At 36.4% G+C, this 115,343-nt stretch carries 106 protein-coding genes and 2 tRNA genes (2 of these 108 only partly in view); 56 read left to right on the top strand and 52 right to left on the bottom strand.

The features are described 5' to 3' along the window. Window positions 1–1,336, top strand: partial view of a chondroitinase-B domain-containing protein gene (locus AC27GZ_RS11275; protein WP_487095146.1) — the 3' end only. Its footprint begins 1,556 nt before the window's first position; only the last 1,336 of its 2,892 coding nucleotides appear in the window; its start codon lies beyond the left edge, outside the window; its stop codon occupies window positions 1,334–1,336. 49 nt (window positions 1,337–1,385) lie between these two features. Here AC27GZ_RS11275 and AC27GZ_RS11270 read toward each other — a convergent pair whose 3' ends face one another. The 3 genes from AC27GZ_RS11270 to purM all read right to left on the bottom strand — a co-directional run bounded on the left by AC27GZ_RS11270 (window position 1,386) and on the right by purM (window position 4,019). Next, a complete protein-coding gene (locus AC27GZ_RS11270) occupies window positions 1,386–2,147 on the bottom strand; it encodes a DUF3108 domain-containing protein (RefSeq protein ID WP_487095145.1) in 762 nt (253 codons plus the stop codon). 93 nt (window positions 2,148–2,240) lie between these two features. Continuing rightward, window positions 2,241–2,897: a phosphoribosylglycinamide formyltransferase gene (gene purN / locus AC27GZ_RS11265; protein ID WP_487095144.1), complete on the bottom strand. Its 657-nt coding sequence runs from the start codon at window positions 2,895–2,897 to the stop codon at window positions 2,241–2,243. An 81-nt stretch (window positions 2,898–2,978) separates the two neighbouring features. After that, complete coding sequence (gene purM, locus AC27GZ_RS11260; RefSeq protein WP_487095143.1) at window positions 2,979–4,019, bottom strand: phosphoribosylformylglycinamidine cyclo-ligase; 1,041 nt, start codon at window positions 4,017–4,019, stop codon at window positions 2,979–2,981. Between the two features lie 165 nt (window positions 4,020–4,184). Here purM and AC27GZ_RS11255 point away from each other — a divergent pair, with 165 nt between their 5' ends. From AC27GZ_RS11255 to AC27GZ_RS11245, 3 genes are read left to right on the top strand one after another with little or no spacing between them, the layout of a single operon-like run. After that, the gene (locus AC27GZ_RS11255; protein WP_487095142.1) at window positions 4,185–5,381 is read left to right on the top strand and encodes a DUF2066 domain-containing protein; all 1,197 of its coding nucleotides are present in this window, start codon (window positions 4,185–4,187) and stop codon (window positions 5,379–5,381) included. After that, a complete protein-coding gene (gene hda / locus AC27GZ_RS11250) occupies window positions 5,378–6,091 on the top strand; it encodes a DnaA regulatory inactivator Hda (protein ID WP_487095141.1) in 714 nt (237 codons plus the stop codon). The genes AC27GZ_RS11255 and hda overlap by 4 nt, the downstream gene beginning before the upstream one ends. A gap of 60 nt (window positions 6,092–6,151) precedes the next feature. After that, the gene (locus tag AC27GZ_RS11245; protein ID WP_487095140.1) at window positions 6,152–6,763 is read left to right on the top strand and encodes a fumarylacetoacetate hydrolase family protein; all 612 of its coding nucleotides are present in this window, start codon (window positions 6,152–6,154) and stop codon (window positions 6,761–6,763) included. A gap of 107 nt (window positions 6,764–6,870) precedes the next feature. Here AC27GZ_RS11245 and AC27GZ_RS11240 read toward each other — a convergent pair whose 3' ends face one another. From AC27GZ_RS11240 to AC27GZ_RS11220, 5 genes are read right to left on the bottom strand one after another with little or no spacing between them, the layout of a single operon-like run. After that, window positions 6,871–8,802 carry a hypothetical protein gene (locus AC27GZ_RS11240; protein WP_487095139.1) on the bottom strand — a complete coding sequence of 644 codons (1,932 nt, stop codon included), beginning with the start codon at window positions 8,800–8,802 and terminating at the stop codon, window positions 6,871–6,873. Window positions 8,803–8,816: 14 nt separating this feature from the next. Beyond that, on the bottom strand, window positions 8,817–9,212 hold the full coding sequence (locus AC27GZ_RS11235; RefSeq protein WP_487095138.1) for a DUF2069 domain-containing protein: 396 nt from the start codon (window positions 9,210–9,212) through the stop codon (window positions 8,817–8,819). A gap of 17 nt (window positions 9,213–9,229) precedes the next feature. After that, the gene (gene arsC, locus AC27GZ_RS11230) at window positions 9,230–9,574 is read right to left on the bottom strand and encodes an arsenate reductase (glutaredoxin) (RefSeq protein WP_487095268.1); all 345 of its coding nucleotides are present in this window, start codon (window positions 9,572–9,574) and stop codon (window positions 9,230–9,232) included. Between the two features lie 47 nt (window positions 9,575–9,621). After that, window positions 9,622–11,082: a beta-barrel assembly-enhancing protease gene (gene bepA / locus AC27GZ_RS11225; protein ID WP_487095137.1), complete on the bottom strand. Its 1,461-nt coding sequence runs from the start codon at window positions 11,080–11,082 to the stop codon at window positions 9,622–9,624. 55 nt (window positions 11,083–11,137) lie between these two features. Continuing rightward, window positions 11,138–11,767, bottom strand: a complete 630-nt coding sequence (locus AC27GZ_RS11220) for a hypothetical protein (RefSeq protein WP_487095136.1) — start codon at window positions 11,765–11,767, stop codon at window positions 11,138–11,140. Window positions 11,768–11,862: 95 nt separating this feature from the next. Between AC27GZ_RS11220 and AC27GZ_RS11215 the strand changes: the two genes are divergently transcribed. Both AC27GZ_RS11215 and AC27GZ_RS11210 read left to right on the top strand, forming a co-directional pair. Beyond that, window positions 11,863–12,090 (top strand): sulfurtransferase TusA family protein, encoded by a 228-nt coding sequence (locus tag AC27GZ_RS11215; protein WP_487095135.1) that lies wholly within the window; start codon window positions 11,863–11,865, stop codon window positions 12,088–12,090. Window positions 12,091–12,099: 9 nt separating this feature from the next. Continuing rightward, window positions 12,100–13,164, top strand: coding sequence for an AI-2E family transporter (locus AC27GZ_RS11210; RefSeq protein WP_487095134.1), 1,065 nt, complete (start codon window positions 12,100–12,102; stop codon window positions 13,162–13,164). A 58-nt stretch (window positions 13,165–13,222) separates the two neighbouring features. Here AC27GZ_RS11210 and bcp read toward each other — a convergent pair whose 3' ends face one another. Then, window positions 13,223–13,699, bottom strand: coding sequence for a thioredoxin-dependent thiol peroxidase (gene bcp, locus AC27GZ_RS11205; RefSeq protein WP_487095133.1), 477 nt, complete (start codon window positions 13,697–13,699; stop codon window positions 13,223–13,225). Between the two features lie 17 nt (window positions 13,700–13,716). Continuing rightward, the gene (locus AC27GZ_RS11200; protein ID WP_487095131.1) at window positions 13,717–14,244 is read right to left on the bottom strand and encodes a glycine cleavage system transcriptional repressor; all 528 of its coding nucleotides are present in this window, start codon (window positions 14,242–14,244) and stop codon (window positions 13,717–13,719) included. Between the two features lie 263 nt (window positions 14,245–14,507). Here AC27GZ_RS11200 and bamC point away from each other — a divergent pair, with 263 nt between their 5' ends. After that, complete coding sequence (gene bamC, locus AC27GZ_RS11195; protein WP_487095130.1) at window positions 14,508–15,623, top strand: NlpB/DapX family lipoprotein; 1,116 nt, start codon at window positions 14,508–14,510, stop codon at window positions 15,621–15,623. Between the two features lie 106 nt (window positions 15,624–15,729). Here bamC and AC27GZ_RS11190 read toward each other — a convergent pair whose 3' ends face one another. The 7 genes from AC27GZ_RS11190 to AC27GZ_RS11160 all read right to left on the bottom strand — a co-directional run bounded on the left by AC27GZ_RS11190 (window position 15,730) and on the right by AC27GZ_RS11160 (window position 22,513). Continuing rightward, window positions 15,730–15,921 carry a hypothetical protein gene (locus AC27GZ_RS11190; RefSeq protein WP_487095129.1) on the bottom strand — a complete coding sequence of 64 codons (192 nt, stop codon included), beginning with the start codon at window positions 15,919–15,921 and terminating at the stop codon, window positions 15,730–15,732. Next, window positions 15,914–16,669 (bottom strand): M15 family metallopeptidase, encoded by a 756-nt coding sequence (locus AC27GZ_RS11185; RefSeq protein WP_487095128.1) that lies wholly within the window; start codon window positions 16,667–16,669, stop codon window positions 15,914–15,916. Before AC27GZ_RS11185 ends, AC27GZ_RS11190 begins: the two co-directional genes overlap by 8 nt. Window positions 16,670–16,695: 26 nt before the next feature. Continuing rightward, window positions 16,696–17,862, bottom strand: coding sequence for a succinyl-diaminopimelate desuccinylase (gene dapE / locus AC27GZ_RS11180; protein ID WP_487095126.1), 1,167 nt, complete (start codon window positions 17,860–17,862; stop codon window positions 16,696–16,698). A gap of 6 nt (window positions 17,863–17,868) precedes the next feature. Then, on the bottom strand, window positions 17,869–18,234 hold the full coding sequence (locus AC27GZ_RS11175; protein ID WP_487095125.1) for a Spx/MgsR family RNA polymerase-binding regulatory protein: 366 nt from the start codon (window positions 18,232–18,234) through the stop codon (window positions 17,869–17,871). A gap of 54 nt (window positions 18,235–18,288) precedes the next feature. Then, window positions 18,289–18,675, bottom strand: a complete 387-nt coding sequence (locus AC27GZ_RS11170; RefSeq protein WP_487095124.1) for an ACT domain-containing protein — start codon at window positions 18,673–18,675, stop codon at window positions 18,289–18,291. 415 nt (window positions 18,676–19,090) lie between these two features. Further along, window positions 19,091–21,226, bottom strand: coding sequence for a phosphate acetyltransferase (gene pta, locus AC27GZ_RS11165; protein WP_487095123.1), 2,136 nt, complete (start codon window positions 21,224–21,226; stop codon window positions 19,091–19,093). Between the two features lie 3 nt (window positions 21,227–21,229). Continuing rightward, the gene (locus AC27GZ_RS11160; RefSeq protein ID WP_487095122.1) at window positions 21,230–22,513 is read right to left on the bottom strand and encodes an acetate/propionate family kinase; all 1,284 of its coding nucleotides are present in this window, start codon (window positions 22,511–22,513) and stop codon (window positions 21,230–21,232) included. Window positions 22,514–22,701: 188 nt separating this feature from the next. Here AC27GZ_RS11160 and yfbV point away from each other — a divergent pair, with 188 nt between their 5' ends. After that, window positions 22,702–23,172 carry a terminus macrodomain insulation protein YfbV gene (gene yfbV, locus AC27GZ_RS11155; protein ID WP_487095121.1) on the top strand — a complete coding sequence of 157 codons (471 nt, stop codon included), beginning with the start codon at window positions 22,702–22,704 and terminating at the stop codon, window positions 23,170–23,172. A gap of 4 nt (window positions 23,173–23,176) precedes the next feature. Here yfbV and rlmA read toward each other — a convergent pair whose 3' ends face one another. Beyond that, a complete protein-coding gene (gene rlmA, locus AC27GZ_RS11150) occupies window positions 23,177–23,998 on the bottom strand; it encodes a 23S rRNA (guanine(745)-N(1))-methyltransferase (protein ID WP_487095120.1) in 822 nt (273 codons plus the stop codon). Between the two features lie 2 nt (window positions 23,999–24,000). After that, window positions 24,001–24,810 (bottom strand): exodeoxyribonuclease III, encoded by an 810-nt coding sequence (xthA, locus tag AC27GZ_RS11145; RefSeq protein ID WP_487095119.1) that lies wholly within the window; start codon window positions 24,808–24,810, stop codon window positions 24,001–24,003. A gap of 234 nt (window positions 24,811–25,044) precedes the next feature. On the opposite strand from xthA, the gene AC27GZ_RS11140 reads away from it, so the two are divergent. The 3 genes from AC27GZ_RS11140 to AC27GZ_RS11130 all read left to right on the top strand — a co-directional run bounded on the left by AC27GZ_RS11140 (window position 25,045) and on the right by AC27GZ_RS11130 (window position 27,874). After that, complete coding sequence (locus tag AC27GZ_RS11140; protein ID WP_487095117.1) at window positions 25,045–25,752, top strand: response regulator; 708 nt, start codon at window positions 25,045–25,047, stop codon at window positions 25,750–25,752. A gap of 26 nt (window positions 25,753–25,778) precedes the next feature. Beyond that, window positions 25,779–27,140, top strand: a complete 1,362-nt coding sequence (locus tag AC27GZ_RS11135; protein ID WP_487095116.1) for an ATP-binding protein — start codon at window positions 25,779–25,781, stop codon at window positions 27,138–27,140. A gap of 140 nt (window positions 27,141–27,280) precedes the next feature. After that, complete coding sequence (locus AC27GZ_RS11130) at window positions 27,281–27,874, top strand: VC2046/SO_2500 family protein (protein WP_487095115.1); 594 nt, start codon at window positions 27,281–27,283, stop codon at window positions 27,872–27,874. Between the two features lie 39 nt (window positions 27,875–27,913). Here the strand turns inward: AC27GZ_RS11130 and AC27GZ_RS11125 are convergent, their stop codons facing one another. Then, a complete protein-coding gene (locus tag AC27GZ_RS11125) occupies window positions 27,914–28,447 on the bottom strand; it encodes a YchJ family protein (RefSeq protein WP_487095113.1) in 534 nt (177 codons plus the stop codon). 214 nt (window positions 28,448–28,661) lie between these two features. Between AC27GZ_RS11125 and AC27GZ_RS11120 the strand changes: the two genes are divergently transcribed. Then, the gene (locus tag AC27GZ_RS11120) at window positions 28,662–31,184 is read left to right on the top strand and encodes a S9 family peptidase (protein WP_487095266.1); all 2,523 of its coding nucleotides are present in this window, start codon (window positions 28,662–28,664) and stop codon (window positions 31,182–31,184) included. A 44-nt stretch (window positions 31,185–31,228) separates the two neighbouring features. Here AC27GZ_RS11120 and rrtA read toward each other — a convergent pair whose 3' ends face one another. Further along, the gene (gene rrtA, locus AC27GZ_RS11115; protein WP_487095112.1) at window positions 31,229–31,852 is read right to left on the bottom strand and encodes a rhombosortase; all 624 of its coding nucleotides are present in this window, start codon (window positions 31,850–31,852) and stop codon (window positions 31,229–31,231) included. 108 nt (window positions 31,853–31,960) lie between these two features. Here rrtA and AC27GZ_RS11110 point away from each other — a divergent pair, with 108 nt between their 5' ends. From AC27GZ_RS11110 to AC27GZ_RS11090, 5 genes are all read left to right on the top strand, one after another. Beyond that, window positions 31,961–32,584, top strand: coding sequence for a tRNA-uridine aminocarboxypropyltransferase (locus AC27GZ_RS11110; RefSeq protein WP_487095111.1), 624 nt, complete (start codon window positions 31,961–31,963; stop codon window positions 32,582–32,584). Between the two features lie 35 nt (window positions 32,585–32,619). Then, window positions 32,620–34,374 carry a gamma-glutamyltransferase gene (ggt, locus tag AC27GZ_RS11105; RefSeq protein ID WP_487095110.1) on the top strand — a complete coding sequence of 585 codons (1,755 nt, stop codon included), beginning with the start codon at window positions 32,620–32,622 and terminating at the stop codon, window positions 34,372–34,374. Between the two features lie 178 nt (window positions 34,375–34,552). Next, window positions 34,553–35,158 carry a hypothetical protein gene (locus AC27GZ_RS11100; RefSeq protein ID WP_487095108.1) on the top strand — a complete coding sequence of 202 codons (606 nt, stop codon included), beginning with the start codon at window positions 34,553–34,555 and terminating at the stop codon, window positions 35,156–35,158. A 230-nt stretch (window positions 35,159–35,388) separates the two neighbouring features. Next, window positions 35,389–39,528, top strand: a complete 4,140-nt coding sequence (locus tag AC27GZ_RS11095) for a thrombospondin type 3 repeat-containing protein (protein ID WP_487095107.1) — start codon at window positions 35,389–35,391, stop codon at window positions 39,526–39,528. A gap of 131 nt (window positions 39,529–39,659) precedes the next feature. Next, the gene (locus AC27GZ_RS11090; RefSeq protein WP_487095106.1) at window positions 39,660–40,139 is read left to right on the top strand and encodes a low molecular weight protein-tyrosine-phosphatase; all 480 of its coding nucleotides are present in this window, start codon (window positions 39,660–39,662) and stop codon (window positions 40,137–40,139) included. Window positions 40,140–40,303: 164 nt separating this feature from the next. Here the strand turns inward: AC27GZ_RS11090 and AC27GZ_RS11085 are convergent, their stop codons facing one another. The 3 genes from AC27GZ_RS11085 to ybaK all read right to left on the bottom strand — a co-directional run bounded on the left by AC27GZ_RS11085 (window position 40,304) and on the right by ybaK (window position 44,193). After that, a complete protein-coding gene (locus tag AC27GZ_RS11085; protein WP_487095105.1) occupies window positions 40,304–42,184 on the bottom strand; it encodes a choice-of-anchor I family protein in 1,881 nt (626 codons plus the stop codon). Window positions 42,185–42,469: 285 nt separating this feature from the next. Next, on the bottom strand, window positions 42,470–43,516 hold the full coding sequence (locus AC27GZ_RS11080; RefSeq protein WP_487095104.1) for a 3-deoxy-7-phosphoheptulonate synthase: 1,047 nt from the start codon (window positions 43,514–43,516) through the stop codon (window positions 42,470–42,472). 203 nt (window positions 43,517–43,719) lie between these two features. After that, a complete protein-coding gene (gene ybaK / locus AC27GZ_RS11075) occupies window positions 43,720–44,193 on the bottom strand; it encodes a Cys-tRNA(Pro) deacylase (protein ID WP_487095102.1) in 474 nt (157 codons plus the stop codon). 91 nt (window positions 44,194–44,284) lie between these two features. On the opposite strand from ybaK, the gene sbcD reads away from it, so the two are divergent. The 7 genes from sbcD (at window position 44,285) to AC27GZ_RS11040 (ending at window position 53,387) form a co-directional block, all read left to right on the top strand. Continuing rightward, entirely contained in the window at window positions 44,285–45,631 is a 1,347-nt protein-coding gene (gene sbcD, locus AC27GZ_RS11070; protein ID WP_487095101.1) for an exonuclease subunit SbcD, read from the top strand. After that, the gene (locus AC27GZ_RS11065; protein WP_487095100.1) at window positions 45,631–49,122 is read left to right on the top strand and encodes an AAA family ATPase; all 3,492 of its coding nucleotides are present in this window, start codon (window positions 45,631–45,633) and stop codon (window positions 49,120–49,122) included. Before sbcD ends, AC27GZ_RS11065 begins: the two co-directional genes overlap by 1 nt. 33 nt (window positions 49,123–49,155) lie before the next feature. Continuing rightward, window positions 49,156–50,055: a DMT family transporter gene (locus tag AC27GZ_RS11060; protein WP_487095099.1), complete on the top strand. Its 900-nt coding sequence runs from the start codon at window positions 49,156–49,158 to the stop codon at window positions 50,053–50,055. A 69-nt stretch (window positions 50,056–50,124) separates the two neighbouring features. Further along, complete coding sequence (locus AC27GZ_RS11055; RefSeq protein WP_487095098.1) at window positions 50,125–50,619, top strand: FKBP-type peptidyl-prolyl cis-trans isomerase; 495 nt, start codon at window positions 50,125–50,127, stop codon at window positions 50,617–50,619. A gap of 114 nt (window positions 50,620–50,733) precedes the next feature. Next, window positions 50,734–52,047, top strand: coding sequence for a metal-dependent hydrolase family protein (locus tag AC27GZ_RS11050; protein ID WP_487095265.1), 1,314 nt, complete (start codon window positions 50,734–50,736; stop codon window positions 52,045–52,047). Between the two features lie 161 nt (window positions 52,048–52,208). After that, complete coding sequence (locus tag AC27GZ_RS11045) at window positions 52,209–52,694, top strand: TlpA family protein disulfide reductase (protein WP_487095097.1); 486 nt, start codon at window positions 52,209–52,211, stop codon at window positions 52,692–52,694. A gap of 87 nt (window positions 52,695–52,781) precedes the next feature. Further along, entirely contained in the window at window positions 52,782–53,387 is a 606-nt protein-coding gene (locus tag AC27GZ_RS11040) for a uracil-DNA glycosylase family protein (RefSeq protein WP_487095096.1), read from the top strand. A gap of 62 nt (window positions 53,388–53,449) precedes the next feature. Here AC27GZ_RS11040 and yfaE read toward each other — a convergent pair whose 3' ends face one another. The 4 genes from yfaE to ubiG form a co-directional block, all read right to left on the bottom strand. After that, window positions 53,450–53,707 (bottom strand): class I ribonucleotide reductase maintenance protein YfaE, encoded by a 258-nt coding sequence (yfaE, locus tag AC27GZ_RS11035; RefSeq protein ID WP_487095094.1) that lies wholly within the window; start codon window positions 53,705–53,707, stop codon window positions 53,450–53,452. Next, the gene (nrdB, locus tag AC27GZ_RS11030) at window positions 53,707–54,837 is read right to left on the bottom strand and encodes a class Ia ribonucleoside-diphosphate reductase subunit beta (protein WP_487095092.1); all 1,131 of its coding nucleotides are present in this window, start codon (window positions 54,835–54,837) and stop codon (window positions 53,707–53,709) included. The genes yfaE and nrdB overlap by 1 nt, the downstream gene beginning before the upstream one ends. A gap of 123 nt (window positions 54,838–54,960) precedes the next feature. Continuing rightward, window positions 54,961–57,231: a class 1a ribonucleoside-diphosphate reductase subunit alpha gene (gene nrdA / locus AC27GZ_RS11025; protein WP_487095090.1), complete on the bottom strand. Its 2,271-nt coding sequence runs from the start codon at window positions 57,229–57,231 to the stop codon at window positions 54,961–54,963. Window positions 57,232–57,703: 472 nt separating this feature from the next. Beyond that, entirely contained in the window at window positions 57,704–58,426 is a 723-nt protein-coding gene (gene ubiG, locus AC27GZ_RS11020) for a bifunctional 2-polyprenyl-6-hydroxyphenol methylase/3-demethylubiquinol 3-O-methyltransferase UbiG (RefSeq protein WP_487095088.1), read from the bottom strand. Between the two features lie 284 nt (window positions 58,427–58,710). Here ubiG and gyrA point away from each other — a divergent pair, with 284 nt between their 5' ends. From gyrA to pyrF, 9 genes are all read left to right on the top strand, one after another. After that, window positions 58,711–61,416 carry a DNA topoisomerase (ATP-hydrolyzing) subunit A gene (gene gyrA, locus AC27GZ_RS11015; protein ID WP_487095087.1) on the top strand — a complete coding sequence of 902 codons (2,706 nt, stop codon included), beginning with the start codon at window positions 58,711–58,713 and terminating at the stop codon, window positions 61,414–61,416. Window positions 61,417–61,509: 93 nt separating this feature from the next. Beyond that, a complete protein-coding gene (serC, locus tag AC27GZ_RS11010; RefSeq protein ID WP_487095086.1) occupies window positions 61,510–62,595 on the top strand; it encodes a 3-phosphoserine/phosphohydroxythreonine transaminase in 1,086 nt (361 codons plus the stop codon). Window position 62,596: 1 nt separating this feature from the next. Continuing rightward, complete coding sequence (aroA, locus tag AC27GZ_RS11005; protein WP_487095084.1) at window positions 62,597–63,889, top strand: 3-phosphoshikimate 1-carboxyvinyltransferase; 1,293 nt, start codon at window positions 62,597–62,599, stop codon at window positions 63,887–63,889. An 84-nt stretch (window positions 63,890–63,973) separates the two neighbouring features. Next, window positions 63,974–64,654: a (d)CMP kinase gene (cmk, locus tag AC27GZ_RS11000; RefSeq protein WP_487095083.1), complete on the top strand. Its 681-nt coding sequence runs from the start codon at window positions 63,974–63,976 to the stop codon at window positions 64,652–64,654. A 143-nt stretch (window positions 64,655–64,797) separates the two neighbouring features. Further along, window positions 64,798–66,459 (top strand): 30S ribosomal protein S1, encoded by a 1,662-nt coding sequence (rpsA, locus tag AC27GZ_RS10995; RefSeq protein ID WP_487095081.1) that lies wholly within the window; start codon window positions 64,798–64,800, stop codon window positions 66,457–66,459. Between the two features lie 145 nt (window positions 66,460–66,604). Continuing rightward, complete coding sequence (gene ihfB, locus AC27GZ_RS10990; protein WP_487095079.1) at window positions 66,605–66,892, top strand: integration host factor subunit beta; 288 nt, start codon at window positions 66,605–66,607, stop codon at window positions 66,890–66,892. Between the two features lie 139 nt (window positions 66,893–67,031). Continuing rightward, entirely contained in the window at window positions 67,032–67,277 is a 246-nt protein-coding gene (locus AC27GZ_RS10985; RefSeq protein WP_487095078.1) for a lipopolysaccharide assembly protein LapA domain-containing protein, read from the top strand. Between the two features lie 14 nt (window positions 67,278–67,291). Continuing rightward, window positions 67,292–68,461 (top strand): lipopolysaccharide assembly protein LapB, encoded by a 1,170-nt coding sequence (gene lapB / locus AC27GZ_RS10980; RefSeq protein WP_487095076.1) that lies wholly within the window; start codon window positions 67,292–67,294, stop codon window positions 68,459–68,461. Between the two features lie 198 nt (window positions 68,462–68,659). Beyond that, on the top strand, window positions 68,660–69,355 hold the full coding sequence (gene pyrF / locus AC27GZ_RS10975) for an orotidine-5'-phosphate decarboxylase (protein WP_487095075.1): 696 nt from the start codon (window positions 68,660–68,662) through the stop codon (window positions 69,353–69,355). 77 nt (window positions 69,356–69,432) lie between these two features. Here the strand turns inward: pyrF and gap are convergent, their stop codons facing one another. Next, window positions 69,433–70,434, bottom strand: coding sequence for a type I glyceraldehyde-3-phosphate dehydrogenase (gene gap / locus AC27GZ_RS10970; RefSeq protein WP_487095074.1), 1,002 nt, complete (start codon window positions 70,432–70,434; stop codon window positions 69,433–69,435). Between the two features lie 349 nt (window positions 70,435–70,783). On the opposite strand from gap, the gene gndA reads away from it, so the two are divergent. Together gndA and msrB are read left to right on the top strand one after the other, a co-directional pair. Next, window positions 70,784–72,313, top strand: coding sequence for an NADP-dependent phosphogluconate dehydrogenase (gene gndA, locus AC27GZ_RS10965; protein WP_487095072.1), 1,530 nt, complete (start codon window positions 70,784–70,786; stop codon window positions 72,311–72,313). A 26-nt stretch (window positions 72,314–72,339) separates the two neighbouring features. Beyond that, window positions 72,340–72,720: a peptide-methionine (R)-S-oxide reductase MsrB gene (gene msrB / locus AC27GZ_RS10960; RefSeq protein WP_487095071.1), complete on the top strand. Its 381-nt coding sequence runs from the start codon at window positions 72,340–72,342 to the stop codon at window positions 72,718–72,720. Here the strand turns inward: msrB and AC27GZ_RS10955 are convergent. Next, window positions 72,717–73,514, bottom strand: a complete 798-nt coding sequence (locus AC27GZ_RS10955; RefSeq protein WP_487095070.1) for a DUF2989 domain-containing protein — start codon at window positions 73,512–73,514, stop codon at window positions 72,717–72,719. The genes msrB and AC27GZ_RS10955 overlap by 4 nt on opposite strands. A gap of 201 nt (window positions 73,515–73,715) precedes the next feature. Here AC27GZ_RS10955 and AC27GZ_RS10950 point away from each other — a divergent pair, with 201 nt between their 5' ends. Beyond that, complete coding sequence (locus tag AC27GZ_RS10950) at window positions 73,716–75,167, top strand: glyceraldehyde-3-phosphate dehydrogenase (protein ID WP_487095069.1); 1,452 nt, start codon at window positions 73,716–73,718, stop codon at window positions 75,165–75,167. Window positions 75,168–75,268: 101 nt separating this feature from the next. On the opposite strand, the gene AC27GZ_RS10945 is transcribed toward AC27GZ_RS10950, so the two are convergent. Beyond that, on the bottom strand, window positions 75,269–76,282 hold the full coding sequence (locus tag AC27GZ_RS10945) for a lipid A deacylase LpxR family protein (RefSeq protein ID WP_487095068.1): 1,014 nt from the start codon (window positions 76,280–76,282) through the stop codon (window positions 75,269–75,271). Between the two features lie 120 nt (window positions 76,283–76,402). Between AC27GZ_RS10945 and AC27GZ_RS10940 the strand changes: the two genes are divergently transcribed. Beyond that, window positions 76,403–77,809: a MipA/OmpV family protein gene (locus AC27GZ_RS10940; protein WP_487095066.1), complete on the top strand. Its 1,407-nt coding sequence runs from the start codon at window positions 76,403–76,405 to the stop codon at window positions 77,807–77,809. Window positions 77,810–77,826: 17 nt separating this feature from the next. Here the strand turns inward: AC27GZ_RS10940 and AC27GZ_RS10935 are convergent, their stop codons facing one another. The 8 genes from AC27GZ_RS10935 to AC27GZ_RS10900 all read right to left on the bottom strand — a co-directional run bounded on the left by AC27GZ_RS10935 (window position 77,827) and on the right by AC27GZ_RS10900 (window position 81,834). Beyond that, window positions 77,827–78,375, bottom strand: a complete 549-nt coding sequence (locus AC27GZ_RS10935; RefSeq protein ID WP_487095064.1) for a hypothetical protein — start codon at window positions 78,373–78,375, stop codon at window positions 77,827–77,829. A gap of 1 nt (window position 78,376) precedes the next feature. Then, window positions 78,377–78,733 (bottom strand): hypothetical protein, encoded by a 357-nt coding sequence (locus AC27GZ_RS10930; protein WP_487095063.1) that lies wholly within the window; start codon window positions 78,731–78,733, stop codon window positions 78,377–78,379. 105 nt (window positions 78,734–78,838) lie between these two features. Then, a complete protein-coding gene (locus AC27GZ_RS10925; RefSeq protein ID WP_487095061.1) occupies window positions 78,839–79,177 on the bottom strand; it encodes a TusE/DsrC/DsvC family sulfur relay protein in 339 nt (112 codons plus the stop codon). Then, window positions 79,168–79,455, bottom strand: coding sequence for a sulfurtransferase complex subunit TusB (gene tusB / locus AC27GZ_RS10920; protein WP_487095059.1), 288 nt, complete (start codon window positions 79,453–79,455; stop codon window positions 79,168–79,170). The genes AC27GZ_RS10925 and tusB overlap by 10 nt, the downstream gene beginning before the upstream one ends. 11 nt (window positions 79,456–79,466) lie before the next feature. Continuing rightward, entirely contained in the window at window positions 79,467–79,841 is a 375-nt protein-coding gene (gene tusC, locus AC27GZ_RS10915; protein WP_487095057.1) for a sulfurtransferase complex subunit TusC, read from the bottom strand. Next, window positions 79,841–80,209, bottom strand: a complete 369-nt coding sequence (gene tusD, locus AC27GZ_RS10910; RefSeq protein ID WP_487095056.1) for a sulfurtransferase complex subunit TusD — start codon at window positions 80,207–80,209, stop codon at window positions 79,841–79,843. The genes tusC and tusD overlap by 1 nt, the downstream gene beginning before the upstream one ends. A gap of 130 nt (window positions 80,210–80,339) precedes the next feature. Continuing rightward, complete coding sequence (locus AC27GZ_RS10905) at window positions 80,340–81,008, bottom strand: Bax inhibitor-1/YccA family protein (protein WP_487095055.1); 669 nt, start codon at window positions 81,006–81,008, stop codon at window positions 80,340–80,342. A gap of 244 nt (window positions 81,009–81,252) precedes the next feature. Continuing rightward, window positions 81,253–81,834 carry a DNA-3-methyladenine glycosylase I gene (locus tag AC27GZ_RS10900; protein WP_487095054.1) on the bottom strand — a complete coding sequence of 194 codons (582 nt, stop codon included), beginning with the start codon at window positions 81,832–81,834 and terminating at the stop codon, window positions 81,253–81,255. Window positions 81,835–81,982: 148 nt separating this feature from the next. Between AC27GZ_RS10900 and AC27GZ_RS10895 the strand changes: the two genes are divergently transcribed. From AC27GZ_RS10895 to AC27GZ_RS10855, 9 genes are all read left to right on the top strand, one after another. After that, window positions 81,983–82,073, top strand: a tRNA-Ser gene (locus tag AC27GZ_RS10895). A gap of 305 nt (window positions 82,074–82,378) precedes the next feature. Then, on the top strand, window positions 82,379–82,645 hold the full coding sequence (locus AC27GZ_RS10890) for a hypothetical protein (RefSeq protein ID WP_487095053.1): 267 nt from the start codon (window positions 82,379–82,381) through the stop codon (window positions 82,643–82,645). A gap of 354 nt (window positions 82,646–82,999) precedes the next feature. Continuing rightward, window positions 83,000–84,940, top strand: coding sequence for a TonB-dependent receptor plug domain-containing protein (locus AC27GZ_RS10885; RefSeq protein ID WP_487095051.1), 1,941 nt, complete (start codon window positions 83,000–83,002; stop codon window positions 84,938–84,940). Window positions 84,941–85,196: 256 nt separating this feature from the next. Further along, on the top strand, window positions 85,197–86,558 hold the full coding sequence (locus AC27GZ_RS10880) for a DUF3943 domain-containing protein (protein WP_487095050.1): 1,362 nt from the start codon (window positions 85,197–85,199) through the stop codon (window positions 86,556–86,558). Window positions 86,559–86,672: 114 nt separating this feature from the next. Continuing rightward, window positions 86,673–87,851: a tetratricopeptide repeat protein gene (locus tag AC27GZ_RS10875; protein WP_487095048.1), complete on the top strand. Its 1,179-nt coding sequence runs from the start codon at window positions 86,673–86,675 to the stop codon at window positions 87,849–87,851. Continuing rightward, a complete protein-coding gene (locus AC27GZ_RS10870) occupies window positions 87,832–88,818 on the top strand; it encodes a M20/M25/M40 family metallo-hydrolase (RefSeq protein WP_487095047.1) in 987 nt (328 codons plus the stop codon). The genes AC27GZ_RS10875 and AC27GZ_RS10870 overlap by 20 nt, the downstream gene beginning before the upstream one ends. A 75-nt stretch (window positions 88,819–88,893) precedes the next feature. Then, on the top strand, window positions 88,894–89,451 hold the full coding sequence (locus tag AC27GZ_RS10865; protein WP_487095045.1) for a phosphoribosyltransferase: 558 nt from the start codon (window positions 88,894–88,896) through the stop codon (window positions 89,449–89,451). A 25-nt stretch (window positions 89,452–89,476) separates the two neighbouring features. Continuing rightward, the gene (locus AC27GZ_RS10860; protein WP_487095044.1) at window positions 89,477–90,727 is read left to right on the top strand and encodes an alkaline phosphatase family protein; all 1,251 of its coding nucleotides are present in this window, start codon (window positions 89,477–89,479) and stop codon (window positions 90,725–90,727) included. A gap of 85 nt (window positions 90,728–90,812) precedes the next feature. After that, window positions 90,813–92,054: an EAL and HDOD domain-containing protein gene (locus AC27GZ_RS10855; protein WP_487095042.1), complete on the top strand. Its 1,242-nt coding sequence runs from the start codon at window positions 90,813–90,815 to the stop codon at window positions 92,052–92,054. Between the two features lie 398 nt (window positions 92,055–92,452). On the opposite strand, the gene AC27GZ_RS10850 is transcribed toward AC27GZ_RS10855, so the two are convergent. Further along, window positions 92,453–92,971 carry a DUF1697 domain-containing protein gene (locus AC27GZ_RS10850; protein ID WP_487095040.1) on the bottom strand — a complete coding sequence of 173 codons (519 nt, stop codon included), beginning with the start codon at window positions 92,969–92,971 and terminating at the stop codon, window positions 92,453–92,455. 229 nt (window positions 92,972–93,200) lie between these two features. Here AC27GZ_RS10850 and AC27GZ_RS10845 point away from each other — a divergent pair, with 229 nt between their 5' ends. Next, entirely contained in the window at window positions 93,201–94,109 is a 909-nt protein-coding gene (locus AC27GZ_RS10845) for a tyrosine-type recombinase/integrase (RefSeq protein WP_487095039.1), read from the top strand. 340 nt (window positions 94,110–94,449) lie between these two features. Here AC27GZ_RS10845 and AC27GZ_RS10840 read toward each other — a convergent pair whose 3' ends face one another. From AC27GZ_RS10840 to yejK, 4 genes are all read right to left on the bottom strand, one after another. Continuing rightward, window positions 94,450–95,268: a M23 family metallopeptidase gene (locus AC27GZ_RS10840; RefSeq protein WP_487095038.1), complete on the bottom strand. Its 819-nt coding sequence runs from the start codon at window positions 95,266–95,268 to the stop codon at window positions 94,450–94,452. Further along, window positions 95,261–96,142, bottom strand: coding sequence for a 6-carboxytetrahydropterin synthase (locus AC27GZ_RS10835; RefSeq protein ID WP_487095037.1), 882 nt, complete (start codon window positions 96,140–96,142; stop codon window positions 95,261–95,263). Before AC27GZ_RS10835 ends, AC27GZ_RS10840 begins: the two co-directional genes overlap by 8 nt. Before the next feature lie 16 nt (window positions 96,143–96,158). Beyond that, window positions 96,159–97,226 (bottom strand): dihydroorotase, encoded by a 1,068-nt coding sequence (gene pyrC, locus AC27GZ_RS10830; protein WP_487095035.1) that lies wholly within the window; start codon window positions 97,224–97,226, stop codon window positions 96,159–96,161. Window positions 97,227–97,321: 95 nt separating this feature from the next. Continuing rightward, complete coding sequence (gene yejK, locus AC27GZ_RS10825; RefSeq protein WP_487095033.1) at window positions 97,322–98,407, bottom strand: nucleoid-associated protein YejK; 1,086 nt, start codon at window positions 98,405–98,407, stop codon at window positions 97,322–97,324. 85 nt (window positions 98,408–98,492) lie between these two features. Between yejK and AC27GZ_RS10820 the strand changes: the two genes are divergently transcribed. From AC27GZ_RS10820 to AC27GZ_RS10810, 3 genes are all read left to right on the top strand, one after another. Next, window positions 98,493–98,711, top strand: coding sequence for a YejL family protein (locus AC27GZ_RS10820; RefSeq protein ID WP_487095031.1), 219 nt, complete (start codon window positions 98,493–98,495; stop codon window positions 98,709–98,711). A 38-nt stretch (window positions 98,712–98,749) separates the two neighbouring features. Continuing rightward, on the top strand, window positions 98,750–100,462 hold the full coding sequence (locus tag AC27GZ_RS10815) for a DUF3413 domain-containing protein (protein WP_487095029.1): 1,713 nt from the start codon (window positions 98,750–98,752) through the stop codon (window positions 100,460–100,462). A 155-nt stretch (window positions 100,463–100,617) separates the two neighbouring features. After that, a tRNA-Pro gene (locus tag AC27GZ_RS10810) sits at window positions 100,618–100,694 on the top strand. A 66-nt stretch (window positions 100,695–100,760) separates the two neighbouring features. On the opposite strand, the gene AC27GZ_RS10805 is transcribed toward AC27GZ_RS10810, so the two are convergent. Further along, window positions 100,761–101,891: a cell division protein FtsZ gene (locus tag AC27GZ_RS10805; RefSeq protein WP_487095027.1), complete on the bottom strand. Its 1,131-nt coding sequence runs from the start codon at window positions 101,889–101,891 to the stop codon at window positions 100,761–100,763. Window positions 101,892–102,343: 452 nt separating this feature from the next. Between AC27GZ_RS10805 and AC27GZ_RS10800 the strand changes: the two genes are divergently transcribed. Further along, window positions 102,344–102,775 (top strand): type II toxin-antitoxin system HicB family antitoxin, encoded by a 432-nt coding sequence (locus tag AC27GZ_RS10800; protein ID WP_487095026.1) that lies wholly within the window; start codon window positions 102,344–102,346, stop codon window positions 102,773–102,775. A 29-nt stretch (window positions 102,776–102,804) separates the two neighbouring features. Here AC27GZ_RS10800 and bioD read toward each other — a convergent pair whose 3' ends face one another. Genes bioD through bioB form a run of 4 tightly spaced genes read right to left on the bottom strand, consistent with a single transcriptional unit; the run spans window position 102,805 to window position 106,589 of the window. After that, a complete protein-coding gene (gene bioD, locus AC27GZ_RS10795) occupies window positions 102,805–103,512 on the bottom strand; it encodes a dethiobiotin synthase (RefSeq protein WP_487095024.1) in 708 nt (235 codons plus the stop codon). A 12-nt stretch (window positions 103,513–103,524) separates the two neighbouring features. Then, the gene (gene bioC, locus AC27GZ_RS10790) at window positions 103,525–104,322 is read right to left on the bottom strand and encodes a malonyl-ACP O-methyltransferase BioC (RefSeq protein WP_487095023.1); all 798 of its coding nucleotides are present in this window, start codon (window positions 104,320–104,322) and stop codon (window positions 103,525–103,527) included. Between the two features lie 18 nt (window positions 104,323–104,340). Continuing rightward, complete coding sequence (locus tag AC27GZ_RS10785) at window positions 104,341–105,501, bottom strand: aminotransferase class I/II-fold pyridoxal phosphate-dependent enzyme (RefSeq protein ID WP_487095021.1); 1,161 nt, start codon at window positions 105,499–105,501, stop codon at window positions 104,341–104,343. Between the two features lie 8 nt (window positions 105,502–105,509). After that, the gene (gene bioB, locus AC27GZ_RS10780) at window positions 105,510–106,589 is read right to left on the bottom strand and encodes a biotin synthase BioB (protein WP_487095020.1); all 1,080 of its coding nucleotides are present in this window, start codon (window positions 106,587–106,589) and stop codon (window positions 105,510–105,512) included. Window positions 106,590–106,677: 88 nt separating this feature from the next. On the opposite strand from bioB, the gene bioA reads away from it, so the two are divergent. Then, window positions 106,678–107,988: an adenosylmethionine--8-amino-7-oxononanoate transaminase gene (gene bioA, locus AC27GZ_RS10775; protein ID WP_487095019.1), complete on the top strand. Its 1,311-nt coding sequence runs from the start codon at window positions 106,678–106,680 to the stop codon at window positions 107,986–107,988. Here bioA and AC27GZ_RS10770 read toward each other — a convergent pair. Further along, window positions 107,978–108,358 (bottom strand): hypothetical protein, encoded by a 381-nt coding sequence (locus AC27GZ_RS10770; protein ID WP_487095018.1) that lies wholly within the window; start codon window positions 108,356–108,358, stop codon window positions 107,978–107,980. The genes bioA and AC27GZ_RS10770 overlap by 11 nt on opposite strands. 173 nt (window positions 108,359–108,531) lie before the next feature. Between AC27GZ_RS10770 and asnS the strand changes: the two genes are divergently transcribed. After that, window positions 108,532–109,932: an asparagine--tRNA ligase gene (gene asnS, locus AC27GZ_RS10765; protein WP_487095016.1), complete on the top strand. Its 1,401-nt coding sequence runs from the start codon at window positions 108,532–108,534 to the stop codon at window positions 109,930–109,932. 61 nt (window positions 109,933–109,993) lie between these two features. Here the strand turns inward: asnS and AC27GZ_RS10760 are convergent, their stop codons facing one another. Continuing rightward, window positions 109,994–110,536: a nitroreductase family protein gene (locus tag AC27GZ_RS10760; RefSeq protein WP_487095014.1), complete on the bottom strand. Its 543-nt coding sequence runs from the start codon at window positions 110,534–110,536 to the stop codon at window positions 109,994–109,996. 482 nt (window positions 110,537–111,018) lie between these two features. On the opposite strand from AC27GZ_RS10760, the gene AC27GZ_RS10755 reads away from it, so the two are divergent. Further along, window positions 111,019–111,930 carry a DMT family transporter gene (locus AC27GZ_RS10755; RefSeq protein ID WP_487095013.1) on the top strand — a complete coding sequence of 304 codons (912 nt, stop codon included), beginning with the start codon at window positions 111,019–111,021 and terminating at the stop codon, window positions 111,928–111,930. Between the two features lie 55 nt (window positions 111,931–111,985). Here AC27GZ_RS10755 and AC27GZ_RS10750 read toward each other — a convergent pair whose 3' ends face one another. Further along, window positions 111,986–112,687, bottom strand: coding sequence for an HvfX family Cu-binding RiPP maturation protein (locus AC27GZ_RS10750; RefSeq protein ID WP_487095012.1), 702 nt, complete (start codon window positions 112,685–112,687; stop codon window positions 111,986–111,988). Between the two features lie 214 nt (window positions 112,688–112,901). Between AC27GZ_RS10750 and sppA the strand changes: the two genes are divergently transcribed. Together sppA and ansA are read left to right on the top strand one after the other, a co-directional pair. Next, window positions 112,902–114,791, top strand: coding sequence for a signal peptide peptidase SppA (gene sppA, locus AC27GZ_RS10745; RefSeq protein ID WP_487095011.1), 1,890 nt, complete (start codon window positions 112,902–112,904; stop codon window positions 114,789–114,791). Between the two features lie 2 nt (window positions 114,792–114,793). Further along, a protein-coding gene (gene ansA, locus AC27GZ_RS10740; protein WP_487095010.1) for an asparaginase crosses the window boundary here: on the top strand, window positions 114,794–115,343 show its 5' portion. Its footprint extends 476 nt past the window's final position; only the first 550 of its 1,026 coding nucleotides appear in the window; the start codon lies at window positions 114,794–114,796; the stop codon falls past the right edge of the window.

Below are 115,343 nucleotides of genomic sequence, written 5' to 3'. Positions count from 1 at the left end.
AGTAGGCGCTATTATAAGAACAAATGATGAAGATATGCCTGAAAACTCAACCTTCGATGGTAATTATGTTTTTGGCCAAATGTTTTCAGATCAAGAAGGGTTAACAGCCTATAGTGGTATGACATTACTTGATTCAGTACTCGAAAAAGGCAGCGATAATTTATATCGTCCAAGCTCAAATAGTCCTGATTTAACTGCTGCAGTAGTAAATGTGGGGAGTTTCGCTTTACCTGCTATTGATATGGACGGTCAAACACGATCTGACAGTACAACATCAGGTGCGGATGAATCGCTATCAGAATCAGCAACACTCACTCCGTTAACTTCAGACCAAGTAGGGCCAAAAAATTATCGTCCTACGCCAGGAACTGTCTACGTAAGCAAGGTCACTATTGAAAACCATGACTTTGATAGCGGAGACTTAACAGGCTGGACTGATAATAATGGCTCTGGAGCTAGGATTATTTCCAATGAAAATTCCTTCTCACGTGGTAACAGCTTACTCTTAGATAGTAATGCTGCTAATGTAAGCCAAAGCGTAGTTCTGTTGCCTAACACAAATTACACTTTATCAGCTTTTATGAAAGGGGATGCTAAGTTATCTGTTGTTGTAAATAATGAAACTTATTCTGCCGAAAGAACATCAAGCAGTTATGGTTTTAGCTCGGTGAGTTTTAATTCGGGTGATGCAACCTCAGCAGAGATTCAAGCAACGGTTGATGACTTAGTACTTAATAAAGCAGATATTGAAAATCCTAATTTTGATGATGGACAAGATGGCTGGACTGTAGTTGAAGGTACTGGTATTGGGCAAGTTCAAGATTCTGATAATTCTGCTGGTGGAGCTAATGGTTCCATTAAGTTTAAATGGAATGTAGGCGATGATACTGGCACACCTCATCAACCTTACATTGCTCAAACGGTATCGGTTGAACCTAATACTGAATATTCACTTTCTATTTATAATTTAATGAAAAAGTCGGGTGATTCGACTATTTTGTTTGGCGTTTATACACAAGACAGTAATACCAATATTGTGGATGCAACTAAACTAGCAGAAAAGGATTCTGTCTATGATGACTTAGAGAATGCTGGCGGGATAAAAGGTGACGATAGCTTCAATAAAGATACATTAACTTTTAATACTGGCAGCCATTCATCTCTTACGGTTTTTGCACAATTTAAATCGACAGATGGTGATGAAATTCGTGTTGACCAGTTTGAAATGTCTTATCAAGGCGCTCCAGCTGAAGGTAGTGAGGCATTTTTTGATAGCATTAGGTTGGTATCACACCCATTATCTCCTGCTGAATCTGCAGCAGCTGCAGATGATTAGCACTTAAGGGAATAGCGTTTAATGCCAAGCAATACTGCTTGGCATTTTTTTAATCAGCAAGTGTTATTGAAGATAGTTGCGCTTCAAATTGTTCAGTGCCTGCTTTAACTTGATAAAGTTTTACCAATAAGTAATTTAACTCTGGCGCGAACCATACATAGGTCGTGCGCTCTTTCTCTTTAATTTCCCGTTTAAAACGAATGGTCTTGATCATACCGTAGGGTAAAATCAACTCTTCTGTACCGTCATATTGATAGACATAATCTTTGACAGAGCCTGAAGTGCTAACAACTGGGTAGGTGTAACTCTTTTGTGTAGCGTCTTCGATTAGGTTTAATCTGTGCTGTAAGTGATAACTTAATTTGTCTTGAAGATTATTAGTAAAATCTAACGGCATTACTTTACGCTTTCGACCTAAGTCTTGCGCTGTATTGGTTTTAGCATCGAAACGCCATTCATAAAACTTATCTTTCCCTGTTCCTTCACGGCTATTCGTATAGTGCTTAGGAATGACGTTATTATTTTCAATATCAACAATGGAAGTTTCAGTACGTGTTTGAGAAAAGATTAGCCATTTAACTTGTGTTTGGTAGTGATATTTTATGCTGCCATCGGTTTGATAGCTTAGTTGTCTGACAGCCGTGCCAACCGGTTTCGATTTATGCAAAACCGTATAATCAGCTGTAAATTCAGGAATAGTTGTTTTTAGTGGCTGTTTGGATTCGTTCGTTACTTGCTCTGCTTGGGTAAACTGCAAAGGTAAAAGCAGCAGTAATAAAAAAGATTTTAAAGTATAGGTTTTGGTATTCATAAACTGCGGCGTAATCTAGGTAAGGTGAAAAGTTATCTAAAAAGATAAGGTAAGAAATTAACTTACCTTATCTTAATGTAACTTTCTAGCAGTTTATTCGTCGTTAGCGTAACCAGAGGCCGGAAGTATATTACCGTCTAGAATTGCCAGCTCTTGCGTCTCATCTTTGCGCATAGTTAAGCGATTTTCACAAAACCACTTCACCACTAATGGATAAATTCTGTGCTCTTGCTCGTGAATTCTTTGTGCAAGAATATCACTGTTGTCACCTTCAAAAATAGGTACTTTAGCTTGAAGAATTACTGGACCACCATCTAACTCTTCTGTTACAAAATGAACGCTAACACCATGCTCATCATCTCCAGCATCAATCGCACGTTGATGGGTATTAAGTCCTTGATACTTAGGTAATAGAGAAGGGTGTATATTAAGAAGCTTTCCTTGGTAATGTTGCACAAAATCAGGCGTTAATATACGCATAAACCCTGCAAGTACAACTACATCAGGACTAAAAGTGTCAATTTCAGCCATTAATGCTTGATCATAACTTTCTCGACTATCAAACGCTTTATGAGAAAGGGCAATGGTAGCTATATCTGCATTATTAGCGCGGGTTAACCCGTAAGCATCCGCTTTATTAGATATTACGCCTACAACTTTCCCAGGGTATTTACTTGAGGTTGCTGCGTCAATAATTGCTTGTAAATTACTGCCACTGCCTGATATTAAAACGACTATTCGACTAGACACTTTAGTTTCCTTAAAGAAAAGGGGCAAAGATACCAATATTGGTAAAGCCCCTTTAAAAAATTACAACCTAATAATTATCGATTAAGCAAAAACAACTTGCTCAGCACCATCGGCTTTATCGCTAATAGCGCCTATATGCCAAGCTTTTTCGCCATGTGCTGTTAATATTTCAATGCTTTGAGCAACTTTATCAGCAGGAACGGCGATGATCATACCAACACCACAGTTGAAAGTACGGTACATCTCATGTTCAGTGATGTTACCTTTTTCTTGCAACCAGTTGAAAATTGACGGCCATTGCCAGCTGTCACCATTGATAACGGCTTGAGCAGTTTCAGGTAATACGCGTGGAATATTCTCCCAGAAACCACCACCCGTGATATGCGATAAAGCATGCACGTCTACGTCTTTTAATAGAGCTAATACAGATTTAACATATATTTTTGTCGGCTCAAGCAAATGCTCGCTAATGGCTTTTCCGTCAAGTAATTCACTGGTGTCAGTATTATTAACTTCTAATACTTTACGAATTAATGAGAAACCATTTGAGTGAGGACCTGAAGCACCTAGTGCAATTAATTGGTCACCCGCTGCTACTTTACTGCCATCTAACAAACGTGATTTTTCAGCAACACCAACACAAAAACCTGCGATGTCGTAATCACCTTGATGGTACATGCCTGGCATTTCAGCAGTTTCGCCGCCAACAAGAGCACAGTTAGATTGAATACAACCTTCGGCGATACCTTCAACAACTGATGAGGCAACATCAACGTCAAGTTTAGCGGTTGCGTAGTAATCTAAAAAGAATAATGGCTCAGCACCTTGTACGATTAAATCATTTACACACATAGCTACAAGGTCAATACCTACAGTATCGTGTTTGGCTAAATCAATAGCTAAACGTAATTTAGTTCCAACTCCATCAGTACCTGCAACTAAAACAGGCTCTTTATAACCCGTTGGCAATTGACATACGCTGCCAAAACCACCTAAACCACCCATAACTTCAGGGCGAGTAGTGCGTTTTACTGCACCTTTAATGTTTTCAACAAGGGCGTTACCAGCATCAATATCAACACCAGCATCTTTATAGCTTAAAGACTGTTTTTGTTCGCTCACGAGAAACCTCAAAAAATACCAAAGAATTTAAAGGTGCGTATTCTATCAGCGCAAGCGCACATACTCAAAATCTTTATCTTAAATAGATAAATATTTTTATTTGAGGGTTAAATTTAACTTGGTTGTGATAATATCTGTCTCACAAAATGGTTTGTATTTTTTCCTATGTTTAAATATTTAATTTTATTACTGTTTGTTATCGTAAATCTTGTGCCACATACTGCCGTGAAAGCAGTAGAAGTTAATGACTTATATCAGGCTAGCGTTTCAATTACTTCACAAACGAGTAAAGATAGAGCTGCAGGTATAAAAAAGGCTTTAGCGGTTGTTATGGTTAAGGTTGGTGGTGAAAAGAGTGTGTTAGAAAATACACTGATAAAGCAAGCATTAAAAAAACATCAACAATATTTGACCCAATACCGTTATCAACAAAAAACGGTTCGCACTGATAAGTCCTTAAATGACACTAGCCCTGTTTTTGAGAAGCAACTTTTTTTGCATGCTAGTTTTAATGAAGAAAAAATTAACCGTTTGTTTCAACAAGCTAACTTATCTTTGTGGGGACGGTTGCGACCGCAAGTATTACTCTGGTTAGTTGATGAACAAGGTTTTTCTCGTTCTATTATGTCTAACTCTTCTAATTCAGCTTTACCGTATACGGTTAATGAGTTTTCAGCTCAACGTGGCTTACCCATTATGATGCCTTTAATGGACTTAACTGATGCTAGTCAAGTTAGTGTTAGTGATCTCTGGGGACGTTTTGAACAGCCTATCAGAGACTATTCGGCTCGTTACTTTGCCGAAGCTATTGTGGTGATGAGAATATCTGACTCAAGCTTAATAATGTCTGAAAGCCATGAGGATGAAGATGGCTTAGTGGAAGAATCACAAGGTTGTGGTTTACTATGTGCTGAGTCTCAACAACCACAACAAGCTTATGTGTTGGATTGGAGTTTAATCACAACACAACAAACATTTAGTCAGCAATATCAGGGGAGTGAGCGCCAAGAGTTACTACAACAAGGTTTGGCTGATATCACAGATGTTATTTATCAACATTACGCTTCATCAACTACAAGTAATAGTGACTTTGTGTTGGAAGTTGCCAATGTAGATTCTTTAGCGACTTATGTACAAGTTTTTGATTTTTTACAAGGTTTATCATCAGTAAATAATGTCGTCTTATTAACGGCAAAAGGTGAGTCTAGGCGCTTTAAACTACAACTATTAGGCTCTACAGAGGCGTTATTAGCGTCATTGAAATTAAATAAACAATTAAAACAGTATGTTGATCCGTTAGCTGATTTAAATAGTGATAGTGAAATAGCACAAGCGCCCGTTTTTTATTGGGGCGTGAAATGACCGATAATCGTCAGTTGGCATTGTCAGTACAATTACCCGATGATGAAACCTTTGAAAGTTTTAAAAGTATTACTAACTCAGGCGTCACCAATCAGTTAATTCACTTTATCGAACAAAATGAAACAAGCCAGCCAAAGAGTTTTTATCTATTTGGCTTATCAGGAGTGGGTAAGTCGCATTTACTCCATGCTAGCAGCGCTTATGCCGCAAAACTTGGCAAAACATCAGTATGCTTATCTTGTGCAGAATTACAGGCTTTATCGGTAGATGTACTTGAAGGGTTAGAGCAAATTGATTTAATTTGCCTAGATGATATACATTTGATCGCTAATGACAAACTCTGGCAACAGGCTATTTTTGATTTATTTAACCGTGTAATAGAGCAAAATAACTGTTTGTTGATCAGTGGTGAACAAAGTGCAAATCAGCTTAATTTAAGTTTGCCTGATTTAGTGTCTCGATTGACTTGGGGCTTAACAGAGCAAGTTAAACCTTTAGATGATGAAGCGAAAGTATTAGTGTTGCAATACCGTGCATCTCAACGAGGATTAATGTTAAGTGATGAAGCGGCAAAATTTTTACTTAATCGTTTATCGCGAGAAATGTCGAACCTACTTCAATCGCTAGATACTTTAGATAAAGCCTCTATTCGTGAGCAACGAAAAATTACTATTCCATTTATAAAAGAAGTGTTAGCGCTGCCCTCATAGTGCTTACCAAAATGAAATAAATCAATCGATTGAATTTACCCCTTTTTGAGAGAGAAACTTATGCAATCTGTTGTATTGAATAATCAAAAAATCATACCTTCTAAAGTTGTATGTATTGGCCGAAACTACGTTGATCATATTGCTGAGTTAGGTAATGAAATACCTGAAGATATGGTGGTATTTATAAAGCCAAATTCAGCTATGTCAGAGCAATTAATGGCCAATCACCAAGAGCCATTACATTATGAATCTGAGTTATGTTTTATGTACCAACAAGGTGCTTTTAGGGCGATTGCTATTGGTTTAGATCTCACTAAACGTGGTTTACAAAGTAAATTAAAAGCGAAAGGCTTGCCGTGGGAGAGGGCGAAAGCCTTCGATGGCTCTGCTGTGTTTAGTGACTTTGTAAGTATTGACAGTATCGATGAATCACTGAATTTAGAGTTAACGATTGATGATGAAGTGATTCAATCTGGTGGCGTGTCATTAATGATGTATAAGCCAGACGTAATTTTGTCGCAATTACAGGAATTCATCACGTTAGAAGATGGAGATATTGTTATGACAGGTACCCCTAAAGGTGTAGGGGAAGTGAAGTCTGGTAGTAGGTTTAATGGCAAAGTATTGTGTGAAAATAAAACCTTAGTGTCTGCAAGTTGGCTTGCCAAGTAGAAGCATGAGTATAGATTTAGTGCCGAACCTTAGGCTAACTACCTTGAGTAAAATCATTAGCACTAAATCTTTTTATTTTATAGGATTCTAAACGATTATTTTAACCGTTATTTCTTCGGCAACGGTTTATGATAGAAGTGAGTCGAAATTGGCCTCGTTAATTTCTTTTGATCTTGATAGTGTGCATCAATGCTGAAAGCTTTTTTGCTCGCTTTTAAAATATCTTCCTCTGGGCTGATTGTTAAGTTTTCTAACCAATTTTCTCCAGGCTGCATAGGAATTGGCGATGTGACACTTAATAATGCAGCAGCACTATCAAACTCTGGTAGTACGCGTGATGCGCTATAAGCAACACGGGTTTTAATGTTATCTTCGCCAATACGTCCACGCTGTCCCCAAGTAACTATATAATCTTCGCCAGTTACATCGTCACCCAAGGGTAAATTAGTAATAGCAACATCGCGAAATACGTTAAAACGTGTTTGCATCATAAGTTCTTCAAAAAGTAGTGCGTAATCTTCCCGTTCACTGGAGTAGGCATAATAACCAGAGGCTACGTCAGAACCGAAAAATCCTTCAATATCACTAGGAGAGTATGACTTTTGCTCTGAGGTGGCGGTTTCTCCTGAGAAACTCACTTGCGCTAAATTGCGCATCTCTAAACTTTGTAATGGAAAAGCAATCGCTAACCCGTCAGATTCAAAACTACTATTTAAAGCTGCATCTAATATTCGGGTGCTTTCATCATGGATAAACCATTCATTACTTGGAATGTAGTCGTTTGCATGTGCTAATTCATGATAAAGCAATGAGGCTAAACGGTAAAAACCGTCGGTTGATGTTCGTGTAGCTCGTTGGTCAATCGGAAAATATTCATCAGCGTAATCATTATCTTTAACGTAGCGCCAAGGCATAACAAATTGTAATTCCTGACCAAAGTTACTTCGATAATCAGGAGCTTCGTTAATAGTGTCTCTTTCATCAGGAGTTAACCAAAAATTATCAGCATCTAGATAGATAGCACCAGTGGCAGCCCAATAGAATGAAGGGCGAACATCATATGAAATAACGATTGCGGTAGTTGCTCGCAGTAGCCGCTTAAAATCATCATCGGGATCGTTATTAGTTAAAAACTCTTTGAATCTATCTCCCATCCATTGATGAGAAACCACCACTCTATCCATAATGTTGTCGATTGATGGCGTAGTATTTTCCTGAGCTAATAATGGTAATGTTGCCAAAGTACATGAGCTTGAGAGTGTATTGCTATAAACACAATGAACGATATCATCGGCATATGGGCTATTGGCATTGTAGGGCGTTACGGTAGCAACTCTCTCATCAAAATATGCATTACTAGCAATTTGTGCTGCAGGCTCAACTAATACAACAACTTTATCACTAAAATTATCTTCACCGTCATTAGCTGAAACTTCAAAAGTTAATAACGTATCTTTGCTAACACTGGGGGCAGTAAAAAAAACTGCAGGCTCATCGTGTCTATCATCTTCAGAAAAACTAACAGAAGGCCCAGATGTTTGTTGCCATAAAAGCGTATTACTAGTAATGCTTGGTTCAGTCTGTGCACGAAGTGATACTTTATTGTCGCTAAGGACAGTGTGGGCAAGACGAGCAGCCACTTTAGTACTTTTTTCGTTGACGTTAAGGGTGTAATTTAAAGTTTGTGTAGCACCATTGTTTACTGAAAAGCTTACGTCAAAACTAAAAGCTCCAGATGACTCGGGTGTAAAAGCTATAACCTTAGCATTTGGTGTGAGTATATTAACCGATGCGCCGCTGGTTTGTTGCCATACGATATTACTTAAGTTTGCATCTGGGTAGAAAAGTACTAATTCCACGCTCTGGTTAATAAAAAAGTCATCATCAACACTGAGTATTCTATCAGTATCATGATTGATATCATCATCAGATAAATCAGTGGAATGTCCGTTGCATCCTGCTAATAATAAATACGTTAACGCAATTGTAATAACGGTAAATTTTTTAGGCTTGCTAAGCAATAAACGCAATGATGACATATTTTTCCTCGCTTTTACTTATCTTCTTTTTTCTTTCGAATACTAAGACCTAACTCTTGGCCTCTATATTTCGCATAATAGGTACAGCCAAAAAACATTAATGTCGCAAATACGAGTTCTAATAATGCCCAAAGTCTCTCATTGGGTAAAACCCACAGTGTTGTTAAGCTATGTAAAAAATATATTAAAACGATAAAATTTGCCCATGCATAAGTATAAGGATTACCTTGAAGCATGCCTTTCAAAGGAAATAAAAGGGGCAGGGAAAAGAATATTAATGTCGTAGTTACGCTTAATGCGCCATCGGGTGACAGGAATATTAACCACAATGGCATATAAAACAATAACGAAAAATAGCCTAATAAGGCTATTCTTCTTAAGTTTGTTGTACTAATTTTTTGTTTTTTCATAACGGTTTAGACTTTTATTAACATAAGATCAGTACGTTTTCTGGTGGACGACCAATAATAGCTTTATTGCCATCAGAAACGATTGGACGTTCAATTAATTTTGGCGTATCTACCATAGCTTGAATTAACGCTTCATCACTTGCATTAGTTAATTGTTGCTCTTTAAACTCTGCTTCCTTAATACGCATCATTTCAATAGGCTTACATCCTAATTGTAATAATAATTGCTTGATTTCATCATGGGTTAAAGGTTGTTTCAAATATTCAATTATGGTGACTTCTTTCGCTGAATTATCATTAATTAGCGCGAGTGTTTGACGGCTTTTTGAACATCTTGGATTATGGTATATCGTTAGCATAATATTTACCCTTGTTGAAATTTAGTGGTCTGTAAGTACGTTGAAATGCGTTATAAACGCTTAAGTCTGTTTTCTTGTTCTTGAAATTGCAATATTCTCGCTTTAACACGCTTTTGTAATAAAGGTTGTTCGGAAAATAAAGTATGGCTAGTTTGCAACTCATCTATGGCTTTTTGGTAAGCGCCTAATAAAGCGTATAACTCCGCTTTATTAAGATGCATTAACCCCGTTTTCCCATGCTCTTTATAAATCGAAGTTAAAATGTCATAGGCAATAAAATTTCCTGGACTGACGAGCAAAAAGTCTTGAAGGACACGTGCTGCTTGACTATATTCTTTTGCTTTAAATAACGCGTTACCATAGTTGAGAGTGACTACCTGATTGTTTGGCATTAATAAGCTTAAAGGCTCTAGCATAGCGAAGGCTTTATTATACTCATGTAATGCTAGGTAAACATCCGTGAGTGCATCGATATAAAATAAATTGTGTTTATCATTGTTTTTTAATGATTCAAGCAATGCTTTTGCAGGAAGATATTGCTTATTTTCAAAATACGATAAGGCTAACCCATATTGAGTAGCTTCTTTAATGGCATATCTGTTTTTATTTAACTGTAATTTATAGTAGCTAATATTAGCTTCAGCATTGCCTTGGTAGCGAGATTTAATCCGTGATTTTGCTAATTCAAAAGGTAAACTTGGTGGTAATCGTCTTACTGGGTATTGATGAGCACGTTGTCTGGCATCGGCAATTCGTGACTCTGGAAGCGGGTGAGTTAATAGCATGGCTGGTGGCTTACTCGCATAGCGATATTTTGCTGACATTTTGTTAAAGAAACTTGGAGCTCCTTGTGGATCAAAATTACTGTTAGCTAACAAAGCAATGCCAACTCTATCTGCTTCTTTTTCATTACCACGAGTATAATTGATACTTGCTTGTTGCGAAGCTGCCATTGAGGCACTTAATGCCGCCATACCAACGGTTGGATTAACCAATGATATTAATATACCGGAAATCATACCTGCCATGGTTAAGGTTTGAGTTTGACTTTGCGATTCTAAACGACGAGCTAAGTGGCGTTGAGTTACGTGAGATATCTCATGGGCAATAACAGATGCTAATTCACTTTCGTTGTCGGCGGTGGTAATAAGCCCGCTATGAATACCTACATGACCACCAAAAAAAGCAAAAGCGTTTAATTCGTTGTTGTTTATTAGAAAAAATTTAAAGGCGTAATTTACATCTTGCGCATTCTTAACTAATAAATTGCCTAAATGATTAATGTACTCAATCAGAACAGGATCCTGAATAATAGGCGCAGTAGCACGTAATTGCCTCATCATGGCTTGGCCTAGCTGTCTTTCTTTATCTAAAGACAACACACTAAAACCTGAAATGCCTATTTCTGGCAGTTTATTTTTGTTGTTTTGATTAATAGCTGCTGCATCAAATGTTGATAAGCTCGCAATGAGAAGAGTGAAGATACAAGCAGACAATAAAGGTCTCAACATAAACAAAGATTTTCCTATTTTGATTTTTCAATGTGGCGTACAACTACATTAAGAATTAGCTCTGAGAGGGGGGTTGTACACAATCACTCGAGAGTATATTGCCATTTCTTTTATCTATTTCTTGGTAAAAATTAGCAATGCTGTAACCTTCGACCGTTAAAATATCAAAAGATTCGGACAAAGTAGTAATTAATTGTTTCACCCTAAAATATGCATACTTAACTAATGCTAAATCTGCTTCATCACCACTTTGATAGGTGAAAATTGAAAAAGCGACTAGACTGTTTATTCTAAATAACATTCCCATACTTTCAGGTAACCACTTTTGAAATGGGCAGTTAGGATCATTTACTAACGGGCGAAAGATTCTTTCACCGTTAATAACAGGGTAACAATGTAGCTCATACCCCATATCGGTATAATTATGTTGTAATATTATTTGCGGTTTAATTCTTACCTGGATATTGCCGTTATTATCTTTATGACCACCTAGTGCTGTGAGATTCCACGTATTTCGATTTAAAATCTGTTTATAGGCACTATCAAAACCATGAGATAAAATGCCATCTAACTCGCCTAGTGATGTGGCTACTAAATGATAAATAGCAGGTACATCGCCCCAGGTTAATTGCTTTTTATAAGCATTAATCTCTTTTAAGTTAGGATTTTTAGGTAAACTACTCATTTAATGAGGATTCCTGCTAGGTAAACAATTATAGATACGTTAATATACTGTGTGTAATTGTCTCAGATTACTTTGTTAAATAAAAGAAACTTAGAATGATTTTCCATTATGATGCTAGCCAAGAAGTGTGTCCATTACCACTGGTAAATTTACGGTTAATATTAAAAAAAATGTCTAATGATGATAGTTGTGTCATTAAAATTAAAGACAGTGGCTCTATCAAAGACATTCCTAAGTTATTAGCTAAGTTAGGCTACGAACATAAGTTAGTGAACACCAAAGCAAGTATTGTTGAAATAACAATTATGAATAAGGGCAAGTAAAGGCATATTATGATCAAATTGTTTTCTGATTGGTATACACGTAAATTTTCAGATCCCCATGCTGTTACTTTAGTGTTGATTTTATTAACCTCATTTTTATTTATTCTCTTTTTTAGTAGTTTGTTGATGCCGGTATTGGTTGCTTTAGGTATCGCATTTTTACTCGATCTACCCGTTAATAAGCTTATTCAATTAAATTTTTCCCGTACTAGCGCAACTATGATTGTAGTGACGGCATTTATTAGTGTCGCTTTAATAGCCATGTTAGGTTTGATGCCAATTATCTGGAAACAAAGCAGTAGTTTATTGCAAGAAGTACCTAATATGATTTCACAAGGGCAAAAGTATTTATTAACTTTGCCTGAAAAGTATCCTGATATTATTCACGCATCTCAAATTGAAACAGTTATCTCATCGGTTAAAGAAAAGTTACTAGAATGGGGGCAACTTGCGTTAACTGCTGGCTTGAACTCAATATCAGATATCGTAGCGTTAATGATTTACCTTATTTTAGTGCCATTAATGGTCTTTTTCTTTTTAAAAGATAAGACAGACCTTTTGGTAACTTGTAAGCAGTTTTTACCTAAAGAACGTCGAATGGCCGTGCAAGTTGGTAAAGAAATGAATCAACAAATTTTAAATTACATTCGCGGTAAAGTGATTGAAATTTTAATTGTTGGCGTGATTACAACCATAACGTTTATATTTTTAGATTTACGCTATGCAGTATTGTTAGGTGTGTTTGTTGGCTTGTCAGTATTGGTTCCTTATGTGGGTGCTACTATCGTCACTATACCGGTATTTTTAGTGGCGCTCTTTCAGTGGGGATTTAGTAACGAACTTGGCTATGTCATGTTGGCGTATGGGATTATTCAAGCTATAGACGGTAATGTTATTGTACCGCTACTTTTCTCTGAAGCAGTGAATTTACATCCTGTCACTATTATTATTGCGGTAATTTTCTTTGGTGGTTTATGGGGGTTTTGGGGAGTGTTTTTCGCTATTCCTTTAGCAACTTTGGTAAAAGCTGTAATTAATGTCTGGTCTTCAGCACAAACAGAAGAAGCGCTGTAAATAGTATAACTTAGCTATTTACAGCGATAGTGATTCTTTATAATTTGTTAATGAGCGTTTATTTCGCTAACTCATTTAAAACATCAAGCACTACTTGGTGATGATCTTTCGTTTTAAATTTATTAAAAACATGGCTGATTTTTCCGTCAAGTCCAATTAAAAAGCTTAAACGGTGAATACCGTCGTATTCTTTACCCATGAATTTTTTCAAACCCCAAACACCAAAGTCATCGGCGACTTTATGATCAACATCAGAAAGTAGGGTGAAATTTAAATCATCTCGCTGACAAAACTTTTCTAAGCGCTTAGGTAGGTCCGGTGAAATGCCAAAAACCACTGTATTTAATGTTTCAAGTTCAGCTTTAATATCTCTTAAACCTTGTGCTTGAATAGTACAGCCGGGTGTCATCGCTTTTGGATAAAAATAGACTAAAACTTGCTTTTTATTAATGAAGTCAGCCAAGTTAACTGTTTGATCATTTTCATCTTGAAGTGAGAAAAGTGGTGCATTATCGCCAACGGTAAGAGTATTCATAAAGGTCCTATTAAATTTTATATTAAACTGTTTGGTGCTTGCTTTATGCAGCCTTGTACGGCAAATTGCTCACAAAGCTGTAAAAATTCACTTTCTATATCTTCAATATTAATTTTTTGTGTTAATGCAAAAGAAATAGCGGCACTCATATGGTTAGTTTTTGGATCTATTTCAGATTTCAAAGAAGAAATGTCTATTTTACGCGTAGCAAAAAATTCGGTCATCGCTTTTAATATACCGGGTTGATCTATACCAGCATATTCAACTTGATAATGCTCTACTAAGTCATAGGACTTATGGCTAGACGTTCGCTTCATCATGGTAATAAGATCTAATGCTTGCGCTACTTTTGGAAGCTTCACTTCAATTTTATTAATGGCACGGCTATCACCATTAAGTAACATGATAAAAGTAAACTCTAAACCGAAAATAGCCATTCTGCTATCGAGTATATTACAACCGCACTCACTAGCTAATTTAGTTAACTCGCTCACACAACCTGTTCTATCAGAGCCCATGGCTGTCAGTACTAAATATTGTGACATTAAAACGCCTACATTAGATAAGAAAACGGCATTATATACGCAAATTACCCTAATACCAATTTAATCCACTAGAGGTGAAAAAATATCAACCAAGCTAAAAATGATACGGCGATATAGTTTAGAAAAAGTAGTTGAACTACTTGTGTTTGCAAAACCAGCAAAGTACCATGGTGCGCTAAAATTTGTTCTGGTAAAAATGAACCAAAGAGGATTTTTACCATCCAATGAACAGTCAATAATGAAGTGTTTCCTCAGGAGTTTTAATGAGTCGTCAATTGTTTTATTTCTCAGCGCTTAGTTTAGTGTTGTCAGCTTGTAGTAGTGTTGATAATCATAGAGCCCAGGGAAATTTTGATTATGCAGAAAAAAGAGAATCAAAAGAATTTATAGTGCCTGAGGCTTTGGATAAGCCTGTTAAGCGTGATGACTTTTTAATTATAGATAATGACAAAATTAACGGCCCAGTTGGTAAAGATGTAGACATTAGAGCACCATCATTAGTGTTACCCGTCGCTGCCTCTTCTCGTGTTGAACCTGAATCTGATAAAGCACTTATTTGGTTTGATAAAGTACTCGAAGATAAAGACTTATTAACTTTAATTAGAAATTCCATTATTAGCCAATTAATGTCTGACGATGTTACTTATGACGAAGTGGCTACTAATGTTGAAGTTCCCGAAGGCGGACAGGGTTTAGCCTTCGAGTCGAGTTGGTATCATAGTGAAGTTGAAACAGGGTGGTTATTTACAGAAATTGAATCATCTACTAGTTTAAAGTTTCGTTATCAACTTGTTGTAAAACCGCATGGCCGTAGTGTTTCTTTGCAAGTTTCTCTTGTCGATTTTATGAAAACAGATAGCCAAGGTGGCTCTAAAACAATCAACCCTATAGATAAACAACGTGCTGAAATGGCAATGCTTAACGAAATAGTGGCGCAAGTTGATTATGATTACCGTCTTCAGCAACGTGAAAATCGTTTAATGCGCGCTAACCAGAAACTTGTGACCATAGGTGAAAATAAAGAAGCTGAAGCTGCTTACATCGTTGAAATGGGGTTAGATAATTTATGGACAAATATGCCAATCTTCTTTGAAAAGCATGGATTTACGATTACCGACCTTAATGAAACGAACAAGATTTACTATGTTGATTTCACTAAACCTGAAACCAGTATTTGGGATGCTATTTGGGGAGATGATGTACCTGTAATTGAAGTGGCAGATGCCAAATATCAATTCGTTTTATCACCTTTAGATGATAAAAACCATCAAACATCAGTGACAATTTATAATGTTGATGGTGAGCCAATTCCATTAGAAACCTTAGAAAGAATTTTCCCAGTAATGGAACCTGGGTTATCGTTTAGAAATTTCTATTAATTTATTAACAATGTTAAATAAAAAAACGCCGTTTATTGGCGTTTTTTTATTTGTAGCGTTTGACCCGTCTTAAATAAGGTTAAACATATAATAAGCCAAGCTCAGGTTACTTAAGTTTATCTTTATCGATAGTAGGCATTTTGTGGGCTGTTTTTGTTGATCTAGGTAAGGTTTCTTTCATGTCATTTAAATTCGTTTTGCGCATTTTATGATGACTACTTTTTTGGAAAGTACTTAAGTTACCAACAAAGATAACGATAACAATAACTATCATTACGATGGTTAACCAGTTATCCATGATGTGTTCCTGTTGTGTTGAGGTTTTTAACTGAGTTGATAGGGTTTATATTCATTACAAATTGCTCAACAATTGCTGGCAAGTTTTCAATAATAGCCATTTTACCACTAAGCTCTGCGTTATTTAAACAGTGCTCTAACGAATCAATGTCAAAAGCTTCAGTATATTGCTTTGCTATTGGGGCATAAGATAAATGCCAAGGCTCATGAGCGACTCCGCCCCGATATTGATCATAGGGCAAATAAAACCCTAATTTGGGTGCTTCTTCTGCGAGAAATTCTGAGAGCTTTGCCATTGGTCCTTTTGATGCATACTCCCATGGCTCAAGCTGCAATGTTTGATTGTTGGCCAATAAATTTGGCGCATAAATATCAATATCGCAGCCCCAGTGGTGGCGGCTCGCACCTGGTAGGGCTGAGTAGAGAAGAATACCTTCTATAATTTTTAAAGAAGATAGTCCCGTTAATGTTAACACATCACCACTGCGCTTTTTGATGGCAGTTTTACCGGTAAACTTGTTATTCCATATCAGTAATTGTCGTTCAAAAGATCGAAAGCCACTGGCAATTTCTAGTGTAATTCCGGCTTTGGCAGCGTTTTTAACGAGTTTATTAAAAGGCTTAATTATTTGCTGATGAATACCCACTTTTTTATTTGTGAATTCCTTATTTTGGGCGAAGTAGTGGATATGGCGGTCAGTTAAGCCAAGAATTTGTGCTTGAATACTATCGCTCACAGGCTCAATCAAACTATTAGTCCTTAATCTTAATTACTTTATTTGAGTAAGACTTGTTTAAGGCAAGCATAATAAATATCAGCAAGCTTGTCTAAATCGTCACAGGATACTGATTCATTGACTTGATGAATTGTGGCATTACAAGGCCCAAGTTCTATTACTTTTGCACCTGTTGGTGCTATAAATCGCCCATCAGATGTACCACCCGAAGTTGAGAGCTGGGGGGAAGTTCCAGTTACTGATGAAACAGCATGAGTTACCGAAGACAAAAAGTCACCTTCATCTTGGCCTAATTCCGTCAAAAACGGTTTACCATTAAAAGTCCACTTTATATCATAATCTAGCTGGTGCTTATTTAAGATTGACTCTACCTGCTCAACAATAATTTGATCGGTAAGTTCAGTGCTATAACGTAAGTTGAATAACGCGGTTAAATGTCCAGGAACTACATTAGTTGCGCCTGTACCTGAATTGATATTCGATAATTGAAAGCTTGTGGCAGGGAAGTAGTCGTTACCATGATCCCAATGATATTGACTGAGCTCAGCTAAGGCAGGCATTGCCAGATGAATCGGGTTTTTAACATGCTCAGGGTAGGCAACATGTCCTTGCTTACCTTTAATATCAACGTCAGCTGATATTGAACCACGTCGACCATTTTTGATTACATCCCCTACATGGTGGCTGCTTGATGGCTCACCAACAATACAATAAGTTATTTTTTCATTACGAGCTTCAAGGGTATCGATAACCTTAGTGGTGCCATTGATAAAAGGACCTTCTTCATCACTGGTGATCAAATATGTGATTGCGCCTTGGTATTTTGGGTGTTCTGTAACAAATCGCTCTGTTGCAACAATCATAGCAGCCAAACTACCTTTCATATCAGCCGCCCCGCGACCATAGAGCATACCATCTATAATTGTTGGCTCAAAAGGTGGAGTGTTCCATAATTCGAGATTACCGGGAGGAACTACATCTGTATGACCAGCGAAACAAAATACGGGGCCTTCTGTTTCACTACTACCATTACGTCTTGACCATAAATTAGTGGTATCGTGAAAAATCATGGTTTCATTAACAAAGCCGAGCTTTGCTAGTCGAGCTTGCATTAATGCTTGGCAGCCAGCGTCTTCTGGCGTTACTGATGGACGTGAAATTAAATCCTTCGCTAGTTCGATGACTTCGCTATATTTCTGAGTCATGTTTATTTACCCCTGAAATATTGCTTGGTAAGTCTGCTCTTTAAAGCCTAAGTGTAATTGTTTGTCGTGCTGGCTATCGCTAATTAATAATAAAGGTCTTTTTAACAAAGTCGGTTGCAAAAGTACTTGCTCAAACATAACCTCATCAGACAAATTATTTTTAATTTCTTCGGGTAAGTTTCTAAACGTAGTACTGCGTTTATTGAGTAATTGTCCCCAGTCACTTAAGCTAACAAATTGTGTTAATAATTCAGGGGTTAATGGCTGCTTTTTAAAGTCATAAAAATCGTGTTCAATGTTATTTGCTGTTAACCATTTAAGTGATTTTTTGACTGTATCGCAGTTGTTTATACCGTAGGTAGTAATATTCATTATTCAATTCTTATTTAGGGTTGAGTCATTGATTGTTTATCATTCATCGTAATTTTAAGGTTTAATTACCTGATAGTTACTGGTTGTTAAGGCGTTTATTGCCGAGTTAATTTCATTAGCCTTTACCAAAATATAATCCGTATCAAAGGTTGAGATAGCGAAAATACTGATTTTTTCATTGGCTAAAACAGTCGAAATATTTGATAAAACTCCTGTTAATGAAAAATCCAAGGGTCCGACAACTTCTAATGCTTGCCATTCAGTTTCTACTTTGTTGCTGTCTATGGTTACACTTTGCGGCAACACTACTGAAATTTCATTAAATGTCTTCGCTATAAAATAAATAGGAGCGGAAAAAACTTGATCAGGAATTTTGCTATTTCTAGGTAAACTATGGATAGCAAAGCACTCATCTAATAGCTTTAACGTTAAACTCATCATTAACCAGATGTTGATAAATACATTATTAAGACAGCATAGCAATTTTTAAAAGCTAACTCTAGCTAAGCTAAAAGCAAGTTGACTAAGAATTAAAATGTCTTTATTGCTATCTAGTTTGTTTTAACGTTTGAATGAGATTAAATAAGCGGATTAATACTGTTTTTCACTCAAAAATGTGATGTTTCTTTATAAGTTGATATCCACAAAACCTGTGGATATCATTGTTAGCAATAGTGGTGTAAAAGCTTAATATTCTGAATTATATGGATTTTATTTTATGTACAAAAAGTAAACCTATTAATTAAAACTAGAGATACAAGTAAAACCTAATAAAACAGTTGTTCTAATAAATTCTACTTGTTAACTATAAGAAATAACTAATTTATCGCGCTAGTTAGGGTGTTTATTTCGCCGTTTAATTGGTTTTTTCTGATTGTACTGACTGAATTGCTGTTAAGGCAATGGTATAAACAATATCGTCAACGAGTGCGCCACGAGATAAGTCGTTCACTGGTTTATTCATCCCTTGAAGCATAGGACCAATACTGACAAGTTCAGCAGATCGTTGCACAGCTTTATAGGTAGTGTTGCCAGTATTTAAATCTGGGAATATGAAAACGGTTGCTTTACCTGCCACAGGACTGTTTGGGGCTTTTTTCTTAGCAACATTTTCCATAATGGCAGCGTCATATTGTAATGGACCATCAATGATAAGATCGGGTCGCTTTTTCTGTGCTAGCTTCGTTGCTTTTGCGACTTTTTCTACGTCTGCGCCATGTCCTGAGCTTCCTGTACTGTAACTAATCATCGCAACTCGTGGTGGTATACCAAAGGCAGCAGCAGAATCAGCTGACTGAATGGCAATATCTGCAAGTTGCTCTGCATTTGGCTCAGGGTTGATAGCACAGTCGCCGTAAACTAAAACTTGCTCAGGTAGTAACATGAAAAATATTGATGATACTAATGAGCTTTGCGGCGCTGTTTTTATCAATTGTAATGCTGGCCTGATTGTATTGGCTGTTGTATTTACAGCACCAGATACTAGCCCGTCAACTTGTCCCATTTGCAACATCATAGTAGCCAGTACAACATTATCTTTTAGGCTTTCTTGAGCGATAACATCAGTTACTCCCTTCGCTTTTCTTAGCTCTACTAAAGGTTTTACATAATTATCACGAATATTTTCAGGATCGGTGATCAGTAAAGATTCGGGTAAGTTTATGCCTTGATGCTCAGCGATTCTTAGAATTTCTTCTTTATTTCCGATAAGCTGGCAACGGGCAATATTACGCTCACAACAAATAGCAGCAGCTTTAATGGTTCGAATATCAGTACCTTCTGGTAACACTATTAATTTATTGGCTTGGCGTGCTAGTTCAGTGAGTTTATGCCTGAAAGCGGGTGGAGATAATAAATATCTCGATTCAAATTTAGCTGAAAGTTTTGTTACCCATTCTTCTGAAAGACTATCAGCAACGTGCTGTCTGACCTTGTCATGGCGTTGAATATCATCTTGCGGAATTTCAGGATTAAAACTCATAATATTGCGGGATGTTTGCCATGTATCCCATGGCACTGATAGAACTGGTAAACCCGCATCTAAGGCTTGTTGACATAATTCCCATACTTGTTTTGATGGCTCAAAACCATTAGTCAAAATAAGGGCGCCAAGTTTGGTACCATTTAATGCTGATAAACAGGTTGCAATAATAATGTCGGTTCGATCACCAGGTGTAACAATCAGGCGACCAGGCACTAAATAACTCACTAAATTACTGACACTGCGTGCGCAAAAAGCAACGCTTCTAAAGCGTCTATGTTCCATATCACCGGCGTTGATTACTTTTGCTTCAAGGTAGTTGCTAACGTCCATAATACGAGGTGCTATTAAATCCATCTCCCAGGCAATGGCACCAAGTAATTCGAAATGATCATTTTTGAATATGCTTAAGTCTTTCCAAGGACTAATGTCAAAGTCAGTATTAATTTCTTCCTCTCGAGGAAGTAGGCCGAATTCATCTTGATCAGGTGCATTTAATTTGTTAATGATACAACCTAATAAGTGTTTGTTTTTGATGCCACCATAGGTGCCGGCACTGACTTCAATTCTGTCTTTAAATTCACTAGGCGTATCATTTCCTGGTGCTGCAACAAGCACTATATCTGCACAGAGTGCTTGTGCTACATCTCTATTTATTCTACCGGCGTAGGGTTGTCTGGTGGTTGGAATTAAACCTTCAATAATGACAACTTCCTGGCCTTTATTAAAATCATCAAAATTTGCGACAATCTCTTCAAGCACCACATCATGTTTACCTTCAGCCATTTTCTCTTCAAAATAACTTAAAGAAATGCAGCGACTATTTTGCGATAAACTGATAGCGTCAATGGTAGTGTTTTTCTTTGCGAGTGTATTTCGAGAAGGCTGGCTAATTGGTTTAAAGTGACCAACCTTTATGCCTTTTTGCTCACAAGCATGTAATAAACCTAAAGAGACACTAGTTAGGCCAACACCAAAACCCACAGGAATTAACATAATACGATGAGACATGGCTTATTTCTCCTGCTCGTTAAGTGGTTTGTTTTGTTGATTAAGTAATTGTGCTGACTGCTCAGCAATAACCCATTCTTCATCGGTAGCAATCACAAAACAGGCTCTGGCATTATCATCTGCTATATTGCCGCTGGCGCCAAAACGTATAGTTTCATTTTTTTCTGGGCACACGTGTATGTTTAGTAATGCTAGTTGCTTGGTAATTTGTTCTCTCACCCAAGATGAGTTTTCACCAATGCCGCCAGTGAAAATTATGCCATCTAAACTTGTTAAACTAGCACTAAAAGAAGCAATACTTTTAGCAATACGATAACAAAAGACCGTTAATGCGATTTTTGCTTGTTCTGAGTGAGGGTGTTTTGTATCTAACATAGCTGTTTCAAGGGATCTACAATCATTGCTAAAGGTTGAAAGGCCAAGTAAGCCACTTTGCTTGTTGAGTAATGTATCAACTTGTTCAATGCTATAACCTAAGTGCTCTACAAGGTGAATGATAATACCAGCATCGACATCGCCGCTTCGGGTTCCCATCATTACTCCTTCAAGTGGTGTCATTCCCAAGCTGGTATCAACACTTTTACCTGCTTTAATTGCCGTAACGCTACAGCCATTTCCTAAATGGGCACTGATCAAATTACATGCGGATAAAGGCTTATTCAAATAAGATGCAGCTTGTTTAGCAACAAAGTAGTGACTTGTGCCGTGAAATCCGTAACGCCTGATATCATGTTTTTGATATAAAGCGTAGGGTAAGCCATAAAGGAAGGCTTTCTCAGGCATCGTTTGATGAAAAGCGGTATCAAAAACTGCCACTTGAGGTAAATTATTAAATGCTTGCTGACAAGCCTCAATGCCTATTAAATTGGCGGGATTATGTAACGGCGCTAATTTTGCCAGTGCTTTAATAGTCGATGTGACTTGATCATTAATCAGTGTTGGCTGCGAATATTGCTCACCACCATGAACGACACGATGACCAATGGCACTAATATCATCAACAAGGTTTAATTGTTTTAATTTTTCAACCAAAACATTAATGGCAACTAAGTGATCGAAAGGTTCAGGCAAAGGAGTAACATGCTTTTCATCACTCGAGCTGACCGGATCAATGTAATTGATTTTGATTGACGCCTCTGGGCTAAGTAAACATTCAGCTAAGCCTGATAATAAGTTTTTTCCTGTACTTGGTGTGATAAGTGAAAATTTGACTGAAGAACTGCCACAGTTGATAACTAAAATTGTGTTAGTGGATGAATTGATTTGATCTTGAGTTTTTTGATTCATAATTACTGCTATTAATTTTGCGTTAGATTTTTAGTACTTTTAATTTTTCACTATATTATAACGGTACTTTCAGAGAATAAATTGATACAAAGCAAAAAATTATGACGAGTAACATTTATTTACAAGCTTATCTATTGCTAATCAGCTCACTACTTTGCCAATAGTCTCTTAACTGCTATAGTTAGCATATGAATTTATCTGTAGTACAAATCATCAAATTAGGTCAGCGTTACCTTGAATATTGGCCTGAAAGGCCTGAACTATCGCGGTATTTCGATGACTACCAATCGGTACAAGCTGCTCGCTTTGTTTGCCGATACTTTCCTGCTTTAGCGTTATTCACTTTTATTATGCAGCTTTATTTTGCTTCGGGTTATCCGATGGGGCAAGGCAGTATTGAAAATGTTATTAACAGCTTAGGACAAGCAATAGTGTATGGTTTGTTTATTTTATCAATCCCTATACAAACTTTAGTTGTTTTAGGTGTTAAAGCGGATAAATTTTTACCACCTTCACTGGCTTCTTGGTATAGAGAAGGTTTAGAAAAAGCGAAGGAGCAGGGAGGGTTAAATAAATTTAAAGGCCTAACTATTGTTAAACCTAAATATATTGATTTAGCTCAGTTATTACAGATTACCTATGCTTCCAGTAAATCTTAATTCGTTATACTAAAGCTTCTTTTTTATATAGCCTTAAAATAAAGTCTGCCTGACAAGAAAATTGCTCAGATTTCTTCAATTGTCCGATCACTTCATTTGATGCTTTAAAGGCTAAGGGCGTCATGGACAGTAAATTAAGCACATCGTTACTATTATCAAAGACCATTGAATAACTTAGCCGCTCTTCTTTAATCAAGGTTAAAGATTTTATAGGAAGGTGACTGGTATCATGCTCATTAGCGTTACGATATATTAATTGTTTTAATTCATATAAATGACGAGCTGCCGGAGTTACAGTGAGTAAGTATCCCCCTGGTTTTAATACGCGAGAAAACTCGCTCTCAATAATCGGCGCATAAACCGAAGTGATCCATGAAAAGTAGTTATCCTCAAAACTTAACTTAGATAATGTACCCACACTGAAATGACAATCTTGATAACGTTTTGCAGCAATCTTTATTGTTTCTTTGGCAATATCAACACCATAAACTTTGTTGCTTGGAGTTTTATGTTGATGACTATAAAAACCTTCACCGCAGCCTGCATCTAACATAGGTGCATCCAATTGAGCATATGCTTGATAAAGCGATAGCATTTTAGTAACAAGTTGCTGATAGTAGCCATTATCCAAGAAAGCACGCCTTGCTTGCACCATACTTTTATTATCACCTGGTGCTTTTGAATGTTTAAATTGGACTGGAAGTAAATTAACATAGCCTTGTTTTGCCTGATCAAAACTATGATTATTAGAGCAAACAAAAGTTTTGCCATTAGGCTTTAAAGCTTGCTGGCATAATGGACAACGATAATTAGGTTCAGTAATCATAGTTAATCTGTAAACGTTGACCAAATTGGCGCATGATCCGAAGGCTTTTCAATACCTCTTAACTCGTAGTCTACCTCTGCTTCTGTACACGTTGAACTTATTGAAGCAGTTGCTAGTATCACATCAATACGTAAACCTCTGTTATCGTCAAATCCACGAGAGCGATAATCAAACCATGAATAACGTTCACTACGTTCTGGGTGTAATTGACGGAAAGTATCAACAAACCCCCAATCCATCAGACGTGATAACCATTCACGTTCTTCAGGTTGAAATGAACATTTACCGGTTTTTAACCAACGTTTTCTATTTACTTCACCAATGCCAATATCTAAATCAATCGGTGAAATATTGATATCTCCCATGACGATAATGTTTTCATCTTGAGTGTGGTGTTTATCAAGGTAGGTCATTAGATCTTGATAAAACCTACGTTTGTACGGGTATTTGGTTTCATGGCTGATATTCTCACCTTGAGGGAAATAACCATTCAATACGGTAACTTTTTCTCCAGCCTCATTGGTGGTTTCTACCATAATCATACGGCGTTGAGCTTCATCGTCATCTGTGGGAAACCCTTTTTGTACGTTAACCGCTGCTTTTTTACATAACATAGCAACACCATAATGGGCTTTTTGGCCATGGAAATATACATGGTAGCCCATAGCTTCAACAGCTTCTAACGGGAAGGCTTCATCATGTACTTTTATTTCTTGTAAACCAATAATATCTGGCTGGTGCTTATCTATAATAGCTTGTAGTTGGTGTAGTCGGGCACGTAGGCCATTAATATTGAACGAGATAATTTTCATAATTTAAAGCTCAGAATATGAGGATAACGATTAACCTTGATCTTGCTTGTTTCGCTAGGCAGTCGCAAGTTATTTTTTTACTTACCTTATAAACAGTTTGATAATTAACCAATTAGTTCGATAAGTGTAATAAAATGTAATTTAACCGTAACAGCTAGTACTGTGTGTTGTTAAAGATCTGTAACTTGTTTAAGCTTGTCTCAGTTAGTCGATTTTATGTTAAAGGAAACGAACATGTCTGATTCAGTAAAAAAAATATTATTAGTTGAAGATGATCGTCAGTTATCTGATTTAGTAACTGACTTCTTAACCAGTGAAGGTTATCACGTCAAACAGGAATTTCGCGGTGATACCGTTGCTAAACGCGTTGATTTGTTTAAGCCTGATATTATCATTTTAGATATTATGCTACCGGGCAAAGATGGATTTGCTGTCTGCCGTGACATTAGACCAAACTTTTCCGGTCCTATATTAATGTTAACCGCTAAGGGTACTGATTTTGATCAAGTACTTGGTTTAGAAATAGGCGCTGATGATTATGTTATTAAACCTGTTGAACCAAGAGTTTTATTAGCACGAGTAACTGCTTTATTACGTCGCGGTCAGCTACCTAATCAAAGCCAAGAGGTAGGTGAAGTAAGCTGTGGTGCTTTACATATCAATAGAGCATCAAGAAAAGTAACCTTAGACAATGAAAATGTGGACTTAACCAGTCAAGAGTTTGATTTATTGTGGTTGTTAGCAAGCAAAGCTGGTGAAGTGCAAAATCGTGATTATATTTACAAAGCGGTTGTAGGAAGAGAGTATGATGGTTTAGACCGAAGTGTTGATGTCAGAATTTCTCGATTAAGGAAAAAATTATTTGACGATACTGAGACACCATTTAGAATAAAAACCATCTGGGGACAAGGTTACTTATTTGTTCCTGACGCTTGGAATTAAATCATTTAAAGTCTTAAAGCGAAGTAATGAAAAATTGCTTCGCTTTTTATTTTCCGCTTAATTTATCTTTAAAATTTATTATGATCACTCGAATTAGCTTTGCTGGACGTTCATTTTTTAGCCTTTATTTTATGATAATTTCGGCTTTTATCATATTTTCATGGTTAGTGGATAATATTTGGAGTAGGTACTTAGAGCAAGATATAGAGTCCTATACCGGTTATAAAACCATGCTTGTTGCAGTAGGTGACTATGTGCAAAAGCACCCAGAGCATGAATGGACTGAATTAGTTTTGAAAACAGGAGAGCGTTATGAATTGCCATTAGCCCTTATCCACATTGAAGCGATTGATGAAATGGCGCATGAAGACCACCGTACGCTTAAGCATGAGAATACCCATATTTATTACTCTGACGGTAACGTCATTTTACATTATATAATTCCTAATTCTGACATGGTGTTAACGCTTGGCCCAGCATTGATGCCTACACGTCCTAAACTAAAAGCTACATATAGAGTTCTGGTTTACATAACCATTGCAGCTATTATTTTCTTATGGTTATGGCCAGTATCTCGTGATTTAGAAGCCTTAAGAAAGACAACCCGTGAATTTGGTCAAGGCAATTTTAATAGTAGTGCACCAGCGGCTAAGTCGACTATGGTAGCGCCGATGATCAAATCATTTAATATGATGGCATCACGTATTAAACGATTAATTGAAGCACATAAAGAGCTAACAAGTGCCGTCTCTCATGAATTAAGAACACCACTCGCGCGTAGTAAGTTCGCGCTTCAAATGCTATCAAGTGTTAAAGATGATGAAAAAAGAGCAAAGTATGAAGCTCAAATTACCAATGATGTTAGGGAACTAGAAGAACTTATTAATGAAATGCTTATTTACGCATCTTTTGATAGTGATAAGCCAGAGCTTAACTTTAGTAATGAAAATATAACAGACTTAGTGAATAAACAAATTGCCAGCCACCAACAGTTAGACGCTGATATTGAGCTGCAAGATAATGCTCCTAATTTAATGGCTATTTGTGATAGCCATTTTATTGAAAGAGCACTTAGTAACTTTATTAGTAACGCTATTAAATATGGTGAGGGTAAGGTAAGAGTCTCCATTTCAGAGCAAAAAACAGAGCAGGGTAAATTTTGCCAAATTTGTGTTGAAGACAACGGTAAAGGTGTTTCAGAAGAGTTTAAAACACTTATCTTTGATGCTTTTTCTCGTGGTGATAATTCCAGAAATCGTGAAACGGGAGGCTTTGGTTTAGGATTAGCTATTGTTTCAAGAATTATGGAATGGCACCATGGAAAAGCTAATGTAGCTGACAGTAGTTTAGGTGGTGCAGCATTTACGTTAACTTGGCCCGTAGAATAGTAGAAATAAATAATTACTGTCTTGGTGGCTTAATTGAAAACTCTACACAAAAACGGGTAAAGCTTTAACTATTTTTGCCGATAACTTTTTTACACACTTAATTCGTTACGAATAAGTCATCAGTAAAAAAGAGTAATATTTTGGCCTTTGATGCAGTAAAACAAAGCATAAATAATAGTTTAGACGTTGAAAGTGCTAATTCAGCACCTTCATCCTCTAATATGTTATTACATGAATTGCAGTTAGGTGAGCAATTAAATGAGTGTGTTCATCAACAAAGGCGATCCGACTTTTCACTAATGTTGGCTATGCTTTGTGATGATGTACGAGAGCAAAGCCAATTTGCACTGCCTCATCTTAAATTGGTAGACAAAACCACATCAACAGATACGCTAAGAAAGCAGTTTCAATTACCTCAAACTGCGCCACTGGCTTTAAGTGATCTTAAGCAAATTAATTCTTTTAATCAAAGCCAAGATATTCATGAAAATAACCTTAGAAATATTCACTTAACTAATGCTATGCAGCCTAAACCACTCGCTTTTAGAAATGATGTAGAACATATAGCAACAAATATCATGAGTAATACTACGCTTGCTTGTCAGGCTAAGCATAAAAAGCGTAAGCCAAATTCAGTGTTAAATAAGCGCTTAGCAACTAATGTGGATGCTTGGCTTCAAAATGTTCAAACTTCATTAGTTAAATCTAGATTACTGTCAGAATTAACAGCCTAAAACTTAGCTAACTACTTATTCAATTGATCATTATTGATATTACTTGCCACAACACTGTTTGTATTTCTTGCCTTTTTTATGTTTTGCTGAACATGTCCAAGCACTAGGGTAGTTATTACATGGGCAAAGTTGTTTACGTGTTATTTGGCTAAGTAGCTCTTGTTTAATAATATCACCATCTATATATCGCCATACCTTGTTGTTATTAGCATTAATTTCTTTAATAAAACGTGATTTTTCTCGCATCTCATACAAGCAATCATCAACAATATAATAGGCGGAAAACTCAACAAACTGCTCAGTGCTATTCTCTTCATCTTTACCATGAATAACCAAGGCAAACCATAATGTGTTTTTTGCTGACGCTTTAATATCTTCAATTGATAATGACATTTGGCTTTCTTTAGCATAAGTATCAATAATGTATTGATACGCTTTTGTTGCATAAGCACTAAAACGTGAGCGCATTAACTTTTCGGGTGTAGCCGCTGGTTTGTTATCATTAATTAATGGCTGACAGCATTGGTGAAAAGCAATGTTATTACCACAAAAGCATAGTTGTTGGGTTTGCATAAAGGTTAAGCATTACTAGATAAAGAAGAGGAGAGAACACAGTATAATGCCCTTATTGTAGAAATTCATCTGAAAAAACTTACCGCTGGTAGCTTTCCCTTACACTTCATAATTAATTTCACTTATGCTTGTACAAGTCTCGTATTGAATATTATTTATTTCAACAGTATAACTATATTCAATCCATTTAATTATTCTATTTAAGAAAGACTCTATATTTATGAAATTATTGTCCTTAAAAAGTAAAACTGCCCTTGTGATAAGTTTTACATTAGCTGCTTGTGTTAGTACTGAACCATCAACTACTGGAACAGCAAATTCAACTCAACCGGCAGCGGTTATTGCGCCAGAAACAAGCGTGACCACGCCAACTAATCAAGCTAGCGAAATTACCCTTGAGCAAATTATGGCTGATCCTGACTGGCTTGGTCGCTCACCACAGAACTGGTACTGGGGAGATGATAGCAATACTGTTTTTTATCAACAAAAGCAGTTAGGCAACCCGTTAAAAGATTTATTTGTTAAAGATCTTGCTTTTGATAAGGATAATGGCAAAAAAGTAGCTCTTGTTAACATGCATATTGCTGCTGATATGAATGCAATTACCAATGCTAAAGGAACTCATGAAGTTTATACGTTTGAAGGTAATGTGTTTGTTAAGCAATTATCAAATCAATCGGTAAAACAACTTACTTTTACTTCAGCGAATGAAAACAGCGCTATGTTTCTAAATAATGGCAATGTTGCATATCGTGTTGGAAATGTTTTTTATGCGCATAATTTAGAAACTGGCCAGGTAAGGGAGTTGGCTAATTTACAAATGTCAGATAAGCCGAAAGGGGTTCAAGGCCCAAAAACTTATCTCGCTAAAGAGCAGCACGGATTGATTGATTATATCGCTCTGCAACATAGAAATAATAAATTAAAAGCTGAGCAAAAGAAAACCTTAGCGCATGAAAATGCAACAATTGCTCAAACCAAATTTTACTTTGGTAAAGGGAATAAAGTCAGTCACGCAAGCTTATCGCCTTCAGGGGATAAATTAATCGTGAGTATTTCGTCGGCTAAATCAAGCCGAGATAAAACCGATATCATGCCTAACTATGTAACCCATGATGGTGTTATTGCGGCTGAAAAAGTACGTGCTCGCGTTGCAAACAATCGTCAATATAAAGAAGAGATCTTTATTCTTGATCTAGTTAAAGCTGAAAAATTACCGTTGGCTTATAACACCTTGCCAGATTTTGATACTGATGTGCTAGCTAAGGTTAGAAAAGAAAACTATGCGCGACATGGTGAGAAGTATGTTAGCGAAAAGAAACCTCGTAATATTCACTTGTTACGCATGTGGCACCCAGTAAAATGGAGTGTAGATGGTAGTCAGGTTGCATTAATGTTAGAAGCATGGGATAACAAAACTCGCTGGTTAGCCAGTGTTGATTTCGAAAATAATCAACTTGTAAGCCAACATAAATTGCATGATGACGCTTGGATAAATTGGAATTTTAATGAGTTTGGTTGGGTAAATGCCGAAGCTGAAGATAAAAAATTATACTTTTTATCTGAAGAAAGCGGCTACTCTCACCTTTATGTTAAAAGCTTTAGCACTGATGGTAGCGGTAAAACTAAACAATTAACGTCAGGCAAGTATGAAGTAAGTGATGTTACGCTTACTAAAGATCAACAGCAGTTTATTTTTAAGGGTAATAAAAAGCACCCTGGTATTTATGAAATTTATCAAGTTAGTTTAGATAACAATGCTACCAACGCAGTTACTGCTTTAACCGATTTAGGTGGCATGAATGATTATGCATTAAGTCCTGACGAAACTAAGCTATTAGTTCAACATTCAAGCTTAACTATGCCGCCGGAGTTATACGTAAAATCACTGGCTTCAACAGATAAAGCACAGCAAATAACAGAAACTGTGTCAGCGCAATTTAAAGCAATGCCTTGGGCAACGCCAACTATTGTAGCTATTCCATCAACTAACCAAAAAGAGCCTATTTACTCACGGGTTTATTTACCGAAAAATTATGACAAAACAGCAGAGAAAAATCGTGCAGTGATGTTTACCCATGGTGCTGGTTACCTACAAAATTCTCATTTAGGTTGGTCAGGCTACTTTCGTGAGTTCATGTTTCATTCAATGCTAGTACAACAAGGTTATGTTGTTATTGATATGGATTACCGAGCATCTAAAGGCTATGGTCGTGACTGGCGAACCAGTATCTATCGTCATATGGGTAAACCAGAAGTTGAAGATATGCGAGATGGTGTTAATTGGATCGTAGAAAATGCCAATGTTGATGCTAATAGAGTAGGTACTTATGGCGGCTCTTATGGTGGCTTTTTAACCTTGATGTCTATGTTCACTGCACCTGATTTATTCCAATCAGGCTCAGCAATTCGTTTAGTATCTGACTGGGCTTATTATAATCATGGTTACACATCAAATATTTTAAATACACCGGCTGATGATGCTATTGCTTATGAACGTAGCTCGCCAATATATTTTGTTGAAGGACTAGAAAAACCGTTATTAATTAACGCCCCAATGGTTGACGATAATGTATTCTTTGAAGATACGGTTAGATTAGTACAACGCTTAATTGAATTAGAAAAGCAAGACTTTGAAACGGCTATTTACCCTGTAGAGCCACATGGTTTTGTGCAGCCTAGTTCGTGGTTGGATGAATATCGCCGAATCTTCAAGTTATTTGAAAATACCTTGTAGTAGTTGATAGTTTAACTTGAGTTAAAATTTAACACGGCAATTTGTCATTTTTTTGATAATTTGCCGTGTTTATTTTTACAGGATATGAGATAAATAACCGAAAACAGTAAACCACCTACTGCTCCCCATAAATGAGCATCTATTGCAACATTAGCTTCTATTATTTGACTAATCTCAGTACTCGCACCATAAACTTGTTCATGAGCAACTTTTAACCAAACACCTAAAAATAATAAATAGCCAGTTTTTTCCTTGGTTCTAATATCCATTACCGCACCAAAGACAAAAATGCCATGAAGTATCCCTGATAAACCAACATATTGAACAAGACTAGGATTAAAGAAATATAGCCCTATGCTTGTTGTTAAGAGTGTCATGAAAAAAAGTAGCAAGTTATTCGGTTTAGTATAGAAATGCCCGTGTAATAGCCAAAGCATGATTAAAGCTGATAAGTTAAATAATAAATGATAACCATTGGTATGAAGAAAATGCCCAGTGAATAAACGCCATAATTCACCTTGGCTGATTAATTGCCGTTGGTAAACTAAAGTGTCTGTAAAAGCGCTGCCTAAAAACTGTTCCAAAATAAATAACGTGATAGCTATTGAAGCAACTAAAAAGATAATAAGTGAATGTTTTAAAGCTAAGGGTAAAGAAGCTAGTTTCATGAAAAGACTATTTTGCTGCTTAAGTATGAAGTTGATTATGTATATAATGCGTGGCAACACAATAAAATTCAATAATTTACTTCGCTATCCTGAGAGTCTTTAATCCTTATGCCTCGAGTTTTATGTCAGCAATGTCAACGACCAGTGAAAGCATGTATTTGTGCATTTGTTATATCTACAAATAATTCTATTCCAGTGGTGATATTGCAGCATCCTAAAGAAGTAAATCACAGCAAAGGAACGGTCACCTTACTGGCTAATTCATTGACTAATTGTCAAATTATTGTCGATGAAAACTTCACGGAAAATCCAGCATTAAATCAGGTGTTAGATCAATATCATGCCTTGTTACTTTACCCAAGCGACAAAGCAGAAGTGTTAACCATCAATAGCATTGAGGATAAAGCGAAAAGCTCAGCTTCAGCAAAAGAGCTATGCCTTATCATTCTTGATGGAACATGGAGAAAGGCTTTTAAAATGCTGCAGTTATCAAAAAATTTGCAACAACTTCATCATGTTTGCTTACCTGAGGAATTTGCCAATAACGGCCAATACTTAATTCGCTCTGTCGCAAAAGAGCAGGCACTATCAAGTTTAGAAGCATGCTGTTACGCCTTAGCACTACTGGAAAGTAATTCTAAAGCAATGTTGGCATTGGAGCGTTATCAACCTTTGTTAAATAAATTTGTACAGTTTAATCAATTTCAGTTATCGTTTAAGTCAAGTCATTAATACGTGACATTATTCACCTTAAGAAAAATCAAAGCATGTTTTCAAAAAAAATCATAACCTTATCTCTTGTTAGTATTATTACTTTTAGTAGCGCTGCCAATACCAATCTTGAGCCTAGAGAAATTCGTGAACCAGAAGCGGCAACTGGCTATATAGATAAAATGGCCGTATTCGGTAAGAAATTTATGGTTGCTGCGGCTAACCCTTATGCAACAAAGGCAGGGTTTAGTATTTTACAGCAAGGGGGTAGTGCGGTTGATGCGGCAATTGCGGTGCAGCTGGTTTTATCTCTGGTTGAACCACAGTCATCTGGCCTTGGTGGCGGCACATTTATGCTCCATTGGGATAACCAAAAACAGCATTTAACTACGTTTGATGGCAGAGAAACTGCACCGGCAGCAGCAACAAGTAAATTATTTCTTGATAGTCATGGTAAGCCATTAGGCTGGCGAGATGCAGTAGTTGGTGGGCGCTCTGTTGGTGTGCCAAGTTTATTAGCTACATTAAAAGCAGCACATGATAAATATGGCAAATTACCTTGGGAAAAGCTTTTTGAAGAAGCCATTAAATTGGCTGAAAATGGTTTTGTGGTCTCTAAACGATTAGAAAAACTTTTATCAATGAGCTTTAATCCGGGCATTCATCTATTGCCCGAAATCAAGCAGTATTTTTTCCCTAACGGCAAATCAATTAAAGCGGGAGATATACTGGTTAATAAAAAACTGGCAAAAGTTTTCCGCAGTGTTGCCAAAGAGGGGATCGATGTATTTTATCAAGGTTGGATTGCCAAAAGTATTGTAGATAAAGTTCAACAAGCAGCTATTTCACCTGGCTTACTTTCTATGGCTGACATGGCTGCCTATCAGGTTAAAGAGCGACAACCCGTTTGTGGTTACTATAAAGAATATAAAGTATGTGGTATGGGGCCTCCAAGCTCGGGTGGTGTTGCTGTCATTCAAATATTAGGGCAATTACAACAATTTAATTTAGAAAAATACCCAGCCAATGACGGAGAAGCGATCCACTTATTTACGCAAAGTACGCGTTTAGCTTTTGCTGATAGAAACAAATATATTGGCGATGAAGACTTTGTTTCTGTACCGGTAAAAGGTTTAATTGAATCAGATTACTTAGCCAAGCGTGGCAGTTTAATAAATCCTGATAAAGATATGGGCAAAGCAAAAGCAGGACTGCCAAAGGGCGCTATAGAACAAGGTGAAGATTCTGCTATTGAAAGGCCTTCTACCAGTCATTTATCAATTATTGATGGTCAAGGAAATGCCGTTTCAATGACAAGCAGCATTGAAAATGGCTTTGGATCAGCTTTGATGGTGGAAGGGTTTATCTTAAATAATCAATTGACCGATTTTTCATTATCGCCGATGAAAGATGGTCAGTTAGTGGCTAATCGGGTTCAAGCAAGTAAACGCCCAAGAAGCTCAATGTCGCCAACCATCATTTTTAATAAAGACAATTCACTGAAGTTATTAGTGGGTTCTCCTGGTGGTAGCCGTATCATCAATTACGTAGCACAAACAATTATTGGCGTACTTGATTGGCAGTTAACACCTCAGCAAGCGATAAATTTACCTAATGTAACTAATCGCAATAAAGTTACCACAATTGAGCGAAACACGCCTATTGAACAATTAAAGCCAATGCTTGAAGCTAAAGGGCACAAGGTGGTTGTTCGAGATTTAAATAGTGGTATTCAAGCTATAGAAGTGACTGAAGCTGGCCTTGTCGGCGGTGCAGATCCTCGCAGAGAGGGATTAGTTTTAGCTGAGTAATTAAAACTTTCTAACGAAATAATTAAAAACGGTTGCCATATTTTATGGCAACCGTTTTTTTATTACATTTGTAAATAGAGTGGTTTGATTTTTGCTTGTTTATTTTATTAAAAGTATAGCACAGTGATATAGCACAAAATATCATCATCGCTGACAAAAATCTGGCAGGAGAGTTGAAGTGGTTAATATAAAAAATCTAAAAAATGAGCCTTTGTCGGCATCAAAAAAATTATTTATGAGGCTAATAGGGTTTCTGCTACTGACAACAGCTTTTACAAGTGCAGCAATAGAAACCTCAATACAACTGCATAAAGTCGACCAATCAGGTGCTTATGGTATTAGTTTAGGTGTTGGTGATAACTTTTTTAATCAAAAAGAATTTAACTGGTCAGTAAGTTATAACCACCTTAAAGACATAAAAATCACTTGGAATGAAGACGACATTAACTTTGCCACTGATACCATTGATTTAGCGTTAAGTTATCGTTATCACCCCAAATCATATAACCGTTTTGTGAAAAGCTTGATTTTTGAATTTCAAGCAGGCGTTGGTGTTGCTATTACTGAAAATAAATTTCTTTGGCCAGAATTAGATGAGGAAAAATATTTTTCTGAGCAAGGTGATGTCAACGGTATGTTGGGCTTTATCGTACATAAAAAATTTACTAAACAAATGGCTATGCAAATTGGCGTAAAACATTACCCTGATTATTCTGAATTTGGTGATATCTCATCTGTTTACTTAGGTTTTAGTTATACCTTTGGCCGTCAATTAGGTTATTAGTTTTCAGCTTATTGAAGTTGAAGAACGGTTTGAGATTAAGTTTTAACCCTTTTAGCCGTTAAAAGGATAATCAAACACCCATTATCAGTGTTACAAAGCTTATACAGTCTTTGTTACCAAGTTTGCTAAACTTATTAGTCATAAAGTTCAAGCTTAAAACTGTTTTAAAAAGTAACTGAAGCTGTCAGTTAACTCAATTTTGCAAGGGAAGCGTATGGAGAAGTATTACAATGCGTGGGTTTAAATATTTAACACTAGTACTCTTAGTATGTAGTGGTACTGCTTTTGCCGTTGATACAGATGGTGATGGTTATGACGATGATGTTGATTTATTTCCAAACGACCCCCTTGAATGGATTGATACCGATTTAGATGGCATAGGTAACAATTCAGATCTAGATATTGATGGTGATGGTTTAAACAATACTGTTGATAATAATGACGATGGTGATTTAACTATAGATGTTTACGATCCGCTTCCACATGATCCTAGTGAATGGCTCGATACAGACCTTGATGGTTTAGGTAACAATACTGATACCGATGATGATAATGATGGTGTACCAGATCTGTTAGATGTTTTCCCTTTAAATGCCAATGAAAGTTTAGATTCAGATAACGATACTATTGGTAATAATGCCGACAGCGATGATGATAATGACGGCGTGCTTGATGTTTACGACCAATTTCCACTTGATCCTTTAGAAACCATCGACACCGATTTGGATGGTATAGGTAATAATACTGATACCGACGATGATGGTGATGGCTTTGATGATGTTAATGACACCTTTCCCCTTGATCCTGCAGAATATAGAGATATTGATGGTGATGGACTAGGTGATAGTGCCGATAATGATCGTGATGGTGATGGGGTTGTAAATGGCAGCCCGGCACTTGGTTTTGATATTTTCCCTGATGATCCCACAGAGTGGTATGATACAGATCTTGATGGTATTGGTAACAACACCGATGATGATGATGACGGCGATGGTTTTTTAGATATTAATGATGACCTACCGCTCGACCCAACTGAAACGGTTGATACTGATAATGACGGTATCGGTAATAACGCTGATGATGATGATGATGGTGATGGCGTTCAAGATGCTATTGATAGTTGCCCATTAGATCCTTTAGAACGTCTTGATACTGATAATGATGGCGTGTGTGATGGTCCTGATTTAGACGCAGATAATGATGGCGAACCAGATGTAACCGATGCATTCCCCCTTGATAATTCTGAGCAATTTGATCTAGATAATGATGGCTTAGGTGATAACGCTGATAATGATAGAGATGGTGATGGCGTTGATAATGCCTCGGATGATTTCCCTGATAATCCTGTCGAATATATTGATACTGATTTAGATGGTCTAGGTAACAATACAGATACCGATGATGATGGTGATGGTGTAAATGATTCTCTTGATGTTTTCCCATTAGATCCTTTAGAAACTACCGATTTAGATGGTGATGGAATTGGTGACAATAGTGACCCTGATAGAGATGGCGATGGCATAGCAAATGCTTCAGATGCACTTCCTGATGACTTCTTAGAATCTATTGATACTGACGGTGATGGCACGGGTAATAATCTTGATACTGATGATGATGGCGATGGCGTATTAGATGCCAGCGATGCTTTTCCATATAACAATGCTGAAACTACAGATACTGATGGCGATGGTATTGGCAATAATAGTGATGCTGATGATGATAATGATGGCATTGTTGATAGTGAGGATGACTTTCCACTTGATGTTAATGAATATCTTGATACAGATGGTGATGGCATTGGTAATAACACTGACGATGATGATGATAATGACGGCGTACTTGATGCTCTTGATGCCTTTCGTCTTGATGCCAGTGAGCAATATGATACTGACGGCGATAACTTAGGTAATAATGTCGATAGTGATGATGACAACGATGCTTTTACTGATGATATTGATGTCTTTGATTTAGATCCGCTTGAATGGTTCGACACAGATAACGACGGTATTGGCAACAACACTGATGACGATGACGATAATGATGGTGTACTTGACGGCGAAGATGCATTCCCGTTAGATGCAAATGAACAGCATGACAGTGATGGTGATGGCTTAGGTAATAACAGTGACAGTGATGACGATAATGATGGCTTTATTGATAGCGAAGATGCATTGCCTACTGATCCGCTAGAATGGTTTGATACTGATAATGACGGCATTGGTAATGTTGCTGATCAAGATGATGATAATGATGGTGTTGTAGATGCTATTGATTTATTTCCGCTAAATGAAAATGAATTTGAAGATAGCGATAACGATGGCTTAGGTAATAATGAGGACAGTGATGATGATAATGATGGTATTGCTGATCATCTAGACGAGTTTCCATTTAATGTTGCCGAAGCGAATGATACTGACGGTGATGGTATAGGTGATGTACTAGATAACGATGATGATGGTGACGGTACATTAGATTTTTATGATGATCTTCCCTTTGATCCTACAGAGCAAGTTGATACCGACAATGACCAAGTAGGTAATAATACTGATCTAGATGATGATGGCGACGGCATGAGCGATGAATTTGAGTTAACGTATAACTTAGATCCGCTCGAGCCTGCTGATGGTAATTTCGATACCGATTTTGATGGCGTATCTAATACTGAGGAAGCACAAGCTAATACTAACCCATTATTAGATGATTATGCGCCAATCATTACACCACCTCAGGCAGTGCATATTTATGCCGATCATACTTACACAGAATTTGATTTAGCCACCTTGATTGACATTACCCATGTTGCTGTTGAAGATGGCAGGGATGGAACTAATTGCTGCAATTTAACTGCACTAGGTTTTGAAACTGGTTCAAAGAATGTTAGCTCTGGTTTATATCCTATAACGTGGCGTGCGGTAGATAGTGCCGGAAATGTAGCTACAAGAGAACAGGTGTTGAACGTTCACCCACTCGTTAACTTTTCTGCAGAGCAAACGGTTGCAGAAGGTGGTATTGCCAAAGTTAATGTAACTTTGTCAGGTATTTCTCCAATCTACCCCGTTGAAATTCCTTTTATTATTACAGGAACTGTTGATAGTGCAGATTATTCTGTAGCTGCTAATGTCATCGTAATTGAAGAGGGCACAGAAGGATATATTGATATTCACTTACACAATGATTTTGAGTTAGAAGATCAAGAACAATTACTCTTAACTTTTGAACAAGGGGTCAATGGCGGAGCTCATAGTGAGCATATTATCAATATTGTCGAAGCCAATGTTGCGCCAAGTATCACCTTAACTATTGAGCAAAATGGACTTAACAGCAACCAAGTAGCAAAAGATGCCGGTGAAGCGACTATTAATCTTGCCATCAGTGATTCAAATACTGAAGACACACATGTAATTGACTGGCAACTACCGGATTATTTATCAGCAGAGGTTAGCGCTAATCAGTTGCAAGTATTTATTACGCCAGCTGATATTACCTTACCTGAAGAAATTAATGGTTTAGTTGAAATTTCAGTCACCGTTACCGATAGCGGTAATACCACAAACAGCGGTTCTGAATCACTATCACAAACGAAACACTTATACTTTTCGATGGTAAATAGTTTAGCGCGGTTAAGTACTACAGATACTGACAGAGATGGCATTTCAGATATTGATGAAGGCTTTAGTGATGATGATAATGATGGTTTACCCGCATATTTAGATGTGTCTACCATCTCATATTTGCAACCTTTGCATGTTAACTCTTCTGTGGTGAAGTTAGCTGAAACTGAACCAGGTTTATTATTACAATTAGGTAAGTATGCACGATTACAGTCTTCTGATGGTGTGCAATTATCACAGCAAGAAGTTAGTAATACCAAGCTGATTAATTCAGATAGTTTAGTTCATCAAGGAGGCTATTTTGATTTTGAAATACATCAAATAACCCCGTTTGGTCGTTCAGTTTACCTTGTTCTTCCTTTATCACAGTCTATTGAAGAGCATGCTGTATATCGTAAATTCACCCCAGAAAATAGTTGGCAAGATTTTGTAGTAGATTCAAACAATGCTATTGCAACAAGTGCTGCTGTTAATGGTGTATGTCCGCCGCCACAAAGTGATTTATATGAGGAAGGCTTGATTATCGGTAATGTTTGTTTACGTCTATATATCGAAGATGGTGGCGCTAATGACAGTGATGGCATAGCCAATGGTGTTATTGATGATCCCGGCGGAATTGCTATTGTCTCAAACTCCACAATAGCGAAAGAAACCACACCTGAAACATCGAGTAGCGGTAGCGTATCTTATTATCTGTTACTAGCGATGACTTTATTAATCATCAGGCGGTTTAGTTATCAAAGTAAGCAATATAAATAAGTTGAGTTACATCAATAAGAAATAAATTATCTAATACTTTTAGCTATTTTTAGTAATCAGTACTAGCTTTTCGTTGTGAGCTTTGTAACACTTTATTCACAAAAAATTTCGCCACATTTAGAGGAACTAAGTTGGAAGACTATACACAAGTAAAATCAGTACTGTTCGTTTGCATGGGCAATATATGCCGTTCTCCAAGCGCAGAAGCTGTTTTTAGACATAAAGCCCAAGAGAAAGGGGTTTCGCTTAATGTGGATTCTGCAGGAACTGTTGGTGCACATGCTAAAGAAAAGCCAGATCATCGAGCACAAAAAGTGGGTGTTGAACGTGGTTACTCATTTGATGGTATTAAGGCGCGTAAAGTTACCGAAAAAGATTTCGAGGATTTCGATCTTATCCTAGCGATGGACAATGATAATCTAGATTATTTGTTAGCGCTGGCTCCAGAGCATTTAAAAAACAAAGCTATGTTATTTTTAGACTTTTCATTCAACCATGAAGAGTCTGAGGTGCCAGATCCTTATTATGGTGGCGCTAATGGTTTTCGTTTTGTATTAGATTTAGTGGAAGATGCCAGTGATGGCTTATTAGAAAAAATCAAACACGCGTAGTTATTTATATTACGAAAATAAGTGTGTGATAATATCCCTTATAGAAAATAGAAAACAGAAAACAGAAAAATAAAAAGGATAAAGCAACAATGCTTTATCCTTTTTTATTAACGAACTGCAATTTGTTAATTGTTTTTTTGCGCTAAAAGCTCAAAAAGAAATAATTATTCTGTAATGACTTGATAAATAGTTACAGATCCACTTACTTCATTACCAATAATCAGCAAGGGCATACCACTTGGGCTTTGCTCACTAGAAACAAACTTGATACTTTCAGGGCCAAGATCACCAGCGCTTTCAATCATAGTACAATCCATGCCTTCATTAGGATCACAGGGGTTATCTAAATCATCATCTAATTCGTAATCAATATCGAAATCACGATTATTATAATGAGCTGAGAAAGTGACATTAAATGGGTTAGTGACATCATAAACAAAGAGATCACCTGAGCGCTCTAAGCCAATAAAACTGTACATTCGGCCATTAATCTCACCAACAGCAATTGCTTCAGGCTCACCACCTTTATCGTCAGAACGGTTGTCACCTTTGTTTTCTGTATGCGTCGAATTAAAGTCACTGCCTAATACAGCCGCTGAAATTTTTTCAAAATCATCGCCTGAATCGTAAACAAGGTTAGCGCTCTGATCCCAAATTGAAAATGAGCGGGCGCCATAAGCATAAAGCGCTTCATAAACGCCATCATTATCAGCATCACCTAAAGCAGTAGTTACTTTTAAGCGACCAAGACCATCACTTCCGCCGCTAGCATCATAAATAGCTTGTAATTCAGGTGATAGTGCTTTGTTGAGTTCGTCTGGGTCTATAATATCTTCTACACGTACTTCTTCAGAGTAACCATCATAATCACGTGCATCACCTTCATTTGCTGAAAGTATAAAAGTTGCTCCATTCCATTGATAAGACGTTATGGTATCTGGCTGGTACATGCCATATAAACCGTTAACATGTTGAAAGTCAGCAATTTCATCTTTGTTGGTAAAATCAATTTCATAATCTGACCAGTCTTTAAAACCTAACGGTTTAATTTCAATGGTGCCATCATCAAGGTTAATGATGCCTATTGCGTTATTCTCTTGTAAGGCTACAAAAGCCGTTTTACTGTCATCACTAACGGTAATGTATTCAGGCTCTAAACTTTGAGCTAAGTTGGTTCCATCAGGGCCTGCAAGCTTTAACCCTGCGCTTTTTAATAATGCCGTACGCTTTTCATCGGTATCAAAGTCTTCATCACTGAGTAAATCGCTACTAAACGTGATATCGGTAGTTAAATTAATCGTCTCACTTAAATCTGCTGGTATTGAATCTGTTAAGTTAATTACGGATATTGAGCCCTCAGGATCAATAGTGTAATCACTGTTAGGCTCACCTTCGTTAGCAACTAACACTTTCATGCCATCAGGTGTGAAAGTAAGCATATCAGGTAAGGCGCCAACTTTTACGCCTTTAACAAAAGTTCCAACACCTTGTGCATCTAAAGTATAAAATAACACAACACCAGGCTGTGTTTTATCTGTAGCTTCAACGGCTATAGCCAGAGTGTCTTCGAAAATAGCAATAGAATTTGCTGCCCCTAAACTGATTGTTTCTGTAAGATTGTTAGCGCCTTCAACATCAACTTCATCTAGATAAGTAAATGCGACAGATGACAAGCTTGTATCTGAAACAGGGCTGGCAACTTCAGTTGTTGCAATATTTACTAAGTTAATAACTTCTATCTGATTTGTCGCACTATTTACTGCAAACGCAGAGTTTGATGTTTCATGGAATTGAACAATTTCTGCTGCACTTTTACCGGCAATTTCACTGCCTCCTGCGCTGAATCGACCAACAACCTCAACTCGAACATTTTGTATAGCATCTACGCCATCAGCCCCTTGCTGTCCCTGAATACCCTGAGCGCCTTGCTCACCGGTAAGGCCTGTGGTACCAGTTTCCCCATCATCGCCATCAAATTGACAAGCTGATAATAGTGAGGCAATAGATAATGCAATAATTGATTTTTTCAGTGTGTTTATAGACATACTAATCCTACTTATAATTATGAGTGTAAAAATAAAACTCATGAAGTGTAGAAGTCAGGTATGACGCTTTTATGTCATTGAAATTAAAATAATATTACAAAAGTAAATACTATGACTTGAAATATTATGTGATGTGGCAAGATACAGAAGAGGAAAAGTGTTCACTCTCGTTTTTTAATGAAGAGATTTCTTTGTTGGAGTTAACGAAAGAACTAACCCTCAAGCTCAATTCTTACAAAAATGGTTGTTAAAATGAGCGAGAGAGATTGAATACTTGGTATCGCGTTACCGTTTCTTTACGGCATCCGCTAGTAATTCGAGAATGTCATTGCTAACATCAAGATTGACACATGCATCAGTAATACTCTGGCCATAGACAAGTGGTTTGTCAGGAGTTACCGATTGATTTCCAGCTTCAATAAAGCTTTCAATCATCACGCCAAATATGCTTTCTTCCCCTTGGCTAATTTGTTCTGCTAGTGAACGAGCTACGTCAATTTGTTTGTTATGATCTTTGTAACTATTACCGTGGCTGCAATCAACCATTATACTTTCTTTTAAGTTACTTTGAGCAAGTTGATTGCTGGCATCATTAATATCTTCTACATGATAATTAGGCACTTTTCCGCCACGTAAAATTACATGTGCAAATGGATTACCGTGAGTTCTATAGATACACATTTGTCCACTCTTATCAGGAGAATATAATACATGGGGCACACTTGAGGCTTTAATCGCATCAAGTGCGATTTTCACATTACCATCGGTACCATTTTTAAATCCTACAGGACAGGAAAGTGCCGAAGCTAATTCTCTATGTACTTGGCTTTCTGTCGTTCTAGCGCCTATCGCGCCCCAACTGATTAAGTCAGATATATATTGGCCGGTGACCATATCTAAAAACTCTGTGCCTGCAGGCAAACCCATTTCGTTAATATCAAGTAATAGCTGACGAGCGAGGTTTAACCCTTTAGCGACGTTAAATGATTTATCTAAGTCAGGATCACTAATTAATCCTTTCCAACCTACGGTTGTACGTGGTTTTTCAAAATACACACGCATAACTATCAGTAACTCATTACTGTATTTATCCCGTAATAGTTTTAATCGCTTAGCATAATCAATTGCAGCATCGGTATCATGAATCGAGCAAGGACCAATAATGACTAATAAGCGTTTATCTTCACCGCTAATTATGGCTTCAATGTCTTGTCGACTTTGCATAATAAAGTCAGCGGTATCTTGACTTAGCGGGATTTGTTCAGCAAGTTGAGCAGGAGACACTAAGTTTTCAATTAAACTAGTGCGTAATTCATCTGTTTTTATCGTCATGTCTTCATTAACTTTGTTGGCTTATGCATATATGAATTAGTAGTCATAGGCATAATCTAAATTATCGCGCTAACATAGCTAAATTCCTCACTAATGTGAACTGTTTTGTACACATGAATTTATATAACGTTAAAGTGAAGCAACGTTCAATGAAGATCTAGCATTAAACCTATAGAAGTTATTTTGGCTAAACGCGTATTGTTTTAATTAGAAGTTGTAATATTGGCAAACTTTGCCTGGCACACTTTTGCTAAGTCAATTGGAGATATTGCTATTTCAAGCCCTCGTCTACCACCACTCACATAGATGATTTTACACTCTTTAGCACTGGTATCTACTATTGTGGTTAATTGTTTTTTTTGGCCTAAAGGGCTGATACCACCTAAAATGTAACCTGTTGTTACCTCAGCTAGTTTTGAATCAGCCATTTTCAGTTTTTTTACTTGTAATACTTTTGCTAGCAATTTTAAGTTCAATTGAAATTTCACTGGAACAACTGCAACTGATAGGTTATTTTTTTCACAACACACTATTAAGGTTTTAAATACTTGCTTAGCATTTAGTGATAATTTCTCAATTACTTCTAAACCAAATGAAGATGCATTCGAGTCATGTTGGTATTGGTATAGTTCAAAGTGGATACCTTGTTGCTCTAGTTGTTTAGTTGCTGGTGTCATTGATATGTCATGTAAAACGATAATCTTTAATGGTTTATTTATCGTAATGAGGTAGAATTATCAACCTATTCTTTTATCACTCGTTTTTGTCATGCGTATTATTCACACCTCAGACTGGCACCTAGGTCAATATTTTTATGGTAAAAGCCGTGCAAACGAGCATCAACATTTTTTTAAGTGGTTATTAACGCAAGTAAAAACTCATCAGGTTGATGCTATTATTGTTGCTGGAGATGTGTTTGATACCGCAACGCCGCCAAGTTATGCAAGACAAATGTATTTCCACTTTATCAGTGAACTACAATCACTAAACTGCCAGTTGATTGTTTTAGCGGGTAACCATGATTCCGTCAGTATGTTGGCAGAATCACAAAGTCTTTTAGCCTCTTTATCAACTCGCGTTATTGCCAGTGTAACTGACCCTAATCAACTTGATAATTTATCCGAACAAGTATTTACGATAAACGATCATCAAAATCAGCCCAAAGCAGTTATCTGTGCCGTGCCCTTTATTCGACCTCGAGACGTCGTTAAGAGTAAAGTAGGGCAATCAGCAACAGATAAGCGCAAAGCGTTGCAACAAGCGATAGTCGAGCATTATCAAACTTTATTTAAGCATGCTCAGATACTTGCGACAAAGCAAGATAGCAGTAACTACAGATTACCTATCATAGCAACGGGCCATTTAACGGCGTTGGGCGTTACTGCATCAGATTCAGTTAGAGATATATACATAGGCACGCTTGAAGCACTGCCTAGTAGTGCATTTCCAAATGCTGACTATATTGCACTCGGTCATATTCATCGGGCACAAAAAGTCGCTAAAACCGAGCATATTCGATATAGCGGTTCACCTATTGCGCTGAGTTTTGATGAAGCTAAACAAACCAAACGCGTGCTAATGGTTGATTTTGCGCAGGGCGAACTTGAATGCGTCACAGAATTGAGTATTCCTTGTTTTCAACCTTTAGCTATGGTGAAAACGTCCATCGAAGGCTTACAAGCTGAAATTGAAGACGTGGTAAATACCTTAGCCATTGATGAGAAAACAATGAAAATATGGCTAGATATTGAATTATCTGATGCAAATCTTTTAAGCGACTTACAAAGTAAAATAGATAATATAATTGAAGACTTTCCTGTAGAAGCACTTCTGGTAAGAAGATCAAAACAGGTTAGAGATCGTTTGCAATTAACGCATCAGCAAGATCAAAGCACATTAAATGAATTAACGTTAGATGAGGTTTTTGCCGCACGTTTAAAACTTGAGCCTGATTTTAATGAAAGTGAACAGAGTGTTCCAAGTAATTCAGTCAAGAAAAGCAAAAAACAAACTTTACAAACCTTGTTCAAGCAAACGGCTGAACAAGTATTAGCGCGTGATCATGAGCTTGACGAATCACAAGCGTCAACTTCATTAGCAAAGGATGACGGCTAATGAGAATTTTACGCTTACGTTTTGAAAACATTAATGCGTTAAAAAATGCATGGCAGTTAGATTTTACCCAAGAACCTTTTGATACTAATGGGTTATTTGCTATTACAGGGGCAACTGGTGCTGGTAAAACAACTATTTTAGATGCCATTTGTTTAGCGCTTTATCACCAAACACCACGATTAACTATTTCCAAAAAACAAAATCAATTAATGACTCGGTTCACGGCTCACTGCATGGCGGAAGTTGAGTTTGAAGTGAAAGGGCAAGGTTATCGGGCATTTTGGAGTCAAAAACGTGCGCGAAATAAACTTGACGGTAATTTATTAGAGCCAACAGCTGAACTTGCCTTGATTGATGGCACTATTTTGGCAGAAAAGCTCAAGGTTGTCCGAAGTAAAGTCGCAGAAATAACCGGTTTAGATTTTTCTCGTTTTAGAAAGTCTATGATGTTATCTCAAGGGGAGTTCGCCGCTTTTTTAAATGCTCAGCCAAATGAAAGAGCACAATTGTTAGAGCAACTCACTGGCACTCAAGTATATGGGGATATTTCAAAACGAGTTTTTGAAAACCATAAGTCGGCTGAAAAATCTTTACAACTTATACAAGCAAAAGCACAAGGTGTGAACTTATTATCTGAGCAAGCTTTAACTGAGTTACAAACACAACAAGCAGAGTTAGTGAAAAATGATCAGCAACTACAGCAAGTTCAGGCATGTTATCAAGCGTTAAAAGAACTGAAATTAACAGATCTGAATCACAACAAACTGGTAGAGCAGAGTGTTTTAATCCAAGGGCAAGTCTCGAAAGTTCAACAGCAAGCAACTGATAGTAAAAAGGTTATTGAAGCTTGTTTAGACGATCAAACTAAACAACAAGCTGAGCATACTAGTATTGAAACTAAGCTGAATAACGATATTTTACCGCTAGAAACTTATATAACCAATTTGAACGTGCAACTTGATGAAAAAACAATTCATGTTAAACAGCAACAACAACTTAATGCGAAGTTAGCAAAAGAACTAGAGGATATTCAGCAGCAACAAGCACAGTTAACTAAAGAAGCGACTTTTCTACAAGCTTATATCAATGAGAATCAAATCTTAGCAAGTGTAAAAGATAAACTTCCGCTATGGCAGAGCCAAGAAATTCAGTTAAGGCAAATGCAAGAGAAGCTTAATGAGAAAAATCAACAGCTAAGGTTAAATCAAAATGAATATCAAAACTTACTTGCTGAGCAGAGTAATCAACAAGTGTTATTTAGTGGCCATCAACAAGAGCATGTCAAACTCGTTGAGCAAGGGGAAACATTATCATTAGAAAATGAACAGCTTATTCTTGAGTATAGCGATTTGTTAGCGGTATTCGGGTTAAGCTCAAATCAAATAACTATTGAAGCTCTTAGTAGCATATTAAATACTAGCCAACAGTTACAGTATGTGAATTCTCAAGCGTTACAACTCTCTAAACGCTATCAGTTAATCGAATTAGAGCAAAAGCAATTAGCGATAAGAAAAGATCAACTTTTAACAACTATAGAAGATACACAAAGGCAGCTTTTACAATTGCGCCAGCAGTTTAGCCAAATAAAACAGCAAAAACTTGATGTTGAAACCTTAATTGCACAACAGCAAACGATCATGGCATTAAGTGACCACAGAGATAATTTGCAAGCTGAGCAACCTTGCCCCTTATGTGGTTCAACTGAACACCCTGCAATTAGTGAATATCAAGCTATCAGTGTTGACGAGCATCAAGAGAGATTGAAAGATATAGTTCAACAATTATCGCATTTAGAAGAGCAAGGAAAAGAGTTAGCTCAGCAAGAAGGACAGATAAAAGCAGAAATAAATACTAATGATCAAACCGTACAAAGAATCGACGCTGAACAAGGCGAATTATTATTAAGCTTTTCGGCACTTTTTAATGCAGGAACATTAGTTAATGATGACTACAGCATCGATAATTTAGCGTTAATAGAGCAAAGCAATGACCAACATAATGAGCAAGTTAAAGTACTTAATGTGTTTAATGAGAAATTTAGCAGCCTGAACCAACAACGAAGTCAAGTTAGCCAATCATTAAGTAATATGGAGCAATTACTTGCTAAAGATGAGTATCAGAAAAACTTGCTACAAGAAAAGATTGCTTTTGCACATAAAGAAACTGAACAGCTAAAAAATGCTATCGATTCATTAACCGCTGAATATCACACCTTGCAAAAGATACTGATAGATGATGCCCAAGCTTTGCAAATTGTTGAAATAGATAAACCAAATTGGCTCATTAATTTACAACAACAAATTGATGCTTTTGAGCAAAAATCGACACAATTACAAAGCATACAGACTCGTTTATCAGAAGTTGAAAAAGCATCTGTACTAGCTGACTCTCAATCAAAACAAGCTATTAGTCAATTACAAACGCTTGAGCATCAGCAACAGCTATTAATTCAGCAATTAACCGACAATAAAAGGTTACGCGTAACTAGGTTTGCGGCACTTGGTTATGAAAGAGAAGATAGTCAATCTGTTGTTTATATTAGAAAAGTTTTATTTGAGCAAGTTGAATTGCTCAAAACTAAATTATTAGGCTTGCAAGAAGCACATCAAAAGTTAGAAGGCCAATTACAACAGCTTTTAGGACAAAAACAGGGCATAAATGAGCAAATTAACCACTGTGAACAATCTAAAGTCATAGCTGAAAATTCCTTAAGTAAAGCACTAAAATATGTCGAGAATGTTGATTTTGGTATTTGTCGGGAAGCAGAGCGATTAACCGCTAATAACATTGATAATTTTAAAGCATTATTAGAAAGTGAAATTAATATCAGCCTTGAAGGATTAGCGCAGCAAAGTAAACAGCAACAAAGAGCGTTAGGACAAGTTCAACAAGCAATTATTCATGATCAAGAAAACAAAACTCAACAACAATTACTGTTAGCTCAAATTGAAACGGAACAAATTGCTGTTGATGATCTTGCTTATCTCAATAATTTAATTGGATCTGCAGACGGGGCAAAGTTTAGAAAATTTGCCCAAAGTCTCACTTTAAATCATCTTGTTTATTTGGCTAATGAACAACTGAATAAATTGCACGGTCGTTATCAATTACAGTGTCAGCAAAACGAAAGCCTAAGTTTAGAGGTTCTCGATACATGGCAAGGTGATAGTGTTCGAGATACAAAAACACTTTCTGGTGGTGAAAGTTTTTTAGTTAGTTTGGCGCTAGCTTTAGCACTATCTGATTTAGTGAGTAATAAAACCAGTATTGATTCTCTATTTTTAGATGAAGGCTTTGGCACTTTAGATAATGAAACGTTAGAGATCGCCCTAGATGCCTTAGATAACCTTAATGCCAGCGGTAAAATGATTGGTATTATCAGCCATGTTGAAGCGTTAAAAGAGCGTATAGCAGTACAGGTGAAAGTTAAAAAACAAAGTGGTCTAGGTATGAGTTGCTTAGAAGATCAATTTAAGTTTATCGCTGACTAAAGTAAAAACGCTTCAAAATTAAAAGGAATACTATTGGATACTTGGGTCTATTTCACCTTGCTTGCTGCTACTATGCAAGCTGTAAGAACTGCTGGGCAGAAGCAGTTATCTGGCAAGTTAAACGCTATGGCAACAACGTCGGTACGCTATGTTTATGCTTTACCGTTTGCTTGGCTTTATTTATGGTGGATACTTGATTTTCGAGAAGTAACAACGCCTACACTTAATCCTGATTTTTTAACTTATGCGTTAATCGCCTGCGTTACGCAAATTATCGGAACCGCTTGTTTAGTTGCCGCTTTTCGATTTAAAAACTTTGCCGTCGCTACAAGCCTTGCAAAAACTGAAGCAATTCAGGTGGCTATTGTTGGCGCCATATTTTTTGCTGCGCCATTAAGCTTCTTAGGTTGGTTTAGCGTTTTAATTGGTGTCGTTGGGGTGTTTTTTGTCTCTAAAGTGAAGTTTACTTTAAAAGATGTACTGGCAGGCTCAGATGCAATGACTGGTTTGTCATTTGGTTTAGGTGCAGGTTTAGGATTAGCCATAACTACGTTGTTGATCAGAGAGTCTAGTTTAGCCTTGAACAGTGATTTAATGGTAAGTGCTGCGGTTACTTTGGTATTTATGATCACAGTGCAATCTGTTATTTCACTCATATATGTTTATTTTCAAGATAAAAAACAGCTCACTTTAATGTTAACTCATTGGCGGTTATGTTTATTTGTTGGAATCACCAGTGTATTAGGCTCTATTGGCTGGTTTACAGGGGCAAGTTTTCAAACAGCAGCCTACGTAAAAGCTTTGGGGCAAGTTGAGTTTTTTATCACTTTGGCACTGACTTATCGTTTGTTCAAAGAAAAAATAACCGCAATAGAATATGTAGGAATGTTTTTCATTGTATTAAGTGTTGTTATTTTATTACTTTGGGCATAAATACGAATACTTTAATGTTAAACTGAACAGCAATATTGATAACCTAGACGCAAATTTAAAGAGAAAAAAATGAAAATAGCAGATAAAACCGTCGTGCAATTCCATTATGTTTTGAAAGATGAAGCAGGACAAGAGCTAGAAAGTTCAAAAGATAATGATCCAATGGCTTATTTACATGGTGCAAATAATACCCTTGCAGGTTTAGAAAAAGCGCTAACAGATAAAGAAGCAGGTGATAAGTTTAGCGTCACGTTACAGCCTGAAGACGCTTACGGTGAACGTCAAGAAGATATGGTTCAACGTGTTCCAGTTAAACACTTGCAAGGTTTACCGAGTAAAAATGCGAAATGGAAAGCAGGCATGGTTGCCGTTGTTCAAACAGAACAAGGTCAACGTCAAGTTACGGTGGTTAAAACAGGTAAATTTATGGTTACTGTTGATATTAATCCACCACTTGCAGGTAAAGTGATTACTTTTGATATAGAAGTTATTGATGTACGTGCTGCCACAGATGAAGAAATAGAGCATGGGCATGCACATGGTGTTGGTGGACATCAGCACTAGTTGACGAAAAAAATATAGCTGTTAAGGTGTTAGCAGCTATATTTTATTATTTATCTCACCTTTTGTTACAAAACAACGAGAAACAATTGCTGAGAAACAACGAGTAACACCATGATGACTATAAAAAAAACAACCTCATTTAACGTATTAAAAACTTCTCTACTAACTGCCAGTTTACTTTCTTCATTTCATTTATTTGCACAAACACAAGTCATTCATGCAGGCACTTTATTACAAGTAGCTGGTGAAAAGCCTACAGCTAATCAAAGCCTCGTTATTAAAGACGGTAAAATTGTTAGTATACAAAAAGGTTTTATAAAGCCAGATAAAGTGGCAAAAGGTGCCGAACTTATCGACTTATCCTCAAGCTTTGTTATGGCAGGTTTAATGGATATGCATGTACATTTACAAGGTGAATTAGGCCCTAAAAATGATAGCCAGTCACTTCGTATGTCTGATTCAGATGTTTTGATGAATAGTGCCTTTAATGCCAAGAAAACTTTAATGGCAGGTTTTACTACGGTACGTGATCTTGGTGCTAGCGCAGAGCAAATTTTTGCTCTGCGTGATGGTATAGCTAAAGGTTGGGTAGAAGGCCCACGAATTATAGCAGCAGGAAATACCGTTTCAGTTACTGGTGGTCATGGTGATGTTGATGGTTTAAGTCCTGATATTCTTGAAATGCGTACTAGTAAAGTTATTTGTGATGGTCCTTATGACTGTAGAAGAGCAACAAGACATGCGATTAAGTTTGGCGCTGATGTAATAAAAATTACCTCAACGGGCGGTGTGTTGTCTGATACTAATACGGGTACTGGTCAGCAAATGGCAGATGATGAGCTAAAAGAAGTCGTTGCCGCAGCACATGCATTAGGACGGAAAGTAACAAGTCATGCGCATGCCGCTGATGGCATTAACGCGGCACTTCGTGCTGGGGTTGATAGTATAGAGCACGGCAGTTATGCCAATGATGAAAGCATTGCTTTATTTAAAAAGTCTGGCGCTTATTTAGTACCAACGTTAATGGCAGGGGATACTGTTGTTGGGTTAGCAAAAACAACTAATTTTATGTCTGATGCCATTAAAGCAAAAGCCATTCGAGTTGGCGCTGATATGACTGCCAACTTTAAACACTCATTTAAATCAGGTGTAAAAATCGCTTATGGCACGGATAGTGGTGTTTCCCCTCACGGTAATAATGGTAAAGAAGGTGTTTTAATGGCACAAGCGGGTATGAAAAATAGTGAGATATTAAAATCTGCTACTATTCATGCGGCTGATCTTATTGGTATGTCGAATAGTTTAGGGACGATAGAAGAAGGGAAAATCGCTGATATTATTGCTTTTGACGGTAATCCATTAAATCATATTGAAGAGTTGTTAGATGTTGATTTTGTTATGAAGGGCGGTAATGTTGTCAAAAAGTAAGGCCAAGGGCTAGCCTAATTTGTAGCATAAGATTGTTTCATATCTTTGAGCAATTTTGAGCTTTTATTCTTTGATGAGTTTTTCGTACTCAATGAAAGCTTTTAAATAAATTTGTTTAAAAGCTTTTACTCTCCAACTGACATTTAAATGTAGGTTATTTAATGAAATCAATATTTATTCTTATCACCATACTTTTGTCTTTAAGTCACACACCAGCAATAGCCGACGAAAAGCTTCAATATCAAGACATTGTTAAACAGCACAAAGGCAGTGTTGTTTACCTCGACTTTTGGGCGTCTTGGTGCTCGCCTTGTCGGCAGTCATTCCCTTGGCTCAATAAAATGCAAGTAAAGTATGCAGATAAAGGCTTTAAAGTCATTAGCGTTAATTTAGACGCAGATAGAACGCTAGCTCAACAATTTTTGAAAGAAACACCAGCCAATTTTACTGTTTTATATAACCCTAAGGGTTCACTGGCAAAAGAATTAAAAATTAAGGGTATGCCAAGCAGTTTTATTATTAATGCCAAAGGTGTCATTGTTAGTAGTCATGTTGGTTTTACTGCCAATAAAAAAGAAAAATATGAGCAAGAAATAAAGCAGTTACTACAGATTGCTGAAAAAGATACTGCTTTAGATGGGGAATAGAATCATTGCTTTGCTTTAAGTATCAGTCAAAAACTTAAGTCAGAATTTTTGTGAGCAACACAAGTAACGTTTAAAAAGAGTTTTCTATTGAAAAACGCTAATGAGGTGGAGTTTGCCGCTTTAATCAATCAGGTTTACAAGTGTACAGCTTGCGCAGAGTCTTTACCGTTAACACCTAAACCCATTATTCAAATGTCGACTAACGCGAAAATATTAATTGCTGGGCAAGCTCCGGGGTTACGAGCTCATAATGCGGGTTTACCTTTTGATGATCCCAGTGGGGATCGACTGCGCGAATGGTTAGGTTTAAGTAGGTGTGAGTTTTATGATCCTGAACTTGTAGCTATTTTACCTATAGGGTTTTGTTTTCCTGGTACAGGAAAATCAGGTGATTTACCACCACGCATCGAGTGTGCAGCTTTGTGGCGCGAACAGCTTCTTAGCTTTCTTGATAAAGTTGAATTAATCATTGTGTTAGGAAAATATGCTCACCAGTATCATTTTGGGAGAAAAGCCGCTTCTGTCACGGCTTTAGTGAAATCATGGCAAGAGTATTGGCCTGGCATTGTTCCGCTGCCACATCCTAGCCCTCGTAATAACCGATGGCTAGCTAAAAATCCTTGGTTTGAAATTAAGTTATTACCCGTGCTTCAGCAACGAGTGTCAATATTAAAAAAGGAATTGTTTAAATAAAAACGGGAAGAGTTAAGGTTTTTATATGAAGTTATTTGATTTTTAGCGGCGTTCAGTTAGCACTATTCGTGAATGTCGATATCAATATTAGTCACAGGAATTGAGCAACACGTTAAAATTTCACCTTCACCTATGAAAGCTAAAGGTGAAATTGGATAATCAACTTCACCTTTAGTTAACTTACACCGGCATGCTCCGCAAAAGCCATCTCTGCAATGATAATGGCTTTCTATACCTTCGCGTTCTAGGGCATTCAGTATATTTTTGTCTTGCTCAAGAAAGTCAATTTCACGACCTTCAACAAGGATTTTTTTTGACATTACAAATCAAAATCATCGAAGTCGTCAGCTTCTACACTTGAATCGACCTGACCAACTAAATAGCTTGATATTTCAGTCTCTTGAGGAGCTACTTGCACGTTATCACTAACTAAATAAGCGTTCATCCAAGGTAACGGGTTACTTTTGATGTTGAATGGTGCGTCAAAACCAATAGCGGCTAAACGTTGATTTGAAATGTATTCAATATATTGATTTAAAATTTCTGCATTTAAGCCAATCATTGAACCATCTTTAAATAAGTATTCTGCCCACTCTTTTTCTTGATCAACAACATCGAGGAAAATTTGTAAACCTTGGTCACGCATTTCCTCACTGATCTCTTTCATTTCGGGATCATCATTACCATTCATCCAGTTATTAAGAATGTGCTGAGTTCCTGTTAGATGAAGTGCTTCATCACGGGCAATAAGCTTGATGATTTTTGCATTGCCTTCTAATAGTTCTCGCTCAGCAAAAGCAAATGAACAAGCAAAACTGACATAAAAACGAATCGCTTCCAATGCATTTACAGAGCAAATGGCTAAGAATAAGCGCTCTTTTAATTTACGCGTGCTCACTTCAAAGTTAGTGCCATTAATGTCATAACTACCTTCGCCTTGAGACTGTAATAATTGCGTAGTTAAAATAACATCATCAAAGTATTTCGCGATACTGGTTGCGCGCTTTAAAATGGCAGGGTTAACAACAATATCGTCAAATACTTCACCGGGTTCAGTGAATAAATTACGGAGAATATGAGTATATGAACGAGAGTGAATCGTTTCACTAAATGCCCATGTTTCTACCCAAGTTTCTACTTCTGGTAAAGACACTAGCGGTAATAATACTGCATTTACTGAACGTGCAGCCATTGAATCGAGTAGCGTTTGATATTTTAAGTTTGAAATGAAGATATGTCTTTCAGAATGAGTCAAACTCTGCCAATCAGCTCGGTCTTTCGAAACATCAACTTCTTCAGGTCGCCAAAAGAAAGATAATTGCTTTTCAATAAGCTTTTCAAAAGCGCTGTATCGTTGTTGGTCGTAGCGAGAAACATTAACACTGTTGCCTAAAAACATAGGCTCTAATAAAGCGTTGTTAGGCGTTTGATTAAACGTGGTGTACGTCATTGGTTGTATTTCCTTAGTATGTCACACTTTGGTTGTGACAATGAGCCTAGTGGTATCGCTAGGCTCAGTATTTATTATTAATGAGTTTGTTTTTATTCTTATTATGTTGAATCAGCTGAACGGCTAGATTTTACAAGCACCACCGGCACAACCATCATCTTCAACTTCGACATCATCACTGGCGCCATCACGGGTGTTGTGATAGTACATGGTTTTAACACCAAGTTTATAAGCCGTTAAAATATCTTTTAAGATTTGTTTAACAGGCACTTTGCCACCTTCAAACTTAGAAGGGTCGTAATTGGTATTGGCTGAGATAGTTTGATCGACAAACTTTTGCATAATACCAACAATCTCTAAGTAACCATCATTGCTTGGTATATTCCATAGTAGCTCATAGTTATGCTTCAGTTTTTGATACTCAGGTACTACTTGCTTTAAAATTCCGTCTTTACTTGCTTTAACGCTGATTAATCCACGCGGTGGCTCAATACCATTAGTCGCGTTAGATATTTGCGAAGACGTTTCTGAAGGCATTAAGGCCGAAACAGTTGAGTTGCGCACACCATATTCTTGAATGCTCTTACGTAAAGATTCCCAATCTAGATGTAGTGGCTCGCCGGTAATATCGTCGATTGTCTTTTTATAAGTATCAATGGGTAATATCCCTTGAGAAAGACGGGTTTCATTGAATTTAGGACAAGCACCTTGCTCTTTAGCCAGTAAATTCGTGGCTTTTAATAAATAGTATTGAATAGCTTCAAAGGTTTTATGTGTTAAATTATTGGCACTACCGTTCGAATAATACAAACCATTTTTAGCTAAATAATAAGCATAATTAATAACACCTATACCTAAAGTTCTACGCGCTAAACTAGCATTTTTGGCTGCCGGAATAGGGTAGTCTTGATAGTCTAATAAACTGTCCAGTGCACGCACTGCTAAATCGGCTAAACCTTCTAGCTCATCTAATGAATCTATAGCACCTAAGTTGAATGCAGATAAAGTACACAGGGCAATTTCACCATTTTCATCGTTCACTTCATCCATCGGCTTAGTTGGTAAAGCGATTTCTAAACATAAGTTACTTTGACGAATAGGTGCAACACTAGGGTCGAATGGACTGTGAGTATTACAGTGATCAACGTTTTGTAAGTATATACGGCCTGTACTTGCACGCTCTTGAGCAAACAAAGTAAATAGCTCTATAGCTTTAATACGCTTTTTACGAATAGAGTCATCATTTTCATACTGTACGTAAAGCTGTTCAAATTTTTCTTGATCTTCAAAGAATGCATCATAAAGGCCAGGGACATCACTTGGACTGAATAAGGTAATAGAACCGCCCTTGATTAAGCGCTGATACATTAATTTATTAAATTGTACACCGTAATCTAAATGGCGAACGCGGTTTTCTTCAACACCACGGTTATTTTTAAGTACTAACAAACTTTCAACTTCTAAATGCCAAAGTGGATAGAATAGGGTGGCAGCGCCGCCACGTACACCACCTTGAGAACAGCTTTTAACAGCTGTTTGAAAGTGTTTATAAAATGGAATACAACCTGTGTGAAATGCTTCACCGTTACGAATGCTACTACCTAAAGCACGAATTCTTCCTGCATTAACACCGATACCAGCGCGTTGAGAGACATACTTAACTATGGCACTTGATGCGGCATTAATTGAATCTAAAGAATCATCACATTCGATTAATACACATGATGAGAATTGACGTGTCGGGGTACGTACGCCAGCCATAATAGGTGTAGGTAATGAAATTTTAAATGTTGATATCGCGTTATAAAACCCTTCAACATATTTTAATCGTGTTTCTTTAGGGTATTTAGCAAATAAACAAGCAGCAACCAATATGTAAAGGAATTGCGCACTTTCGTATATATCACCATTAACACGGTTTTGAACTAAATATTTTCCTTCAAGCTGCTTTACTGCCGCATAGCTGAAATCAAGATCACGGCTATGATCTAAAAACAGTGACATATGCTCAAAGTCGCTTTCACTGTAGTCAGCTAATAAGTGTTGATCATATTTACCAGCTTCAACTAATTTAACAACGTGATCATATAACCTTGGTGGCTCAAATTGGCCGTAGGCTTTTTTACGCAAATGGAATATCGCAAGCCTTGCAGCTAAATATTGATAATCAGGGCTTTCTTCAGAAATCAAATCAGCAGCAGACTTGATTATTGTTTCGTGAATATCTTCGGTTTTAATACCATCATAAAATTGGATATGAGATTTCAGTTCTACTTGAGAAACGGATACCTCTTCTAGACCTTCAGCTGCCCAAGCTATTACTTGGTGGATTTTTTCGAGGTTGATAGGTTCTTTTTCGCCATTACGCTTAGTAACAAAAAGATTATTATTCATGAAAGACCTGTGATAAAAATTGTTATTATTTTGTTCTTTAGTCCAAGAAAGTGGTGTGGAAAAACACACAATTAAATAACTAAAGATACCCCTTTGTTTTTATTTTTTCCCTGAATACGCAAAAAAGAACATTCGCGCACAACATCTTGGGTTTTTTTTTTATTCCAACCACAAGATAATGAGGTTTAATCACTTTTGCAAGCGATAAAGTAGGTTGATTTTTAGCCGTTTTTTGAGAGATTGTAATTGGGTTAGTAATGACTAACCTAGTACCACTATTTGATTGAATGATTTATTAAATGCAAATACTTTTTAATAATTTTTTTTAGTTGAAATTATTTTAATTTAATTTTTTGGTTTAATATAGCAAATAAGAATATGAATAAATAATAGTGTTTTAAATCATTAGGTTATTTAAATAGCTTACAGAATAAACAACCTGATTAATTTAAAATCAGTTCCTTTGCAATGATTAGATCTTCTGAAAACACAAAATGTAATTCACATCTAAATTTGCCGTTAATTTATGATTTTCAGTAATAGGGTTATAGTGAATCCCGCTTGCATCTATACATTTTAAATCACTTGCGTGAGCCCAAGTAATAAGCTCTGAAGGTTTAATAAATTTATCATGGTCATGGGTGCCATCAGGGACTAACTTAAAAATCTTTTCAGCAGCTAATATTGCTAGTAAATAGGATTTTATATTTTTATTTAATGTTGAAAAGAAAACTAAACCACCAGGTTTTACTAATTGAGCACAAGCTTTGATGACAGACGCAGGCTCTGGAACATGCTCTAACATCTCCATGCAAGTAACATAATCAAATGATTCGGCTGCTTGTTGTGCTTTCTCTTCAGCTGTTATTTTTTCATAGTTGATGGTTAAACCTGACTCTAAGGCATGCAGTTTAGCCACATTAAGTGGTTCAGTGCCCATATCAATACCTGTAACATCAGCACCTAGCTTAGTTAATGACTCTGTTAGTATGCCACCGCCACAACCGACATCGATTATCTTTTTGCCAAACACTTCCGATTCTTGTTCACTGATATGCTGACAAATAAATTGTAATCTTAATGGATTTAATTGATGTAAAGGTTTGAAGTCACCGGTTAAGTCCCACCATTGGCTTGCAACTTTTTCAAACTTTTCGATTTCTTCATTGTTAACATTAAGTGGGTTTGTAGTCATTGTATTATTTGTGTCTTTAAAAAGAATGTTAGCGATTCTAAACCAAACCCTTTTTTAAACAAAGCGAATAGATCAACTAACGCTTATTTTGTTTGATAAATAGCCACAAATAAGTCTAAAAAAAATACACTTTTAATCGCGTTAATAAAGCTGTTTGGCATCCCCAAAAATTATGCTAGTATGCTGCGTTGATTTACCATTTTTTTATGAAGCCTTGTAAAAAAATAATAATAAAAATCTTGTAATTTTATAGTTACGTTTTAAGTTAAGGGATACGTCTATTTATGTCAGATCTGGCCAAAGAAATAGTACCAGTAAATATTGAAGATGAATTAAAAACTTCATACCTAGATTACGCCATGAGCGTTATTGTTGGACGTGCATTACCTGATGTACGAGATGGTTTAAAGCCAGTACATCGTCGTGTGCTATATGCCATGGATGTGTTAGGAAATGACTGGAATAAAGGTTATAAAAAATCAGCGCGTGTCGTTGGTGATGTAATAGGTAAATATCACCCACATGGTGATACCGCTGTGTACGATACTATTGTACGTATGGCGCAACCTTTTTCAATGCGATACATGTTGGTTGATGGTCAAGGTAACTTTGGTTCCGTCGATGGTGATAGCGCTGCTGCTATGCGTTATACCGAAATTAGAATGGATAAAATATCGCATTCAATTCTAGCTGACCTTGATAAAGAAACGGTTGATTTTGTTCCTAACTATGACGGCACTGAACATATTCCTGCCGTTATGCCTACTAGAATTCCTAATCTACTTGTTAATGGTGGCTCAGGTATTGCCGTAGGTATGGCAACAAACATTCCGCCTCATAATTTAACTGAAGTCATTAATGGTTGTTTAGCTCTGATTGACAATAGCGAAATAACGGTTGATGAATTATTGACTCACATACCTGGGCCTGACTTCCCAACTGCCGGTATTATTAGTGGTAGAGCCGGTATTGAAGAAGCTTACCGAACAGGTCGAGGCAAAATTAAAATCCGTGCCCGTGCTGAAATTGAATGTAATGAAAGCACTGGCAAAGAAACCATCATTGTTCACGAGTTACCATTTCAGGTAAACAAAGCACGCCTTATTGAAAAAATGGCTGAGCTTGTTAAAGAAAAACGCCTTGAGGGAATTTCAGCGTTACGCGATGAGTCTGATAAAGACGGTATGCGTATGGTTATTGAAATTAAACGTGGTGAAGTAGGCGAAGTTGTTTTAAATAACTTGTATAAGCTTACTCAAATGCAGGTATCTTTTGGCTTGAATATGGTGGCTTTAGGTAATGGCCAGCCTAAAGTATTCAACTTAAAGCAAATGCTTGAAGAGTTTGTTCTTCATCGTCGCGAAGTGGTAACACGTCGCACTATTTTCGAATTAAGAAAAGCACGTGATAGAGCTCACATCTTAGAAGGTTTATCGATTGCATTAGCTAACATTGAACCAATTATTGAATTAGTTAAAACTTCTCCTTCGCGTAAAGAAGCAGAAGAAAAGCTTGTTGCTCAAGGCTGGGATTTAGGTAACGTTAGCGCCATGCTAGAACGTGCTGGTACTCATGCCGCGCGTCCTGAGTGGTTAGAGCCAGAATTTGGTATTCGTGACAACAAGTACTACTTAACACCTGTGCAAGCAAAAGCCATTGTTGAGTTACAACTTTACAAACTGAGTGGTTTAGAACACGAAAAAATTCTAAATGAGTACAAAGAGTTATTAGATCTTATTGCTGAATTAATGCATATTCTTGAAAGCCCTGAGCGCTTAATGGAAGTTATTTGTGAAGAGTTAGTGGCTATTCGTGATGAATTTGGTGATGAGCGTAGAACTGAAATTACCAATGCTTCACATGACTTATCATTAGAAGATTTAATATCAGAAGAAGATGTGGTTGTAACTTTATCTCATGAAGGATACGTTAAATATCAAGTATTGAGTGATTATCAAGCACAGCGTCGAGGCGGTAAAGGCAAAGCAGCGACTAAGATGAAAGAAGAAGATTTCATCGAACGTTTATTGATTGCCAATACTCACGATACGATTTTATGCTTCTCAGATAGAGGTAAGTTGTATTGGTTGAAAGTGTACCAATTACCACTAGCAAGTAGAACCGCTCGTGGTCGCCCAATTGTTAATATTCTACCGTTAGAAAATGATGAGCGCATTACCGCTATCCTACCAGTACGAGAGTACGAAGAAGATAAGTATATCATCATGGCTACAGCCTCAGGTACGGTGAAGAAAACAGCATTAACTGCTTATAAGAACCAACGTGCAAATGGTATTATTGCCTTAAACTTACGTGATGATGATACCTTAATTGGTGTCGATATTACGGATGGTGATAATGACATCATGTTGTTCTCTGATGCTGGTAAAGTAGTTAGATTTAACGAAAAAGTTAAAGATAGTGAAACAGGTGAAGTAAAACTTGATCCTGAAACAGGTGAACAGCGTTGGGCCTTAAAACCTATCGGCAGAACAGGTACAGGTGTTCGCGGTATGAAACTAGAGGGCGATCAAAAGGTTGTTTCTCTAATAGTACCGAAAAATGATGGACCTATTTTGACCATTACTGAAAATGGCTTTGGTAAGCGCACAGAGTTAGCTGAATACCCAGCTAAGAGCAGAGCGACTAAAGGTGTTGTTTCAATCAAAGTGAGTGAACGTAACGGTAAAGTTGTTGGTGCAGTGCAAGTGGAAGAGCTCGATGAAATCATGGCTATTACTGATAACGGTACTTTAGTTCGCACTCGCGTAAATGAAGTCAGTATTATCGGTCGAAATACTCAAGGTGTTCGCTTAATACGTACTGTTGAAGGTGAGCATGTTGTTGCCTTACAACGTATAGATGAAATTGAAGAATCAACTGTTGCTGAAAGTGAGGAAGGTGCTGAGGGCGAAACCACAACACTTAACCCAGAGCATAGCGCTCAACAAGTGGATAAAGATACTTCATCGAACGACGAACAAGAATAATCGTCGTACACTTTTAAAAGGCGGCTAATAACCGCCTTTTTTTGTTTTTAATTGTTTACCATTCAGTGTAAATACTGAATTTGAGAAGAAGAAATGTCTGAAATTTTTAATTTTTGTGCTGGGCCTGCCATGCTACCTAAAGCAGTGATGGCAAGAGCACAAACTGAGTTTATAAACTGGAATAATACCGGTAGTTCGGTAATGGAGTTAAGCCACCGTAGTGAAATATATATGGAGATGGCTGCCCAAGCAGAAGCTGATTTACGCGAATTAATGGCAATCCCAGATAATTACAAAGTGTTATTTTGCCATGGTGGGGGCAGAGGGCAGTTTTCAGCTGTACCTTTAAATTTGTTACCAACAGGAAAATCAGCCGATTATATTGTGAATGGTTCATGGTCAAAAGCAGCTGTGGTAGAAGCGAATAACTTTGGTGAAATTAACGAGATTAATATTCGTCAAACTCGTGATGGAGAGGTAAACCTTTTACCCGCTAGTGAGTGGCCATTAAATCCAGAAGCTGCTTACGTCCATTATTGTCCAAATGAGACTGTTGATGGTATTGAAATTAATGAAATCCCTGACACCAATGGTGTACCACTAGTTGCGGATATGTCTTCGACAATATTATCTCATGACATTGATGTCAGTAAGTTCGGTGTGATTTACGCTGGAGCACAAAAAAATATTGGCCCATCGGGGTTAACAATCGTGATTGTGCGAGAAGACTTATTAGGCAATGCACAAAAAGCAACTCCATGTATTATGAACTACCAAACCTCAGCCAACAATGACTCTATGTTTAATACACCACCCACTTATGCTTGGTATTTAGCAGGCTTAGTTTTTCAGTGGTTGAAAGACTTAGGTGGGGTACAAGCAATTGCCAAGGTTAATCAACAGAAAGCTGAACTTTTATATCAAGCTATCGATAATAGTAACCTATATACGAACAATGTCGCCAAACAATACCGCAGTAAAATGAATATTCCTTTTTGGCTTACCGATGAAAGCTTAAATGAAGCGTTTTTAGCTCAAGCAGAGCAAGAAGGTTTAATGGCTTTATTAGGTCACCGTATTGTCGGTGGTATGCGGGCAAGTATTTATAATGCTATGCCTCTTGAAGGTGTTAAAGCCTTGGTAGCCTTTATGAACAAATTTGAAAAAGAGATTAGATAGTATGGAACAGTTAACATTAAACCCAATTAATCAAATTAATGGTGAAGTATTTTTACCTGGCTCGAAAAGCTTATCTAATCGTGCTTTATTAATTGCCGCGCTAGCAAAAGGGACCACTAAAATTACCAATTTACTGGTGAGTGACGATATTAAGCATATGCTTAATGCCTTAACGACACTTAACATAGATTATTCTATAAGTGATTGCGGCACTGAATGTACTGTTACGGGTAATAATGGCTTTTTTAGTGTCAATAAACCTGTAGAGTTATACCTTGGTAATGCAGGTACTGCAATGCGCCCATTATGTGCAGCATTAGCGGCTAGTGAAGGTGAATTTACTTTAACGGGTGAGCCAAGGATGAAAGAAAGGCCGATTGGACACTTAGTTAATGCGTTATCACAGCTTGATGCAGATATTGAGTATTTAGAAAACCATGATTACCCGCCAGTAAAAATAAAAGGTAAGGCTTTAAGTGTTAATACTGTTGGCAACAAAGTTACTATTGACGGTTCTATTTCAAGTCAATTCTTAACGGCTATTTTGATGATCACGCCTTTATTAAAAACAGATACTGAAATTAACATTGAAGGTGATTTAGTTTCTAAGCCGTATATTGATATTACGCTTAATATTATGAGCCGTTTTGGCGTAGATGTTCAAAATAATGATTATCAATCTTTCACCGTAAAAGGTGGTCAGTCATATCAAGCGGTTGACAAATACATGGTAGAAGGGGATGCATCCTCTGCGTCATACTTTTTAGCAGCAGGAGCTATCAAGGGAGGGGAAGTTACCGTTCATGGTGTTGGTAAATTAAGTGTACAAGGAGATAAACATTTTGCTGATGTCCTTGAAAAAATGGGTGCAAAAGTTACATGGAAAGATGAATCAATAACTGTTGAAGGTAGAGCGCTCACTGCAGTTGATATGGATATGAACCATATACCTGATGCAGCAATGACAATTGCGACCACAGCACTTTTTGCGACAGGCACTACAGTAATTAGAAATATTTATAACTGGCGAGTAAAAGAAACAGATCGCTTATTTGCTATGGCAACAGAGCTTCGTAAAGTAGGTGCTGAAGTTATTGAAGGTGAAGATTATATTTCAGTAACGCCACCAGCGACTTTAAAACATGCTGAAATTGATACTTATGATGATCATCGTGTTGCAATGTGTTTTTCATTAGTAGCCTTGAGCGATACACCAGTCACAATAAATGACCCTAAATGTACAGCGAAAACATTCCCTGATTATTTCGATAAGTTAGCAAAAATCTCTTGTTAACAACGTAACATTATAAAATATTAGGCGAATTTGACATTTAAATCCCGTATAATGCCGCCGATTTTTAGATTTGGAGAAAGATCTATGCAGGAAAATGTTCCAGTAATCACAATAGATGGTCCTAGCGGAGCAGGTAAAGGAACCGTTGCTAGAATAGTTTCAGAGCAGCTTGGTTGGCACTTGCTCGATAGTGGTGCTATTTATCGAGTATTAGCTGTTGCTACTCAGCATCATCAAGTAAGTCTTGATGATGAAGAGCCTCTCATTCCCATGGCAGCACATCTTGATGTTCAATTTGAAATTAGCAGCAAAGGTGAAAGTAAGGTTATTTTAGAAGGTGAGAATGTCACTAATACCATTCGCACAGAAGAAATTGGTACTATTGCTTCTCAAGTAGCAGCTTTCCCACGCGTTCGTGAAGCATTGTTACGACGCCAGCGGGCATTTAGTGTTGCGCCTGGTCTTGTTGCCGATGGCCGAGATATGGGCACAGTGGTTTTTTCTAATGCCCCAGTTAAAGTATTTTTAACAGCTAGTGCCGAAGAAAGAGCAGAGCGCAGATTTAATCAGTTGAAAGAGAAGGGCTTTGATGTTAGAATCGGGCGCCTTTTGGATGACATACGTCAACGAGATGAGCGAGATCGCAATCGAGAAGTTGCACCGCTTGTGCCGGCAGAAGGCGCGTTAATTGTTGATTCTACTGACCTTTCTGTACAAGAAGTGGTTAATAAAGTCCTATCATTTGCGAATGAAAAGTTAACATAAACCTTTGTTTTTATATGCTTAGATTATTCTAAGAAATCAAGACAATTTAACATAAGCCTACGTCATGGATGTACCGAGGCTAATTTAACAACCCCATGAAACACTGACGTTGATTGGATTAATAACGAGTTAATATACAAGTTATGACTGAAAATTTTGCACAACTTTTTGAAGAAAGTTTACAAGAAATCGAAACTCGCCCGGGTTCAATTATCCGCGGTACTATCGTAAAAGTAACCAAAGACAACGTAATCGTTGACGCTGGCCTTAAATCTGAGAGTGTTATCTCAATCGACCAATTTAAAAACACTGCTGGTGAAGTAGAAGTTGTTGTTGGTGATGAAGTAGATGTATCTCTTAAAGCAACAGATGATGGCTTTGGTGAAACTGTGCTTTCACGTGATGATGCAAAACGTCACGAAGCATGGCAAGTGCTTGAAAAAGCTTACGAAGAAAAAGAAACTGTTATCGGTGTTATCAACGGTAAAGTTAAAGGTGGTTTCACGGTTGAAGTTAGCAATATCCGTGCTTTCTTACCGGGTTCATTAGTTGATGTTCGTCCAGTACGTGACACAGCTCACCTTGAAGGTAAAGATTTAGAATTCAAAGTTATTAAGCTAGATCAAAAGCGTAATAACGTAGTTGTATCTCGTCGTGCTGTTATCGAAGCTGAAGGCAGTGCAGAGCGTGATGAATTACTTGAGTCATTAGCGGAAGGCCAAGAAGTTAAAGGTATCGTTAAGAACCTTACTGATTACGGTGCATTCGTTGACTTAGGTGGCATCGACGGTTTACTTCACATTACAGATATGGCTTGGAAGCGTGTTAAGCACCCAAGTGAAATCGTAAATGTTGGTGATGAAATACAAGTTAAAGTATTGAAATTCGACCGTGAGCGTACTCGTGTATCTCTTGGTATGAAGCAGTTAGGCGAAGATCCATGGGTAGCTATTGCTAACCGTTACCCTGAAGGTTCTAAACTTTCTGGTCGCGTAACTAACTTAACTGACTACGGTTGTTTTGTTGAAATCCAAGAAGGCGTTGAAGGTTTAGTTCACGTTTCTGAAATGGATTGGACTAACAAAAACATCCACCCATCTAAAGTAGTTAACTTAGGTGACACAGTTGAAGTACTAGTATTAGAAATTGACGAAGAACGTCGTCGTATTTCTTTAGGTCTTAAGCAATGTATCGCTAACCCTTGGGAAGAGTTTGCTAAGAACTTCAACAAAGGTGATAAAGTATCAGGTAAGATCAAGTCAATCACTGACTTTGGTATCTTCATTGGTCTTGATGGCGGCATAGATGGTTTAGTTCACTTATCTGATATTTCATGGAATGGCGGTGAAGAAGCTGTTCGTGATTATAAGAAAGGTGATGAAATCACAGCTATCGTACTTCAAGTTGATCCAGAGCGTGAACGTATTTCTCTTGGTGTTAAACAAGCTGAAGATGACCCGTTCAATATGTACCTAACTGATAAGAAGAAAGGTGCTATTGTTACAGGTAAAGTTACAGCCGTTGATGCTAAAGGTGCAACAGTTGAATTAGCTGAAAGCGTTGAAGGTTACTTACGTGTAAGCGACATTTCTGTTGAGCGTGTTGAAGATGCGTCTACAGAATTATCAGTTGGTGATGATGTTGAAGCTAAGTTTATGGGTGTGGATCGTAAGAACCGTACTATCAGCTTATCTATCAAAGCGAAAGACCAAGCTGACGAACGTGAAGCAATGGATAGCTTAAACCAAGCTGAAGAGACTGGCTTAAGTGCTATGGCTGCAGCGTTTAAAAACGCTAAAAACTAATTTTTAATAAAATACTGTTAGTTTTTAATTGTTTGCATTCTTTTTAATTTATATTAAACTAAAAAGAGACTAGGGGGAGGAAAGTTTAACTTTCCTCTTTTATTAATTCCATTAGCGCGAAGCTAGGTGAATACTGGAGGGTCATATGACCAAATCAGAACTCATTGAAAAATTAGCCGATAAGTTATCTTATTTATCAGCTAAAGATGTTGAACAATCAATTAAAGAAATCTTAGAATTAATGGCGCAATCTTTATCTAAAGGTGAACGCATCGAAATTAGAGGTTTCGGTAGTTTTTCATTACATTATCGTGCACCAAGAGTTGGTAGAAACCCGAAAACTGGCGAATCAGTAGAGTTAAGTGGTAAATATGTACCACACTTTAAGCCAGGCAAAGAATTAAGAGAAAGAGTTAATCTTTCAGCAGCTTAATTAATTACTCATTTATTGCAACTTGACTGTGCTCTTATTGTAATAAAGGTAAAAAAATTAGATAATAAACGGCATCCATTGTGTGCCGTTTTTTTTCGCCTGCAATATGTAATACCAATCATTCAAAGCGAGTTTTAATGTGAAAATCTACTTTACTTTTTTTCTGGTTTTAATCTTTCTCGCAATTGCTTTTGTTTTTGGCAGCCAAAATGAGCAAATTATTTCATTAAATTACCTTGTGGCCAGAGTTGAACTTTCTATTGCCGCCGCTGTTAGTATCTTTACAGCGATAGGTTTTATTCTTGGTTTACTTGCTACCATATTATGGCGCTTAATTCGAAAAGGTAAAAAAGTACTCGCCAAAAACCGTTCATCTGAAGTTTAAGCGTAATATATACAATGATTGAATACTTTTTTTTATTACTCCCTGTAGCTATGGCTTATGGCTGGTTTATGGGGCGAAACAGCATTAAACAAAAAGATCAAACTATTAAGCAAGATCTCTCAATTAAATACTCTACCGGTCTAAATTACTTATTATCAAATCAAAAAGATAAAGCAATTGACTCACTTCTTGATGCCCTAAAAGTTGAAGACGATAGTGTCGAAGCCCATTTTGCTATGGCAAATTTATTCCGTGAACGCGGAGAATTGGATAGGGCACTAAAAGTTCATGAGCACTTGGTACGTCATGGCAATTTACCTACGAAAGATAAACAACAAGCTGTATTTGAATTAGGTAAAGATTTTTTAAGCGCCGGACTTTATGATCGCGCTGAAACAATGTTTACTAAGCTATTAAAATCGAATGATTATGGTTTGAAATCACTCACTTATTTATTACAAATATTTCAATCAACCAAAGACTGGAATCAAGGGATAAGCCATAAAAAACTTATCATTAAACTTGATGATAAGCGCCTTTTACACACCTTAGCTAATTTTTATTGCGAACAAGCAACATCAGCGTTTGAGCTAGATAAGTTTATTGAAGTAATTGAATTACTCGAACAAGCATTAAAACTTGATCCTAACTCTTGTCGTGCAAATTGGTTAATGGCTGAAATTTATCAAGCTCATAAGCAATATGAATTAGCTTGCCAGTGTTATCAAGATATATACCAGCAAGATAAAGAATTTTTCCCCGATGTCATCGATAAAATGCACAAATGTTATCTAGAGCTCGATGCCACTGATGAGTTCTTCAAATTTATTAAAAAAGTTTATGATGAAACCGCTAGCTCTAGCGCTTTGATATCATATTTAGGGTATGTAGAAGACAAGCATGGTAATAAAAAGTCTCAAGAATTTATGCTATCAGCATTAAAGCGTAGGCCCACAATTCGTGGTTTTAAGCATTTTGTAAAAATACAAATGCAACAACCAGAAAAAGCAGTTAATAATGCTAGCTTAGATTTAATTCGAGAACTAATTAGTGAATATTTAAAAGTAAAGCATAGATATAGTTGTCGTAGTTGTGGCTTTAATAGTTCTACTCATTATTGGTCTTGCCCTTCATGCCATGAGTGGGAGCAGCTTAAACCAGTTCGTGGCCTCGAAGGAGAATAGAAAATAAACTCGTCGTCAGCTATTGTGATTTCATCGTCAAAAATGCTCACTGACATTCGTCAGCTCCGCGTTATTTCCTCGAAGTCACTTCATCTGACATAGCGTTTAATATCTATTAAACTTAAAATATTATTTTTTGATGTAGTAAATCGAGAATCTCTTTTAAAAAGAATTGAAAAGTTAAAAACAGGAAATTTCATGTTAGATCCAAAAGTTGTTGTTGCTCTAGATTTTGATAAAAAGCAAGACGCTTTATCATTTGTAGATAAAGTATCACCTAACGATTGTAAGCTTAAAGTAGGTAAAGAAATGTTTACCTACTTTGGCCCTGATTTTGTCAAAACATTAACAGGGAAGGGGTTTGATGTTTTTCTTGATTTGAAGTTTCATGATATTCCAAATACGGTTGCTAAAGCTGTAACCGCTGCTGCCGATCTTGGTGTCTGGATGGTGAATGTTCATGCAAGTGGTGGCAGTCAAATGATGGTTAAAGCTAAAGAAGCATTAAATCACTATGGTAATGATGCTCCATTACTTATTGCTGTTACCGTATTAACGAGCATGTCTGAAAATGATTTACTAGGCTTAGGAATCAATAAGTCACCAGCAGAGCAGGTTCAATTTCTTGCTGGGCTAACTAAGCAGAGTGGTTTAGATGGTGTTGTTTGCTCTGCATGGGAAGCTGAGCAGTTGAAGTTGTCTTTAGGGAAAGAGTTTAAACTAATTACTCCTGGCATTAGACCAGCTGGCTCGTCGAATGATGATCAACAACGAATTATGACACCTGAGCAAGCAATCAATGTTGGTGTTGATTATTTGGTGATCGGACGCCCAATCACTAAATCGTTAGATCCACAATTAGTTTTGTCGCAAATTAACAATTCGTTGAAATAGGTTAGTAAGTTTAACTAGATAATAAAAAAGGCTTAGTGTGAACACTAAGCCTTTTTTGATCTCGAAACTACATATAATTACTTTTGATAATTATAAATGTAATTAACTAAATCTAATACTTTATTTGAATAACCAATCTCATTGTCATACCAAGAAACAACTTTCACGAAAGTATCAGTTAATGCAATACCTGCTTTTGCATCAAATACAGAAGTACAAGTTTCACCGATAAAATCATTCGATACAACAGCATCTTCAGTGTAATCTAGAACACCTTTTAGATCGCCTTCAGCAGCAGAACTCATTGCTTGGCAAATTTCGTCATAGGTAGCAGGCTTTTTCAAGTTAACTGTTAAATCAACAACTGAAACGTCAGGTGTTGGAACACGGAAAGCCATACCCGTTAGTTTACCGTTTAACTCAGGGATAACTTTACCAACAGCTTTTGCAGCACCTGTTGAAGATGGAATGATGTTTTGACCAGCACCACGACCACCGCGCCAGTCTTTTGCTGAAGGGCTATCAACTGTTTTCTGTGTGGCTGTTGTTGCATGAACGGTAGTCATTAAACCGTCTTCAATGCCCCAATTATCATTTAACACTTTAGCTATTGGTGCTAAACAGTTTGTTGTACATGAAGCGTTCGAAACTATATCTTGTCCAGCATATTCGCTTAAATTCACACCACAAACAAACATTGGGGTGTCATCTTTAGATGGAGCTGAAAGTACTACTTGCTTAGCACCTGCTTCAATATGTTTGCGTGCTGTTTCATCAGTTAAAAATAAACCAGTAGATTCAACAACTACATCAACGTCAATTGCATCCCACTTTAAGTCAGCTGGGTTACGCTCAGCAGTAACACGCACAGTGTTGCCGTTTACGATTAGTTGGCCATCTGAAACTTCAACAGTGCCATTAAAACGACCATGCGTTGAATCATATTTCAACATATAGGCCATATAATCAATATCAATTAAATCATTAATGCCAACTACTTCTATATCGTCTCTTGCAGCCGCTGCTCTAAAAACAAAACGACCAATACGGCCGAAACCGTTAATACCTACTTTAATCATGGTGAAACCTCGTAAACACGTAAATCTAATTATGTAGTAAAATTACACCATTTTAGGAAAAATTCAAGTTAAAGTTACTTTATTTGATAAAAAAAATACCTAATGGTTTATTTTTACGAACAGAAAACAAAACTATAGCTTAAAATTTCGAATACGGTAATTTTGTTCGCTAATTTACATGATTTAAACTTATTTACGTGTTAATATGCGCAAAAATTTCGTTGTGCAGGTTTTAACTTTCGATTTGAAACTAACATATGAAAATCTGCTTTAGTTATCTATCTTAACCATTGATTATTATAGATAAATTGCGCTCTTGTTTAGCCGTCAATCTGAGGAATGTAATTTTATGACACAAGATAAAATTTTGTGTGACATCGGCTTTATTGGTTTAGGTGTTATGGGTAAAAACTTGGTATTAAACCTTGCAGACAATGGTTTTAATATCGCAGCTTTTGATTTAAGTGATGAAAAGATTCAAGGAGTGCTTGAGCAAGATAAGCTTGAGAATACAACCGAATCTCCTCGTGTTTATGGCTGTTCATCCTATACAGAGCTATTAGCACACCTAAAAGCACCTCACCTAATTGTTTTAAGTGTTCCTGCCGGGGCCCCTGTAGATCAAGTATGTGAAAACTTGATCGGTGCAGGTATTCAACCTGATGATATCATTATAGATACTGGTAACAGCCTATGGGTTGATACTGTAGAACGTGAGAAAAAATATAAAAGTAACTTTTTATTATTTTCATCAGCTGTTTCCGGAGGTGAAGTTGGTGCTCGATTTGGTCCATCACTAATGCCAAGTGGATCTCCTTATGCATGGACCCGTGTAAAACCTATTTGGGAAGCAATTTCGGCTAAAGTTGACCCTTCAACGGGGAAACCAATTGAGCGTACTAAACCTGGTCAAATTATTACCACAGGAGAGCCTTGTGCAGCATATATTGGCCCAGCTGGAGCTGGTCATTATGTCAAAATGGTACACAATGGTATTGAGTATGCTGATATGCAAATCATTTGTGAAGCCTATCATATCCTTAATGCGGGTCTAGGCTTTTCTGCCGCTGAAGTTGCTGATATCTTCGAAGAATGGAATAACGGTTTACTTGATAGTTATTTAATGGAGATAAGTGTTGAGGTTTTACGTCATAAATCTTCTGATACTGGCACAACCTTAGTTGACTTAATACTAGATAAAGCAGGGCAAAAGGGTACTGGGCTATGGACAGCTATGAGTAGCTTAGAAGTTGGCTGCCCAGCTCCAACAATAGCACAAGCGGTATATTCTCGCTCTATCTCATCGTTCAAAACATTACGTACTCAAGCAGCAACTATGCTAACAGGGCCTGAACCAGCTTCACTTTCTTTGCAAGAAAAACAAGATTACATTGCTCAGCTTCACGATGCTATTTATTGTGCGAAAATGTGTGCCTATGCACAAGGCTTCCAGTTAATGAAGCTAGCAGCAGATGAATATAACTGGACATTGAACTTTGCCAGTATAGCCAAAATTTGGCGTGCTGGTTGTATTATCAGAGCTACATTTTTACAATCCATTACCCAAGCGTATGAGCGCAATGAAGATTTAGATAATTTATTACTTGATAACTTTTTCGCGAAACAGCTTAGCGAACGTCAATTAAACTGGCGAAAAGCGGTTTGTGGTGCCACTATGTTTGGTATTCCTAATGGCGCGTTATCATCAGCATTATCGTACTATGACTCGATTCGTAGTGAAACTTTACCAGCCAACTTATTGCAAGCGCAACGAGATTTTTTTGGTGCGCATACCTTTGAGCGATTAGATAAAATGGACGGTAAAAAATACCACGTGCTATGGTCAACGAGTGATCGTCAAACCGTGATTGTAGAGTAAACGCTACAAATGTGAGTTAACCTGTTATGAATGATGATGATTATAAAGAAAAGCTTAGCGATGCAGCCTACAAAGTTTGTCGGTTAGCTGCTACAGAACATCCTTTTACTGGTGTTTATAATGATCATTGGCAAGCAGGCACTTATTTATGTGCCTGCTGCGATAAGCCACTATTTTCAAGTGATAGTAAATTTAATGCTGGATGTGGCTGGCCAAGTTTTTATCAGGCAATTGTAGGTCATGTTAACTACCTCGAAGATAACAGCCATAATATGCAGCGTGTAGAAATTCAATGTTCGCACTGTCAATCTCACTTAGGGCATGTATTTGATGATGGTCCTGAGCCAACAGGTAAACGCTATTGTGTTAATTCCTTAAGCCTAACATTTCAGCAAGCTTCTTCTTAATATTTCGGCGCTGTAAAGTTACCCGCTCTTATTTTAGTTAAAGTACTATTGGCTACTTTATCTAGAAAACGACTATCTAAACTATAATTCTTGGCAAGCTGTTCTAAGGTCTGTTCTACCTGCTTTTCACTTTTTACAGCTGCTAATTGATAGACTTTTAACCAAATATAGGCTTGTTTAGGCTTTTCTTTATTAGTAAAAATCGTTGCTAAGGTTTGAAATATTTCAGGTAACAGTTTTTGTTCACTGTCATGTAATTCTAGGGAATGAAACAATAAGCCTAAGGTTTTTTGAATATCTTTCTTAGAATAGTAACTCGCTAAATGGTATTGGGAAATACTATTTTCTAATTCAGCACTGCCTTCTAATTTAAGAAATTTATTTAAAGATTGTTTATTTAACTCTCTAGACCAATGGTAATAAAGTAAATACGGGTGCTCAGATGAGAGTGTCTGATCTGATAACTCACTAAGTTGTGCGTTGGCTTTAAGTAAATTCTGCTTTCTTGATGTTGTTTTCTCTTTTAATTTGATATGTTGAATTTGTGAAGCTAACGACATGCATTTGATATATTTCTCATAGGCGATCAATAAGTGGTATTTTTGCATATCTTTTTGTTTGGTCTTTAAATCAATTCTTGAAAGCGCCACATCTACTCGTTCTTTCTTACACCAGCTATCTTCTCCAAATTCTTGGCAAATCTCAGGGTTCTCTTTACATAATTGCGCCAAACTTTTATTAGAGTCACAACCCATTAATAAAAACAGGATAACGATTAGGGGCAGAAGTTTCATACAAATCTCTTAAATTCTTATGTATTATATGGATTTAAAATAGTCAAAATAATTTTGTAACCTGTAGAGAAATATTTCACTATGAATTACAATGTGCGCGAATTTATCTTCTACTATAGTCGAGTTTCGCTTTCAAAATAACTGGCTTAAAATGATTATAGTAAACTATCGCTTAATTGACTGAAATAAAAGGTTTATCTAATGATGTCTCATCTTGAGAAAGAGTACCAAACTAGCTGGCAGGAACGCCAAACTTTTGCTGAAAATATGCAACCTATAATAGGGCAGCTATTTAGAAACAAAGGTATTGAAATATCTGTGTACGGTCGCCCGTTATTAAACGCCTCGCCAATTGATATTATTAAAGCACATAAATCAGTAGCTTTGCATGAAGAAAGTAAACTGCGTTTACGTGAAAGTTACCCTTTTGTAGAAGCTTTAAATAAGATGGAACTTGCTCCAGCACGCATTGATGTTGGTAAGTTAGCTTATAGCTATTTATTTAAAGGTCAGTCAAATGATTTGTCTATTGAACAATATGTTGAGAAAGAGTTAGCTTCTATTAGCGGGGCTAATCAAAACGCCGATAAACAAGATGTTGTATTATATGGTTTTGGCCGTATTGGTCGTCTGTTAGCGAGATTATTGATAGAACAAACAGGTCCTAACGCCAAACTCAATTTACGTGCAATTGTGTTGCGTCCAAGTAAAGGAAGTGATGACTTAGAAAAGCGCGCTAGCTTATTACGTCGTGACTCAGTTCACGGAGCTTTTAACGGAAGTATAACCATAGATAAAGAAAATAATGTTATTCGAGCCAATGGTGCATTTATTAAAGTTATTTATGCGAAGTCACCTGCAGATGTTAATTATTTAGAGCATGGTATTAATAATGCGCTTGTTGTCGATAACACAGGCATTTGGAGCGATGAAGAGGGCTTAGGCCAACATTTACAATCGGATGGTGTTGCAAAAGTATTACTAACAGCACCAGCAAAAGGCGATATTAAAAATATTGTTTATGGCGTTAACCAAGATATGATCAAAGCAAGCGATACTATTGTCTCAGCTGCCAGTTGTACAACCAATGCTATTACACCAGTATTAAAAGCGTTGAATGATAAATTTGGTATTAAAAATGGTCATGTTGAAACGGTTCACTCTTACACTAATGATCAGAATTTAATTGATAACTATCATAAAGCACCACGTCGCGGTAGAAGTGCACCACTAAATATGGTTATCAGTACAACTGGCGCTGCAAAAGCGGTCGCAAAAGCTTTACCTGAGTTAAAAGGTTTGTTAACAGGCAATGCTATTCGTGTACCTACACCTAATGTTTCTATGGCAATTATGAATTTAAACTTAAAACAGTCTACTGATAAAACCGCTCTTAATGACTATTTACGTGATATCTCTTTAAATTCTGAATTACAAAATCAAGTTGATTACACAGCTTCATCTGAAATTGTATCAACAGATCTAGTGGGCTCTCGTTATGCGGGTGTTGTAGATTCTCAAGCAACTATTGTAGATGGTGATAGGGCAGTGCTTTATGTTTGGTATGACAATGAGTTTGGCTATAGCTGTCAAGTTGTACGTGTAATGCTAGAAATGGCTGGTATTAGTGTACCAACATTACCGCTTAATTAATGATTTAAACAATAGTTTTAAAATTTATAAGTAGCATGATAAAGCACCTAACCACTCTGTTTAGGTGCTTTTTTATTACCTTTTATATAAATTACGATAGTTTAAAACTGCCAACTTAAGCTTAAAGAGCCATAGCCATGCAAGGCTTCACTGTCAGTTTGATAATCTTTTGTATAACCGTTAAAACTCCATAAAACAGCAAAGTTAGGAAAAGTAAGTTGTGCTCCTAGTTTTAACATAGCTTGTTTATGTTCTAGTGTTACTTGTGATTGATAAGGTAAATCACCCGAGAGGGTTAAATCATTAAACCTATAACCAAAATGTGCTCGGGCAAAAATATTTAGGTTATAACTTGCTGCAAGTGAGGTCACGTTACTTACCTGCCCATAGTGATTTGAAATTCGACCAAAGTTTTCTGATAAATTAGTGCCCCAATTCAGAGTAATACCCGTGTTAACTTCACTTCTGAAGTTACTTAATGCGCCGTAAGCATGAGTACTAATCTCCCATTGATAATTAGGGGTATTATGACTTCGGTAGAGCAGTTTTTCTAATTCATAGGCGTATGAAGCAACGGCTTGATTTTCAATTTGATATTTCCAGCCATTAGGTGAAGAAGCTCCGGTACTAGAATGAAATAGACGTTGTAACTTTTCAGCACCTGCAGCAGGGCCTATTAAACCAATACTTAACCAATTTTTTTGTGCAAAGTCTTCTGAATAATGAGCCGTATGTAACTCTGAAAGAAATAACCCTGCATACGGCCTATCAAGGGGTTGAGGCGTTTCGATTTTAATTTCTGAAGGTGTCCACATGCGCTGCGAAAGGGTGGCCCCCCAATTGCTTACGCCGGTATTGTCTGAAAATTTATCTGCAAATAATAGTGACTTTTGCCAGTTTAAAAGTTTCGGTAAATCTTCACTCTTTCCTTGATAATCACTTTGCCAGCCAATGAGGAGGCCATTAGTGTAATTACCATCTTCATAAAAAGTCACATCGTTTTCGATTTGCAGTGTCCATTGGCTTGCCGAAAGGTGTTGATGAAAACCAATAAAGCAAGCAATAACATAGCATGACACTTTTAACTTTTTTTTATGGGTAGGCAAATAAAGCATAAAACACCTTTGCATGATTAATTATGCATAGCAATAAAGTTTTAGTTTCTCTTGTTAGTATGTTAGTTTGCAAACTTTATTGTGTAGTAATTTGTTATCATCTTCTGTGTAGAGAAAACTATGTCTTTAAAGTCCGTAAATTTTTCCCTTTTATTGCTATTTACTTTGTTTTTTTTAAATAGTTTTACCGTATTAGCCGCGCGTGATGTAACTCAAATACACCTTGAACCTGGTGATGGTAATTGGTCGTTAGGTATGGGTGTAAGAAGTGGCACCTTTCCCTATATTGGTAATGACGATGTAAATGATTTTTTACCCTTAATCACATATAACGGCGAACGTTATTTTATTGATGGTACTAGGGTTGGGGTTCACCTTTATCAAAGTAAGGATTGGTTTATTGGCACTTATGCAGCTTATAGGTTTGCAGGCTTTAACGAAGAAGACAGTTTCGAGCTTGATGGTATGGAACGTGATGATGGCGTCGATGGTCGTTTTGCTATTTCTCGCTTAACTGAGTTTGGAAGTATTACTTTAGATATAGGTGCTGATATCAGTAATGCTTCAAATGGTTGGGATGCTGATTTACGTTGGGGAAAGCGTTTCGAGTATGGCAATTTTCGTTTTCGACCTTGGTTAGGGATAACCTTTGAAGATGCAGATCTTACTAATTATTATTATGGGGTATTAGATTCAGAAGCTATGGAAAACAGACCTAGCTATCAAACCACAAATGCACTTGAATGGCGATATGGTATCGATATGAGTTATCGGTTAGCGCAGCACCATTATATAGCCTTTAATATGCAATATTCTGAATTGGACTCGACTAAAATAAATAGCCCGATAGTAGCTGATAATGGACAATTTTCTAGCTTTGCTAGTTACCGATACGAATTTAATGACTTTCAAGACGATCCTTATACCAGCGGTAGTATATTTAAAGACTTAACTAAAGGTGAATGGTACTGGCGTGCGGCGGCTGGTAAGCATACTGAAACAACCTTTAATAAGTTAATGCGTTTTCAAGATATGTTTAAGCCTGAAGAGAGGGGTACTGGGTTAGCGAGCTTCTTTGTTGGTAAAAAAATCGCAGATAACTTTATGTGGTTGCCCATAGAGGCATATGTGACAGGCGGTTATGTTCGTCGTTTTGAACAAGGTCTACAAGATAACTTTAATGAATATGTTTTAGGCTTTAAAGCTTACTTTTCCAAATTTCCATGGTCTCATATCGTTAAGACCCGTTTAGGTATCGCCGAAGGGGTTTCTTATGCGGCTAAAGTACCCTTTGTTGAACGTGAGCATGTAGAAGGGAAGAACCGCTCTGCCTCTAAGTTTTTAAATTATTTAGATTGGAGTTGGGATGTCAGCATTGGGGATGTTATTAGACAACCTAAATTAAAAGATTGCTATTTTGGTTGGTCGGTTCATCATAGATCCGGAATTTTTGCTAGCTCAGATTTTTTTGGTAATGTGAATGGCGGAAGCAATGTTAATACTCTGTATGTACAGTGCCATCACTAAGTTTTAGGGCAAGTTTCTTAAAAGCGTTGCCCTATAAAATCGATTCGATTACCGAGAATGATTTCTTCAAAATCAAATTCAGCAAGTTCTTTATCAATCAACAAGTTCTTGCCCCAAAGGCTTGCTTCTTTGGTGAGATTAAACTTCGATAGGTCAACTGTTTCTTCGGTGACAAATATAAGCCCAAGTGTTGAACCATTGCCTAAATCATTTTGCCAGCTAAATTCACTTAAGTTGATACAGTCACCGTTTAAGTTAAAAGCGTAAAAATTATAGTAGTGTTTTGCGGTTGCTTTCCCTAAATTTAACTTTATTAAGTCATAACCGGGTAAGGTCAAGCCAAATTGTGGCTCATAAATATAAACACTATGATAAGCAAAAATGAAGGCATTATTAAGTACCGCAATGGTGTCAGGAGCTCCCATGTATTCAAGTACATGATGATAATTTTTAATTTTCTGAATATTACTTTGTTTGGCTGGTATATTCTCACCATATTGGCGTTCTACTACAGAGCAACTGACAATATTAACTAGTGCAATTAAGGGGAGTAACCTTCTAAGCATATTAGCCTTGCTTTTGCTTAGGTAATTTTGAATAGGAATAGTCTTCTAGTACTCCTTGATCATTAAAGATAAATATTGCTCGATCAAAGATCACGACTTCAGTCGATTTATTGTAGATAAGCAGTACCAAGCCTTCACGGCTGACTTGCTCTTTTAAATAGTAATAGATAGTTTTATTACCAACAGCAACAATTTGAGAAGGTGGGCCTAGTACTTTGAGTACAGCATTACTCGTTGTTTTACCGTTATCAAAACCTTGATGCTGACGCCAGAGATTTTCAACACCTGATTCGCTACTAAAATTGACACAACCTGTGAGGATCAAGAGTAAAAAGCTTACTAGACCTATTCTTCGCATTTCGCTTGTTGCCTTTTGTTATTACGTTGATTAATTACATATCACTATAAGTTAACGTTAATGGAGGTGTTTTACCAACATTTATGAAAACCGATCATCTTAATATTACAAACATCGTTTAGGTTTAGGTAAACCAGCATATTTTGTCGCTTGTTTGGCTGGACCATCAGGAAATAGCCGAAATAAATAACGACTACTTGATTTTTCTTCGCCAAACTCTGCTTTCATCGCTTTTGTTAAAGCTCTGATAGCAGGTGAAGTATTGTAAGTAAGGTAAAATTGACGAACAAAATTGATCACTTCCCAATGAGCAGGTGTTAATTCAAAGTCATCTTGCTCCGCCATTATTACAGCTAATTCTTGTTGCCAAAGTGTATGATCGAGTAAATATCCATGTTTGTCAGTTTCTATCGCTTGATCATTAAAACTAATTGTTATTGCCATGTAATTACATTATCTACTTTAAAGGTTAATGATACTAAGTCATCCATTAATATGGTGGTAGCATGTGTTGCTTCGAAATCGATTGCTCTTGCGACAGCATGATCTTTAAGCACCATCAGGTTAATGTTTCTATGTATCTGGTTTAACAGAGGGTGAGTTAGGTTATAGCAACCGTCATCAATAAAAACCACCACGTCACTTGCTTGAGTAACTTGTACGCACTGCTCAAAGTCATTGGTTGAATAGGCGCTTTGTCTAACGATATGAAGAGTTGTCATAATGCCTCTTTTTAAAACCTTAAAACAGTGTTAAACGCAGCTAATTTTTTAGCGAAGCTTTGTGAATTAAGCACTTGTACCTGCTCTATATGAAAAGAATGTTCTAGATTGCGTACTTTTAATGAACTTTCGCAGACATAGATATCTTCAATGTCATAAAATTCAAATGCAGAAAATGTTTTTAAATAATCTTTAACGTCAATTAAGGCGCCACTTTGATGTGGAATAAGTTGATAAACACCATCACCTTGAAAAAAAAGAGCGGGTGCTTGCTCGAATGAGCCAAAAATTAATGCTATATCTAGTGCATCTTTACCCGTATTTTGGCTAAACGGTGCTTTACTGTTAATTATAGCAATCGACTTGGTAGTCTGTTCATTAGTCATTAAAATTGCACCACTTTATCAGCATTTGTTGTCAACTCAACCAGTTCACCTAACCCTGAAATGGTAAAAGAACCATCAATAAGTTCACTCGTTTCATCTTCAGTAACAAGACCATGCTTTTCAGCAGCAGTAACACATAAGTGTAAAGGGAGCTGGTACTTTTCATGCAATAATTGCCATTGGCTTATTGTTTGAAACTCATCACTTGCTATATGTGTTTTACTAGCAGCATTTAATACTCCATCTTGATAAAAAAAAGCCCCTATAACATTAATATGATTATTTAACGCAGTTTCAATATACTTAAGCGCGGTAACAGTTAAGTTACTGTAAGGTGGGGTTGTTATGATAACGGCAAGTTTCTTCACTAAATTTTCTCAGTTTGAAAGGTTTCTCAGGTTGAAAGTATAAAAAAGCCCCGCAATTGCGAGGCTTTATTATAAATGGATAGTAACAAATAGAAAGTCAAAAACTCAATTCTATTTATCGTTACTGATATTAATCATCACCACCGAATACACCTAGTAAGTGTAATAGGTGAACAAAAATATTATAAATATTTAAGTATAAAGAAATAGTTGCACGAATGTAGTTACTCTCACCACCGTTTATAATTCGGCTTGTATCAAATAAGATCAAGCCAGACATTACCATAATTACCGCGGCACTAACTGCTAGAGAAAGTGCTGGAATTTGGAAAAAGATATTCGCTAAACTTGCTACTAATACAACAATCAAACCCGTCATTAAAAAACCGCCCATAAATGAGAAGTCTTTTTTACTTGTTAATGCATATCCTGATAAAGCAAAAAATATTAATGCAGTTCCACCAAGAGCTTGCATAATTAATGCAGGGCCGCCTGGCATAGCAGCGTACACATTTAACATAGGTCCAAGTGATGCACCCATTAAACCAGTGAAGCCGAAAATCCAAAAAATACCACTTGCTGAATCAGCTTTTTTATTTACAACAAACATTAAACCAAAAGCAACTAACATCATTACTAACGCTGCGACATGTGACAAGTTCATCGCCATTGAAACGGCAGCGGTAACAGCACTAAATGCTAAGGTCATTGACAGTAACATATAAGTATTTTTCAATACTTTATTTATTTCTATAGCAGAGCTTTGGCTCGCTGTTTGAAAATTCATATTAGATTGCATAAAACTTCCTTTAAGGTTTAATTCTAATTGATTTATTTTTCTAATAACTAAGATAAGGGCGTTTCAGTAAAGTTCAAGTTTTATTTGATCTAACGATACACCCTCATTGACATATTATGACATGCGGTTTTTTAAATAGCCAGCACAAGCTCGTTGATATTACTCAGTTAATTGTGTCCTTTTGTTACAAGCTATATTGGCTTGCTTCTCTCTATAATCACGCTACATTCTGCTTTTAGATTAATCAACAAAGATTTTTTCTAAAACACTCATTTGAATGATCATTAATTAATCCTGTTGCTTGTAAATGAGAATATAAAGTTGTTGATCCTAGAAATTTGAAACCTCGCTTTTTCATATCTTTTGCTAATTGATTACTAATAGGAGAGGTTGCAACATAATCTTCACTAGTTTGAATATTATTCTTGACTGGTGCGTTATTCACATAAGACCAAATAAATGTACAAAAACTGCCATACTCATTTTGTATTTCTATGAAACGCTTCGCATTATTAATTGCTCCTTCAATTTTGAGTTTATTACGTACTATCGAAGCGTCTTGCATCAATCGTTCTATATCTTTTTGAGTAAAACGGGCAACTTTAATCACATCAAAGTTAGCAAACGCTTTTCGGTAGCCATCGCGTTTTTTAAGAATGGTATACCAACTTAAACCTGCTTGAGCTGATTCTAAAATAAGGAACTCAAACATGACTTTGTCATCATGTACAGGCACACCCCATTCATTATCATGGTAATCTATATAATCTAATTTACTTGTATCTACCCACGGACAACGACAAACATTACTTTCTTTTTCAGACATTACTATTCCTTTTGCTTGATTCGGCTACAAACTGGCTATTTTTTTAGCAAACGGTTCGTTAATTCCTAATTAGCACTTTACAACTACCAAGGGACACTTTAATATTCGCCCCGTCTTCAAGCAAGTGTTTCTATTTGCTTAAGCAATTGGTGAGATGGCTGAGTGGTCGAAAGCACCGGTCTTGAAAACCGGCATGGGTTTGTAGCCCATCTAGGGTTCAAATCCCTATCTCACCGCCATATATAAAAGGGCTAGTAACTCAAGTGTTCATTAAATGAATGTTTGAGTTACTAGCCCTTGTTTTTTTAGTGTTCAAAACTCTTTTCTAGACTTTTCAATAGAAATAATTAGTGTCTAACCATAATTAATAGCTTGTGATATTAATTAACGTTTCAAATTAAATTTTAATATTAGCGTTCCTCTTTTATTACAAACATAAGTAAGTCGTTAAATCTGGAAAATAACAGTTGGCTTTTGCGCCTTTGTCGCTTATTTTAGCCAATGGTTTTTGTCTTTTTGTTAGGCACTTTGTAATTAGGTAAATATGAAGAAAAGTTCAATCCCACAGTTTATCGGTGTTATTGTCAGTTTTATAGTAATTTGGCTGATTAATGACTTAGTGATTGTAGATAAGTGTATAGATAATGGTGGCAGCTTTAAATTTGATACAGGCGAGTGCTTATTAGAGTCGGGTGAAATATACAAATTTGAATTTGGCAATTACTTAATCGCTATTTACTTCTTCGTTGCCATTATTATCGCATTAGTTGTTTCATTTATTATTCGTAAAATATTTGGTATCAAGCAGTGATAAACGAATAAACTAAGGAGCAGCCTATAAGTTATAAGTTTCCTAACAACTATTAACGACCAAAGTCAGTATTTAAAATCTGACCATGATTTCAACTGAAAACATATGCATACCCCAACTTATAAGGACTTTTACAGAGTTCTCAGAGTTTCTCTCTCACCCACACATTTAGTTATAAGTTAAGGCAGTTTTGCTAATTTGACTTTATCGAATAAATTACACATATTTTATATGTCATAACTCCTGTTTATAGTAACTAAACTTTGTTGTACAACTCGATTTAGTTCAAGCTATACAATAAGTGAGTTTGACTAAATGGAACTATAATCGCTAGCAGAATGTTCAGGACGCCCTATGCGTATATGCAAATTTCTTTTTCTTTTATTGTTATCAGCTCAAGCAATGAGTGATGATGATGTACCAGTGGATCTATTTGAACTTTCATTAGAAGATTTGTTGGCAATAAAAGTTTCTACTGTGTCAAAAAAAGAAGAGCGGATCATTGATGCACCAGGTATAGTCAGCATTATAACCGAAGAGGATATTCAACGTTTTGGTGCTCGAAACCTGAAAGATATTCTTCTTAGAATACCCAATTATTACATGTTCGATTCTATTGCACTTCATAGCAATGGTAGTACATTGCGCGCTGGTGCAACACAACATTTAAATAACCACATATTATATTTAATTAATGGTCGACCTTTAAGAGAATCGCTCAATGGTGGCCGACAAACAGATATAAACATGCTATTTCCAATCAGTGTTATTGATCGTATTGAAATAATACGAGGGCCAAGCTCTGTGCTATACGGCAGTAATGCTTTCAACGGTACTATAAATATCATTACAAAAAAAACAGCAACTGAAACGTATTCAAGTATTAAGTTAATGGCAGGGCATGGTAAATATAAAGCCATTGAAGGATTTAGCAACGCGAATATTACTAGTGATATTAATATTGATGCTTATTTTAAATTGTTAGATGAAGAAGGGGAGACAATTGTTGCACGAGATAGCCAGTTGCAAATAGGTTCAAGTCAACTTTACCGAAAAGGCTTCTTTGCTAAATTGGGTGGCAGTTATAAAGGGTTATCAATAGAAAGTACACTAAGTGAAATTAAACTTCCTAATATAAGTGGCCCATTCTTATGGTCTGGCCTTGATGAGTGGACTCATAATCGTCAATATTTAGCTTTAGATTATGATCATGCTTTTAATGAAAATTGGCAATCTACATTTAATTTCTCAAGTAATCAGGTAGATATGAGTATCGAGTCTCCAACTGCGATTACCTATAAGTCAGAAGGTTACATGTTCGAAGCTTCTGTTAATGGTAAGGTTAATGAACAGATTGAGGTTGTTTTTGGTGCTGTTCAAGATCATGTAAAAGGAGATTTAAGTTTTCGAGGCGGAAAAAACAGCACTATTCGTCATAGCTTCTACGGGCAATTTGACTATAAGTTTAATGATCAAGCTAAAGTTACAGCAGGTTTACAAACTAATAAAATGGAAAGTCAAAACACCCATTTTTCACCAAGAATTGCACTAGTTTATAAATTTACACCTAATTGGTCGGCTAAAGCATTATATGCTGAAGCATTTCGTTCTCCTTTTGGTTCAGAATTAAATTTTGAATCAGTTTTTTTAAATGGTAATCCAAACTTAAAACCCGAAACAATTAAGACCTCTGAATTACAACTTAATTACACCAATAGTCAATATATACTTGCTTCAACTTTTTATCATAGTGAGAGTAATGATTTAATTGGTAGAAGCCGAATTGATGATAAGACATATTTTGTAAATATAGATCAAGAGATCAATTATATTGGAGTAGAGCTTGAAGCCGTTTGGAAGATTACGCCCGCGTTACAGTTACAGGGAAATGCAAGTTATCAAGAAACGGAAGATGCAGATGGTATTAAAGATATTATGTTAGCATCGAACACAATGGCCAAAATAGGCTTAAGTTACACAACAAATTATGGAGTTTCTTTAGGTATTTGGAATAGCTATTTGGGTAATGTGAGTAAATTAGAAGATATCCCTAATAGTCACGTTGTTATTGCAAACCCTGAGGCTAATGCTGTTAACCTTCTTAGTGTTAACTTGTTAATAGACATAGGCAAGTTGACAGAAAACTCAAGTTGGAATGGGGTAGAGTTATCTTTGTTTGGTAATAATTTATTAAATGAGGATGTTTGGTTTCCTGAGATGGGACAAAAAACAGTAAATACCTATCCGCAATCACATACTAATGGCATTACCGCCAGTGTTAAGTTCAAATTTTAATGTTTATTTATATTACACCATTAAGTTATTAAGTTAGTTTATGAATAGGGGGGTTGGTTGCATGAACTAGCATAAACTGCTAATATCCGCACCGTTTTTATATAGTGTAGAGAGCTAATATTTAGTTCTTTATATTGTCAGGCCGCTTTATGCGGTTTTTTTATTTTTTACATTCTTGTTAATGGTTTTTAATTGTTTAAGTTAGGGAAGTCGTTTGATGTTTAAGGAAATTAAATTGCTGTGTAAGTGTGCTTTAATGTTTTGTGTGGTCGCTTCAACAAATACATTTGCACAGGAAGAGCAAGCAACATCTAACATAGATGAAACAATTGTACTTAAACCTGTAATTACAGAAGAAGAAATAGCCAGTTACTACCCAGAGAAATATCCTGTCACTCGTTGGGAAAACCTTAACCCTAGTGATGATTTTTACAAATCCCCTTACCAAATCTCTTTGTTTTCAGCTGATAATGGTGAAGATAGTGCACGTTTATGGTCACAAACAAAATCAATTTTTGCCTATGGTTTCGGTGTTATAGGTGTAATCGCATTATTACCCGAAGACATATCAAATTGGGATTCTGAAGAAGGTTTATTTGGAAAATGGACTGATAATGTTAAATCAGGGCCTGTTTGGGATAGAGATAATGGTCCACTTAATTTGATCGGCCACCCGTACTTTGGTGGTGTATATTATCAAATAGCCCGAAAATCTGGCTATCGTCAGTGGGATGCTTTCATATATTCAACTTTAATGTCTACGTTTTACTGGGAGTATGGTATTGAGGCTTTTGCTGAGGTGCCATCAATTCAAGATTTGTTTATTACACCAATTTTAGGTTGGGGCTACGGTGAATGGGCCTTTAATACTGAAATGGATATTCGTGAAGATAATGATTTATTGTGGGGCTCTTCAATTTTAGGCTCTACGGCTCTTGTGTTGCTTGATCCCGTTGATAGTTTAAGTGTTGGCGTAAACAATCTATTTGGTAAAGAAATCATTAAGGCTGGCACAGGTTACGTTGGCGTTAAGGATGTAACGATAAACAGTAACGGTGATACCGAGAGCCAAATTCAACTGAACATATCATTACAACTGGGGGATGGTAGCAATTATACTCCTAAAAAACGCAAGGTCAGTAAACGTAAAAAGGATCCTGTTGATACAGGTATTGTCGGTTTATCATACGGCGTAGGGCAGGTTTACCTAGATGATTATTGGCAAGTAAAAAATGATATTGTAGGTGAGTACTCTTTAGGCTTGTATTTCTCTAAAAGTTTTTCATCTCGACTATCTTATGCCAAAAATAAATTGGAAAACTTAAGTGCAGGTAATGAAATTGCTTATGAAAACTATAGTTTAGACAGTCAATACTACTTCAACACCGATAGTCGATTTAGACCTTATGTAACCGCAGGTTTTGGTGAAATGATGTGGTATAAGGATTATGATTATAAAACCTTCCAAGTAAATGCTGGCGCTGGACTCCATTACAAAATAAGTAACAAGTTTGCTTTGCAGCTAGATTGGCGTCACTACCATAGTTCTCAAAAGAGTACTGATGAAGACACTATTGCGGCACGCTTAATTTATCTTTTAGGGGATGGTGAGCGTTAAAATTACCTTCTATATTTTTAGTTTGTAAAAAAATATTAATAACTAACGTTCAATTTTGCATAAATTGACATTTGTGCATAGGCTTAAATTGTCTCTAATTTTTTAGGGGAAACAATGAAAGCTATATTCAAACTAACCGCGTTATTTCTTACCGTTACTTTGTGTGCTTGCCAAAGCACGTCTAATACTGTTCAAAAACTAGAGCAGCCAAGCTCGTTTTATTTAGATAATCAATTCCCCACTGCTTCACATCATCAGCTTGAAACAGAACAAGAGATCTTCTTTTTAGATGATGATATGAAAGCGATGGTTAAAGAAAAACTAATACCGGCTAAGAGTTCGAAGCTAAAAGCAATATTATTATTAGAGCATATATTCTCTCAAGATAATGTTGCACTTAGTTATGAAAGTAACGCTAATGTAACAGCCAGTGATGCTTATCAGAATAAATCAGCAAATTGCATGTCACTAACTATCATGGCTTATACACTGGCCAAGGAAGCTGGTTTAAAAGTACAGTTTCAGGAAGTTGAAGTGCCTGAGTATTGGATTAGAAATGGTCAATATAACTTACTAACAGGTCATGTAAATTTATTAATCAAAGCTGACTTATACTCTGACAGAAAAATTGTTTTTGGCTTAGATAATATTGAAGTAGATTTTGACCCTTATATTATCAAGCAATCTTTCCCTAAAAGAGTTATACAAAAACATACGGTACTAGCCATGTTTTATAACAATAAAGGCGGACAAGCGTTAGTTTCTGAAGATTACGGAATAGCTTATCAATATTTTAAAGCAGCAACAGAAGCTGATCCATTATTTAGCGCTGCATGGGGAAATTTAGCCGTATTATATAAACTAACTGGTCACACCGAAAAGGCCGAGCAAACATACCGTTATGCGATAGCCATAAAAAATGAAAACTTAACTGCGCTAGCTAATTTAGCTATTTTGTTACGAGATCAAAACAACTTTGAAGAAGCAAAGAAAATAGAAAGTAGCTTATTGGCTAAAAGAGAAAATAACCCGTATTACCACGCCGTGTTAGGGGATGAAGCTTACTACAATGAAAACTACCAACAGGCCATTAAGCACTTTAAAAAGGCATTGAAACTAAATAATAAAATCCATGAGTTATATTTTGGCTTAGCTAAAACCTATTATAAATTAGGTAATATTCAAGCGACTAAAAAAATGATGCGCATGGCAATAAGAGTCAATAAAATAAAAAGTATCGATGAACAATATGTGGCAAAGTTGAACTTTTTAAATGCTGAACAAGTTAATTAAATTTTATTGGATATGGGGCGTTTTACTTTTTATTTTTATCTTTCCTGTAAAGAGTGACTTTGTTACTTATAGCAAAGGGAACCACAAAACTCCGACAATAAAACCATCAAATAAGTTAAATGAATCCCTGTTAATTAAGCATGTAAAAACCTTAGCTAACGATAATTTTGCTGGAAGAAAATTTGCTACACCTGAAAGCATTTTGGCTCAAGACTATATAATCCTACAATTACAGAAAGCTCAGGTTTCATCTTTTTTAGGTAAGTTTCGACATAGTTTTATTCATGAGACTTTGTTTTCAACAAAGCAAGGGTACAATATTATTGGCTATATACCCGGACAAATATTCCCTGAACAATATATTGTTTTAACGGCCCATTATGATCATCTAGGTAAAAAGCAAGGCACTATATACAATGGTGCTGATGACAATGCCTCAGGTGTTGCTGCACTACTAGCATTTGCTGAACATATACAACAATCCCCCTTACATCATAGCGTGATCTTATTATTTACTGATGCAGAGGAGCAAAACCTTCTGGGCGCGAAAGCATTTGTAAAACAACAGATTAAACTCTTACCTAAAGTTAAGTTAAATATCAATATTGATATGATTGCCGGGAGTAATCGTACAAGAAGGTTACATTATCTAGCACGTAATCTTGATCAAGTATTATCAGCAGAGCATATAAAGGAGTTATCAAGCTTTCAATCACCCATTAAACTTCGTGAAGGCTTTAGATCAATGAGTATCCAGAGTACTAAACGGCAAAATTTTCTACACGCTAGTGATCACAGTGTATTTTATCGTGCAAATATACCTTTTATTTATTTTGGTGTTGGCAATCACCCAAATTATCACACTCCTAAAGATACCTTTAATCGTATAAAACAATCTTTTTTTGTCGAAGCAAGCCAGTTAATTTACCAACAATTACGTTTTATAGATAAAAACCTGACTAACTAGACAATTAATATTTCAAACAAAATTAATCACGTTATAATAAAACCAATGTAAACAAACCAATAAAGGTTATCGGTAATGGAAAAAAAATATATTACGGCACAAGAACTATTAGAAGACTCTTTTAGGTTAGCGGCAAAAGTATATGAAGATGGTTTTAGACCTCAGTTTATTGTAGGGATCTGGCGTGGGGGTGCGCCAATAGGTATTGCTGTTCAAGAATTTTTCGATTTTAAAAAAGTTGAAACGGATCATATTGCTGTAAGAACTTCATCTTATTATGGTATCAATAAGCAAAGTAAAGAAATAAAAGTTCATGGTTTGCATTACATTATTGAAAACGCAAACGCTGGTGACGGCTTATTAATTGTCGATGATGTTTTTGACTCAGGCAGAAGCATAAAAGCCCTAATTGCTCAGTTAGAAAAATCTATGAGACAAAATATGCCTAAAGATGTGCGCACTGCATGCCCATGGTATAAACCAAACAATACTCAGGTTGACATAAAACCAACGTATTATGTACATGAATCAGATGAGTGGTTGGTTTTTCCTCATGAGTTATCAGGGTTAACTCCTGATGAAATAAGAGAAGGGAAAACAGATTTGGCGAATGTACTTGATTTATTAGTGTAAGTTAAATCCAATATAGAGAAATAAAATGAGTCGATTAGTTTTAATTTGTTTTGTGCTATTAGTTTCAGGCTCTGTTTACGGTAAAACAACAAAACCTGTTGTCATTTTACTTTCTATTGATGGCTTTTCGTATAATTATTTAGCCAAACTACAGCCTAACCATATACTTAAGTTTGCTGACTCAGGGGTAAAAGCTAAGCTTACCCCTGTTTACCCAAGTAAAACATTTCCAAATCATTTATCCATAATTACCGGTGTTTATCCTGCTAATCATGGCATCATTAATAATAGCTTTTATCATCCAACCTTAGGTGTGAAGTATAAATTAGCTGCGGGTAAATCGAATAGTGCCTGGTTAACAGCTAAACCTTTTTGGGCTATAGCGGAAGAGCAAGGTATAAAAAGTGCGGTGTATTTCTGGCCAGAATCAGAAGCGATAGGACAGGGCAGTGAGCCTACTTATCACATTCCATATAATAAAACTAACTCTGAACAAGAAAGGTTTGATCAAATAATTGACTGGTTGAAGCTTCCACAAGCAGACATGCCGCGATTTATTGCAAGTTACTTTTCAAGTATTGATGAAACTGGCCACAAGTATGGCCCAAATTCCCCTGAACTAAAAACGGCTGTAAACAGTTTTGATAAATTATTTGGTAAATTTATTGAACGTTTAGAAAATGAAATATCATTCGAGGTTAATATTATTCTTCTTTCTGATCATGGTATGGCATCCATAGATCCAAATAAGAATATTACGCCTTCACATGTATTCAGTGACGAACATAAAGCTTTAATTGCTGATAAATCAATAGTAACTACCAAAACTAGTACACAACTATATATTTATTTTGACGATAAAAAGATAACTAAAAAACAACAAGCTCAAATAGTTAAAGGCATAAATGCTAACCAACAATTATATAATGACCTTTATAGTGTTCATCAAAAAGGTCATTTTCCTAAACATTGGCAGTTTAACCGAGACTTAGCAGTTATCCCTGATGTTATTGTGGAAGTAGCAATCAATGGCAGTATCGTAAACCCTAAGTACGCCAGTAAAAATTCCGCTACACATGGCTACGACGTTGAAGAAGTTCCAGATTTAACGGCGGTCTTTTTAGCTTCTGGTCCTAATATTATTAAGGGAAGGGAAGTTGAACCTTTTGAAAATATTCATATCCTACCGATGTTAAATCAATTATTAGAATTAAAGAAGACACCTAATATAGACGGCAGAAGCGCGGTATTAACACCTATTATTAAAATCAAATAAATTATAGGCTAGCAATCTCAACCCAATATAGTGTAATCTTGCAATTAAACGAATTATCAATAACTAACAATAAAATATAAGCTAAATGAAAAACTCTTACATTGCCAGACAAGCCATTCTAAATGACAAATCACAAACTATTGGTTATGAACTTTTGTTTAGAGATAGCCCTGATAATAAGTTTCCAGAAATCGAATTAGACATTGCAAGTTCAAAGCTTATTATTCAAAACCATATACATGGCGATATTGAAACCATAAGTATGGGTAAACTTTCATTTATTAATTTTACTGAAAACTGCCTAATACACAAATTTCCGTTAATGTTTGATAAAGACACGATAGTAATTGAGTTAGTTGGCCAAGAAAAGCCCACCAAGAAACTCCTAAAAATCATTAAGTTTTATCATGAGAAAGGCTATAAAGTTGCATTAACTGAATATGATTTAGCACCTCATTGGGATTTATTATTTCCTTATATAGATATTGTTAAAGTTGATATTGAAAAAATAAACACCAAGCGTTTATTACCTGCTGTAGCCAGAATGAAGCCGTTTAATGTTGCTATTGCAGCAGAAAAAGTTGAAACAAAAAATCAACAGCAAACACTAGCAGAAGTTGGTTTTGATTATTTTCAAGGCTACTTTTACCATGAGCCGGAAGTTATTGAAGGGCAAGCATTAACTCCTATTAAAGCACAAATGTTGCATCTGTTAAGTGAAACATTTAATTTTCCTCTTAATTACGACACTGTAGCAGAGATAATCAGTCACGATGTTAATTTAACCGTTGGTTTATTGAAAATGGTTAATAATGTTGCCACAGGTACGCGTGTTGAAATAACTTCATTAAAACAAGCCGCTGCATACCTAGGTGAAGACAAACTAAGGCAATTTGTTTCAATTTTAGCGCTTTCGAATCTTACTTCCGAGACAACGGATGAAGTTTGCAAACAAGCCTTGATTACCGGCAAAATGATGCAAGCATTAAGTACTAACAAAGCCTTTAAACCTGTTAGTGATTTTGCTTTCATAACCGGTTTACTTAGTGCAATAGAAGTAATGTTATCAATGCCAATCTCTGAAATTGTTAAAACCATGCCATTAGCACAACCAATTGAAAAAGCGTTAGTGGAATATGATGGCTTACTTGGTCAGTTGCTCGATATAACAACTAGTTATATTTTGGGTAAAGAAAACTTAGCCTCAGACGGAAGTTTAGAAGATAACCTCGAACAGTATTCATTAGATAAAGAGTTAGTACAGCAAGAATTCTTAGCCGCTAGTGAATGGTGTAAGAATCTAAACTTAGATTCTTTAAACTCATAAAACAATTCATACATTCTTTAACTTGAATACTTGGCTTATACAGCTAATTAAAATAACGATAAATGTAATAACTATATGTATGGCCATAAACATAAATTAAAACAGATAATCTTTTAAAATGTGCATTTTAATAAGTAATAAATATATCAATTATTCATGCAGTTACAAGTTACTTCAGTTTTAAACAAGTATTTACCCTCAATTTGCTCTTTATTATCTTTTAAAACATTTAATATCGTAACGCTACGCGCGTGAAATATATTTTCACCAGTATTTACTCACAGATTTTACGTAGCGTTACTCTTTAACTAATTGTTTACGCATTAATTTCAAGTATATTTAATACTTTAGTTTGTATCGACCTTTAACTGCTGTTGCTTCTAATTTTAATCTTAATCTTATAGATTTTCTACTAATGTCGTGAGCTTAGTTATGGTATTTAAATTTCGCCCAGTAGATGTTTGATTTAAACAAGTCAATATATTTGCAACAAGCTTTGATCGGCCGATACCATTAGGCGCATACAAATAAAACACATTTCCTTTTACTATGTATTGCTCTGATGGTGACAAATATTTATCAAGCTTAACTCGATCTAATTCGATGTCATGTTTACAAAAGTAATAATGAACATACTTTCCATCAAATTCTTTAAAGGGGTTGTTTATGTTCGCTTGTGTTAAAGATGTTTCTGTTAACGCAAATATTTCTGGGGAAAAGCCAAAGTGTTTAGATACAATGTCTTGTATATTAGCTATTGGATTTTCTTCACTTTTTAATACTATATTGCCACTTTGAATGTAAGAAGTAACTCCTTGATAATTATATTTATTAAGTGTTGTCACTAGCTCTTTCATAGGCACTATGTTTTTGCCACCTACATTAATCCCTCTAAATAAAATAATATATTTTTTCATTGTTCCTCTTCTTATAAATTGTTTTCTAATGAATTTTTCAATATATCAGTATGTTAATTTTTAATTTGTCGCTATATAGCTCGCAACTTTTTAGTGTAATTTATTGATGTTTACTTGTAGCAAAGTAAAATGATTAGTTATATGTAACGCTTGTGATTGCTTATCTAGCCTTTAAGATTAACTCTATCGCTTTTTTAATTCACAAGTAATTATTTTTTTGAGTAAATTTATGCCTGCTAGCACCTTTGAACAGCAATCAGCTTCTGATGTTTACCTGCTTTCACTTCAGTCAAAACAAAGTCGTGTCACTATGACTTCCATGTTGAATGTGATTGCCTATAAGCTATCGAAGAAAAAATCGCATCAAAGCGTCGACTGGTCAATTTTGCATTATGAAAAAGTGCTGATGTTACTGTCTGATCTTGCAGATGAAGGAAAATCCCCTGCTACCATTAACGTCTACTTATCTGCTTTAAAAGGTGTAGCTAAAGAGGCTTGGCGTAAACAATTAATTTCAGTTGAAGCCTATCAACATATCAAAGAAGTTAAGCGTATTAAAGGAACGCGCAGTATAAAAGGCCGAGCATTAGATTTAGAAGAGTTAAATATTTTAATTGATTATTGCATGGCGCAAGAAGGCGTTATTGCAATGCGTGACGCTGCGGTAATTGCCTTAACTTATGGTGCCGGTTTGCGTCGTCATGAAGCAGCAGGTTTAATGCTATCAGATTTGGATGTTGTTGAAGGTACCATTAAAGTACTGGGTAAAGGAAATAAAGAGCGTTTAAATAGCTTGCACAATAAAAATTTAGATATTATTCAGACTTGGTTAGAAGAACGTGGAACTGAGCCTGGACCCTTATTTTTAAGAGCAAGGAAAGGTAATCGTTTAGTAAATGAACCGATTTCAGGGCAAACTATTTACGATATTATCATTAGACGCTATAAAGAAGCGGGATTAAAGCGTCTTACCCCACATGATCTAAGAAGAACCTTTGCAACTAAGCTTTTAGAAAATGGTGAGGATGTTTTTTTAGTACAAGATTTAATGGGACATTCATCGGTAGAAACCACAAAGAACTATGATAGACGTGCTGAAACTGCAAAGAAAAAGGCAGCTAAAGCGCTACCTTTTTAGTTAATTTAAATAAATTATTAAGTTAATTGTTTAAATTAATTACCTAAACTTCCACTGTATATTTATACCAAGTAGATTAAGGTCTTTCCCACTCAGCGAGAATTAAAAGGCTTAGAGGCAAAGCATTGATTGAAGAGAATGGTTATTCCCTTGTCAAAATCAATAACGCAGCATGTAAGCCTTTTAACCTCGCCCTTTGGGAGCTTGCTCGATGCCCACTAACTTCGTTAAATTTATTTGATTTAGAATGACTAAACCTAAACAAATTTGCCTTGTTATTGAACATCGAGCATAGCTCTGAGTAGGGAAGAAATTTAATCAAATTGGTATTAGATTCAAACTACTGTTCAAAAGGCACAATTTTCATAGCTAGTTGAGGATCAAATCTTACATTATGCCAGTTCATTCGCCAATCTAAGTGTGGTCCGGTTACCCTACCCGAGTTTCCAACTTTCGCAATCACTTGCCCTTGTTTTACTATATCGCCAACATCTACCAGTGAGTCACTTAAATGCAGAAAATTAGACGTGATACCATGGCCATGATCAATTACTAATGTACCACCAGAATAGAACATATCTGGCACCCATAACAGTACCTTTCCTGCTGCGGGTGCTTTTACCGGTGCCCCAATGGCACCTGCATAATCAACCCCATAGTGTGGGTTTTTAGGTACGCCATTATAAAAACGCTGGCTGCCGTATACGCCGGTAATACGGGCTTTACGTGGTGCAACGAAACCTTGAGAGAAATCAGTTAAATCACTTGATACTTTTCTGACTTCTTTGATCATTTTACTGTCTTTTACAGCACGTTCATTGGCCTTTTTATTAGGGTTCATAATGCTTTTTTTGATTCCTTCAACCCGTGAAATGTTATATTCACGTTTTTCAGGAACTAGCACTTTTTTATCAACACTTCCATCTGTTAACTCTACAGATAAGGTGTACTTATTCGTATCATCACGAGAAAAAGCAAAAACATAATCCCCTTTTTTAGACACAGGAAGAATACGATCATTTAACTTTACAATACTACCAGGTTGAGTTTTACCAATTATTAAACCGCCCTGCTTTATTTCTCCAGATAATTTAATCTCAGCATGAGCCGATAATGCTAATAGTGAAGATAAACATAAGGTTGTAATTGACTTAAACATTAACAATAGCTCCTTTAGCAACCCCTTCATAGGCGATTACTTTTAACGATGATTGTGCAAAGTCTTTCTTTAGTTGTCGTGCTATAAAGTCAGCTAGTAATTCCACGGTTGAATCACAATCTACAACATCAAGTACTTGTGTTGAAACAGCTATATCAAAGCGACCTTGTGGTGCTTGATAAGCGAAAAATTGATGATCGGGTGTCAAATATTGAATTGCTTGCTCAGATAATTGGATATCATCTTGGCTAACTCTATCACTTTCACTTGCGATATAGATATCTTTCCATCTTTCGCACCACTTTGCTTCAAGAGCAGTATTTTTTTTGTCATTAACGAATAGCTGTATTTTGGATCTGTGCCCATGTGCTATGCGCTGACAGTTACCATCATGAAGTTTTAAACCATGTGTATAGTGATAATAATCACCCTCAATATTTTCAGGACGCAAGTTAAGTGTTAGCCCTTTTACATTATTAGGTAATTGCTCCAAAATGATTGTAGTTAAATGGTTTTTAACAGATTCAATTGTAATAGTATTACTTTCTATTTTGGCAAAAGCACATTCAGGCGATTGTAAATGATAGCTTGCACGTTGAGATAAAAAGTCTATCGTTTCATGTTGGTCATTATGCTGAGATGCTAGTAATGTTAAAGCTGTTTCTTGCATTGGCAGCAATAATTTATGATCAACCGCGTCATCGATAATGGCTTTGATTTGTTTTTTTACAATAGCAAAATCGAGTACCATACTTTGTTCATTTAAGGAGCCATCAAGTAAAACATCGACAATCCAGCTTTCACCGACAATACCACGTGCTTTACAAAGGTATGAAAAATCAATAACAGTAAGGTCATTTACAAATAATTGCATTATTATCCTCTCAACCCTATTTTACTTGCCAAGCAATAGATTCACTAGCGCGAATAGGCACTACAACATCACTACCAAACGATAATGTTGCTGGCACTTGCATTGGTTGCTTAATTAGTGTGATTTTATCTTTATTAACAGGTAATTGATAAAAAGCTGGGCCATTTAAACTAGCAAAAGCCTCTAATTTATCTAATGCCCCTTCTAATTCAAAAACTTCAGCATATAGCTCAATTGCTGCATGCGCAGTATAAGAGCCAGCACAACCACAAGCCGATTCTTTTGCATGCTGGGCATGTGGCGCTGAATCAGTACCTAAGAAAAACTTAGCGCTACCACTGGTGGCAGCTTCAATCAATGCTTCTTGATGAGTGTTACGTTTTAAAATAGGTAAACAGAAGTAATGTGGACGTATCCCACCTACTAACATATGGTTGCGGTTAAATAACAAATGATGCGCAGTGATGGTAGCCGCCACGTTATTTGATGCTGACTTGACAAAATCAACCGCATTTTTAGTTGTGATGTGTTCAAGAACCACTCTAAGGTTAGGATAGCTATCAACTAACGGAATTAAAATGGTATCTATAAAAACTTGCTCGCGATCAAAAATATCAATGTCATCATGAGTCACTTCACCATGAATTAATAAAGGCATGCCAACACTTTCCATAGCAGCAAAAACATCTTTTAGATTATTGAAATCAGTAACACCTGAAGAAGAGTTAGTTGTTGCGCCAGCGGGATAAAGTTTAGCTGCGTACACCAAGCCAGACTCTTTAGCTTCAATGATATCTTCAGGAGAAGTATTATCTGTTAAATAAAGTACCATTAATGGTGTAAAGTGAGCGCTAGGTTGCTCTGCCATAATTCTTTGGTAATAACTTTTCGCTAATGCAGTATTTGTCACAGGTGGAACAAGGTTAGGCATAATGATAGCGCGGCCAAAATAACGACTGATATCTTTTACGGTATTTTCTAACACTTCACCGTCACGTAAATGTACATGCCAATCATCTGGTCGAGTAATTGTTAAGGTTTCACCTTGTTGTAAACCTGAGTTTAATTGTGTTTTGTCTGTCATTGTCTTTCCAAAAAGAATAAATCTATAAATTAATTATTGCTATATTATCAACAAACTAAGTGTAACGCGTTACACTTTAAGCGTTAAATATAAGGCTATTCAATTGTTTCATCAGTTGCATTAGCCGCTAATAGTGCTTGAAGTTGCTCTTTTAAATTAGGTGGAACTTTAAAAATAGTGATCGAATCATTGTGAGGATTATAAACCACATCTTGCCCAAAATGACTTCGCTCGAAACTTAAACTAATGCCACTGCCATAACCTGAATACTTGGTGATTTTATTTACCACGGTTTGATCATGTGGGAATGTTTCTTCAATTGGGTAAGATTGCTGCTGGCAAAATTGGTAAAAATCTTGTTCGTTGCCATTAGCATCCGTTGAGGTATGCCCTATTACCTTACCTACTTCTTGAACTGATACGTCTTGCGAGCTTGCTCTTTGTTCTTTACAGTAATTAAGTAATTCTTTACGTGTTTGTTGTTTTTCATTGGCATCAAGCTGATTAACGGCCACATAATCTTCAACTGCTTGTACTAGTGTTTGTGTTTGTTCTTTGGCATCAAGACCTTCTTCACAGCCTAAAAAGTCTAAAAAGAAATCTGAAACTTTTCTGCCTGCTCTGCCTTTAATAAAAGAAATGTAACGATTGCCACTAGCATTCTTTTGATAATCGAATAAGTCTATTCGAGCGGCAAGCTGTAGTTTACTAGTATCAAGGTGTTGGTCCGCTGAAATATTTAACTCGCCATCAACACTGTAATGCTCTGAAACTGGGATAACGGCGACCAGTAAGTAACGTCCTCCCATGTACTCATAATGACATATTACTAAATAACCACTCTCTTCAAGATCGTATTTTTCAATTTCATTTTTTAAGGTGTTTGCCGCTTGAGTACTAAACCGATAAAAACTTTGTTTCTCACCAAAGTAACTTTCCATTAAATCAACAAACCTTGCAGTTGTTAACTCGCCATCATCATTTCCTTCAACAGGGGCATTACTAAAGCTACCATAAGCTTTAGAGCCTTTACTGTTATATATGCTATGAAGACCATCAACAAAAGCTGTGATTTTTGAGCTTAAATCAATTTGTTCAGGACCAAGGCGTAATGAAACTTCACCTGATTCTTGTTTTTTGGAGATAAAATGTAAGGCGATGTTTGAAATAATTAAACTCATAGTTAAAGGTCTATCTATTAGTATATTGTTCAGGCATTTGATAAACTAAGGAAATATAATTTACCATCAGCAATTAAGTGTCATTATGCCCATTGTATCTAAATACTCCAATGAACGTGTAGAAAAAATTATCCAAGAATTAATGGATGTACTTGTTAACGAATCAGCAACAACAGATTTAGCTCTGATGTGCTTAGGAAATACAGTAACTAATGTTATTAGTAAAATTCCTGCAGACAAGCAAAGCGCTATTGTAGACAATTTTACGCAAGCATTAAAACAATCTATCCAGAAAACTCACTAGTTTTATAAATTTAACCATAATAAGAAGAATTACACTCTATGGTCTCTTTTGACAAAAAAAGCTATAGCAAGAAATTATTACACTTAATCAGTTGGAGCCACTGGTTCACCTTTTTCAATATAATTGCTGCCATTGCCTTATCCTCATTTTATTTATTTAGTGAATCAGCACCAGACACGTTTTTAGGACAAATTTATTTAGTGGCAACTTGGTTAAGTCATATTGCCTTCTTAACCTTTATGAGTTTTGTGTTAATTCTGTTTCCCATAACCTTGGTATTTCCAAACACAAAATTTATACGCACCAGTGGTTCAATCATATTTACCGTTGGTTTATTGTTGTTATTGTTAGATGCCTTTATTTATAGTCGTTTAGGCTATCACCTTAGCGCGTCATCTAGTGCTCAAATTATTGACTTGATAAAAGAAATAGCGCAAGAGAATAGTTTGTTTTATGTGGTTAGCGGTGCCTTAACCATTATTATTTTAGGTTTTGAATTTACGATCAGTAATTATGCTTGGAAGCACCTGAAACAATTACAAAAAACCGTTTTTGCTAAATTTGTAGTCACTGGTCTTGTTGTCGCTTTCTTTTTTAGTCATTTAACACACATTTGGGCAGATGCTAATTTAAATTATGATGTGTTACGTCAAGATACAGTATTACCATTGTCATACCCTGCAACAGCAAAAACATTGCTAACAAAATATGGCTTGTTTGATATTGAAGATTACATTGAGCGTAAAACTAGCCCGTTATCTTTCAGTCAAGCCATACCAGAGTATCCTAAACTAATGTCATCTCAATGTGTAAATAAAGATATTTCAAATTCAGTTTTTTTGATTTTAACAGACGAGCACTTAAGTGAAGGTCAGTTGCAACAATTTTCTAGCAGACTTACTACCAAAAGTTTTCAGTTAAACAACCATGTAGACACCACCATGTCACAAGGTGCTTGGTTTAACCTTTTCTATTCATTACCAAGTATTTATCAACAAGATATATTAGCCCAAGAAAGTAAACCATTGTTGTTTCAATCGTTAGAAAAAAATAACTTAGTAACCACCTATACGCTAATTGATAAAGATAAACCCCTTGAAGATTTTTCTTCATTATGGCTTAGCTCATTATTCAGTGATTATAACCAGTTAGCTGATATTTCAAGTTTAGTGTTTGCTGATCGCTTAAATAGCAAAGCGCCAGGTTTACATGTTATCTACTTTAAAGGCACTAAAACAGAACAAAATAATAGTGCTAGTAGTTATCAATTTGAGTTGTTTGTTGAGGCTTTATTGTTAGCGCAAAAGCAAAAGCAGCAAAAAGATTATATTTGGATCAGCTCAATAGGTAATCAAAGCCAAGATACACGCTTGTCTACTAAAACAGCATTATTTGTTACGCCTAAACCATCTAAAGAAGAAACACAGCAGCTTGATCTAATTACAAGTCAAATGGATTTACAACCAAGCTTAATCAGCAATTGGTTAGGCTGTAAAATCGATAGTAAGCTTTATGCTAACGGCAATGATTTAATAACTTTAACAAAAGATCGCATTATCGCTAATACCACACAGGAAGGTATTATGGTATTTAATAAAGATAAATCTGTGTTGATTGACCAAAATGGAAACTTTCAAAGTTATTCTAGTCAATTAGCTGCCCCGATCACCGTAAATAAAGATTTTCCTTTGATGATAGATGGCGTTCACTTTATTAAGCGCTTTTCACTCAATGCAGTAAATGAACAATAACTAAACAATCTGATATTAAGTAATTAACTTTATACTACAAACTTATGATTATCGTTGCATTAAAGCAATAAATCATTAATATACACAGCGCAAAGAAAAGGATAAAGCACCCTACTTTATCGTAACAAGCAATTGGTACTGTTTCTTTGTGATATCGGGGTATAGCGCAGCTTGGTAGCGCGTGCGTCTGGGGGACGTGAGGTCGCAAGTTCGAATCTTGCTACTCCGACCATACCTTCAAAAAGGAGCCCGTAGGCTCCTTTTTTTTGTTCTAGTTCTAATTTCTAATTTCTAATTTCTAGGCATCATTCACTTCAATGATTTTATTTGCCATTAGCTTTCTAGTTATTGCTGGTATATCGGTATATTCTTGGGTATTTGTTTCAATGATTTCATCATCGATAAAACTCAACTCTTCATCAAGGTAATGGCTATCAGATTGTGACTTCACTGCTTGTTTTTTACTGATTAAAGAAGAAATACCAGAAGCGATTATTAATATCTCGATCTCAGAAGATAAATTTGGATCAAGCGTGACACCTGGCACTATCAATACTGACTTATTAGAGACTTTGTCTCTAATGTGAGAAATCAAATCATTGTAAGTAGAAAGTTTCGGTTCTGATTTACAAAACAACTGAAAGATTATCCCTTTAGCCGTATCAATATCAGCCATTGAAACTAAGGGGTTATTTAATGCTTGAGTTAGAGCATCAAAAGCTTGCTCTTCATTTTCAGCTTTACCCACACCTAAAATTGATTCTCCTTCAAACGATAAAATACTGGCAAAGTCATTTTTATCCACATTGACATAACCTGTTTCCGTTAACATTTGCACTAAAGATAACAGTAAGTTTTTTAAAACTTCGTTACTTTGGTTAAAAGCTGAAAATAAACCGACACTTTCACCTAAGCCTTTTAATAAAAGATCATTTGAAAGCGTAATATAAGCATGAACTGGCTCTTTTATATCTTCTATCCCTTTAAGCGCAAAATCCATTCTACGCTGCCCTTCTGATTCAAAAGGTAAAGTCACAACAGCTAAACAGTTTATATTTAAGTCTCGAGCAACTTTGGCAACAAGCGGGCTTGCTCCAGTTCCTGTACCGCCACCAAATCCAGCAGTGATAATAACTACATCACTGTCTTTTATTGCATTACTGATCGTTTCTTCACTTTCTAAAGCAGCTTGCAAGCCAATCCTTGGATCAGAACCTGCGCCATAGCCTTTGGTAAGTGTTTCACCAATCAATATTTTGTTATCAACTTTGACTGCATTCAATGCAGCTAAATCTGTATTTACCGCGACTAAGTTTACTTTAGATGACAAATTATTATCAAATAACATATCAATTGTATTACAGCCACAGCCGCCAATACCAACAACAGTAATCAGTAGATTTGGCTTAGCTTGTATAAGCTCTTGCATAAGTTTTCCTAATCAATTACTTGTCCGTTATTTATGTGTGCAACATGGAGCGATGTAAAAGCATCTATTTTTAATTTGTAAAGACACAATGTAAGCATCATTTTTACTCCCTAAATCCATGTGATCTATTCTTATTATAATGATCAAGTTTTAAAACTGCCAATAGCATTTATAACTCTAGCACCTTTTATTTAGCCACTTTACCCATAAAAGCACTAAATTTCTTATCTAAATTATTATCCAAACTAATTTCTAAATTTACTAAGCAAAGGCACTAGTAAGTATTCACATTTTAGACTCTAGAGTTATCGGGGTTGCAAATAATTTCTACATAAGAGTTGTCAGGGTTATAACTATGCTCCACCAAGGGGTTATTGGAGTTGTTAGTAATTTGACATATAGAGTTGCCAGGGTTACACTATTAAGGTGTGATTTTAATGAGTGAATAGAAGATGAAATACCCAATTGTTTTTGAAAATGAAATAAGTGAAGAAGGTTATGTAATTAAAGTACCTGACCTACCTGGTTGTTCAGTGAATGCGAGCACTATTGATTTAGGATTAGAAAAAATAACTAAAAATATAAAATCACATTTAGCTATTTTGGCTGAATATGGAGAGAAAATTCCAAATGCTTTAAGTATTGATAAACACAGAAAGTTGTTTGCGAATGAAAACCCACATACTTATTCACAAGCTTTTTGGGCTGTTGTTGATATTGATATAACCGCTTACTTAGGAAGAAGTCATAAGATTAATGTCACCTTACCTGAATTATTGATAAAGCAAATAGATGAGCGTGTAAGCAAAAGCACTGCTTATAAAACCCGTTCAGGCTTTATAGCAAGTGCTTGTTTGGCGGAATTAGAAAAAGAGCGCGAATGACGGTTAACTTATTACTCTAACTGATTTATTTATAAGATTGAGCAGTCGATTTGTGTTGCAGCTTGAGTAATCTTTTCATGTAGGCCTGTATTTGCATCTTGATAAAATTCAAATTCGGCAATTTTTGGTATAGGTAATAAAGACTCTAAAGAACTGATATTCTCTGTTAAATTACTCATTGGCTCTTTATCCGCAGAGTTAGCAATCCAAGCAATACAATGTAGTCCATCAGATTTAATCGCTTCATATGTTAATAGTGCATGGTTTAAGCAACCTAACTTCATATTTACCACTAAAATAACACTTTGCTGTGTCGCTTTAACGAAATCAGAAAGATAGACATTTTTTTCTTGATTGCTGGTTAATGGTAAGCGCCATCCCCCTGCACCTTCTGTTATTCTTATATCTGCATTGGTAGACTCAACTCGTTGATAACCAGTAGTTATTTCATCAACAGTAATCGTTTTATTTACTTTTGCAGCCGCAATATGTGGGGCAATAGCCTCTTTAAAAGCAATTGGGTTCACTTCACTGATGGTTTGCTGGCTATTGGCAAATTGACTTAGTAGTAACGCATCTTCATTAACAAGGTTGCCATTTTCTAAATAACAGCCGGCAGAAACAGGCTTATATACAGCAACTTTTTTATCTTGATTAATAAGTGCCTGCGTCAATGCACAGGCTACAAAGGTTTTACCTGCATCAGTATCTGTTGCAGTAATAAAGTAATTTTTCATAAAGCTTATTAATTAATTGTTTAGTTTTACAACTAAACCAGAATATAGTCGGTAAGTTGCAGGGTAAATGCCGCTTGGCTCAAGAAAGTCTTTATAGTGCTCTGTCATAGCAAACCATTTATCTTTTCCGGATAAACCACGATTTCGCTTTTGTGGTAAATGGTTTGCCCCTAGACCTTTTAACTCTCTAGCTAAATGAATAACATTTTGATATTCAAGAATAATATCTTGGCATTTAGACTCAATAACACTAGCCCTGTCATGATTAAAATAGCGAGTTAACTCTTCTTCTGTTTTAAAGTTAATCACATGTTGATCATCATCTACTTGTCTCCATGAAGATTTTAACTCATGTAAAGTGCCATCAACTAAGGTGGTAAAGATTATTAATCCGCCTGGTTTTAATACACGTAGCATTTCATTGACGGCAGACTCTAGAGGCTCACACCACTGAATAACTAAATTCGAATAAATAAAATCGATACTATTATCTTGTAATGGAATTTTATGAGCATCAGCTTCAAGCCAACTTATATTTTTGTTTCGTGCTTTAGCAGCAAAACGCAACATTTCTGTAGAGAGATCTAGGCCGATTACTTTGTTATATGAACCCGCTAGTAAGTCAGTAAAAAAACCTGTACCTGAGCCAAGATCTAATACCGTAAGATCATTTCTATTGGGCAACCAAGGCATTAAATGTTTACCTGAAAAACGCTGTAATCGAGCAGAAACATCATAAGATTGACTTGCTGAGCCAAAAGTTTTTGCTATTTTCTCTCTATCAACGTTAAGTTGCTTATTAAGGGTCATTAAATTTTTAAACCTTCTTTAACACAGGGCTTTATTTAAGCTTTCTGCTAATGCACTGATTTGATTGTGGTTATGATTAGAGCAAATGGTTACGCGTAACCTAGATGTACCTTTTGCTACTGTAGGTGGACGTATAGCCGTTAACCAAAAACCTGATTTTTTTAATTGTTCACTGACATCGAGCGCTTTTTGTTCATCACCAAGAATGATGGCTTGTATTGACGACTGTGATTTTATGACAGTAATACTAGGATCTAATAATTCAGTTAACAAACTATTTAACTCAAAAATCTTATCTCGACGCCATTGCTGAGATTGAATGATCTCGATACTTTTAACTGTTGCCCAGGCAAGAGCTGGAGAAATTGCAGTAGAGTAAATATAATGCCTAGCAAAATTAATCAAATAGTCATGCAAGTTTTCATCACAAGCGAGAAATGCACCATTTGTTGCTATTGCTTTACCAAAGGTTGCCATCGTAATATCTGGTTTTATAAAAGCATTACTTCCTTGCCCCTGCTCACCTATAACACCAATACTGTGTGCATCATCAAGATAAAGCCATGCATTATGAGCGTTAGCCAACTTAGCAAGTTCAACTAAATGCGCTTGATCGCCATCCATTGAAAAGATGCCTTCTGAAGCTATAAGCCTATTTGCATGTTCTGAATTGTTTAACAAATTAGACAGCCTTGCCATATCATTATGCGCAAATCGCTTGACCGTTGCTTTAGATGAAAAAGCACCATCAATCATTGAGGCATGAGAAAGTTTGTCTAATAGAAAGCAAACTTCACTTGATTGCCCTAACGCTTGAAATAGCGCCATGTTGGCGGTAAAACCACTTGAAAATAATAAACACTTTGGTTTATTTAACCACTGGCAAATTGTTTCTTCTAATACTTGATGAGCATAGGTAAAACCAGTGACTAAACTGGATGAGCTACCAGATAAACCAAATTTATCTACGCCCTCTTGCATAGCCTCATTTATCTCTGGATGATTATTTAATCCCAAATAATCATTAGAGGAAAAATTTATATACTCTTGACCATCAACGACAATAATCGGCTGATTTTGCAATGTACCAGTATTTTTGGGTTGAGCGCATACACGCTGTCTGTAACGAGAGTTATTTCTCTGCTCAGCCAGTTTGTCATTGATAAAGTCGAAAGACATAAAGCTAACTATTCAGCGTTATAAAATAAATCTTTATGTTGCTCATTAGCCAAAGCGGTTTTAAGTTGTTGCTCTTCAAGGCTACTTTCATCAACTACGGTTTCAGTATTGATACCAAGCTTTCTAAATAACTCAACATCTTTATCCGTTTCTGGATTTTCTGTCGTTAACAATTTGCAGCCATAGAAAATTGAGTTTGCACCTGCTAAAAAGCACAGCGATTGCATTTGTTCATTCATTTCTGAGCGCCCTGCTGATAAACGCACATGGGATTGAGGCATCATAATACGTGCAACGGCAATACAACGAATAAAGTCAAAGCTTTCAAGATCGTCTACATCAGCTAAAGGCGTTCCTTCAACTTTAACTAACATATTAATAGGGACACTTTCAGGCTGTTTAGGCAAGTTAGCTAGTTGCACAAGTAATGATGCTCTATCAACCGCTTTTTCACCTAAACCAACAATACCACCACTACATACTTTCATACCGGCACTGCGAACGTGATCTAAGGTATCTAATCTGTCTTGATAAGTACGTGTGGTAATGATCTGATTATAATGCTCAGGTGAAGTATCTAAATTATGGTTGTAGTAATCTAATCCGGCATCTTGTAATTGAGCTGCTTGATCTTGAGACAACATACCTAAGGTCATACATGATTCCATACCCAATGCTTTTACGCCTTTGATCATATCAAGCACGATAGGCATATCACGCTCTTTTGGGTTACGCCATGCAGCGCCCATACAAAAACGAGTTGAGCCCATATCTTTAGCTTTTTTAGCTGCTTCTAATACTTTTTCTACTTCGAGTAAACGTTCTTTCTCAAGGTCTGTTTTATTACGGGCACTTTGAGAACAATATTTACAATCTTCAGGGCAAGCGCCTGTTTTTATAGAAAGTAAGGTACTTACTTGAACTTCATTGGCATTAAAGTGCTGTCTGTGAACGGTTTGCGCTTCAAACATAAGATCATTAAAAGGTTTCGCAAATAACGCTTCAACCTCTGCTAAGGTCCAATTGTGACGAACCGGAGACAGATCCACGGCATTATTAAGTACGGCTGATTCTACTGACAAGGACATAATTACTCGTTTGCATATAACTAAATTAACGGGTAGTCTAGCCATCCTAATCGTATTGTCAACAAATTAGCGCCCCACAAGTTTACAAATGAACAAAAAACACACTAAATTGATTGAGTTTGATAAAAATCACGTTTGGCATCCTTATACATCTATGTCTTCGCCCTTACCTTCTTATTTAGTTGAAAGTGCTGAAGGTGTTTATATTCAGCTTGCTGATGGCAAAAAACTTATTGATGGTATGTCATCATGGTGGTCTGTGCTCCATGGTTATAATCATCCAAAATTGAATGCTGCATTAGTTGAACAAGCCAATAAAATGTCGCATGTGATGTTCGGTGGCTTAACGCATCAAAGTGCAATTGATTTATGCGAAAAACTTGTTCAGCTAACACCTACGAGCTTAAATAAAGTATTCCTTTCTGATTCTGGCTCAGTAGCCGTTGAAGTTGCGATAAAAATGGCTTTTCAGTATTGGCAAAGCAAAACAAACGAAAAAAACACTAAAACAAAATTACTCACAGTACGTAATGGTTATCATGGCGATACCTTTGCCGCTATGTCAGTGTGCGACCCTGTTACTGGCATGCATCAAATATTCGAACAAGTGTTGATGAAAAGCTATTTTGCTCCGGCTCCTACCGTTGGCTTTTATCAACAATGGCATGATGAAGACACTCAATGTTTAGCGAAATTATTTGAAACGCATCATCAAGAATTAGCCGCATTTATTATTGAACCAATAGTACAAGGTACTGGTGGGATGCGCTTTTATCATCCGCAATACCTTAAAGCTTGTAGAGCATTATGTGATCAATATGATGTACTCTTGATTGTTGATGAAATAGCTACAGGCTTTGGCCGCACAGGAAAATTATTTGCCTGTGAATGGGCAGATATCAGCCCAGATATTATGTGTTTAGGTAAAACATTAACGGGTGGTTATATCACCTTAGCGGCAACATTATGTACGGATACTATTGCCAATACTATTAGTAAGGGTGAAGCCGGTTGTTTTATGCACGGCCCAACATTTATGGGTAATGCCCTTGCTTGCGCGGTTGCAAATGCAAGTATTGATTTATTATTTGAAAACAATTGGCAAGAACAAGTGCAAAGCATTGAGAAGCATTTGTTGGCATTGTTAGCTCCATTAGGTGAACATACTCGAGTTCAAGACGCCCGTGCCCTTGGTACTATTGGCGCAGTTGAATGTACTCAGTCCGTAAATGTTGCGCAAATTCAAAAGCGATTTGTTGAATTAGGAGTTTGGATACGGCCGTTCGGAAAATTGATTTATATTATTCCGCCCTTAGTGATTACAAAAGCAGAAATAACAAAATTAGTAAGCGCTATAGCAACAGTACTTAATGAAGATAATTGTTTTCTTAACGACTAATAACATAATTTAAAATTACCGATAACCAAAACAAATTAATGAACAGTAAAAAATATAAATGGTAATGGGGACCATCGCTATAACGACGGTTTCGGTATTTATTAATCAACTGTGCAGCATAACTACCTGCAGCACTTGACCAAATAATCATGTATAAATAACCTGTCAACGGGGTAAGCCAAAAACGGCGAATTTCAATATCGTGATAGCGGGCAACACCATAGCTTTTCTCAGGTGCCGCATAAAAAGACATAACCAAAGCAAAAAGAAACATCAGCCAACTAAGCACACTTAATATTTTGGCAGCATAAAACCAAAAGTCAAAAGACTCTCGACGCTCTTTAATTGGTTTTGTTTCAGTAGATTTCATCTTATCTCACTACTTTCATCGTTTACTTAAGTTGATAACCTTATTTTTTTCATGATTGTGACTAAATTTGATAAATTTTACTTGTTAAACATAACAGTCACGGTAACATATCACCCCATTTTCTGCGTAAAAGCAAATTTTCAAGTATTAGATAATAAATAAGAGGTCATTCAATGTCAGTTATAGCAATTACTGATGTGTTAGCGGGTAAATATCCTGTTGATGAAACTATAACCCTACATGGTTGGATCAGAACACGCCGCGACTCTAAAGCGGGTATTTCTTTTTTAGCTATTCATGATGGTTCGTGCTTCGATGCCATTCAAGCCATAGTGCCTAATGATCTCGAAAATTATCAAGAAGATGTATTGAAGTTAACCACAGGTGCTTCAGTTAAAGTGACAGGTATTTTGGTTGAATCTCCAGGTAAGGGACAATCATTTGAAATTCAAGCAACTGCTGTTGAAGTGTTAGGTTTTGTTGAAGACCCTGATACTTACCCAATGGCAGCTAAACGTCATAGCATCGAATTTTTACGTGAACAAGCTCACCTACGCGCCCGTACAAATATTGGTGGTGCAGTGACACGTGTTCGTAACTGTTTAGCGCAAGCTATTCATCGTTTCTTACATTCAAAAGGTTATTTTTGGATCAGCACACCTTTAATTACAGGTAGTGACTGTGAAGGTGCTGGCGAAATGTTTCGTGTTAGTACCTTAGATATGGAAAACTTACCACGAGATGATAGCGGTAAGGTTGATTACAAGCAGGACTTTTTCGGTAAAGAAACATTTTTAACCGTATCTGGCCAGTTAAACGTAGAAACATACTGTAACGCGTTATCAAAAGTTTATACTTTTGGCCCTACTTTTAGAGCAGAAAACTCTAATACTTCTCGTCACTTAGCCGAGTTTTGGATGGTTGAGCCAGAAATTGCATTCGCTGATCTTGCTGATGCAGCCGACTTAGCAGAAGAGATGCTTAAATATGTATTACAAGCTGTATTAGATGAACGTGCTGATGATATTGCCTTTTTCCAACAGCGTGTCGATAAAACAGTGATCGATAGATTAAAGTCTGTCATCAATACTGATTTTGTCCGTTTAGATTACACTGACGCAATTACAATTTTAGAAAATTGTGGAAAGAAATTTGAAAACCCTGTTTCTTGGGGCGTTGATTTAAACTCAGAGCACGAGCGTTATTTAGCAGAAGAGCACTTTAATGGCCCTGTAGTTTTACAGAACTACCCGAAAGACATCAAATCATTCTATATGCGTTTAAATGATGACGGTAAAACAGTTGCAGCTATGGATATTCTTGCACCAGGTATCGGTGAAATTATAGGTGGTAGTCAACGTGAAGAACGCCTTGATGTATTAGATAGCCGTTTAGATGAAATGGGCTTAATCCCTGCAGATTACAGCTGGTATCGTGATTTACGTCGTTACGGCACCGTACCTCACTCAGGTTTTGGCTTAGGTTTTGAACGCTTAGTAGCTTACGCAACAGGTATGCAAAACGTACGTGATGTTATCCCATTCCCTCGTACACCAAATAACGCTGCGTTTTAACGTACTTAGTCGTTAAAAATTGGCGAGTTATTGTTTAAAGCATTAACTCGCCATTTTTATACTACTGCCAATAGCTTACTTTACCTGCAACAGATTTAGCTGGCTTTAATGGTAACTTCTTACATTCAGATCCTATATATAAAAAACCTACAATCTCATTACCTTGAGTAATGTTTAAACCCGCTTTCACTTTGTCGTTATACGCTAACTCCCCTGTTCGCCACATGGCATTAAAACCTAATGCAACAGAAGCCATTTGCATGGCATGTGCACAACAGCCTGCAGTAATTATTTGTTCTTGCTGCGGTACTTTTTCATGGTCAATAAACTGAGTACTAACAACAATGATCATTGGTGCACGAAAAGGCATTTTGGCTATTTTTTCTAAATTAGCAGTTTTTTTATCACTAGCAGCAACAAGCAGCTCACTTAAACGCGTTAAACCATTACCGCTTATAACAGTAAAATGCCAAGGTTGAAGTCCAGCATGATCCGGCACACGCATACCCGCAGCTATGATGTCATCAACTTGTGATGAAGTTGGTGCAGGCTCTGTCAGTAAAGGGTTTGACTGTCGACTTTTTAAAAATTCTATATTGCTCATAAGCTTTGATACTTTCTCGCGTGTTTCTTAATTATCTACGACATAGTGTAAACAGATAACTATGACTTAGGTAGATCAATTTTTAAATCATATGTGTATTAACAATGAATAAAGAGAACTGTAAAGCTTAATTTCCTTTATTTAACAGTTAACTTGAAACAGGTGCTTGACATAAAAGCTATACCTAGCCAATATGAAATCAGTATTAACACTTATAGACGAAACTTAACCAATAAAATGAATAACGCTGTGGCACTGTTGCTCAAACGAATGAATTTAGCCTTTAGCTTACCAACTACATGTTGGCTGAGCCTGGTCATTCGTGTATGGCCAAAACGTGCGGAGTGTTATAGTTAGTTTTTTTATCTTTAAGTAAACTATACCTGAGCCGCAGAAGTTAATTTTGCGGCTTTTTTGTTTATATCAATAATCAACCGCAATAGCTCTGCAAGCAACCAATGTAAGTAAAAAGGAAGTGTACAATGCAAGTATCAATTGCATATTTAGCGGTGTTATTAATTTGGTCGACTACGCCGTTAGCGATAGTCTGGAGTAGTGAGTCCATCAACCCTACCATGGCTGTGCTTTTACGTATGGTGATTGCACTGATATTAGGTACTTGTATTATTTTAGTGAAAAATATCACTCTTCCTTGGCACAAAGAGGCTCTGCGATTATACAGTTATTCTGCGTTAGGAATTTTTGGTGGCATGCTGTTTTCCTACCTTGCAGCTCAATATATATCTTCTGGAATACTGTCATTAGTTTTTGGCTTATCACCTGTGTTATCAGCTATTTTTGCACAAAAAATATTAGCTGAGCCAAAGATGAGTCAAGTAAGAAAACTGGCAATGCTGATGTCATTAATTGGTTTGGGGCTTGTTTGTTCTGACAATTTTTCATTACAAGATAATAGCATTTATGGTTTAGTCTTTATTTTTATTGCTGTGTCGTTATTTAGTTTGAGTGGTGTTTTGGTTAAAAGTATTTCGCTTGCCATTCATCCTATGGCGACTACTATCGGTGCCCTTTCCATAGCTACACCATTATTTTTATTAACTTGGTTATTATTTGATGGCTCTTTAGATGTTAACCAATGGCAAGCAAAGTCAATTTGGTCAACGCTATATTTAGGTGTGTTCGGCTCATTGATAGGTTTCTTTGCCTACTTCTATGTCCTACAAAGATTAACAGCAAGTACTGTTGCTTTGATCACACTGATTACACCCGTTGTTGCCTTAACTTTAGGCGCTAAACTTAATAATGAAGTGCTCAATAATAAATTACTTATCGGTGCGGCATTAATAATTCTAGGATTAGCCTTATATCATTGGGGAGAAATCTTTATAAACTCAAAAAAACGTAAAGAAGTTCTGATAACCAACAACAAATAGACAATTGATAGCTGTCAGTTAAATCATACTGACAGCTATTAGATTTCTTGGTTAATCAGTTTAAATGATACCTTGAAGTACTAAATAACCGCTTACTAAAATAATAATCAATACTGGTATAACGGCCGGCACCAATAAAAAATAAAGCTAATAACATAATGAAATAAGTGGCTGAAAACTCTATGCCATTATTAAGTACTACGATATTGCCATTTTCATACAGCCAATCAGTATTACCATGCTCATCTAGGATTTCACGCATTTTGTTAAGTTTGCTTGCGGTATTATCACTGTTTTCAAGGCTTGCTTGTGCTTGTTCAGAGCCAAACCAACGAAGAACTTTGGCAGCACTGATGTCAGAATTAGTTGGGGTAATAGCAAACCAGCCATTTTCTGCATGTACTGTTGTTGCTGCCACAATCATAGTGAACATTAAAGGAATTGATATTAACCGAGTAAAAGCGCCAATTAATAATAGCCAGCCACCAAAAAATTCAACAAGAATAACTAGGTTAGCTAGTAGCGCAGGAAAAGGTAAGCCCAATCCCCAATCGCTATTGCCAAACCATGCAATGATATTAGGATCTGCCATAAAAGCTGTAAAGCCTGTAACCTCTTCATTGAGTAGTTGTGTTTTACTAAAGCCCGCCATAATAAAAATAGGCGCAAGGTATAAGCGAATCAAAAGAGCTGGAATACCATCAAAATTGGGTAACTTAGTTAAAAAGCTTTTATACGTAGATATCAAAAATGCCATGATAGTATCTCAATAGGTATTGTACTAATTATTCTATATAGAACATAAAGCGGAATATATTCTTTCAAAATATACGCAACTCCCCAATTTATTTAGCTAAGTTAATTGAGGTTTATTAAACATAGACTCATTTTTTTACAAACAAGTAGTCAAATCTAAATAACTTTAAGGTAATATGCTTGTTATATATTCGTAAATTGATAGACAGTATTTTATGACAGCAATAGTAAATTTATTTAAGCGTATTTTAGTAGGCATATGGTGGTTATTTACTTTAACTCGCTCTGTTGTTTTAAATGTAATTTTTATAATTTTCTTTATAAGTTTTGTGGTTATGATTGCCAGTGGCAAAGATCAAGTGGAAGTACCTGACAAAACCGCTTTAGTATTGAATTTGGTGGGTGATATAGTTGAACAAAAGCATGAAGTCAGCCCAATAGACGCTTTTATAAATGAGGCTTTTGCGCAAAAAGAAGAAAAGCCTGAAGTATTACTTGCTGATGTAATTAAGGTTATTAATAAAGCTAAAAATGATGATCGGGTTGAAATATTGGTATTGCAGTTACAGAGTTTGAAAAATGCTGGATTATCAAAATTACAGGATATTGGTAGTGCCCTAATTGACTATAAAAGTTCTGGTAAAAAAATCATCGCCCTTGGTGACCACTTTACTCAAGACCAATATTATTTAGCCAGTTATGCCGATGATATTTGGTTGAATGAACAAGGTTTTATGCTGCTTGATGGCTATGGTCGTTATAAGATGTATTTTAAATCAGCGTTAGATAAACTCGCCATTAAACAACATATTTTCCGTGTTGGTACCTTTAAATCTGCAGTGGAGCCTTTTCTTCGTGATGATATGTCTGAAGAAGCTAAAACGGCTAATAAACTATGGTTGAACGACTTATGGGGCCAATATAAACACGATGTTGCTTTGCAGCGTGGTTTTTCTTCTGAAAATTTTGATGAAAGTATCAGTGATTTATTAACTAAATTTAGCAAGTCAAATAGCAGCTTCGCGCAATATGCCTTAGCAAATAATTGGGTTGATGAGTTAAAAACTCGTGACCAAATGCGGGTTAAGTTAATTGATTTAGTGGGTAAGAATAAAAAAGGCGACAGTTACAGTCATATAAGTTTTAAAGATTATCTTGAAGCAACTACACAACTAAAACCATTAGAAACCAAACCTAAAGATAAAGTGGCAGTGATTGTTGCTAAAGGCAACATTTTAAATGGTACACAAAAACCGGGAACTATAGGTGGCGATTCTACCGCGAATTTATTACGTAAAGCACGTATGAACAAATCAGTGAAGGCTGTCGTTTTACGTGTTGACAGCCCTGGCGGTAGTGCCTTTGCTTCAGAAATAATTCGCCAAGAAGTTGAATTATTAAAAGCGGCTGGCAAACCTGTTATTGCTTCAATGGGAACTTATGCTGCTTCAGGTGGTTATTGGATCTCAGCTCCAGCAGATAAAATATTTGCCGCACCTTCTACTATTACTGGTTCAATTGGTATTTTTGGCATGATGATGACTTTTGAAGACTCATTAAGCAAACTTGGTATTCATACTGATGGTGTTGGTACTACAGATTTATCTGGCTTTGGTCCCACGCAACCACTCAGTGATGGCATGTCAAAGTTGTTTCAATTAAGCATAAATAAAGGCTATCAAGACTTTATCACTTTAGTTGCTGAGAATAGAAACATGACAACAGAAGAAGTTGATGCTATTGCTCAAGGACGTGTTTGGTCTGGAACAAAAGCAAAAGAACTAGGTTTAGTTGATGAGTTAGGTAATTTAACTGATGCTGTAGTTGCAGCAGCTGAGCTTGCAGAGCTAAAACGCTATGATACCCATCTTATCGAGCAAGAGCCCTCTTCTCGCAATAAGTTTTTGCAACAATTATTGGGATCTGCATCGAACATATTTGAATTTAATAGCTATGCTTCAAGCGATTTATTATCAGGGAGTAATGAAGGTAATAAAGGACTCACCCAGTTATTTGGTCAAATACAAAAAGAAATAACCACAATTAACCAATTTAATGATCCACAAGGCATCTATACTTTATGCCTAGCTTGTAGTGAACAATAGTTATGTCAAGTCGTAAAAACATCTATGTCGCTTATACTGGCGGCACTATCGGTATGAAAAAAAGCCATGAAGGCTATGTACCAGATAAAGGCCATTTAACAGCGTCAATTAAAGCTTTACCTGAATTTCATCGCCAAGAAATGCCACACTTTAGAATTAACGAATACCAACCGTTAATTGACTCATCAAATATGACGCCCAGCGATTGGCAGCGTATAGCTGATGATATTAAGGCCAATTACGATGATTATGATGGTTTTGTTGTTTTACATGGCACTGATACCATGGCTTACACCAGTTCAGCATTATCGTTTATGTTTGAAAATTTGAATAAGCCAATTATTGTTACCGGCTCACAAATACCCCTGAGTCAATTACGATCTGATGGTCAAGTTAATGTATTAAATTCACTTTATATAGCTGCAAGCTATCCCATTAATGAGGTTGGCTTATTTTTTAATAATAAACTTTACCGCGGCAACCGTTCTATAAAGGCCTATGCTGATGGTTTTAATGCTTTCGATTCACCAAATCTACCACCGCTACTTGAAG

The sequence above is a fragment of the Colwellia sp. SU-HH00943 genome (assembly GCF_057546125.1).
This window is presented reverse-complemented; position numbering and strand designations above follow the sequence as displayed.

Excerpts from the sequence above, each read along its gene's own strand:
- AC27GZ_RS11235 (WP_487095138.1), bottom strand. The coding sequence starts at position 9,212 with ATGAAAAAACAAAAAATTAGTACAACAAACTTAAGAAGAATAGCCTTA.
- AC27GZ_RS10805 (WP_487095027.1), bottom strand. The coding sequence starts at position 101,891 with ATGCAAGAGCTTATACAAGCTAAGCCAAATCTACTGATTACTGTTGTT.
- AC27GZ_RS10885 (WP_487095051.1), top strand. The coding sequence starts at position 83,000 with ATGCGTATATGCAAATTTCTTTTTCTTTTATTGTTATCAGCTCAAGCA.
- bamC (WP_487095130.1), top strand. The coding sequence starts at position 14,508 with ATGAGTCGTCAATTGTTTTATTTCTCAGCGCTTAGTTTAGTGTTGTCA.
- AC27GZ_RS10785 (WP_487095021.1), bottom strand. The coding sequence starts at position 105,501 with ATGTCTTTCGACTTTATCAATGACAAACTGGCTGAGCAGAGAAATAAC.
- gap (WP_487095074.1), bottom strand. The coding sequence starts at position 70,434 with ATGATTAAAGTAGGTATTAACGGTTTCGGCCGTATTGGTCGTTTTGTT.
- AC27GZ_RS11215 (WP_487095135.1), top strand. The coding sequence starts at position 11,863 with ATGATTTTCCATTATGATGCTAGCCAAGAAGTGTGTCCATTACCACTG.
- AC27GZ_RS10940 (WP_487095066.1), top strand. The coding sequence starts at position 76,403 with ATGTCTTTAAAGTCCGTAAATTTTTCCCTTTTATTGCTATTTACTTTG.
- AC27GZ_RS10930 (WP_487095063.1), bottom strand. The coding sequence starts at position 78,733 with ATGCGAAGAATAGGTCTAGTAAGCTTTTTACTCTTGATCCTCACAGGT.
- pyrC (WP_487095035.1), bottom strand. The coding sequence starts at position 97,226 with ATGACAGACAAAACACAATTAAACTCAGGTTTACAACAAGGTGAAACC.
- AC27GZ_RS10850 (WP_487095040.1), bottom strand. The coding sequence starts at position 92,971 with ATGAAAAAATATATTATTTTATTTAGAGGGATTAATGTAGGTGGCAAA.
- bioC (WP_487095023.1), bottom strand. The coding sequence starts at position 104,322 with ATGACCCTTAATAAGCAACTTAACGTTGATAGAGAGAAAATAGCAAAA.
- ybaK (WP_487095102.1), bottom strand. The coding sequence starts at position 44,193 with ATGACACCAGCAACTAAACAACTAGAGCAACAAGGTATCCACTTTGAA.
- sbcD (WP_487095101.1), top strand. The coding sequence starts at position 44,285 with ATGCGTATTATTCACACCTCAGACTGGCACCTAGGTCAATATTTTTAT.
- asnS (WP_487095016.1), top strand. The coding sequence starts at position 108,532 with ATGTCAGTTATAGCAATTACTGATGTGTTAGCGGGTAAATATCCTGTT.
- tusB (WP_487095059.1), bottom strand. The coding sequence starts at position 79,455 with ATGACAACTCTTCATATCGTTAGACAAAGCGCCTATTCAACCAATGAC.
- AC27GZ_RS11085 (WP_487095105.1), bottom strand. The coding sequence starts at position 42,184 with ATGTCTATAAACACACTGAAAAAATCAATTATTGCATTATCTATTGCC.
- cmk (WP_487095083.1), top strand. The coding sequence starts at position 63,974 with ATGCAGGAAAATGTTCCAGTAATCACAATAGATGGTCCTAGCGGAGCA.
- AC27GZ_RS10840 (WP_487095038.1), bottom strand. The coding sequence starts at position 95,268 with ATGTTTAAGTCAATTACAACCTTATGTTTATCTTCACTATTAGCATTA.
- AC27GZ_RS11175 (WP_487095125.1), bottom strand. The coding sequence starts at position 18,234 with ATGAATATTACTACCTACGGTATAAACAACTGCGATACAGTCAAAAAA.
- AC27GZ_RS11095 (WP_487095107.1), top strand. The coding sequence starts at position 35,389 with ATGCGTGGGTTTAAATATTTAACACTAGTACTCTTAGTATGTAGTGGT.
- AC27GZ_RS10870 (WP_487095047.1), top strand. The coding sequence starts at position 87,832 with ATGCTGAACAAGTTAATTAAATTTTATTGGATATGGGGCGTTTTACTT.
- AC27GZ_RS10845 (WP_487095039.1), top strand. The coding sequence starts at position 93,201 with ATGCCTGCTAGCACCTTTGAACAGCAATCAGCTTCTGATGTTTACCTG.
- msrB (WP_487095071.1), top strand. The coding sequence starts at position 72,340 with ATGAATGATGATGATTATAAAGAAAAGCTTAGCGATGCAGCCTACAAA.
- bioD (WP_487095024.1), bottom strand. The coding sequence starts at position 103,512 with ATGAAAAATTACTTTATTACTGCAACAGATACTGATGCAGGTAAAACC.
- AC27GZ_RS10770 (WP_487095018.1), bottom strand. The coding sequence starts at position 108,358 with ATGAAATCTACTGAAACAAAACCAATTAAAGAGCGTCGAGAGTCTTTT.
- bepA (WP_487095137.1), bottom strand. The coding sequence starts at position 11,082 with ATGTTGAGACCTTTATTGTCTGCTTGTATCTTCACTCTTCTCATTGCG.
- AC27GZ_RS10855 (WP_487095042.1), top strand. The coding sequence starts at position 90,813 with ATGAAAAACTCTTACATTGCCAGACAAGCCATTCTAAATGACAAATCA.
- AC27GZ_RS11110 (WP_487095111.1), top strand. The coding sequence starts at position 31,961 with ATGCCTCGAGTTTTATGTCAGCAATGTCAACGACCAGTGAAAGCATGT.
- AC27GZ_RS11255 (WP_487095142.1), top strand. The coding sequence starts at position 4,185 with ATGTTTAAATATTTAATTTTATTACTGTTTGTTATCGTAAATCTTGTG.
- sppA (WP_487095011.1), top strand. The coding sequence starts at position 112,902 with ATGACAGCAATAGTAAATTTATTTAAGCGTATTTTAGTAGGCATATGG.
- hda (WP_487095141.1), top strand. The coding sequence starts at position 5,378 with ATGACCGATAATCGTCAGTTGGCATTGTCAGTACAATTACCCGATGAT.
- AC27GZ_RS11220 (WP_487095136.1), bottom strand. The coding sequence starts at position 11,767 with ATGAGTAGTTTACCTAAAAATCCTAACTTAAAAGAGATTAATGCTTAT.
- AC27GZ_RS11135 (WP_487095116.1), top strand. The coding sequence starts at position 25,779 with ATGAAAAATTGCTTCGCTTTTTATTTTCCGCTTAATTTATCTTTAAAA.
- AC27GZ_RS10800 (WP_487095026.1), top strand. The coding sequence starts at position 102,344 with ATGAAATACCCAATTGTTTTTGAAAATGAAATAAGTGAAGAAGGTTAT.
- AC27GZ_RS10935 (WP_487095064.1), bottom strand. The coding sequence starts at position 78,375 with ATGCTTAGAAGGTTACTCCCCTTAATTGCACTAGTTAATATTGTCAGT.
- AC27GZ_RS10860 (WP_487095044.1), top strand. The coding sequence starts at position 89,477 with ATGAGTCGATTAGTTTTAATTTGTTTTGTGCTATTAGTTTCAGGCTCT.
- AC27GZ_RS11240 (WP_487095139.1), bottom strand. The coding sequence starts at position 8,802 with ATGTCATCATTGCGTTTATTGCTTAGCAAGCCTAAAAAATTTACCGTT.
- AC27GZ_RS11245 (WP_487095140.1), top strand. The coding sequence starts at position 6,152 with ATGCAATCTGTTGTATTGAATAATCAAAAAATCATACCTTCTAAAGTT.
- pyrF (WP_487095075.1), top strand. The coding sequence starts at position 68,660 with ATGTTAGATCCAAAAGTTGTTGTTGCTCTAGATTTTGATAAAAAGCAA.
- AC27GZ_RS10880 (WP_487095050.1), top strand. The coding sequence starts at position 85,197 with ATGTTTTGTGTGGTCGCTTCAACAAATACATTTGCACAGGAAGAGCAA.
- lapB (WP_487095076.1), top strand. The coding sequence starts at position 67,292 with ATGATTGAATACTTTTTTTTATTACTCCCTGTAGCTATGGCTTATGGC.
- AC27GZ_RS10835 (WP_487095037.1), bottom strand. The coding sequence starts at position 96,142 with ATGCAATTATTTGTAAATGACCTTACTGTTATTGATTTTTCATACCTT.
- AC27GZ_RS10925 (WP_487095061.1), bottom strand. The coding sequence starts at position 79,177 with ATGGCAATAACAATTAGTTTTAATGATCAAGCGATAGAAACTGACAAA.
- AC27GZ_RS11210 (WP_487095134.1), top strand. The coding sequence starts at position 12,100 with ATGATCAAATTGTTTTCTGATTGGTATACACGTAAATTTTCAGATCCC.
- nrdA (WP_487095090.1), bottom strand. The coding sequence starts at position 57,231 with ATGAATAATAATCTTTTTGTTACTAAGCGTAATGGCGAAAAAGAACCT.
- AC27GZ_RS10865 (WP_487095045.1), top strand. The coding sequence starts at position 88,894 with ATGGAAAAAAAATATATTACGGCACAAGAACTATTAGAAGACTCTTTT.
- AC27GZ_RS11050 (WP_487095265.1), top strand. The coding sequence starts at position 50,734 with ATGACTATAAAAAAAACAACCTCATTTAACGTATTAAAAACTTCTCTA.
- AC27GZ_RS10950 (WP_487095069.1), top strand. The coding sequence starts at position 73,716 with ATGATGTCTCATCTTGAGAAAGAGTACCAAACTAGCTGGCAGGAACGC.
- AC27GZ_RS10905 (WP_487095055.1), bottom strand. The coding sequence starts at position 81,008 with ATGCAATCTAATATGAATTTTCAAACAGCGAGCCAAAGCTCTGCTATA.
- xthA (WP_487095119.1), bottom strand. The coding sequence starts at position 24,810 with ATGAAAATTATCTCGTTCAATATTAATGGCCTACGTGCCCGACTACAC.
- AC27GZ_RS11200 (WP_487095131.1), bottom strand. The coding sequence starts at position 14,244 with ATGTCACAATATTTAGTACTGACAGCCATGGGCTCTGATAGAACAGGT.
- AC27GZ_RS10760 (WP_487095014.1), bottom strand. The coding sequence starts at position 110,536 with ATGAGCAATATAGAATTTTTAAAAAGTCGACAGTCAAACCCTTTACTG.
- AC27GZ_RS11170 (WP_487095124.1), bottom strand. The coding sequence starts at position 18,675 with ATGATGAGTTTAACGTTAAAGCTATTAGATGAGTGCTTTGCTATCCAT.
- bioA (WP_487095019.1), top strand. The coding sequence starts at position 106,678 with ATGAACAAAAAACACACTAAATTGATTGAGTTTGATAAAAATCACGTT.
- gndA (WP_487095072.1), top strand. The coding sequence starts at position 70,784 with ATGACACAAGATAAAATTTTGTGTGACATCGGCTTTATTGGTTTAGGT.
- AC27GZ_RS11065 (WP_487095100.1), top strand. The coding sequence starts at position 45,631 with ATGAGAATTTTACGCTTACGTTTTGAAAACATTAATGCGTTAAAAAAT.
- AC27GZ_RS11270 (WP_487095145.1), bottom strand. The coding sequence starts at position 2,147 with ATGAATACCAAAACCTATACTTTAAAATCTTTTTTATTACTGCTGCTT.
- AC27GZ_RS11190 (WP_487095129.1), bottom strand. The coding sequence starts at position 15,921 with ATGGATAACTGGTTAACCATCGTAATGATAGTTATTGTTATCGTTATC.
- AC27GZ_RS10755 (WP_487095013.1), top strand. The coding sequence starts at position 111,019 with ATGCAAGTATCAATTGCATATTTAGCGGTGTTATTAATTTGGTCGACT.
- AC27GZ_RS10750 (WP_487095012.1), bottom strand. The coding sequence starts at position 112,687 with ATGGCATTTTTGATATCTACGTATAAAAGCTTTTTAACTAAGTTACCC.
- rrtA (WP_487095112.1), bottom strand. The coding sequence starts at position 31,852 with ATGAAACTAGCTTCTTTACCCTTAGCTTTAAAACATTCACTTATTATC.
- nrdB (WP_487095092.1), bottom strand. The coding sequence starts at position 54,837 with ATGACGTACACCACGTTTAATCAAACGCCTAACAACGCTTTATTAGAG.
- ggt (WP_487095110.1), top strand. The coding sequence starts at position 32,620 with ATGTTTTCAAAAAAAATCATAACCTTATCTCTTGTTAGTATTATTACT.
- AC27GZ_RS11045 (WP_487095097.1), top strand. The coding sequence starts at position 52,209 with ATGAAATCAATATTTATTCTTATCACCATACTTTTGTCTTTAAGTCAC.
- AC27GZ_RS10945 (WP_487095068.1), bottom strand. The coding sequence starts at position 76,282 with ATGCTTTATTTGCCTACCCATAAAAAAAAGTTAAAAGTGTCATGCTAT.
- gyrA (WP_487095087.1), top strand. The coding sequence starts at position 58,711 with ATGTCAGATCTGGCCAAAGAAATAGTACCAGTAAATATTGAAGATGAA.
- bioB (WP_487095020.1), bottom strand. The coding sequence starts at position 106,589 with ATGTCCTTGTCAGTAGAATCAGCCGTACTTAATAATGCCGTGGATCTG.
- rpsA (WP_487095081.1), top strand. The coding sequence starts at position 64,798 with ATGACTGAAAATTTTGCACAACTTTTTGAAGAAAGTTTACAAGAAATC.
- AC27GZ_RS10900 (WP_487095054.1), bottom strand. The coding sequence starts at position 81,834 with ATGTCTGAAAAAGAAAGTAATGTTTGTCGTTGTCCGTGGGTAGATACA.
- AC27GZ_RS10955 (WP_487095070.1), bottom strand. The coding sequence starts at position 73,514 with ATGAAACTTCTGCCCCTAATCGTTATCCTGTTTTTATTAATGGGTTGT.
- aroA (WP_487095084.1), top strand. The coding sequence starts at position 62,597 with ATGGAACAGTTAACATTAAACCCAATTAATCAAATTAATGGTGAAGTA.
- AC27GZ_RS11160 (WP_487095122.1), bottom strand. The coding sequence starts at position 22,513 with ATGAATCAAAAAACTCAAGATCAAATCAATTCATCCACTAACACAATT.
- pta (WP_487095123.1), bottom strand. The coding sequence starts at position 21,226 with ATGTCTCATCGTATTATGTTAATTCCTGTGGGTTTTGGTGTTGGCCTA.
- yejK (WP_487095033.1), bottom strand. The coding sequence starts at position 98,407 with ATGAGTTTAATTATTTCAAACATCGCCTTACATTTTATCTCCAAAAAA.
- AC27GZ_RS11055 (WP_487095098.1), top strand. The coding sequence starts at position 50,125 with ATGAAAATAGCAGATAAAACCGTCGTGCAATTCCATTATGTTTTGAAA.
- ubiG (WP_487095088.1), bottom strand. The coding sequence starts at position 58,426 with ATGACTACAAACCCACTTAATGTTAACAATGAAGAAATCGAAAAGTTT.
- tusC (WP_487095057.1), bottom strand. The coding sequence starts at position 79,841 with ATGACTAATGAACAGACTACCAAGTCGATTGCTATAATTAACAGTAAA.
- AC27GZ_RS10890 (WP_487095053.1), top strand. The coding sequence starts at position 82,379 with ATGAAGAAAAGTTCAATCCCACAGTTTATCGGTGTTATTGTCAGTTTT.
- AC27GZ_RS11125 (WP_487095113.1), bottom strand. The coding sequence starts at position 28,447 with ATGCAAACCCAACAACTATGCTTTTGTGGTAATAACATTGCTTTTCAC.
- AC27GZ_RS11140 (WP_487095117.1), top strand. The coding sequence starts at position 25,045 with ATGTCTGATTCAGTAAAAAAAATATTATTAGTTGAAGATGATCGTCAG.
- dapE (WP_487095126.1), bottom strand. The coding sequence starts at position 17,862 with ATGACTCAGAAATATAGCGAAGTCATCGAACTAGCGAAGGATTTAATT.
- serC (WP_487095086.1), top strand. The coding sequence starts at position 61,510 with ATGTCTGAAATTTTTAATTTTTGTGCTGGGCCTGCCATGCTACCTAAA.
- ihfB (WP_487095079.1), top strand. The coding sequence starts at position 66,605 with ATGACCAAATCAGAACTCATTGAAAAATTAGCCGATAAGTTATCTTAT.
- AC27GZ_RS10875 (WP_487095048.1), top strand. The coding sequence starts at position 86,673 with ATGAAAGCTATATTCAAACTAACCGCGTTATTTCTTACCGTTACTTTG.
- AC27GZ_RS11080 (WP_487095104.1), bottom strand. The coding sequence starts at position 43,516 with ATGACGATAAAAACAGATGAATTACGCACTAGTTTAATTGAAAACTTA.
- AC27GZ_RS10815 (WP_487095029.1), top strand. The coding sequence starts at position 98,750 with ATGGTCTCTTTTGACAAAAAAAGCTATAGCAAGAAATTATTACACTTA.
- yfbV (WP_487095121.1), top strand. The coding sequence starts at position 22,702 with ATGAATTTATCTGTAGTACAAATCATCAAATTAGGTCAGCGTTACCTT.
- bcp (WP_487095133.1), bottom strand. The coding sequence starts at position 13,699 with ATGAATACTCTTACCGTTGGCGATAATGCACCACTTTTCTCACTTCAA.
- yfaE (WP_487095094.1), bottom strand. The coding sequence starts at position 53,707 with ATGTCAAAAAAAATCCTTGTTGAAGGTCGTGAAATTGACTTTCTTGAG.
- AC27GZ_RS10820 (WP_487095031.1), top strand. The coding sequence starts at position 98,493 with ATGCCCATTGTATCTAAATACTCCAATGAACGTGTAGAAAAAATTATC.
- rlmA (WP_487095120.1), bottom strand. The coding sequence starts at position 23,998 with ATGATTACTGAACCTAATTATCGTTGTCCATTATGCCAGCAAGCTTTA.